This window comes from Micromonospora sp. NPDC049359, from assembly GCF_044466585.1.
Taxonomy (GTDB): Bacteria; Actinomycetota; Actinomycetes; order Mycobacteriales; family Micromonosporaceae; genus Micromonospora.
On the sequence record NZ_JBITMW010000019.1, the window covers coordinates 1 to 96,832 of the forward strand.

Sequence of the window (96,832 nt, forward strand, 5' to 3'; positions counted from 1 at the left end):
GCCCAGACCGTACAGGTCTCCGCCTACCCCGACGCCTACGCCCAGTGGGAGCAGCAGGCCACCGACCTGGTCGCCCACAACTGGAACAGCTAAGAACACGCAGATGGCCGGCACCCCGACAACGGGTGCCGGCCATCGCCGTACCTTCAGCAAGATGCTTCAGAAGAGGACCGTGGCGAGCGTGCCGACCGGTTGGAAGCCGCAGCGTTCGTAGACTCGGCGGGCCGGGAGGTTGAAGTCGTTGACGTACAGGCTGACCGTGGGAGCGACCCGGGCCAGCGCGTCGCGCACCACGGCGGCCATGGCGGCGGCGGCGATGCCGCGGCCCCGCCATTCCGGGGCGACCCAGACGCCCTGGACCTGGGCGGTCCGCTTGGTCACGACGGCCAACTCGGCCTTGAACACGACCTTGCCGTCGACGAACCGGGCGTACGCGCGGCCGGCGCGGACCAGGTCGTTGACCCGGCGTCGGTAGCTGCGGCCGGCGTCCTCGGCGAGCGGGGAGACGCCCACCTCCTCGGTGTACATGGCGACCGCCGCCGGAAAGAGTCGGTCGACCTCGCCGGAGCGGACGCGGCGTACCTCTGGATCGGCCGGTACGGCCGGCGTCGTGTCGGTGGCCAGCAGCGGCTGGTTGGGGCGGACGTCGCGGGCCGGACCCCAGGTGTGGGAGAGCCGGTCCCAAAGGGCGAGGACGGCGTCCGCGCGGCCGACGATCGAGGAGCAGAGCCGGTCCTCCCCGGCGAGCAGGTCGGCGAAGGCGGAGACGGCGGCGTCGTTGGCGAGCACCGGCGTCAGGTTGCCGCCGAGCCAGCACAGTGATTCGAGGTTGCGGCGGGCGCCGTACCCCAGGATCCGCCCTTCGGCCCGCCACCAGGACAGTCCGCGCGCGGCGATGCGCTCGGCGACCTGCGCGCCCGCGAACGGGTCACGGTCGAGCAGGCGCTCGACCGCGCGGCGCTCCGATTCCCCCAGTTGCCGTACCGGCACCGTAAGCACGACTACCAGCCTGCCAGATCGACCCCTCGCCCCGCCGGCCGAGTGGCGAGGCGGACCGCAAAGGGCCGAATTGCTCGCCGCTACTTGTCGGCGATGCATTGCCGATATATCGTTGATGCATCAGCGACAGTACGTAGAGAAGGAGAACCCGATGCGGTTCCATCGACAGCACCACCCGATGCACGAGGCCCGGATGCGGGGCTTCGGCTTCCCGCCGGTCCCGCCCGGCCCTCACGAGCACGGCCACGAGCACGGCGGGCGCGGCCGTGGTCGCGGGCACGGCCGCGGCAGAGGGCGACGCCCCAACGTCCGCGGCGCGGTGTTGGCCCTGCTCACCGAGCGGCCGATGCACGGCTACGAGATGATCCAGGAGATCGACTCCCGTACCGGCGGGGCCTGGCGGCCCAGCCCGGGTTCGATCTACCCCACGCTCCAGCTCCTGGAGGACGAGGGTGTGATCGCCGCCAGCGCCGAGGAGCCCAGCGGCGGACGGAAGCGGTTCACCGTCACCGAGGCCGGTCAGGCCGAGGCCACCGCCGCCGCGCAGACGCCGCCCTGGGCGGACGTCGCCCAGGACACCGTGAGCAGTTGGCACGACATCCGCGACTCCGGCGCGCAGGCGATGAACGCCCTGCGGCAGGTGATGATGCACGGCACCGACGACCAGCGTGAGCGGGCCGCCCAGGTTCTCGACGAGACCCGACGCAAGCTGTACGCGATCCTCGCCGAATCCGCGTGAGACCCGCCAGAACGAATGCGGGCCGCTCCCCAGGGGAACGGCGCGCCGCAACGAAAGCGGGCCGCTCCCCGAGGGGGAACGGCCCGCTTTCGTGGAACTGGCTCAGTGCACGGTGACCGTCGGGCCGGTGACCAGCCCGCGCAGCTCCTCGGGCAGCTCGGCGCCCATCTCGTCGGCGATGCGCAGCGCCTCTTCGATAAGCGTCTCCACGATCTGGCCCTCGGGCACGGTCTTGACGACCTGCCCCTTGACGAAGATCTGGCCCTTGCCGTTGCCGGAGGCGACGCCGAGGTCGGCCTCGCGGGCCTCACCCGGACCGTTGACGACGCAGCCCATGACGGCGACCCGCAGCGGCACCGGCAGCCCTTCGAGGCCGGCGGTGACCTCCTCGGCGAGCTTGTAGACGTCCACCTGGGCACGGCCGCAGGACGGGCAGGAGACGATCTCCAGGCCGCGCTCGCGCAGGCCGAGGGACTCCAGGATCTGGTTGCCGACCTTGATCTCCTCGACCGGCGGGGCGGAGAGCGACACCCGGATGGTGTCGCCGATGCCCTCGGCGAGCAGCGCGCCGAAGGCGACCGCCGACTTGATGGTGCCCTGGAAGGCCGGCCCGGCCTCGGTGACGCCGAGGTGCAGCGGGTAGTCGCACTGCTCGGCGAGCTGCCGGTACGCCCGGATCATCACGACCGGGTCGTTGTGCTTCACCGAGATCTTGATGTCGCGGAAGCCGTGCTCCTCGAAGAGCGAGCACTCCCACAGCGCCGACTCGACGAGCGCCTCGGCGGTGGCCTTGCCGTACTTGGTGAGCAGCCGCTTGTCCAGCGAGCCCGCGTTGACGCCGATCCGGATCGGCACGCCGGCGTCCCCCGCCGCGCGCGCGATCTCCTTGACCTTGTCGTCGAACTGCCGGATGTTGCCCGGGTTGACCCGGACGGCCGCGCAGCCGGCGTCGATGGCGGCGAAGACGTACTTGGGCTGGAAGTGGATGTCGGCGATCACCGGGATCTGCGACTTCTTGGCGATCGCGGGCAGCGCCTCGACGTCGTCCTGGGACGGCACCGCCACCCGGACGATCTGGCAGCCGGACGCGGTCAGCTCGGCGATCTGCTGCAGGGTCGCGTTGACGTCGGAGGTGAGGGTCGTGGTCATTGACTGCACCGACACCGGCGCGCCGCCACCGACCGGCACCGAGCCGACCATGATCTGGCGGCTGGCCCGGCGGGGTGCGAGCGGCGGGGGCGGCACAGCGGGCATGCCGAGACTGATAGCGGTCACTTCAGCACTCACCTTGGGAAGAGCGTGATCGGGTTGACGACGTCCGCGGTGATGGTCAGCAGCGTGAACACGCCACCGATCAGGATCACCGCGTACGTGAAGGGCATCAGCTTGAGATAGTCCACCCGACCCGGGTCGGCCCGGCCGATCCGCGCGTAGAGCCAGGAGCGGGCCCGCTCGAACCAGGCGATGGCGATGTGGCCGCCATCCAGGGGGAGCAGCGGGAGCAGGTTGAACACGCCGATGAAGAAGTTCAGCGAGATGAAGAGCAAGACGAACATCAGCCAGGCCCCGTGGGCGACCGCCTCGCCGCCGAGCCGGCTGGCCCCGACCACGCTGATCGGGGTGTCCACGTCACGTTCGCCGCCGGTGATGGCGGTCCACAGCGCGGGGACCTTCTGCGGCAGCCGCTGCAACGCGTCGACGGTGCCGACGGCCAGCCCGCGGGTGAAGTCGCCGGTGGCGCCGAACGCGGCGACCGGACCGTACGTGACGAGGTTCGGGGTGGTGATGGTGAGCCCGACGCCGAGCGCGGCGACCGGACCGATGGTGCCCTTCGGGTTGTCGAGCGGCGGACGCTCCGTCTGGGCCAGCACGGTGCTGGTCTCGCCGGGCTGGCCGTCGCGGACGTACCCGATCTTCACGGTCTCGCCCGGCTTCAGCGCGCGCAGGCCGGTGAGCATCTCACCGTAGTTGTTCACCGGCTTGCCGTTGAGTGCGGTGATCCGGTCGCCGTCGCGAAGCTGGGCCTGGGCTGCCGGGCTGGCCGGGTCACCCGGCGCGCAGGCGCGCTGGTCGATCTTCGGCATCACGCAGTCGGAGAGCGCGATCACCGCCGGCTCCTGCCGGACCTGCGCGTCGTTCGTGGGGAACTTGGGATTGGGCAGGCCGAGGGTGACGGCCGCCAGCCAGATGGTGACAAGCGCCAGCGCGAAGTGGGTGATCGAGCCCGCGGACATGACGATCGTGCGTTTCCACACCGGGAACCGCCACATCGCGCGCGGCTCGTCGGCCGGGTCGACGTCGTCGTCGTTCGGCGTCATCCCGACGATCTTGCAGAAGCCACCGAGGGGGATGCCCTTGAGTCCGTACTCGGTCTCGCCCCGCTGGAACGACCAGATGGTGGGGCCGAAACCGACGAAGTACTTCGTGACCTTCATCCCGAACGCCTTGGCGGTCAGCATGTGACCCGCCTCGTGCAGGCTGACCGAGATGAGAATGGCCAGGGCGAAGAGGACCACCCCGAGCAGGTTAGACATCAAGCTCCTTCCACCGAACCCGCGATGATCTCCTGCGCGTGCGCGCGCGCCCACGACTCGGCCGCGAGCACGTCCTCGACGGTACCTGGTTCGCCGAAGTCCGGAGCGTCCTCCAACACGCGCTCGAGGGTGTCGACGATGCCGAGGAACGGCAGCCGTCCGGCCACGAACGCCGCCACGCACTCCTCGTTCGCCGCGTTGTAGATCGCCGGGCGGCAGCGTCCGGCCTCCCCGGCGGCCTTGGCGAGCGCCACGGCCGGGAACGCCTCGTCGTCCAGCGGCGCGAACTCCCAGCTGTGCGCTGCCGTCCAGTCGACGGCGGCGGCGGCCTCGGGCACCCGGTCCGGCCAGCCGATGCCGAGCGCGATCGGCAGCCGCATGTCCGGTGGGCTGGCCTGGGCGATCGTCGACCCGTCCACGAACTCGACCATCGAGTGGATCACCGACTGCGGGTGCACCATGACGGTGATGTCGGCGTAGGGCACGTCGAACAGTTCGTGCGCCTCGATCACCTCAAGCGCCTTGTTGACCATGGTCGCCGAGTTGATCGTGACGACCGGCCCCATGTTCCACGTCGGGTGCGCGAGCGCCTGCTCGGGTGTGACCTGCGTCAACTCGTCGCGCCGCCGTCCCCGGAACGGGCCGCCGCTGGCCGTGACGACCAGCCGCCGCACCTCACCGCGCGACCCGGACCGCAGACACTGCGCGAGCGCCGAATGCTCCGAGTCGACCGGAACGATCTGCCCCGGCCGCGTCACCGCGGCCTTGACCAGCGGGCCGCCGGCCACGAGCGACTCCTTGTTGGCCAACGCGAGAGTACGACCACCGCGCAGCGCGGCCAGCGTAGGAGCGAGGCCCAGCGAGCCGACCACCCCGTTCAGCACGACGTCGCACGGCCACTGCGCCAGCTCGGTCATGGCGTCCGGGCCGGCCACGATCTTGGGAAGCTTGAAGTCCCCGGTGGCCCAGCCGCGCCGGCTCGCCTCGGCGTAGAACGCGAGTTGCAGGTCCTGCGCGGCGGACGCCTTGGCCACCCCGACCGCCTCGACGCCCAGCTCGAGGGCCTGCGCGGCGAGCAGTTCGACGTTGCCGCCACCCGCCCCGATCGCCACCACCCGGAACCGGTCCGGGTTGCGCCGGACGATGTCGATGGCCTGTGTGCCGATCGAACCGGTGGACCCGAGCAGAACAAGATCGCGGGGGGAAGTCACCGGGCCATTCTCCCCCACCGCCGCTGTGTGCCCGCTGGGAGCCTCAGCCCACCCCGCCCGCCGCCGCCGGCCTTGATCCACACGAGTTCGCCGATCTCGGGGTATCCGCAGCTCCCGGACACCCCGACGTCACCGAACCCGTGTCGATCAAGCGGTGCCGGACTCGTCTGGGACCGCTTCCTCGTCCAGCAGTTCGGCCGGATCGATGGAGAACTCGAAGGGCTCGCGCATCGCGAAGGTGCTGCCCGCTGCTGCGGCGGCCATCGGCCGGTACTCCCCGTTGACCAGCTCGAACAGAGCCAGCGTCGGTACCCGATTGCGCAGGTCCACTCGGAGAAAGAACGGAACTCCAGCAGCCGCGTACTCCCGGGGCCGGTCGATCACGTCCTTGCGTCGGTTGCCCGGCGAAACGATCTCCCCGAGTAGTACCGCCTCGGCGATGGGTACCGTCGTGCGGCCACCCCCGGAGCTGCGCAGCGCAACGATGTCTGGAATGAAGAGATCATCCCCGGAGAGGACGTTGATCTCCGGATAGACCCAGAAGCCAGCCTTTCGCGCTGCACGGTGGAGCACGTAGGGCAGTTCCCGCTCGACCGACTGATGGTCGATCCCCGCATGTGGTGTCACGATCACGCTTCCGCTCAGGACCTCAACCTTGGGGCCGTTGGTCTCCGGCAACAGGTCGAGGGCGAGCTGCGCGGTCCACGGCTCGTCGTGCCACCGCAGCACGTCGAACGACGGCTCGGTGTGCTGCGGCGCCGGCTCCGGCGCGAACGCTGCCTGGGCCATTCGGGCTCACCCCCTCAGCGGACCATCCTGCTCAGGTCAGCCTAGCCACCGCCGCCCACGATGTGCGTCGCCGCACACATGGTCCGTCTATCCGAAATGACCGCACCGCAGCCTCCGCGCGTGGCGGTGCAGATCTTGGACACTTTCCGTCATGGCCGAACGGAAACTTTCCAAGATCTGCGGGCCGACCCCGGGCTCGTCGTGGTCCGGTGCCGTACGACGGCCAGCCAGAACGCTGCGCCGATGCAGGAGACGGCCAGCAGGGACAGCAGCACCAGGGCCGGGTTGACCCAGACGGGCACCAGGTCGTAGGTGGCATTGCATCGATCGTGCAGGGGGAACCATCGCGACGACTCACGCCAGTGCACGGCGCGGTAGGCGCTGTCGTAGCTGACGCCGGCCTGTCGGCAGGACTCCTCCGAGCTCATGGAGGAACCCGCGAACGCCCCGACGAACCAGGTGACGACGGCGGCAGCGATCGAAAGCCCGGCCGTCGCGACGAACCAGCCCGGGGTCTTCCACCTGCCGGTGAGCAGAGGTCCGCCCCACAGCCAGAGCACGAACAGAGCGGGGACGGCGAGGCAGAGCCCGGTCGCGACGACACCCATCGTGATTCTCAGCCTCCCGCGAGCGAGCCGGCCGTGATCATTGCACGGGCTGGTGCACCGCCGTGAACTGGACGAACGCGGCCCAAGCCGAGGGTGTGAAGGTCAGCGTCGGTCCCTGCCGGTCCTTGCTGTCGCGTACGCCGACCGCCTCGGCGAAGCCGGCCACCTCGACGCAGTCGCCCTCGCTGCCGGATCGGGTCGACGTGCGCCAGACTCCGTCACGCTCCATCGGTCATCTCCTTCGCTATGGCCGCGATCAGCTCGCGGGACTCGTCGGCGCTGAGCGCCCGCTCACCGAGGGAGCGCCAGGCGTCCTCATAAATCTCGATCTCGTGGGTCTTGTCAAGGTAGACCGCGCCGCACGGGCCGTCCATGTAGATCGTGGTCGGCTCCGGCTCGCGCACGTCGGACGGGAAGTCGAGCATGGTGAAGGTGCCGGCCTGCGCCCAGCGCACCAGGCCGGCGTCGAGCGGCAGCACCCGGACGGCGATGTTGTGTTGCCGTGACGACACCACAAGCGAATCCAGTTGCCGGGCCATCGCCGCGCGATCCCGCAGCGGCCGGCGCAGCACCGCCTCGCTCAGGATGACGTCGAGGCGCGGGGCGCGCGGTATCGCACGGGCCAGCAACCGTTGCCGGCGCAGCCGCACGTCCACCTTCGCCTGGCGGTCCACCTCGCTCAACTGCGGCTGGTCGATGGCGATCAGCTCGGTCATGTACTCGACCGTCTGCAACAACCCGGGGATGAGGTCCGCCTCGTACTTGCGGATGCGGGTGGCGGCGGCTTCCAGGCCGACGTAGAGCTTGAACCAGTCCTTGATCGCCTCGCCGTAGCTGTGCCACCAACCGTGCGCCTTGGTCTCCCGAGCGAGCGCCCGCATCGTCTCGATCGTCTCCGGGGACGCGCCGTAGACGCGACACATGGCCGCCACGTCGTTCGGGTGCATGGAGACCTGGCCGGTCTCGTACCGCCAGATCCGGGGTGCCGACCATTCCAATTCCTTGGCCGCCGCGGAAACGGTCACGTACGCGTTTTCGCGAAGCTCTCTCAGATATCTGCCGAGCTGCCTGCGTGGAACCGTGCTGCCGGAGTCGTCCACGTCATCTCCCTGGCTGTCGTCGCGTAAGCCGCCTCGTCCCTCGGTCCGGATTCTGCTCCGAAACATTGTGTTGAACCATCAGTGGAATGACCCTCATTGATGACGGCGACCGCGAAAATCCCACGGAGGACGGCCATGGAAGCGACCGACGATCTGCCATTGCCGCCCTACGTGACGAAAGAGGACGTCGTGTTCGCGCTGCGGGCGGTCAGCGTGCACGCCCCCGTGCGGCGACCGGACGGCGAGCGCTGCCGCAGGGACGACGCCCGGCACCCGTGTCGGCTGCACCGTTGGGGCCGTCGCGTCCTGCACGAGCGCGGCCTGACCGACGGGCAGATCCAGACGTTGGTGGACGGCGGAACGGTGGTCCTGCCATGAGCGTCGCAACCGAGCCCCGCTGGATCATCCACCTGCCGACCACGCTGACCAGCCTCGACGAGGTGACCGCCCTGGCCGTGGCACTGCGCGACTCGCTCGGTCACCTCGCCGTCGTCGACTTCGGGGAGACCACGCTCAGCGAGGAGGACGCGCAGTTCCTGCGTACCCGAGTGTTCTGTGACGCCCGGCTGGGCGAGGCCGGCCGGTGCCGGCGACCCGATGCCCACGGCGGACCCTGCGCGGCGACGGTCGACTCGGGTTCGTGGAAATCGGGGTGTCCGCAGTCCGCGGACACCCCGATTTCGGCGAAAACGTGTTGATCAAGCGCGGAACTGGCGGGTTAGCCTCAGCCGCCGTTGATGACGAACTGCGAGCCCGGCTGGATGACGATGTTGCCGTCGGCCGAATTCGTGATGGTCACGTTCGTCAGGTTGGCGTTACCGCGCGCGCCGCTCATCGCAAGGATGCCGGCACCGTTGTTCGACTTGTCGATCCGTACGTTGGTGATGGCGACGTTCGGCATGTTGCCGCCACCGTTCTTGAACTGGATCCCGTCGTACGTCGAGTCGACGATGTCGGTGTCCCGGATGGTGACGCCGGTGATGTCCCGGGTGGAGGGGAAGAGCGTGATGGCGCCGAACTCCTGGTCCTCGTTCCAGAACGCGCCGCCGGTGCGGTAGAGCCCGTTGTTGGCGATCAGCGTCGTGCCGGAGAACGGCAGCGGGTCGTGGTCGGTCGCCAGCATGATGCCCGGGTAGTTGGCGGTGTCGTAGATCAGGTTGTTCTCGATCGAGTTGTCGTAGCCGCCGTAGATGGCGATGCCGTTGGCCCGCCAGGGCAGCTGGACGGTGTTGTTGACGAAGTGGTTGTCGTGGGCGATGTCGACGCTGCGGTCCTTGACGTACGGGTTGGCCCAGACGGCGAGCGCGTCGTCGCCGGTGGTCCGGAAGGACGAGTTGAACACCCGCGAGTTGCGCGTGCCGTTGCTGAAGTTGATGCCGTCGGCGTACGTGTCGCGGATCCGCATGCCGCTGAACTCCAGCCCGTCGGCCGGCCCCCACAGGTCGGGGATGTTGTCGTAGTCGCGGCCCACCCAGACGCCCACGTTGGCGTGCTCGATCCAGACGTTGCTGATCTTGGTGCCGGTGCCGAACCGGCCGTTCAGACCCACGCCGCCCTCGGCGTTGCCGTCACCGCCGCGGATCCGGCCCGAGCCGAAGATGGCGATGTCGGAGATCTGGGTGTTCTTGTCGATGTCGAAGCCGAAGTTGCCCTCGTGCGGGTGGTTGATGCCGCCCACCACGTTCTGCGGCTCGGTCAGCGTGTAGAGCTGCGAGTGCCACATGCCGGCGCCCCGGATGGTGACGTTGCTGATGCCGACCTGGTTGTACATGCCCCGGTTCAGCGGGTCGTCGGTCAGGATCTTCTGCTCCTGCCGCCACTGCCCGGCCGGGATCCAGACGCAGCTGATGACGCCGTTCTGGTCGTCGGTCACCGCCCGCTGGATGGCGGCGGTGTCGTCGAGCCCGTCGTTCGGGACCGCGCCGTACTGGGTGATCGAGGTGCAGCCGGCCGGCTGGCTCAGCGGCGGGGCCACCTGCTCCAGGTCGATCATGTCGATGACGTAGAACGAGGCGGTGTCGCCCGAGTCGCGCTGCAACTTGAACCGGGTGCCCGCCGGGTACGACTGCGACAGCAGCGCGTTCGACTCGTCGAAGAGCCGTCGGGCGTCGGCCTGCGGGGTGTTGGTCAGCGCCTCCGGCCCGTCGGTGTTGCCGTAGAGCCAGCTGTGCTTCGATGACAGGGTCAACTTGCGGGAGAAGACGTCGTTGACGTAGAGGCTGATGGTCGCCTCGATGCCGCCGCCACCGGGCGCGTCCGGGATGGAGTTGCGCACCACGATGGCGTTGGCCTGGTTGGCCGAGGTGAACTCGACGAACTGGCCGGTGCCGGTGAGGCGTACCGACTTGCGGCCCGAGGACTCGCTGGCGAAGTTGGTGTGCCCGAAGGTGCGCAGCGGGTCGGCCTCCAGCAGCGTGCCCGAGTAACGGCCGGCCTCCGCCTCGTACGAGACGTACGGCACCGCCGCGCCGCGTCCGACCACGATGGACTGGCTGAAGGTGTTGTTGCTCTCGTTGGTCTCGGCGACCACGTTTGTGGCGTCGGCGGTGGCGGTGATGGTCGCGCCGCCGCTGGTGGCGGTCCAGCTACCGCTGACGGCCACGGTGGCCGTCGCGCCGGCGGCGATCGAGGCGGTGTTGGTGTTGAGCGTGGTGCCACCCACCACCAGTCGGGTGACGGTGGTCGCGCCGGTCGCGGTGGTGCCCCGGTTGCGGACCGCCACGGTGAAGGTGACGGACGCCCCGACGGCCGGGTTGGGCGGGTTCGAGGCGATGCTCAGCACCTGCAGGTCCGGCCCCGGGGCCTGCGCCACCACCAGCGGCGACGCCGCCGTGAGGCTGTTGTTGCCGTTGTTCTGCTCGACGACCGTGTTGGTCGGGTCGACCACCGCCGACACGGCGTAGCTGCCCATCGGTCGCGTACCGGCGTTGAACGACACGGTCGTCGAGGCACCGGCGGCGAGCGCGCCCACCGTGGCGCTGCCGACGAGCGTCCCAGCCAGGCTGAAGTTCACCGTGGTGGCCGCCGCGGCGGCGGTGCCGATGTTCTGCACGACGGCCGAGAGCGTGATCGCGGAGACCTCGCTGGGCGACGTGGGCGACCAGGACAGCGAGCTGACGACCAGGTCCGGGTTGGGGGCCGGGGTGCCGCAGACCTCCAGCTCGGCCACCTGGCCGGACGGAGCGCCGGTGTTGCCGGTGAACCGCAACTGCACGTCCGCCGTGGTCGCGCTGACCGGAATGGTCACCGTGTTGACGCCCTGGACGAACTGGTAGGCCGCCGCCGGCACCAGGCTGGTGTACGACGACGACGCCTGGTCGCGGCCGAGGACCTGGATCGTCTGGGTACGGGTGCCCCAGGACGAGTCGGGGTTGAGCTTGACGGTGACGCCGGAGATCGAGTGGTTCGCGCCGAGCGCCACGGTGAGGTTCTGCGGGTAGCTGGCCGCACCCTCCCAGTAGGTGCCGAGCTGCCCGTCGTTCGCCTTGTCGGGGGTGAAGGTGAAGGTGGAGCCGCTCGCCGTCATGCTCTTGCCCTGCGCCACGTTCGTGCAGGCCGGGGGGTTGCTCCCGGTCCGGGTGACGGTGTTGCTGTTGCCGGACAGGTTGCCCGCGCCGTCGCGGGCGCGGACGTAGTAGGAGACGGTCGCGGTCACCGGCTGGGTGTCCTGGTAGGTGAGGACCGCGCCCAGCGTCGCGATCAGGTTGCCGCCCCGGTAGACGTTGTAGCCGGCCAGGCCACTGCCACCGGAGTCGGTCGAGGCACCCCAGGTGAGCGTGATCGTGCTGCCCGACGTGCTCTGCGACAGCGTCCCCGGCACGCTCGGCGCGGTGGTGTCACCGCTGCCGGTGCGGGTCACCGTGTTGCTGGTGCCGGAGACGTTGCCGGCGGCGTCGCGCGCCCGGACGTAGTACGACACGGTCGCCGTGGTGGGCTGGGTGTCGTTGAACGTGGTCACGGTCCCGACGGACTGGAGGAACGCGCCGTTGCGGTAGACGTCGTAGCCGGCGACACCGCTACCGCCGGAGTTGTCGGTGGACGCGACCCAGGCGAGGCTGATGGTGGTGCCCGACTGGGTGTACGAGAGGTTGCCGGGCGCGCTCGGCGCGGTGGTGTCGGGGGTGGTGCCGCCGCTGCCGTACACCTCCAGCTCGGAGAGCTGCCCGGCCGGCCAGCCGCTGTTGGCGGTGATGGTGATCCGGACGTAGCGGGTGGCGGTGGCGCTGAAGTTGATCGTGGCGGTGCTGCCGCTCGCCGGGTTGAAGGTGTACGTCTGCGACCCGGCCAGGTCGGTGAACGACGAGCCGTCGGCGCTGCCCCGCACGCTCAACGTCTGGGTGCGGGTGCCCCAGCCCGAGGTCGGCAGCTTCAGCACGACCTGGTTGACCGACTGTGACGAGCCGAGATCGACCTGTACCCACTGGGGGAACGCGTTGTTGACGCTCTCCCAGTAGCTGCCCGCGTTGCCGTCGACGACCTTCGACGAGTCGTAGACGTCGGCGTGCCCGCTCTCCTGGGTGGGACGACCCTGGGCGAGGTTGGTGGCCGCCGCGGCGACGGCGCTGCTGGCGGCGGCCGGTTGGTCGGCGGGGCGGGCGGCGGAGGCCGGAGTGGCGAGGGCCGGGTTCGCGAGGGCGGTCGCGATCAGCGTGGTCGCGACTGTCGCCGCCACCATCCTGAACAGTGTCGCTCGTCGTCTCATGACTGTCCTGTCGTCGGGGGACGGTTGCCGCGGGCGGGGGTGACCACGGTGGGGTGGGTGGCGGTGCGTCGCCGACCGGTGAGGCGGGCCGGCGTTCGAGGGGTACGACCATCAACGGGCCTCCCCAGGAGGCCCGTTGAATCTTCCGCGAGCATGCACAGAATCGTGCACGCGTTTGTCTAGTTCTTGCGTAACTTTGACCAAAGGTTACTGACGTGCTACGAGAGCGTCAATACTTCGACCACCGTGACTATTGACGGAGTTGCCCACTGTTGGCGCACCTCGATCCACGCACAAATCAGGGAAGGCGCCACCCCCGACGAATGGAGGCGAAACCTTCCCCGAAGCTGTACGGATCTTGCGTCAGGTGATTCCGGAACGATCAGGCCGCTGGGGCCGCCAGGACGAAGGTCTCCAGCACCTCACCGCCGTACCAGTCGGTGCGTTGGCCCACGTGCTCCATGCCGAGTCGCCGGCAGACCGCCATCGACGGCTCGTTGCCCGGCGACACGACCGCGTAGATCTCGGAGGTGCCGGTGGCGAACTCCCGGACGATGAGCGCACGCGCCGCCTCGGTGGCGTAGCCGTGGCCCCACGAGTCGGGGTGCAGGTGCCAGCCCACCTCGATGTCGTCGGTGAGCTGACTCTCGTCGCGCCCCGGCAGCGGCTTGAGCAGCGCCGTACCCGCCACGACGCCGGTCTCGCGTACCTCGATCGCCCAGGTGCCGTAGCGACCGCCGTCGGCGGCGTGCCGGTCCCGCCACATCTGCAGCCGTTCCGCGGCCTGACCCGACTCCACCATCGGCAGACCCGGTGACACGCCCAACCAGCGCGTGATCTCCGGGCGCCGGTAGATGTCGTAGATCCGGGCCAGGTCCGCCGCTTCGTCGGTCCAATCGCGCAGGATGAGGCGTTCGGTGGTGATAACAGTCATGACCGGCGATCTTAAGGAGTGACCGTCCCGACGACAGGGAAGGAGAAGCCGATGGGCAGCGGTTGGCAGCGCGCGAAACGGATCACCAGTGCCGCGTTCCGTCCGGTGCGCGGACGCGACCTGTCGCTGCACGCCGCGGCGATCACCTTCTACGGGGCGATCGCCGTGGTCCCGGTGGCGCTGCTGGCCCTCTGGCTCACCTCGCTGGTCGCGGGCGCCGATCGGGTACGCCGGCTCACGTCGTACGCCGTGGAGGCCCTGCCGACAGCGATCGGCGCGCCCCGGGCGGTGGCCGCGCTGGTCGACGCCGGGGTGCAGTTGACCCCGCTGCTGGCCCTCGCCTCCCTGCTGCCCGCGTCGCTGTACGGCGAGGGGCTGCGCCGGGCGTTCGTGTCGGTGGCGGCGCCACGCACCGACGAGCACCTGGTGGGGTGGCGGGGTCGGCTGCTGTTGCTGCCGCTGCTCGCGCCGGCGCCCGCGCTGCTGCTGTCGATCCTGCTGGCGTTACCGCTCACCACCCGCCTGGTCCGCCAGGGCGGCTGGGTCGGCGCGCTGGGCATCGTGCTGTCCTTCCTGGCGGTCTGGCTGGTGCTCACACCGGTGCTGGTGTGGGTGTTCCGGGTGGTCGGGCCGGCGTCGCCGGACTGGCTCTCCACCCTGGCGATCGGTTCGTTCACGGCGGCCAACCTCTCCGGGTTCCTGCACGGCTTCGTGCTGTTCGCGTCCCTGCCGCTGGACCTCGGCGTGCCGTTCGGCGGCTTCGACCCGATCGGCGCGGGCGTCGCCGTGCTGCTGTGGCTGTACGTGTTCCACGTGATCGTCCTGGCCGGCTACTCCGCGACCCTGGCACTCTCGCGGTGGCGTGCCCAGCGGCCGAGCTGATCATGCGCTGGCGAGCGCTTCGGTGGGGGTGAGGCGGGCGGCGCGGATCGACGGGTAGACGCCCGCCGCCATCCCGACCAGCATCGCGCCGCCGATGCCACCGGCCACCGAGGTCACCGGGATCGTCGGCGGCCAGCCCTGGTAGCTGGCGTACCCGACCGTCGCGAGCACGCCGAGCACCGCTCCGGCGGCTCCGCCGAGCACGGACAGCAGCACCGATTCGGTGAGGAACTGCACCCGGATCTGCCCCCGGTTCGCGCCGAGCGCCCGGCGTAGACCGATCTCCCGGCGGCGCTCCAGCACCGAGATGACCATGGTGTTGGCGACCCCGATCCCGCCGACCAGCAGCGCCACGGCGGCCAGCCCGAGGAAGAGCGCGGAGAACGTGTTCTCGGTGGCCCGCTTGGCGGCGAGCGCGTCCGAGGGGCGGCTGACCTGGATCAACCCGGGCAACTGCGGGTCGAGGGTGGCCGGCAGCACGGCACGCACGTCCTCCAGCGCGGCCTCGCGGGCCCGCACGTACACGACCGTGGGATGCCCGTCGAAGCCGAGCAGGTTTCGGGCCGCGTCCCAGCCGACCAGCACCGACCGGTCCAGGTCGGGGGCGATGGGCAGCGGATCGAGTACGCCGATCACGGTGAACCACCGTTCACCGACGAGCACCTGGGGCGGCCGGGCCGGGTCGACGGTGGCGAACCCGAGCCGGCTCGCGGCCACGTAGCCGAGGACGGCGGTCGGCAGCCGGGCCGTGCCGTCGTCCAGGAACCGGCCGACGCGGACCCGTCCGTTGACGGTGTCCAGCAGATCCGGGCGCGCGGCGAGGGTCGTGAGTCCCGACGTGTCGTAGCGGTCCACCAGGTCGTTGCGGCGGACCGCGACGTGGGTGTTCGCGACCGCGCTCACCGTCTCGACGGGCCCGATCCGGTCCACCATCGCCACCGACTCCGCCGGCAGCAGCACGGGCGGGTCCTGGTCCGGCACGGGTTCGGCGCGCAGCAGGTTGGTGCCGAGAGCGGAGAGCTGGTCCATCAGGTCGCGTTGGCTGGACGCCGGGATGCCGACCACGACGATCATCGTGGCGATGCCGATGGAGATGCCCAGGGCGGACAGCGCCGCCCGCATCCGCCGGCTGGTCAGCCCGAGCAGGCCGAGCCGGAGTACGTCGCTCGGGGCGAGCCGGGGCGGCCGGCCGCCGGGTGCCGCTGTCGGTGTGCTCATCGGTGGGTCCTGTCGAGGGTGTCGGAGACGATCCGCCCGTCGCGGATGTCCACCTGCCGAGGGGTACGGGCGGCGAGGTCCCGATCGTGGGTGATCATGGCGATGGTGGTGCCCTCGGCGTGCAGGCTCAGCAGCAGCGCCAGGACCGCCTCGCCGTTGGCGGTGTCCAGGGCGCCGGTCGGCTCGTCGGCCAGGACCAGCGCCGGGTCGTTGACCAGCGCCCGCGCGATGGCGACCCGCTGGCGTTCCCCGCCGGAGAGCTGGTGCGGCAGGTGGTCGACCCGGTGCGCCAGGCCGACCCGGGCCAGCGCGTCGATGGCCGTGCGGCGACGGCGACGACGGGGTACACCGGCATAGAGCAGCCCGGTGGCGACGTTCTCGGCGGCGTCGAGCCCTCCGACGAGGTGGAACTGCTGGAACACGAAGCCGAGCCACCGGCCCCGCAGCGCGGAGAGCCGCCGGTCGGACAGGTCCGTCACCTCCTGCCCGGCGACGCGTACCCGGCCGCTGGTGGGCAGGTCGAGCGTGCCCATGATGTTCAGCAGGGTCGACTTGCCGGACCCGGACGGTCCGACGATGGCGAGGAGTTCTCCCGCGCGTACGGTCAGCGAGACGTCGTCCAGGGCGGTGACGTCGCCCGGGTACGTCCGGCTCACCCCGTCGAGCTGCAGGACCGGTTCGGTGTACGCCGGGATCACCTCGGTCGGCGCGTCCCGGACCGGGAAGGGGATGACCGTGCTCACGCGGCGGTCACCACCGTGAGCCCCTCGGTGACACCGTCCCCACTGACCTCGACGAGCCCCCGGGAGAACATCCCGGTCTGCACGGCCAGCAGCCCACCGTCGGGCAGTTGGAGGGCGTGCCCGCCCTCGCGGAGCGCCACCAGCGCGCCGACCGGTACGGCCAGCACGTTCCTGCGGGCGCTCGTGGTGAACGTGACCTGGACCGACGCCGCGTCCAGCTTCCCCACGTCCGCCGCCTTGGCCGGCGTGACGAGGACGTCCACCTTGGGCGGGCCGGCCTGACCGGTCCCCGCGTCCGCGCCTGCGCCCTGCACGGTGTGGGAGATCGAGGCGACCCGACCGGGGACCTCGGTCGTGTCGGGCAGGGTGATCGCGACAGTGGCGCCCACCCGGATGCTGCCGACCTCGGTCGCCTCGACCGCGACGGTCACCAGCTTGACCTTCTCGGTGACGGCCACCAACTCACCGCCGACCGGGTCACCGGGCAGGGCCTTCACCGCGCTCACCCGGACCGGCCCCGGCAGTACGACCGCCTGCCCGACCTCGATCCGGCCGGTGGGCTCCAGGTCGAGCGCCTGCTGCCACTTCTTGATCGCGGCCACCAGCGTGTCGGTGAGCAGGGCCCGACCCGAGCCGATCTTCGTGCCGTCCTTCGCGCGGGTCGGCTGCGTGCCGACGGCGTACCCGAGGGCCTTCAGGTTGTCCCGCACGATCAGCACGTCGCTGCCCACCAGGCCGGGTTTGTCGAGGGTACGAAACAGCGGGGTGCCGCCGAACAGCACCGGCACCGGCCGGTCGTCGACCCAGTACAGGGGCTTGCCACGGGCCACCGTGTCACCGACCTTCGGCAGGCGGGTGACGACGCCCTCGCCGGCGCCCTTGACCACCCGCTCCGGGCCGAAGCCGAGCGTTCCGTCGAGAGAGCGGCTGTCCGACAGGTCGGTGCGGGTCACCGTGGCCGTCGTCACCGGCGGCGGGGCGCTCGCCGTACCGTCGTCGTGTCGTCGCAGGGTCAGCGCCGTGACGCCCGCGCCGACGGCGACCACCACGGTCACCAGGGCCACGACGATCGCGGTTCGCCGCTTCGGCCTACCGTCCACCGAAGGCCTCCATCGTGCACTCGCGCTCCACCTTCGAGAGCGCCGGACCGTCGAAGCCGCCCGACGGGTCGGCGACCCCGTCGTCGTACGTCCAGCCGGAGCCGTCCGGCAGCGAGTGGATCTTCATACCGCGACCACGTAGGCACTGCACGTAGTCGTTCCACTGGCTCTCGTAGTTCGGGTTCCTCTTCTCGTCCAGCTCCGGCGGCTGAAGCGGCAGCTTGTTGGCGCACGCCACGTACGCCGCCTTCGGCTCGCCACTCTGGTCGAGGGAGATGCCCGGTCCGCTCCCGGTAGCACCGGCCGAGCGGCCCTTGTTCTCCTTCACGCCGTTATCCCGCAGGCAGAGGTGGTACGCGTACCAGAGCCGGTTCTCCTCCTCGTCGGTCGTGTCCAGCCGCAACTGCGGCCGACCGATCGTGGCCGCGCCGGACGTGGCGGCGCTCGGCGTGGCGGACGTCGTGGCGAGGGAGGCGACGTCGGCGGCGCCCTCGGCTGCGGGCTTCGCACCGTCGCAGCCGGCGAGGACCGTGGCGAACAGGGTGAGCGCGGCGAACCCGACTCGTCGTGGTGCGTTCGTCATGGCGGCAGCCTCACGAACAGTTGTCAGAGACCTGTCAGGAAGCGGTCCTCATCCGGTAGCCCCAGCTCACGGGCGTCGCCGAGGGCGGTTCAGGACGGCCCGCGACACGTACAGTCGCTGCCGTGACCGCGCGGGTGCTGATAGCCGAGGACGACGAGAAGCAGGCCGAGTTGGTCCGCCGCTACCTGGAGCGGGAGGGGCACACGGTCGTCGTCGTCGGCGACGGGCGGGCCGCCCTGGAGCACCTGCGCCAACGCCCGCCGGACCTGCTGATCCTCGACGTGATGATGCCGAAGGTCGACGGGCTGGACGTCTGCCGCATCCTGCGCCGGGAATCCGACCTGCCCGTGCTCATGCTGACCGCCCGCGCCACCGAGGACGACCTGCTGCTCGGCCTCGACCTGGGCGCCGACGACTACCTGACGAAGCCGTACAGCCCCCGCGAGCTGGTGGCCCGGGTACGGACGTTGCTGCGCCGGGGCCAGCGGACGACGCACCCGACCGACCCCGTGCTGCGGGTCGGCGACCTGCACGTCGACCCGATCCGCCACGAGGTACGCGTCGACGGACGACGCGTCGACTGCACGCCGGGCGAGTTCCACCTGCTCCAGGCGATGGCCGCCCAGCCGGGACGGGCCTTCACCCGTGACCAGCTCCTCGGCCACCTGCACGGCTTCGACAAATACATCACCGGCCGGACCGTCGACGTCCACGTCATGAACCTGCGCCGGAAGATCGAGCCGAACCCGCGCAGACCGGTCCGCCTGCTGACCGTCTACGGCGTCGGCTACAAGCTGGCGGAGGCGAGCCACCATGCGGCGTGAGGTGCCGCTGCACCGCAGCCTGCTGCTCCGGTTGCTCGCGCTGGCCGTCCTCATCGCCGTGGGCTCGATCGCCGCCACGGCCTGGCTGGCCGTCCGCACCACGACCGGGGCGATCCGGCAGGAACAGGGCCAGGCGCTCGCCGACGACGCCCGCATCTACGACACCCTGATCGGTTACGCGGCGACCCACCCGAGCTGGGCCGGTGTCGACACCGCCCTGCGACCGCTCGCCGAGCAGGTGGGCCGGCGGATCACCCTGACCACCGAGTCGGGTACGCCGCTCGCCGACTCGGCGCCGCAGGCCGGTCCGCTGCCCACCAAGCCCTCCGCGACCATCGACGCGCTCGCCGTCGACACCACGCTGACCCTGGGCTCCCCCGGGGTCGTCGACGCCGCGCGGATCGACCCCCGCGCCGCCGGCCCGTACCTGCTCCCGCCCGACGAGCGCCGCACGCTGCTCGACCGGGCCGACCAGGCCGTGCTGTGCCTGCGGGTACGGCCCAGGATCGCGGCCGTCGTGCGGGAGGAGCCCACCGGCCGCCCCCGGATCGAGACCCCCGGCGCCGACCTGAGCGACAACCCCGTCTGCGCCGAGCCACGGGCGGACCTGGCGACTCCGACGGCCACCGAACGCAAGGGCCTGGCCCAGCTCAACGCGTTGGTGAACACCTGCCTGGCCCGTCGCAAACTGGCGCCCGTGAGCGTCGACCTGGACTGGACGTGGAAGACGCAGCCCGCCCCCACGCGGAGCAGCCGCGCGGACGTCACCGAGGCCGACCAGGACCACAGCCAGGCGGTCAACGCCTGTCTGGGCACCAGCCGCAGGGAACAGCTTCTCCCGTACGTCGCCCCGGCGGCGACCCTGTTCGTCTCCGACCCGGGTGGTCGGCCCACCACGACCTTCGACCTGTCCCGCGTCAACCAGGCCCGGATCGTGGCGGTCGCCGGTCTCGTGCTGCTGGTGACCGTCGGTGTCACGGTGCTGGCCGGTGTCCGGCTGACCCGTCCGCTGCACGCGCTGACCGGCGCCGCCCAGCGGATGCGCGACGGCGACGGCGCGGCCCGGGTCCGCGTCACCGGCCGGGACGAGATCGCCCGGCTGGCCGAGGCGTTCAACGACATGTCCGAGCGGCGCGAACGCCTCGAACAGCTCCGTCGCGCCATGGTCAGCGACATCGCCCACGAGCTACGCACCCCGGTCACCACGATCCGGGGCTGGTTGGAGGCCGCCGAGGACGGCATCGCGCCGCTGGACCGGAGGTTGGTGTCGTCGCTGCTGGAGGAGGCGACGTTGCTGCAACACGTGATCGCCGACCTGCAGGATCTCGCCGAGGCGGAGGCGGGCGCGCTGCGGCTGCACCCCGAGACGGTCTACCTCGCCGACCTGCTGGGCCAGGTGGCCGAGGCGTACCGCGTGCAGGCCGACCTGGCCGGCGTGACACTGTCGGTGCTCCTCGACGCCGACCCGCAGGTGTACGCCGACCCGGTGCGACTGCGTCAGGTCGTCGGCAACCTGGTCGCCAACGCGGTACGCCACACTCCGGCCGGCGGCCGCGTCACGATCAGCGCCGGGGCGGCCGGCGGAAAGGTGACCATCGCCGTCGCCGACACGGGCAGCGGCATCAGCGCCGAGCATCTGCCCCGGGTGTTCGACCGCTTCTGGCGGGCGGAGAAGTCCCGCAGCCGGCAGACCGGCGGCAGCGGCCTGGGCCTGTCCATAGTCCGCAAGTTGGTGGAAGCCCACCAAGGCACGGTCCAAGCCCAAAGCACCCCCGAAAAAGGCTCAACCTTCACGGTCCACCTCCCCACCCACCCCCGGTGATCAAGAGGTTCGCGTCATCCGGACGGCGTTTCCTGACGCGAACCTCTTGATCACCGGGTTGCAGCGGGCGGTGGCGGGCGGTGGTGGGCGGTGGTGGGGTGGTGGGACTAGGCTGCGGCGGCATGAGTGGTGAGATTCCGGCTCGGGCGGACGTCGTCGTCGTTGGGAGCGGGCACAACGGTCTGGTTTCTGCGGTTCTGCTGGCGCGCGCGGGTCTGGACGTCCTCGTGGTCGAGGCCGCCGACGTGATCGGCGGCGCGACCCGCACCGAGAACCCGTTCCCGAAGGTGCCGGGGCTGCGCCACTCCACCGGCTCGTACCTGCTCGGGCTGATGCCGCCGGAACTGCTCGCCACCCTCGACGTACGCATCCCGGTGCTGCGCCGCGACCCGCACTACTTCCTGCCCACACCGGGTGGCCTCGGCTCGCCGTACCTGCTCTTCGGCAGTGACACCGCCGCCACCCGGGCGCAGCTCACCGAGTTCTTCTCCCCCGCCGACGTGGCCGCCGACGACGCCATGCAGGCCGAGCTGGCCGCGCTACGCGAGGACCTCGCCCCCGCCTGGCTGGCCGAGCCGCTGAGCGTCGAGGAGACCGCCGAGCGGCACGTCCGCCCGGCACTGCGGCAGGTCTTCGTCGACCTGGTCCGCGGGTCGGTCGCCGACTACCTGGCCCGCTTCGAGTTCCGCTCCGAACTGCTGGTCAGCATGTACGCCGTCACCGACGGCCTCTCCGGCCTCAACGCCGGCCCCGACGACCCCGGGACGGGCCACAACTTCCTCGTGCACAACATGTGCCGGCTACCCGGCTCGGGCGGCACCTGGATGATCGCCGAGGGCGGGATGGGCACCGTCTCGCGGACGTTCGCCGACGCCGCCCGCGCCGCCGGGGCGAGGATCCTGACCGGTACGCCGGTGAGCGCGGTGACCCTGGACGGCGGCGCGGCCAGCGGAGTGGTGTTGGCCGACGGTCGGCAGGTCAGCGCCCGCGTGGTGCTCGGCGCGTGTGATCCGTACCGGCTGATGGAGCTGTTGCCCGACGGCGCGCTCCCGGCGCGACTCGGCGAACGGATGGCGGCGGTCCGCCGGCCCGGCACCACCCTCAAGCTCAACCTGGCGCTGCGCGGCCTGCCGCGCTTCTCCTGCCTGCCGGCCGACGCGCCGAGCCCGTTCGGGTCGACCATCCACCTGCTGCCCGGCTCCGCGTCGCTGGTCGGCGGCGACGCCCCATCGCCGATGACCGCGCTGCGCGACATGTGGACGGACGTGCAGGCCGGGCGGCTGCCGGCCGAGCCGACCATCGAGTGGTACCTGCACACCACCGTCGACCCGTCGCTCTCCGACGCCGCCGGGCACCACTCGTCGGCGCTGTTCGTCCAGTCGGTGCCCTACGAGCTGACCGGCACCACCTGGGACGCCGAACTGCCCGGCTACGTCGACCGACTCGTCGAGATCGTCGAACGGTACGCCCCCGGCACCGCCGACCTGATCGCCGACGCGGTGCCGCTGCCCCCGCCGGGCATCGAGGCGCACTTCGGCATCACCGGCGGGCACATCCACCACGTCGACAACACCGTCTCGTTCACCGACCGGATGCCCTACGCCACCGGCATCGACGGCGTGTACGCGGGCAGCGCCGGCTGCCACCCCGCCGGCAGCGTGATCGGCGCCGCCGGCCACAACGCCGCCCGCAAGATCCTCAAAGACCTCGGGCACTAACCAGCCCTACCCGCCCGCCCCCGCCGCCCGCGCCCGGCCGCCCCGCCCCCGGCCGGCCGGCCGGCCGGCCGCGTCGATCATGTAGTTGTGGTGGTGAACAGAGACGACTTAATGGGGAGAAACGGGCACCACAAGTTCATGATCGACGCGGGGGGCGGGGGCGGGGGCGGGGTTAGCTCAGGGCTTCGCCGGCGGGGGCGGGGGTTTCCGCGTCCACGCGGTGGGCTCTCACCTTGTGGCCGACGCTCGTCAGGCAGCGGCCGCTGGGCAGGTCGAAGCGCCAACCGTGCAGCTGGCAGGTGAGCTGGTCACCATCGACGATGCCGAAGCGGGTCAGATCCGCCTTCAGGTGCGGGCAGCGGCGCTGCACCACCCAGTCGCCCAACGTGATGTCCTCGGCGTCGGTGCTGCGCTCGTGCTCGTCGTACCAGCCCTCGGCGTACTGGAGACGCTCCTCGGAGAGGCACTTGAAGAACGCGTAGACGAACTCGTTGTACTGGCCGATCCGCGCCGCCGAGAACCGGCAGGACAGGAAGAGCGAGTTGACCCAGTCCACCTCGTCGATGAAGAGCAGGTGCTCGATCAGCGACCGCTCGGTCCGGAACCGGTACCGGACCTTCTCGTCCGCGTACGGCCGGACCTCCTTGCCCGGGAAGTCCACCACGATCGACTCGACGCTCTCGCCGTCGTACCCCACCAGGTCGAAACGGACCGGACCGCCGACCCCCTTGGCCAGGTAGATCGACTCGTCGAGCAGCGGCTCGATCCGGCGCTTCATCTCGCCGAGCACGTCCACCTCGGGGTGCCGCCAGGATGCCTTCTCCGCCTCGATGATCGGGCGCTTACGCTCCCGCATCTCCTCCAGGTGGGCGACCTTGTTGGCGAAGAACTCCTCGACCGGCACCGGGTGGGTGGTGCTGGCGCCCTCGGTGGTGACCTCGGCGACGCTGCCCGGCAGCAACACGATCCCGTTGGTGCCGCCGACCTTGGCGTACTCCGACAGGAACACCGACTGGTCGGGGAAGATGTTGCCCTCGTCGCCGAAGATGTCGTTGAACTGCCACAGCTCGTCGTCGAGGAAGCACGGCGGGCCGGCGATCGGGAAGACGTGATCGGCCTTCAGGTCGTCGATGTAGCGCCAGGTCCGGTCGAACTGCCGGTCGCGCTTCTGCTTGCCGAACGCGGTCTTCGCCGCCTGCGGCAGCTCGTAGACCATCGGGTACCAGATGGCCCCGGAGAACTGCAGCAGGTGCGCGTGCACGTGCCCCAGCTCGGCGAAGACGCTCAGGTCGGTGGGGCGGGCGTCGTTCTGGTTCAGCAGCCGCACCCCGTCGTGCTCAACCCAGAGCGACGAGTCGCCGATCGGGCCGTCGGTGGGGCTGGTCAACGCCTGAATCATGATCTTCAGGCCGCCGGGCAGCTCCACGACCTGCTCGTTCGGCGCCTTCAGAAACTTGGTGAAGCCCAACGCCCGGAACTCGTCCTCCATCTCGGAGGTGGGGAACTCGGGAAGCAGAACCGTGGCGTCCTTCGAGATGTGGTCCCGCAGGTGCTTCGCGTCGAAGTGGTCCCGGTGCAGGTGGGAGACGTACAGGTAGTCGACCTGGCCCAGCGTCTCCCAGTCGAGCAGCGAATTGTCCGGGAAGGGGAACCACGAGGCGAAGTAGGCCGGATTGACCCACGGGTCGCACAGGATGCTGCCCGCGGCCGTGTCGATCCGCATGCTGGCGTGCCCGGTTCCGGTCACTCGCACCGCACAGTCCCCCTCAAACAGACAATCAGGTGTACGCCAAACGCTACCGGAGTGAGTCTGACCGCCACCCCTCGACGCCCGTAGAGCCGTCCGGCCTGGGCGGGCAGGGCTGTACGGCCGGGAAACCCCCACCGCACCGCCCCGGGCGGGAGGCGTGCCAGACTAACCAAAGATCCGATCGCGAGGGAAGGACCGACAGTGGCAGGAAGCGAGCCGGTAACGTCGCCGGACCAGCACAAGCCCGGGCACCGCAAGTCGGGGCGCATCGGCGCCGTGCTGTCCGCGCTGGCGCTGGTCGTCATGGCGTTCTGCGGCAACCACGAAGGCAGGGTCGAGGACATCTGGCTGGTCGGCCTCGCCGCGCTGCTGCTGGTCATCGTGATCGGCGATGCCGTGCTGCGCCGCAACGGTCTGCGCTCCTGACCCAGCCGTCCGCCGGTCGACCGGCCGAAAAACGTCGAGGGCCCGCCCCCACCTGGGGACGGGCCCTCGTTCGTGTACGCCTCCGGCTCAGCGCCCGAACAGGATGTCCTGCACGTCCTTGAGCGCCGCATCGACCTCGGCCTCGAAGTAGCCGCCGGGCACCAGACCGAACCGGAGCGTGTCCAGGTCCTTCGGGTCGACCGGCATCGGGTTGCGACGCTGCATGCCGCCGAGCAGGGAATCGAAGAACTGGTCCACCTGGTCCGGGTCGTACCCGCTGCCGAATCGACGGACCTGGAACCGGCGGCGGATCTGGTCGACCCGGTACAGGTCGCTACCGGGCGGGCCGGCCATCGGCGGACCACCCATCGGCGGACCGGCGACGGCGGGCGGGCCGGCCATCGGCGGACCGCCGATGCCCTGCTGTGGCATCGGGGGCGGACCGCCCGGGCCGCGCCGCAGGTCACGCAGGTCACGCTCGGGCATCCGGATCTCGGCCGTCATGTCGGCGCGGGCCCGCCGGCCGGCCTCGAAGCCGTCGAAGCGCGGCTCGTCCGGCTGCGGGTAGCCACCGGGCGCTCGCGGACCGTCGGGCGGGCCGTACCCACCGGGCATCCGCTGATCGTCCGGCGGACCGTACCCACCGGGCATCCGCTGGTCGTCCGGCGGACCGTACCCACCGGGCATCCGCTGATCGTCCGGCGGACCGTACCCACCGGGCATCCGCTGATCGTCCGGCGGACCGTACCCACCCGGCATCCGCTGGTCGTCCGGCGGGCCGTACCCACCCGGACCGGCCGGCAGGCCACGCGGCGGCAGGCCGTGCCCACCCATCGGGCCGCCGGGCCCCATCTGGCCGGGACCCCCCGGGCCGGGACCGGGGCCACCAGGGCCAGGGCCGCGCTGCGCGTCGTAGCCACCCCGGGGGGCGTCGTACCCGCCGGCGAAGGCGCCGGTGGGCTCGTCGTACCGGCCGTAGCGGTCGGCCGGCGGACCGGCCTGGGCGGGCATCGGGCGGGGAGGCATCGGCTGCGGGACCATGCCGCCACGGTCGTCGCGCATCGGCGGACCCATCCGGTCCGGGGGACCCATCCGGTCACCCATCCGAGGATCGCCGCCGCGTCCGGCGCTGTTGCGCTCCTCCAACTCGGCCAGCTGTCGCTCGACGCGGTCCAGGTGCAGGTCAACCTGCCACTCGTCATAGCCGTTGAAGCGGACCCGGAAGACGACGTCGTGGACCTCCTGCGAGGCGACGGGCGCACCGACCTGTCGGCCGTCGAGCGTCGCCTCGACCCGGTCGAGGAAGGCGTCCACCTCGTCGACCTTGTATCCCCGGCGAACCGCCTTGCGCCGGAAACGCTGACCCTGACTCGCCACTATGTCTCCTGGTGTCGTTCGCCACGCCCGGTCACGCCGGTGCCTCGTCGGCGCGGTCGGTGAAGGTGTCGGTGTCCTCGGCGGCGGCGAGCTGGCCACACGCGCCGTCGATCTCGCGACCCCGGGTGTCCCGTACGGTGGTGGAGACTCCCGCGTCGCGCAAGCGCCGGACGAACTCCCGCTCGACCGGCTTCGGGCTCGCGTCCCAGCGGCTGCCCGGGGTCGGATTGAGCGGGATGAGGTTCACATGCGTCAACTTGCCGGCCAACAGCCGCCCGAGCAGGTCAGCTCGCCACGGCTGGTCGTTCACGTCCTTGATCATTGCGTACTCGATGGACACGCGACGGCCCGTCCGGGCGGCATAGTCCCACGCTGCGTCCAGCACCTCGGCTACCTTCCAGCGCTGGTTTACCGGCACGAGTTCGTCGCGCAGATCATCATCGGGCGCGTGCAACGACAGCGCAAGGGTCACAGAGAGGTCTTCGCTGGCCAGTCGGCGGATGGCCGGAACCAGGCCGACCGTGGAAACGGTGATGTGCCGCTGGGACAGGCCGAGCCCCTCGGGCGCGGGGCTGACCAGCCGACGGATCGCCGCGATGACCCGGTTGTAGTTGGCCAGCGGTTCGCCCATACCCATGAACACGACGTGCGACAGCCGCGGCGGTGAGCCGGCGACCGCGCCGGAGGCCGCCACCCCGGCCAGGTAGACCGCCTGGTCGACGATCTCGGCGGTGGACAGGTTGCGGGTCAGCCCGGCCTGGCCGGTGGCGCAGAACGGACAGGCCATGCCGCAGCCCGCCTGGCTGGAGATGCAGACCGTGACCCGGTCCGGGTAGCCCATCAGCACGCTCTCCACCAACGCGCCGTCGTGCAGCTTCCAGAGCGCCTTGCGGGTCGCGCCGTCGTCGCAGGCCAACTCACGCACCGGCGTGAGCAGCGTGGGCAGCAACTCGTCGGCCAGGCGCGCACGGGTCGCGGCCGGCAGATCGGTCATCGCCTGCGGGTCGCGTACCAGCCGCCCGAAGTAGTGGTTGGAGATCTGCTTGGCACGGAACGCGGGCTCGCCCAGCCCGGCGACCAGCGACTGGCGGCCGGCCAGGTCCAGGTCAGCAAGGTGCTGCGGTGGCATGGAGGCCCGGCGTGCGGTGGGGGCGTCCGAGATGGCGGGGATCAGCGGCAGACTCGTCATGGCCGGTCCAGTGTGTCACGCCTGCAGCGTTCGGCACCCGTCCGGAGGCGTCGAACCGGCCCCCAGCGTCGGTCGGCAGCGCTCCGGCCATGGTGACGCATGCCTCACCCCGCCACCGGCACGAAGATCACCAGCAACAGGTAGGCGGTCGGCACCGCGAACAGGATCGAGTCCAGCCGGTCCATCAGGCCACCATGCCCCGGCAGCAGGTTGCTCATGTCCTTGATACCGAGATCCCGCTTGATCATCGACTCGGCGAGGTCGCCGAGGACCGCCGCGCAGGAGACGGCCACCCCGAACACCGCGCCCCACCACGGGGCCAGGTCGAACATCAGCCACAGCAGCAGGGCGCTGCCCAGCGCCGCCGCGGTGACCGAGCCGGCGAACCCCTCCCAGGACTTCTTCGGGCTGATGGACGGGGCCATCGGATGCCGGCCGAACGAGACGCCGGCCGCGTACCCACCGGTGTCGGAGAGGACCACCGCGATCAGCGTGGCCAGGATGCGCAGCCGACCGTCGTCGGGGGCCGCCGCCAGCAACGCCGCGAAACCGGCGAGGAACGGCACGTAGACGGCGATCAGGGTGGCGGCGGTCAGATCCCGCTGGAAGCCGGCCGGGCCGTCACCCAACCGCCAGATCATCGTGCCGAGCACCGTCACCAACAGCCCGAGGCTGAGCGCGTCCGGGCCGGCGAACCAGGCCAGACCCACCGTCAGGACACCACCGGCGAGCAGCGGCACCAGCGGCGGGTGAGCGCCGCTGCGCCGAACCGCCCGAGCCATCTCCCAGATACCGATGGCGACGGCGGCGGCGATCACCGGCAGGAACGCCGGCGGATAGACGGCCAACGGCACCACGATCAGCGCGCCCAGGGCGAGGCCGACACCGATCGCCGCCGGCAGGTTGCGGCCGGCTCGTCCGGTACCCACCTGCTGCGTCGCCGGTCGGTCGACGCTGGCCCGTCGGCGTCCCTTCGGTCGCCGCCCCACCGGCGGCTCCGGGTCGGTGATCGGGTCGTCGTCCGGCAGGATCTCGGCGCCGATGGGCGCGAGCTGCGCCGTCGGGAAACCGGCAGCGTCGTCGAAGCGGGGCGGAACCTCACGGTCGTCGAAACGCGGTGGCACGTCACCGTCGTCGTAACGCTGACCGGCGCCGGGGTCGGCATAACGTGGCACCGCGTCACCCGTTGGCGGGCCGTCGCCGTAGCGGCCGGGGTGACCCCGGTCGTCGTACGGGTCGGGCTGGTTCCGATCGTCGTCGTAGCGATCCCGGTCGTCGAAGCGGTCGCGCCGGTCCCGGTCGTCGAAGCGGTCGCGCCGATCCCGGTCGTCGAAGCGGTCGCGGTCGTCCGGGAGGACCGGCCGGCCGCGCTCGTCGTACGGGTCCGCCGGGTGCGGATCGGCGTACGGCCGGGTGCGGGGCTCGGCGTACAACTCGGGCCCGGCGGCCGGCCGGCGGCTCCACTGGCCCGCCTCAAGCTCCTGCTCGGGCCAGGGCAGGGCAGCCGGGCGCTCGGGCCGGTCCCAGCCGCGCGGCTCGTTGGTGTAGGGGTCGGGGTGGGACATCACGCACCGCGACGCGGCACGAGTACCACCACATGACGCAAGGCCACAAGCATCCCCTACACGCGCGACTGTGTTCCGCTGGCTCGACCGCCCCGATGGTCGGTCGATTCCCGGTACGCACCGGCTGGTGGCCGGGAATCCTGACGAGCCTACTGCACCCGCCGCCGGGGCGAGGCGGACGATGGCACCCGTGACCGCCGGGCCCCTCCGGGTCACGGTGCGCAAGGGCCCGCGAGTCGCGTCGCCGTGCTGCCACGACGGCGGCGGGCGCACGGCGGCCTGAGCAACCCCGCCCGCCGCAGACGCATCGACGCCTATCCGACCGAGCATCCGGGCGAACAGGGGATGACCCGCAACACCCGTCGGTGGTCGGCTGTCGGGGTGCCGGCGTCCGCCGGCGGTCTCTACCACAGCAGCGGGGAAGGAACGTTCGTGCGCAGAATCAGCCTGGCGGTGCTGACGATGGCCGCCCTCGTCCTGACGGCGGCCTCACCGGCCACTGCGGCGACACCGAACGCCAGCATCAGGATCGACCACCGCACCAGCGAGATTTACCTGTACGACGGAAGTCCCGACGGCACCGGGCCGGCGTTCCCGGCCGCCACCGCCCGGGGAGAGGTGCGCAACTGCCCGACCGGCGTGTACTTCCTGTCGGCGTCGCTGACCCAGGACGGCCTGCCGACCTTCTGGGCCACCGGCGGCCTCGGCGCCGGCGAGATCGTCTGTGACGGCGGCACCGCCAGCATCTCGATGGGCTTCTACCGGGCCGACCCGGTACTGCATCCGGGTCGGGCCACCGTGCGCTTCGAACTGCACGACGCGTACGTCGGAACGACCCTGACCGAGACGACCCGGACCGTCCGGATCCCCCGCTGACGCTCGGACGGCGCGAGGCCCGTCCCCGGATCGGGGGCGGGCCTCGCATCGGCTGCTCATCCGGCGGACGCCGGGTCGGGCCTCAGACCTCCAGCAGCTCGGTCTCCTTGTGCTTGACCAGGTCGTCGATGTTGGCGACGTAGCGCTGCGTCAGGTCGTCCAGTTCCTTCTCGGCGCGGCGACCGTCGTCCTCGCCGGCCTCGCCGTCCTTGACGATCCGGTCCAGCTCCTCCTTGCCACGGCGGCGGACGTTGCGGATCGCCACCTTGGCCTCCTCGCCCTTGTGCCGGGCCACCTTGATCATGTCGCGGCGGCGCTCCTCGGTCATCTGCGGGAGCAGGATGCGCAGCTGGTTGCCCTCGTTGTTCGGGTTCACCCCGAGGTCCGAGTCGCGGATCGCCTTCTCCATCGCGTTGATCTGCGAGTTGTCGTACGGCTTGATGATGGCCATCCGCGGCTCGGGAACCGCGATGGACGCCATCTGGGTCAGCGGCGTGGGCGTGCCGTAGTAGTCGATGATGACCTTGGAGAACATGGCGGCGTTGGCGCGACCGGTGCGGATGGCGCCGAACTCCTCCTTGGCGTGCTCGACAGCACGCTCCATCTTTTCCTCGGCCTCGAGGAGGGTGTCGTCGATCACCGGTCTCCTCGCCTCCTTCTGTGCTCGTCGTGGGCTCTGCTGAAAGTCGTCAGGCTCAAGCGGTGATCAGGGTGCCGATCTTGTCGCCACCCACCGCGCGGATGATGGTGTCGTCACCCTGCGCGCCGAAGACCAGCATCGGCAGGCCGTTCTCCATGCAGAGGCTGAACGCGGCCGCGTCGGCCACCCGCAGGTTGCGGCGCAGCACCTCGGAGAAGGTGATCGAATCGAGCTTGCTGGCGGTCGGGTCGATCCGCGGGTCGGCCGTGTAGACGCCGTCCACGCCGTTCTTGCTCATGAGCACCACGTCGGCGCGGATCTCCAGCGCCCGCTGGGCGGCCACGGTGTCGGTCGAGAAGTACGGCATGCCGGCGCCCGCGCCGAAGATGACCACGCGGCCCTTCTCCAGGTGCCGGATCGCCCGCAACGGGATGTACGGCTCGGCGACCTGGGCCATCGTGATGGCGCTCTGCACCCGCGTCTCGATGCCCTCCTTCTCCAGGAAGTCCTGCAACGCGAGGCAGTTCATCACGGTGCCGAGCATGCCCATGTAGTCGGCGCGAGCGCGGTCCATCCCGCGCTTCTGCAGCTCCGCGCCGCGGAAGAAGTTGCCCCCTCCGACCACCACCGATACCTGCACGCCGCGGCGGACCACGGTGGCGATCTGGCGGGCGATGGCCTGCACGACGTCCGGGTCGACGCCGATCGCGCCCCCGCCGAACACCTCACCGGAGAGCTTCAGCACCACCCGGCGGGCCCGTCCGGGCGGCGGTGCCGTCGGATCGTCCATCGCCAGCGTCCGGTCACTCACAACCTGCGTCATCCGCCCCGCCTTCCCCACGCGCACGCCCCGGGCGACGCGTTACCGCGAACCTGCCGCTGCCGACCCTATGTGACGAGGAGGCCGCGGTGCCTGTCACGTACACCGGCGGCCTCCTCGTTCGACGTCTCCTGCCCACGGGCGCGCGTGGCGCCCGGTGGCGGCTCAGGCCTGGCCGACCTCGAACCGCACGAAGCGGGTCACCTCGATGCCGGCCTCGGCCAGCACCTGCTTCACCGACTTCTTGTTGTCGGCCACCGACGCCTGCTCGACGAGGACGTAGTCCTTGAAGAAGGCGTTCACCCGGCCCTCGACGATCTTCGGCAGGGCCGCCTCGGGCTTGTTCTCCTCGCGGGCGGTCTGCTCGGCGATGCGCCGCTCGGACTCGACGACGTCGGCCGGAACCTCGTCACGGCTGAGGTACTTCGGCCGCATGGCCGCGATCTGCATCGCGACGCCGCGGGCGTCAGCGTCGCCCGCCTCATCGCTCTTGCCGGTGTACGACACCAGCACGCCGACGGCCGGCGGCAGGTCCTGGGCCTTGCGGTGCAGGTAGACCGCGGTGGTGCCCTCGACCGTGGCGAACCGGTTGAGCACCAGCTTCTCGCCGATCTTGGCGGACTGCTCCTGGATCAGGTCCGCGACGACCTTGCCGTCCAGCTCGGAGGCGAGCAGCTCCTCGGCGTTGGTCACGCCGGAACGCTCGCCGTGCTCGACCAGCTGCTGGGCCAGCGCGATGAACGACTCGGTCTTGGCGACGAAGTCGGTCTCGCAGTTGAGCTCGAGCAGGGCCTTGCCGGAGTGGGCGACCAGACCGTTGGCGGCCGTACGGCCAGCCCGCTTGCCGACGTCCTTCGCGCCCTTGACGCGCAGGATCTCGACGGCCTTGTCGAAGTCGCCCTCGGCCTCGGTCAGCGCCTTCTTGCTGTCCATCATGCCGGCGCCGGTGAGGTCGCGGAGCTTCTTGACGTCCGCGGCGGTGATTTGGGACATGGCTCTCTCTTCGGTGTTGAGTCGGCGTGTGGATGGTCAGAGGTGCCGGTTACCCGGAATCGGGCCGAACGTGCCCGTCGTACCGTCGCCGCCCGCCGTCCGCGAAAACGGACGGCAGGGCGGCGACGATGCGATCACTCCGCGGCGGCGGCCGCCGGCTGCTCGGTGGCGGCCTGCGCCGGCTGCTCGGCGGCGGCCGGCTGCTCGGTGGCGGCGGGCTGCTCGGCGGCGGCAGCGGCCGGCTGCTCGGCCGGGGCGGCCGACTCGTCAGCCTTCTTCGGCTCGAGCAGCTCGCGCTCCCACTCGGTCAGCGGCTCGTCGCTCGCGACACCCTCGGGCTTCTCGTCGTTGCCCCGGCGACGGCCGGAACGCGCGATCAGACCGTCCGCGACGGCGGCGGCGACGACCTTGGTCAGCAGCTCGGCCGAGCGAATGGCGTCGTCGTTGCCCGGGATCGGGAAGTCGACCTCGTCCGGGTCGCAGTTGGTGTCGAGGACGGCGATCACCGGGATGCCCAGCTTGCGGGCCTCGTCGACGGCGATGTGCTCCTTCTTGGTGTCGACGATCCAGACCGCGGCCGGCAGCTTCTGCATGTCCCGCAGACCACCCAGCGTGCGGGTGAGCTTGATCTTCTCGCGGGAGAGCTGCAGGGTCTCCTTCTTGGTGTAACCGGCGGCGGTGCCGCTCAGGTCACCAAGGGCCTCCAGCTCCTTCATCCGCTGGAGCCGCTTGTACACCGTCTGGAAGTTGGTCAGCATGCCACCGAGCCAGCGGTGGTTGACGTACGGCTGACCGACCCGGGTCGCCTGCTCGGCGATGGCCTCCTGGGCCTGCTTCTTGGTACCGACGAAGAGGATGCTGCCACCCTCCGCGACGGTCCCACGCACGAACTCGTACGCCTTCTCGATGTAGTCGAGAGTCTGGCGCAGGTCGATGATGTAGATGCCGTTGCGCTCGGTCATGATGAAGCGCTTCATCTTCGGGTTCCAGCGCCGGGTCTGGTGCCCGAAGTGGACACCGCTCTCCAGCAGCTGACGCATGGTCACGACGGCCATGGTGTGGGTACTCCTCAAGATCCCTGGTTGTCACGCCCGGCCGGTGGCCGGGCGTCCTGGCGCCTGGTCGCCGGCCCATGGTGGACCCGACCAAGATCGGGACCAGGGAGGCCGTCGCTACACGACGATTCGTGAAGAGGGCGCGCGAGGTCGACCGCGCGAGGCGGTCGCCAGTTGGCCAGTGTACGCCCCTCCCCGGTTTCGGCGTGCCGGGGTGCCGCGCCGCCGGACAAGATCGCGCTAGTTCCGGGAAATAGTGGCCTCCGCGTCACCAGAGGCCACTATTTCCTGGTTGTTGCGTGGATCATCGGCCGCGCCGGGCGGACGGCGGCGGGTCAGCCGGCGGCGAGCGCCGCGGCGACGAAGAGCACCAGGCCGACGGTCAGGTACGCCGTGGGAGGGCGCAGCCAACCCCGGCCGCTGTCGGAGAGCGCGAGTCCGCCCGTCCTGAGCCCGTACAGCCCGGTTGCGAAGATCGGCAGCCCGGCGACCAGGCAGATACCCACCACGACGTTGCCCGCGTCCACCGGGTCGCCCGTCACACCGGCCAGCAACACCCGCAGCGCGGGGATCTCGAAGATCAACGTCAGCAGGGCGAAGAGGGCCGCCAACGCCGGCCGGCGGGTCCGGTAGACCCCGTCCGGGGCTGGGGGGTACGCCGGCGCGTCTCCCCCGCCCAGGTCGGGGCGGGGGCCGATCCCCGGCATCGGGCCGGTCGGCATATCCAACGGATGCGGGTGCTCCCCGCTGCCGCCCCGGGTCGGCTCGACGATCGGGTAGCCGGCGAGCGGGGCGGGCCGGCTCTGCTCGGCCAGCGGGACGGGCTGGCTCTGCTCCCCGGGCAGGCCGGGGCCACCGAGCAGCGCGACCGCCGGCCCGACGTCCGCGGTGGGGGCCGGGCCGACGTTGCTGCCGGTCACCAGCCCGGCGTCCCGGGCGCTGGCCATTCCGGCGTCCCGGGCGGTGTCCGGCGTCGTCATGGTCAGTGGCTCTCGGGCGGCCCGGCGGCCGGGCAGCTCACCAGAGATCTCCGAGGGGTCCCGATCCGCCCTGCGTGAGCGGGTCGGCCGGTAGCCGTCCGCGTCCGTGCGGACGTCACCCAGCGGATCGGGGACACGCCCGAAATCTGCCCCGCCGACCCCCAACCGCCCCGGCTGCGCGTCGACGACACCGAACCGCCCGGAGTCCGGTTCCGGGGCACCCCCGAAGCGGACCGCGTCCACCGCGCCGAAACGACCCGAGTCCGGTTCTGACGCGCCGCCCAGGCGGGTCGGGTCGGGCTCGCGGCGTCGGCCGACTCCGGTGTCCTCGACGGAGCGGGCGTCCTCGACGCCGCGCTGCTCGGGGATCTCGCCGTCGCGGTATCGCGGTTCACCCGCGCCGCGCCACTCGGGCTCGCCGTACCCGCGCCCCCGCTCGTCGGGGTACCAGCGCGACTCCTGATCTTCCGGAAAGCTCCGTCGTCCGTCCACGTCAGGCACCGTATGCGACGGGCCAGGCCCGCGCCATTTGGCCCCGGCCGGGTTGATCGACACCAATTGGCGCCGTAGCACAGCAGGGGCTTGATCGTCCGGTCGTCCACAGAGCGACCGTCATCCACAGGCGGGCGCTCTCGGGGTCGCGGCCCTCGTGCCCCGAGGGGCACCGTCGCGGCCATGACGAAGCGGAACCAGGCGGTCGGCGCGTACGGCGAGCGGTGCGCCGCCCGGCACCTGAGCGAGGCGGGACTACGCCCGATCGTCCGGAACTGGCGCTGCCCGGAAGGCGAGATCGACATCATCGCCTGGGACGGGCCGGTGCTCGCGTTCTGCGAGGTGAAGACGCGTCGGGGCGACGCGTTCGGCTCACCGGCCGAGGCGGTCGTACCCGCCAAGGCCCGCCGCCTGCGCGGTCTCGCCGCACGCTGGCTCGCCGAGACCGGCACGAGCGCCGACGAGGTGCGGTTCGACGTGGTGTCGGTACGTCTGCCCGACACCGGTCCCGCGCGGATCGACCACCTCAAGGGCGCGTTCTGAGATGCGCCGACGAACGGGGGACGCGTCATGAGCTACGCGAAGGTGCTCTGCGTGGGGTTGGTCGGCGTCACCGGCCACCTGGTCGAGGTTGAGGCGGACCTCGCCGCCGGCCTGCCGGCGGTGGTGATCTCCGGCCTGCCGGACACCGCCCTGCACGAGGCCCGCGACCGGGTCCGGGCCGCCGTCGTCAACTCCGGTCAACGGTGGCCCAACCGGCGCATCACGCTGAACCTGCTGCCCGCGACGCTGCCGAAGTTCGGCTCGGCATTCGACCTGGCCATCGCCGCCGCGCTGCTGGGCGGCTCCGGCGAGCTGCCACTGCTGCCACTGGAGAACGTGGTGATCCTCGGCGAGCTGGGCCTGGACGGGACGGTCCGGCCGGTACGCGGCGTGCTGCCGATGGTCGTCGCGGCGGCACGGGCGGGTATCCAGCGCGTGATCGTGCCGACCGACAACGCCGCCGAGGCCGCCGTCATCCCCGGCGTCCGGGTACGGGCGGTGGACACGCTGCACCGGCTGGTCACCTTCGTCCGTGACGGCAGCCCGCTGATCGAGCCACCGACGGACACCCCGGCGCCGATCACCGGCGGCCCCGACCTCGCCGAGGTCGCCGGACAGCAGATGGGCCGGCGCGCGTTGGAGGTCGCCGCGGCGGGCGGGCACCACCTCGCGTTGCTGGGCCCGCCGGGGGCCGGCAAGACCATGCTGGCCGAGCGGCTGCCGTCGCTCCTGCCGGAGCTGGACGACGACGCGGCGCTGGAGGTGACCGCCCTGCACTCGGTCGCCGGGCTGCTGCCACCGGGTGGTCGGCTCCTGCGTCGTCCGCCGTTCCAGGCGCCGCACCACACGGCGACCGTCCCTTCGCTCGTCGGCGGCGGTTCCGGGCTGGCCCGCCCCGGCGCGGTGTCGCTCGCCCACCGCGGGGTGCTCTTCCTCGACGAGGCCCCCGAGTTCAGCAAGGGCGCGTTGGAGGCGCTGCGCCAGCCGCTGGAGCACGGCCGCATCCAGCTCAGCCGCAGCGGTGGCGGCACCGAGTACCCGGCCCGGACGCAGCTGGTGCTGGCCGCCAACCCGTGCCCGTGCGCCAAACCGTCCGGCGACGCGTACTGCGAGTGCACGCCGGTGGCCCGCCGCCGCTACCTGGGCCGGCTGTCGGGGCCGCTGCTCGACCGGATCGACGTGCAGGTGCGGCTGATGCCCGTACGGGCGGCGGAGCTGATGGCGTCCGGAGGTGACGTCGAGTCCTCGGCCACCGTCGCCGCCCGGGTCGCGGCGGCACGCGGCGCGGCGGCCACCCGTTGGGCCGGCCTCGGACGGCGACTCAACGCCGAGGTGGACGGCCCGTTCCTGCGCCGCCCGCCCTGGCGACTACCGGCGCTGGTCACCGCCGAACTGCGCGCCCGGCTCGACTCCGGCTCGCTCTCGGCGCGCGGCTTCGACCGGGTGATCCGGATGGCCTGGACCATCGCGGACCTGGACGGACGGGATCGGCCCGACCGTGAGGACGTCCGAGAGGCGACCCAGCTACGGACAGGAGAGACGGCATGAGCGCCGACGAGCAGAGCAGGCTGGCCCGGGTGGCGCTGACCTGGCTGGCCGAGCCCGGCACCCGCGTGGTGCACGCGCTGGTCGAGCAGCTGGGGCCGGTGGCGACGCTGGATCTGCTGCTCGACGGCGGCAGCCCCGACCGGCGGCTGGCCTCCGCCGTGACCGCCCGGATGTCGACCGGCGACGCCCGCGCGGCGGCGGACGAGGCCCTGGACCGGGCGGATCGACTCGGCGCGCGTCTGGTCACCCCGGACGACGACGAGTGGCCGGCCCGGGTCGCTGATCTCGGCACGCTGCGGCTCCCCGACCTGACCCGTCGCGTGGACGTGGAGACCGCCCCACCGCTGTGCTTCTGGGTACGCGGCGCGTGGCCGCTCGGTGAGGCGTTGGAGCGCTCGGTGGCCGTGGTCGGCGCGCGGGCGGCCACGGCCTACGGCCAGCACGTGGCCACCGACCTCGGGTACGGGCTGGCCGAGCGGGACTGGACGGTCGTCTCCGGTGGCGCGTTCGGGATCGATGCCGCCGCCCACCGGGGCGCCCTCAACGCCGAGGGCCGCACCGTGGCGGTGCTGGCCTGCGGGGTGGACCGGCCGTACCCGATGGGCAACACCGCCCTCTTCGACCGGATCGCCGACACCGGGCTGCTGGTCAGCGAGTGGCCGCCGGGCGCCGAGCCACTGCGGCCCCGGTTCCTGATCCGCAACCGGGTGATCGCTGGCGGCACGCTGGGCACCGTCGTGGTGGAGGCGTCGGCGCGCAGCGGAGCGACGCAGACCGCCCGGCGGGCCATCTACACCGGTCGGGTGGCCATGGTGGTACCCGGGCCGGTGACCTCGGCGATGTCCGTCGGCGCGCACGAGTTGCTGCGCGAGAACGAAAAGGCCCGACTGGTCACCGGTGTCGCACACGTGCTCGATGAGGTGGGCCGGATCGGCGCGGACCTGGCCCCGCTGGCCCGCGGCCCGCAGCGGCCGACCGACGACCTGGACGACGACGCCCGGTCGGTGCTGGAGGCGTTGCCCCGCCGGGGCGCACGGGGGGTGGACAAGCTCGCCGCCCGCGCCGGTCTGGACGTGCGTACCGCGCTACGCAAACTGTCCCTGCTCGAAGAACTGTCCATGGTGGTACGACGTGACGACGGCTACGCCCTCGCCCCGGTCGACAAACCCAAGGGTCCGGCCGACCGCCGGTAGACGCGGACGCCGACGTGGCCGGCGGAGCACAACCCTCGGCCGTACGCTGGTGCCGTGCCTGCTGCCAGCGAAGGTGCGCGTGCCGCCCGGCGGACCGCATCGGTGACGCCGCGAGAGGCGCGGCGGCCGTGAGCCGGTCCGCCCGGGGCACCCGGGCCACTCATCAGAACCTGCCACCGCCGCTGCGGGACGCGGTCGACGACTTCGCCAGGCACCTTTCCCAGGTTCGCAACCGGTCGGCGCACACCGTCCGCGCGTACGTCACCGACGTGGTCGCGCTGCTCGACCACGCGGTGCGGATGGGTTGCCGCGACCTGGGCGAGGTCGACCTGTCGGTCCTGCGGAGCTGGTTGGCCCGGCAGCGGACCACCGGCGCCGCCCGTACGTCGCTGGCGCGCAGAGCCGCCTCGGCACGGGCGTTCAGCGCGTGGGCACACCGCGCCGGGTTGCTCGCCGCCGACGTGGGGGCCGCGCTGGCCAGCCCTCGCGCGCACCGGGAGCTGCCCGGCGTCCTGCGCGCCGACCAGGCCACCGCGCTGCTGGAGGCGCCGACCCGGCACCCGGCAACCGCACCCGGCACGCCCACGACAGGATCGCCCGCAAACGGCACGCCCGCGACGGGGTCCGCCCCCGGCGGGGAGCCCACGACGGACGGAGCCACCGACGCGGCGGTGGCGCTGCGCGACAGGGCGCTGCTGGAACTGCTCTACGCCACCGGCGTACGGGTCAGCGAGGCGTGCGGGCTGGACGTCGAGGACGTCGACCACGCCCGGCGCGTGATCCGGGTGTTCGGCAAGGGCCGCCGCGAGCGGTCGGTGCCGTACGGCGTGCCGGCGCAGCGGGCGCTCGACGAGTGGCTGCGGCGGGGCCGCCCCGCGCTGGTCGCCCCGCACTCGGGCGACGCGCTGCTACTCGGGGCCCGCGGCGGTCGGCTCAACCCGACCACGGCGCGTCAGATCGTCGGCGGGTACGCCGAGGCCGCCGGCCTGCCCCGGACGAGCCCGCACGGGCTGCGCCACTCCGCCGCCACCCACCTGCTGGAGGGCGGCGCGGACCTGCGCGCCGTGCAGGAACTGCTCGGGCATTCGTCGCTGGCCAGCACGCAGATCTACACCCACGTGTCGGTAGAGCGGTTGCGCGCCGCCTACCGCCAGGCGCACCCCCGCGCCTGATCACTGGCGGGCCGGTCGGACCACCCGACGGTTACGATCATCCGGTGAGCGTCCCGCAGCCTCCCGAGCCGATTCCGGGCGCCCGCCTGCTGTTCTCCCTGGACCCGGCGGTCAGCCACCTCAACCACGGCTCGTTCGGCGCGGTGCCGATCGGCGTGCAGCGCGCCCAGCAGCGACTGCGCGACGAGATGGAGGCCAACCCGCTGCGCTTCTTCACCCAGGGGCTCGTCGATCGGCTCGCGCACACCCGGCGGCACCTCGCCGGGTTCCTCGGCGCGGACCCGCAGGGCAGCGCGCTGATCGGCAACACCACCACCGGCGTCGCCGTGGTGCTCCAGTCGATGGGCCTGCGACCCGGCGACGAGATCGTCAGCACCGACCACGGGTACGGGGCGGTGAGTCTGGCCATCGGGCGGGAGTGCCGCCGCACCGGCGCGGTCAGCCGGGTGCTGCCGATTCCGCTGGACGCCGGCGACGAGCAGATCGTGCAGACCATCCGGGCCGGCCTGCGCCCGGGACGGACCCGGCTGCTCGTCGTCGACCAGCTCACCTCGGCCACCGCAAAGCTCTTCCCGACGGCCGCCATCGTGGCGGTGGCCCACGAGAACGGTGTGCCGGTCCTGGTGGATGCCGCGCACGCCCCCGGGATGCTCGCCATCACGGTCGCCAGCATCGGCGCCGACTTCTGGGCGGGCAACCTGCACAAGTGGGGGTACGCGCCGCGCGGCACCGCCCTGCTGGCGGTCGCCCCGCAGTGGCGCGAGCGGATCGAGCCGCTGGTGGTTTCGTGGGAGCAGGAGTCCGGCTTCCCGGCCCGGGTCGAATGGCAGGCCACCCTCGACTACACCTCGTGGTTGGCTGCCCCCGCCGGGCTGTTCACGCTGCGCAGCCTCGGTGTCGACCGGGTACGGGAACACAACGCCGCGCTCGCCGCGTACGGCCAGCGGGTGGTGGGGGACGCTCTGGGGGTGCCCCCCGCCCAACTGCCCGACCCCGGCGGACCGGGGGTGTCGCTGCGTCTCATCCCGCTGCCGGCCGGGACGGGCACCACGATCGACGCGGCGCGGGCGTTGCAGACGCGCATCGGCGAGCGGCTCGCCGCCGAGGTGGCGGTGATGAGCTGGAACGGCCGTGGGTGGCTGCGACTCACCGGCCAGGTCTACAACGCCGCCGACGAGTACGAGCGGCTGGCCACCCGGTTGCCGGCGCTGCTCGCCCAGCGCTGACCCCGCGCACCGGGTCGAGCGGGAGGAGCCGCACCGGGCCGAGGCCGAGCAGGGCGAGCGGGTCCAGGTACTCCGCACCTCGGCGCAGGCCCCAGTGCAGGCACGCGTCGGCCGGGCAACCGGGGTGGCCGGGCAGCAGTTCGCCCAGCGGCGCTCCTGCGGCGACCGCCTGACCGGGGCGTACCCCGGGTCGCACGGGCTCGTGGGTGGTTCGCAGCCCTCCGGCATGCCCCACGGTGACCACCGGTCGGCCGGCCACCAGACCGACGAAGAGGACGGTGCCCGGCCCGGCGCTGCGGACCACGGTTTGAGCCGAGGCGGCCAGGTCGACGCCCCGGTGGCCGGACAGCCACGGCTCAGGTGGCGGGTCGAAGCGGCGCACCAGTCGCGGTGGCCCGTCGAGCGGCCAGCGGAAGCGCTCGGTGGGAGCGGGAGGCTCGAACGCGATCGGCACGGTCGGCGTCGGTGGCAGACCGGGCACCGACGCGACAAGTACCGCAAAACCGCAGAGCTGCACGATCAGAGCGAGGGGGAACGCCGCGCAGAGCAGCACGGTACGGAGGTTCGAGCCGAGACGGGTGGCGGATGGCGATCGCATGCCGGCAGCCTCGGCCCGGGGCCGGGTCGTCCGCCAGCCCGGCCAGCGAAGCTGTGGACAACAGACGGCCCTGTGGACGACCACCCGGAGGCGCCGATGATCTGCTATGCCGCGCTGGGGAGCTGCTGTGCGTGCCGGGCTCGCCGAGGCGTCGGGTAGGCCCTTTCACCTACCCGACATCCTCGGACGAGCCCGGGTCAGCTCACCACCACTGTTCGTTGGAACCGGTTTCGTAGTCGTACTCCTCGACGTGGTCCCACTCCACCCCGGTCAGCCTCTGATAGGCGTTCGAGGGGACGTCGAGGATCGAATCCGCGTGCGCGGCCTCGACGGTGGTGAAGCGGGTGAACGCCGCCGGATCGGCCAACACGGCATCGAATGCCGCGGGCCCCGCCACCACCACCGCGCAGCGCGCGTACAGGAAGCCGTCCTCAGTCAGTTGATCAGCGCCCGGTGGGACCGCCTGAGCGAGCACCCGACGGTCCAACTGATAGAGCTTGAAGGCGAGCGTCTCAGCAAAATCGATGATCCGCTCCACCGGCTCGTCCGACAGCATGGAGGTCAACCGCTCGTACGGCCGGTCGTCCTGGACTTCGGGCTGGCCGCCGAGCACCGCCACGAGCCGCCAGAATTCCTCGTCTGCAAGCATCGAAATCCTCAACCAATCGTCGACCAGGTCGAACTAGTGCCAGTTCTTGTTTCCGTCAGGGCGTTTTCCGAAGATCCGGAAGAAGCCTCTGATCAGTCGTGTTTCTATAGCCTTTGCCCGCCGCTTACCCGGGATGCCGCGCCGCAGGTACTTAGCGGTGTACTTGTCATTCGGATTCTTGCGATTGAGCTTCCTGAGCTGTTTCGGAAGCCGGTCACCCTTTCCTTCGCCGTACCTGTACACCTCGCCGTTCTTGTCGATTCGGTAGACGTAGTGGGGGCAGGAACAGTCGAGTGAGTTGCCGTGTTTACCGCACGCGCTGACGTTGTGCGCCAACACGTCGACACCGTCGACCCGGACAGCGTACGTGTGCACATCCCCGACGTTGAGGTTGTACACGGTCTGTGCCGGCACCCAGCCACGGTCCACAACAGAGGCCACCTGCACCGTCGTTCCGTTGGCGGCGCGTAGCCGATCGCCGGCCCGCACCTTCTCGGCGAACGTCCAGCCCACGCCCTCCACCCACAGCGGGTGCTCAGCCGTAGCCTCCAGCGCCCCGCCCTGACCCTCGTCGAGGTCGATGTCGATCAGGTGCTTCGCGCCAACGCCGTCGATCACGGCGAGGACGGGCTTGGCCTCGGCCACGCCAGTCGTGGGATCGACCGCCATGACCCAGTCGCCCAGTTGAACGTCCGAGATGGGCAGCGATGACCCGTCCGCCATCAACACCTGGGTCTGCGGCGTGAAGGAGTTACAGCGACTTCGATGCCTGCCCTTGTACAACCGTCGTGCCCGGCTGGCCTTGCGGGCCTTCTGGGCGGCCCTCGCGGCACCGACGGCGAAGCGGGCTCCGCGGACCGCCGCGCCCGCCCCCACGGTCGCGGCCAGCGCGCCGCCGATGGCCCAGGCAGCCTCCCGCCAGTTGCCGGTGGCGGCGTACGAGACCGCGGAGACCACCCCGGCGATGGTGCCGATCGGCCCCGGGATCATCGACGCGTAGGACGCGACCTTGGCGACCTTGGACAGGCCCTTCTTGATGCTGCCCCAGCCGAACTTGCCGTCCAGGTCGGTGCAGTTGACCGGGTCCCCGGCGCAGTAGTCGTAGGCGGTGGCGTTTCCGCCGTCGACCGGGTCGACCTGGAGGAACCGCCCGATCCCCGGCGAGTAGAGGCGGACACCCATGAGGATGACGTCGCCCACCGCGTCGCCGGAGCGCTGCTTGCCGCCGAGCCAGCCGTACCGCTGGTCGGCCTGCCCCGCCACCGGCACACCGAACTCGTCGTAGTCGAGGAACTCGGGCTCCAGCAACGCCGTGTCGATCGTGGCGGCCACGTCGCCGTGCAGGTTCAACAGCTGCAGCCGGACGTCTCCCGCGTCGGAGGTGGTGGCTGCCAGGTCACCGTCGGGGCCGGACACGTTGCGGGTGTAGCTGCCCAGCGTGGTGTCCTCGATGATCCAGCGGGGCTCGTCGGAGTCGTCGCCGTAGTGGTTCAGCTTGGAGGTGGCGTTGACCCAGTTGCCGTCGACCATGGTCTCGGTGGTGAACGCCCGGAACCGGTGCGCGGGGTCCAACGTCCAGCTCTGGCGGGAGTCCCCGAGTTGCTGCCGTTGCACCAGATCGTTCGCGAAGTACGCGTTCGTCAGGCCGTCCGGCATGGTGGTGGTCCGCCCGAAGGCGTCGTAGACGTAGCCGGCGTCGGTGAGCCGGTCGGCGGTGTCGTAGCTGTGCGTGCCGGACACCGGGGTGCCGGTCTCGTCACACGTACCGTCGGCTGCCGGCGCGTACCGCGAGTTCCCGGTCCGGTTGGTCCGGTCGTCGTAGGTGTAGGTGCGGGTGACGCAGCCGTCGGTGATGGCGCTGTCGTGCTGGGCACGTGTCAGTCGGCCCAGCCGGTCGTAGCGGTAGGCCTTACTGCCACCGGTGTAGGTGTGGTTCACCCACTGACCGGCGGTGTTCTCCTGGACCGACTCGGAGTAGATGACCTCGTTGTCGGAGTCGCGGGTGTAGGTCCGCTCCACCGGCTGGAGGTTCGCGTCGAGCCGGTCGGTCCGGGTCAGCCCGCCCGGGTACTTCAGCTCGGTGAGTTGGCCGTCCGGGGAGTACTTCGCCGAGAACGTGCCGGCGACGCTGTCGGTGACGCTGGTCAGCAGGCCGCGGGGCTCCGCCGCACGGTCGTAGGCGAAGGTCGAGTACCCGGTGGGGTCGGAGACCTTCACCGACTTGCCGAACCTGTCGAACTCGTTGGTCGTCGTGCCGCCGTCGGCGTCGGTGTAGGACGCCAGCCGGCCGAGCAGGTCGTACTCGCGGGTGACCGTCGAGGTGCCCATCGTGGTGACGGTGACGTCGCCGGACGTCGGGCTGTAGGCGGTGGTCACCGCCGGCACCGGTGCGCCCTCGTCGGAGCTGACCTGCGTGCTGGTCACGCGGGTGGCCGCGTCGTACTGGGTGGTGGTCGTGCGGGTCTTGCCGTTCGACGTCTCGGACACCACGGCCTCGTCGCCGTACCGGGTGTAGGAGTTGATCCTCCGCACCGGCAGGTTGGTGGTCATCCGAGCCGGATCGTGCCCGGTGACGGCTCCGACCGCCCGGGTGACGCAGGGCTCGCCGGCCCACTCGGGCCGGTTGCCGCACGCGCCGTCCTGAGCGTTGGCCCCGGTCGAGTAGTAGATGACCTCGGTAGCCATCGCGTCCGAGCCGGTGGAGCCGATGCCCCAGGACTTGAGCACCTGACCGCTGGCGTTGCGGACCACGTACGCGGTCAGGTTCTGCCCGCCCGCTCCGGCGTCCGCGATCACCTTCGTCGGGGACTTCAACGTCCAGCCGGACACGCCGCCGTACTCCGCGTCGTAAGCGTTCTTCGACACCCGCACGTCGGCGTCCGGATAGCCGACGATCTGCGCGCCTTCACTCTCCGTGGTCACCAGGTGGTAGGTGGCCCCGTCGGGCTTGCCCTCGTCGTACTTGTTGACGGCGTGCGACCGTCCGATCACCGTCGCGCCGGCCGGGATCGCCTCCAGCGGGCCGGTGCCGTCCGGATCGGCGAGGGGGTTCTCCAGTACCACCGTCGAGGTGGGCCCGACGGATTCGAGGAGGTCGACACCGTCGGTGCTGTACGTGTTGATGGTGGAGAGCGCCAGCGCTCTGCTGGCGGTGTCCGAGCCGGCCAGGCCCAACTCGTCGAGGTAGCGAGCGGAGCCCTGGAACGTGCCGAGGGCCAGTTCCCGGTCGGTGGCCTCCAGGCTGCGGACCACGTTGCCGAACCTGTCGTACTCGGCGGTGTCGAGGTGGCCACCCGGACTGGCCGTGTTGACCTCCTGTCCCCCGGCGTTGAGGTAGTGCACGGTGGCGTACGGGTAGCCGTTGCTACCCGGGCTGGCCGGGGTGGCGGCGTTGCGGCCGGGGTTGTCCTCGGGGCCGAACACGGCGGTCGCGTCGGTGGGCAGGTCGACCTGGCCCCACGTGGAGATGGCCGCCGAGTTCAGGTCGTACGGACCGCCGAGGGACCTGGCCAACGGCACGTTGTAGACGACGTTCGTGGCGACCTCACCGTCGGTGGCGGTCTTGGAGCCCTGCTGGAGCGCGGCCCGGCGGACCTTCAGCAGCCGTCCGGTGTTCTCGTCGCCGGAGAGGCGGGTGACCTGCTGGTCGGTGAGCGCCTTCCCGTAGACGCGGACGTCGTCGACTTCGCCGTCCCAGATGTTCGAGGCGGCACCGGCCCACTTGGCCCGGCCGATCACGTAGGCGCCGCCGGCGTTCCAGCCGCCGGTAGCCGCGGTGGTGCTCTGCAACACGCCGTTGACGTAGAGCTTCATCTTGGCGCTGGCGGTGTCGTAGACGCCGGTCAGGTGGGTCCACTTGCCCGCCACGGCGGTGCTGTTCGCGATGGCCCGAACCGGGGTCGCGCTGTCGCTGTCCGAGGTCACCCGCGAGAACGCGAACTTGTCCTCGGCGGCGACGTAGTTCAGGAACAGGCCGCTGGTCCGGGAGCCGTCCTTGGACACCGCGGTGCGGTTGACCGACTTGTCCTTGATCCGCACCCAGGCGGAGACGGTGTAGGAGGCGGTGTTGGACAGGGCCGTGCCGGCGACGCTGATCTGCTGGCCGGTGCCGCCGGTGAACACCGAGGCCCGGTCGGCCGGGTTGTCCGGGTCGTTGCCCTGCCCCCAGGAGACACCGCTGGCCATGGTGCCGTTGCGGCCGCTGCCGGAGGAGTCGGCGACGGCGGTGCCCGAGCCGGCGTCGAGGTCCCAGCGCAGTGCCGCGGAGTCGACGTCCGGGTTGCCGTAGTCGAAGTTCCACGGCAGCTCGCCGGACGGGGTGACCTTGGTGACCCGGCCGCCGCCGTACTCGTAGGTGGTCTTCAGCGCCGGGGTGGCCCGGGGGTCCCACACCTCACGGAGTTGGCCGAGGTCGTCGTACGCGTATCGGGTGACCTGGGTGGCGGTCGTCGCCGAGGTGTCCGGGTCCCAGGCCCAGAGCTTCACTCCGGAGACCCGGTCGGTGTAGTCGCCGAACACCGTCTGGCTCAGTCCGGATGAGGTGGTGGTGGCGTACTCGTACTCCAGGACCTCGCAGCCCCGCGCCGGTACGGCGGTGGTGCAGTGGTTGGTGTCGTCGACGCCCGGCTCGGCCGGGTTGATCACCTTCTTGAGCAGCAATCGGCTGCCGGTCGTGTCATAGATGTAGCGGGAGGTGGTGTCGGACTCCGGCGTCCAGGACGACGTGGCCGCCCAGACCCCACCCTGCGAGGTGAACTCGGTGACGGTGCCGTCCAACTCCGACAGCCGGTAGGCGGTGGTACCGACCTTGGTCAGCACCATCCCCTCGGAGCCCGGCTCCGGTGTGAAGGTCACGCCGTCGGTGTTCTTGGCGAAGGTGATCCAGCCGCCACCGATGCCGTTGACCCTGGCCAATGACGGTTCGGGCAGCGTCACGGTGCTGTACTCGATGTCCGCTGCGCCGCCGGTCGCGCCGCCGGTCCAGGCCGGGCCGAATGGGGCGATGATCTCGGTGAACGACAGGTTGTCCCAGTAGACCTTGCGGCCGGAGCCGCCCTGCATGCCGTTGTAGAGCCGGAAGAACGCCTCGGACGCGCCGGCCGGGACGGTCATGTCGAGCGACAGCTCCTGCCAGCCGTCGGTGTAGGCGGCCATCGCCGAGGAGGTCTCGGTGTAGGTGCTGCCGGTCTTGGTGAGGCCGACGATCCGCAGGCCACGCTGGGCGTAGGCCGGCACCAGCCCGGTCGCGCCCGGCACGAAGATCCACCCGGTCATCCGGTACGTCCGGCCGGCGGCCATGTTCAGCCGCATCGCCCCACCGTCGCCACCGACCGCCACGTAGGTGTCGTTACTCGTGGTGGTGACCGGGGTGATCTCCAACGAGTCGGCCGGGCTGGTCTCGCCCTGGCCACGTGCGGTGGAACGCGCCGCCGACGAGGTGGACGGCACGGTGAAGCCGGTCAGGTCGGTGGAGATCTGCTGCTGGTTGGCGGTCAACCGCTGCGCCATCGGCTGGTAGCCGGCGGCCCCGTCCCGCGACGACGTGGCCCGGGCGACCGAGAGTCCCAGTTCGTCAGCGTCCGTCGAGGAGATGGAGTAGTCGCCGGTGAGGAGGTTGACTGAACCGGCGCCGATCTCGTCGTCGGCGGCGCCGTCGCCGCTCGAGTCGACGGAGACCCGCACCCAGGGGATGGTGTACGCCGGCGTCGTGCCGGTCGCGGTGTAGAGGTGGGCTCGCACCTCGACGACACCACCGGTCAGGCCGAGAGTGTCGGTGGCGTTCCAGATCGCGTATCCGCCGAGCGCCGACAGGCCGACAGGGCTGGCGGAGGTCGCGGTGATCGGCGCCCCGGTGGCGGAGGTCAGGTTCGCCGAGGGCACCGGCAGGATCGCACCGCCCGGACCCCGGCGATATTCGAAGTACGTCCGGGTGTAGCCGGAGACCGGGGTGGTGATCCGCAACTTGGTTCGCTTGACGATCGTCGCGCCCGGCAGCGGTTCGGCCAGCGCGGCGTTACCCGCGTCGAAGACGTATTGGTTGAGGTCGGAGAGGTTGCCGGCCGAGTCCTTGGCCTGCACGGACAGGGTGCGGTGCCCGTCGCGTGGGCTGAGCGTGACCGACTTCGCCCCGGTCGCGGCCACCGTGGTCGCGGCCGTGTCGTAGTCGAACTTGTAGACGAAGGCGGCGAGGTCGGTGCTGCCCGAGGCGGGGGTGAAGGTGAAGGTGTCCGCCTGGCCCGCGCCGCCGTGCGGCTGGGCGTCGTTGAGGTAGATCGTCGCCGCCACGAAGGGAACACCGGGCTTCGTGGTGTCCACGGTCAGCGGGGTCCACGCCGTCGCCGTGCCGTAGGCGTACGGATCCTTGGCCCGGACCTGCCACTCGTACTGGACGCCGTTGACCAGGTCGACCGGCACCTGCCAGGAGGCGGTGGAGCCGTTGGTCCAGGCGGGACTGCCCGATCGCAGGCCGGACGACGAGACGACGGCCTGGGTGGTCTTGTTCCGCACCACGAACTCGGCCTGCAGGGTCTGCCCGGCGTTGGCGTCGGTCAGCTTCGCCGACAGGGTGGGCCGCAGCGAGGAAGTCTGGGCGCCGGATCCGCAGGCGGTGTAGCAGGGCGCGGCGGCCAGTGCCGACGGCACCGACGGCGCGCTGTTGTAGGTGATGGAGACCAGCGGCGGGTGGGTGCCCTCGGCCGAGTCGAAGCGCTTCCAGCCGGAGGTCGAGGTCTCGGATGTGGCCCGCAGCATCACGCTCGCGCTGGACGCGCTGGTGTCCGCCGCGTACTGCAGCGCCCCGCCGACCTCGACGTAGACGTAGCCGTCGCCGCAGGACGAACTGTAACCGCGGGTCTCGGTGGAGGTGCCCACCTTCGCCCGCGCGGTCGGCTGGGCCGTCCACCGCACCGACGAGTCGACCAGGTCGGTGCGCCAGGCCTCCCAGGACGCCGCCGTGCACGACCAGGAGTGGTAGTTCCACAGTCGCAGCTTCGCCGAGATCACCCGGCTGCCGGCGAAACCGCTGGTGTTGAAGCGGAGGTAGGAGCGGGCGGTGAACGAGCCACCGTCGTTCGAGTAGCCCAGCTTCAGGTCCGCCGAGCCGGACTGGTCGCTGGAGTAGGTGTTCTGCACGAAGGCGTCGAACGACGGCGACAGCGAGGTCGGTGGGTCGATCGTCACCGGGAAGGTCAGGTCCGGCCGTGCCAGGAACGTCGCGTCCGGCGTCAGCTCCATGACGGTACGACCCTTGCCGGCCGCGACGGCGCGCAACGCGACCCGGGCGTGGTTGAGGCGCTCGCCGGACTGCGGGGCCACCTCGGCGTCCCACATCAACGGCGTCTGGGCCCGGCCCACCTGCCGACCGCGCCGGTCCTTCAGCAGCAGTCCCCCCATGCCGTCGGTGGCGGCGGTGAGCTGGCCGGTACGCAGCGGCACCGACAGCTTGCGCACCTGCGCGAGCGCGGCCCGGTCCTTGACCACGAAGTGCTGCTCGTAGCCCGTGGCGTGCGCGTGGAACACCAGGTCGACACCCGGTCGTACGTCGGGGTAGGTGATCGTGCGTCCGTCGAGCACCGGCTCGGGCAGCGCGCCGGACCAGGCCAGCCCTGCCTGGTCCGCGCCCTCACCGATCTTCATCACCTCGTGCTCGCCGGTACCCGGTGTGGCGCCCGCGAACGTCAGCGCGAGGGGATGCGCGATCGGCGCCACCGAGCCGTCCGACCGGCGCTGCAGGGTGAGGTCGACCGGCACCCACTGGTCGCCCCGGCGCACCCGCACCGGGGCGAGTGCCTGCTCCTCGGTCAGGGTGCCGTCCGGGTTGGCGAAGACCTGGGTCGTCTCGGTCCGGCGGTTCTTCACCTCGACCCGGGAAGCACAGAGCTTGGCCGCGATCGCCGCCGACACCTCGTCGGCACGGTCGTCGGGACACTTCGGCTTCGGTGCGGGTGTCGGTGCCGCCGCGGCGGCGGCCGGCGGTGCCGGGCGGGTGGGCACGTCCGCCATCGTGGCCACCAGGGCCAGGATCAAGAAGATCGACAGGCGACGAACCCACGCCGCGCAGCCCTCCCCGGCCAACGTGATGAACACGCGTGACTGTCGGTGCATCGGCACGACACCCTCCCCCGCTCCTGGCTCTCTGTGAGCGAGCGGAGCGTACGAAGGCGGTTAACAGCTTTCAATGTCTTGACGCCAGGTCGGATCATGGATATTCGCTCGCCGATAACGCTCCTAAAAGGACGTTAAGCCGCAGTCTGGGAATCCCAGGCAACGCAACACGCAAGAAGGATGTTGCGCAGGTCGACGGCGGCCGGGCGGACCGAACCCGGCGCTCGAGATCGGCGCACGCACGGCAGCCGCCGATCGGCAAGCCCCACCGTCGATGATGTTTGTCACTGGCCCGGCGAATCCACCGCTGGCTAGGCGCTCCCCCGGGGGTGATCCGTCCTCCGGCGCAGGCGGAAGGCCTACGCTGGGCCGCGTACGGCGGGTGCCGCCGTCTGTACCGGGGAGGCCGGCATGACCACTCTTGACGATCGGACGACGTCCCGCGCGGGCGGCGCCGAAGGTTCCGGCCCGACGGTGGCGGACGTGAGCGGCCCGTCCCGGCTCGCCGAGCCGGACGAGGCGATCAGCGCCGACGAGTTGCAGTTGGCGGCCCGCAACCACGGCCTGCCGCTGGAGGCGCTGCGCTACGACGTCACCCCCGCCGGGCTGCACTACCTGCTGATCCACTACGACATCCCGGAGGTGGACCCGGCGACGCACGCGCTCACCGTCGGCGGGGCGGTCGAGCGGCCGTTGACCGTCGGTCTGTCCGAGCTGCGCGAGCGGCCCCGGGTCACCCACCGGGTCACCCTGGAGTGCGCCGGCAACGGCCGGGCCCTGCTGCACCCCCGGCCGGTGAGCCAGCCGTGGCTGGTCGAGGCGGTCGGCAACGCCGAGTGGACGGGTACGCCGCTGGCGCCCCTGCTGCGCGAGGCGGGCCTCGGCCCGGACGCCGTGGACGTGGTCTTCACCGGCGCCGATCACGGCGTCGAGCGGGGGGTCGAGCAGGACTACCAGCGGGCGCTGCCGGTGGCCGACGCGCTGCGCGAGGAGGTGCTGCTGGCGTACGAGATGAACGGCGCTCCCCTGCTGCCGCAGCACGGCGCGCCGCTACGGCTGATCGTGCCGGGCTGGTACGGCATGGCACACGTCAAGTGGTTGCACTCGATCGAGGTGCGGACCACGCCGTTCGACGGCTACCAGAACGCGGTGGCCTACCGGCTGCGCCGCGACGCGGACGACCCGGGCGAGCCGGTCACCCGGATCGAGCCGCGTGCCCTGGTGCGCCCACCGGGCTTTCCCGACTTCATGACGCGCCGCCGGGTGCTGCCGGCGGGACCGTGCACGGTGGACGGTCGGGCCTGGTCGGGGCACGCGCCGGTGGTGGCGGTGGAGGTGAGCGTCGACGGTGGGGCGAGCTGGGCGCAGGCCGAGCTGGACCCGGCGACGGGCGGGGAGTTCGCCTGGCGACGGTGGCGGTACGAGTGGACGGCGACGCCGGGCCGGTACGTGCTCAGCGCGCGGGCGACCGACGCGTCCGGGCGGACCCAGCCGGTCGAGCAGCCGTGGAATCGTGGCGGCTTCGCCAACAACCTGGTGCAGCGCGTCGAGGTCGTGGTGCCCGCCGAGTGACCGCCACGGGTGGGGGCCCGGGGCGCGACGGTCCGGTCAGTTGCCGAAGCCGGAGTCGGCGGGCAGCGAGATGTCGGGCTTCTCCAGCTCTTCGACGTTGACGTCCTTGAAGGTCATCACTCGGACGTTCTTCACGAAGCGGGCGGGGCGGTACATGTCCCATACCCAGGCGTCGTGCATCTCGACCTCGAAGTAGACCTCGCCGTCGGAGTTGCGCACGTGCAGGTCGACCTGATTGGCCAGGTAGAACCGACGCTCGGTCTCCACCACGTAGGAGAACTGGCGGACAATGTCGCGGTACTCCCGGTAGAGCTGCAGCTCCATCTCGGTCTCGTACTTCTCGAGATCTTCCGCGCTCATCGCACTCCGCCTTCCATGACCACATCTTCCCCCACGGGCGTCGAAGGCCGAGGCTGCTCGCCCAACGCCACGCCGACGGTACCCCCTGACGCCCCGGAGTGCCCCATCGGCTCGTCCGAGCCCGGGTCGACCGGTCGCCGGGCGCGCGGTGGCCGGCCGTCGCGGCCGGAGACCGTCGCGACATTGACGTACGAGAAGCGGTGTTCCCGGCACGGCCCGTGCTCGCGCAGCGCCGCGCTGTGCTCCGGGGTGATGTAGCCCTTGTGCTCGGCGAAGCCGTACGCCGGGTACACCCCGTCCAACTCCACCATGATCCGGTCCCGGGTGACCTTGGCGAGCACGCTGGCCGCCGCCACGCAGGCGGCCACCCGGTCGCCCTTCCACACCGCCAGCCCCGGCACTCCCAGGCCGTCCACGCCGAAGCCGTCGGTCAGCACGTACTCCGGTCGGGTGCTGAGCGAGGCGAGCGCCCGGCGCATCGCGGCCAGGTTGCACACGTGCAGCCCTCGGGCGTCGACCTCATCGGCGGGGATGATCACCACGGCGTACGCCAGGGCACGGTCCACGACCTCGGCGTACACCCGTTCCCGGCTGGCCGGGGTGAGCAGCTTGGAGTCGGCGAGCCCGTCGATCTCGCCGCGCCGCCCCTCCGGGAGCACGGCCGCGGCGGCGACCAACGGCCCGGCGCACGCGCCCCGGCCGGCCTCGTCGGCGCCGGCCACGTGCCGGAAGCCGCGCCGCTGCAACGCCCGCTCCAGCGCGTAGAGCCCGGCCTCCCGACGAACGACGGTACGCGGCGGGGTCAGCACGACGCCTCGGCAGCCGGCGGCAGCAGCCGGGCCAGCAGGTCGGGCAGCTCCGGTGGGTAGTACCGCTCGCCGCTGGCGGCCAACTCGGTGGGCAGCCACCAGCGGTGACCGGCGATGCTGCGCTGCTCGACGTCGTTGAAGCCGACGGTGTCGACCTCGCACGACGGGACGCGGAGCAGGAAGAAGTCCTGCTCCTGGCGGTACCAGTCGCCGTCGAACGGGAACTCGGTGGCGTCGGACCAGACCGGCTCACCCAGCTCGGCCGGATCGACCCGCAGCCCGGTCTCCTCGGCCAACTCCCGCACCGCGCCGGACGCCGGAGACTCACCCCTGTCGAGCCCGCCGCCCGGGGTGAACCAGTAGCGGTGCTCCGGGCGGGCCGGGTCGAAGCCGTGGAACAGCAGGACCCGGCCGGCCGCGTCGACCAGCAGCACCCGCGCCGCGCGTCGAGGGATGTAGACGCGGTCGGCACCGTTCGCGTCTGTGGGGCTCGTCAGCCCACTCCTCACGGTCACCGCACCAGCCTGCCAGACGGGCGGCCGATCGCCCACGCCCCCACCAGTTCTACGGCTTGGGAATGCCGTCGAACTGGTCGGGCACCGTCAGCCAGGTGGCCCGGTTGACGGGCCAGAAGACGGTGAACGCCCGCCCGACGACCTCGCTCTCGGGGATCGTGGCCTCGGTGATGTTCTGGTTGGACTGCTGCCAGTGCTCCAGCGAGTCACCCGAGGCGGACCGGTGGTCGCCCATCACCCACAGCCGACCCTTCGGCACGGTGATGTCGAACTCCTGGTCGGCCGCCTTGTCCTGGACCCCGTCGATGGAGAAGATGTACGGCTCGTCGAGCGACTTGCCGTTGATCATCAGGCGCTCCTGCGGGTCGCAGCAGACCACGTGGTCGCCGCCGACGCCGATCACCCGCTTGATGAAGTCCTCGCCGTCGGGGTTGCCACTCCACTCGGTGGGGGCCTTGAACACGATCACCTCGCCGCGGTGCGGTGACCGGAAGTCGTAGACCAGCTTGTTGACCAACACCCGGTCATCGATCTTGAGAGTGTTCTCCATGGACGGGGACGGGATGAAGAAGGTCTGCAGCACGAAGGCGCGGACCAGCACCGCGACCAGGATCGCCACACCCAGCAGGATCGGCAGCTCCTTCCAGAAGGAGCTACGCGGCTTGTCGGTCTGCTCGTCAATCACGCCAAGGAGCCTACGTTGCCGGACCGGACGTCACCGTCCGGAACGCGCGGGAACCCCTCAGCGCGACCGTCAGCGGGAGTATCAGCAGCACACCGCCCTGCGGGGACGGGCGGGTCGGCGGCACACCGGACGAGGCCGTGGCCGGCGCGGCCACGTCGTCGAACGTCGCCGGCACCGACAGCGCCGCCCAGCGCGACGAGGGCCAGACCACCATGAACGCCCGGCCGACGACGTTGTCGATGGGCACCGGCCCCTGACAGCGCGCGTCCTGGGAAACCTCACGGTGGTCGCCCATGACGAAGATCTGACCCGGGGGTACGACCACCTCGTCGAAGCGCCGCGAGCGGCACTCCTGCGGGTTGGGCGGCAGGTCCAGTGGCGAGTCGCGCAGCACGTACGACTCGTCGAGCGGGGTCCCGTTCACGGTGACCCGGCCCTGCGAGTCGCAGCACTTGACGCGGTCGCCGGGCACGCCGATCACCCGCTTGATGAAGTCCTTCTCGCCGGGGCGGCTCACCCCGACCAGGTCCCCGACGGTCCGGGCGAGCTTGCCGGCGAACCCGGGCTCGGGCTGCTGGTCGACCTGCGGCGCCCACCGGTCGGTGCCCCGGAACACCACCACCTCGCCGCGCACCGGGTCACGGACGTCATAGACGACCTTGTTGACCAGCACCCGGTCGCCGATCAGGAGAGTGTCCTCCATCGAGCCGGACGGGATGAAGAACGCCTGGAGCAGGAACGTGCGGATCAACACCGCGAGGCAGAAGGCCACCACCAGCAGCAGTGGAAGTTCCTGCCAGAGGGGCATCTGACGCCGGGTGCGGCGAACCCGCCGCCGCCACGGATCGACAGTGCCGTCCTCGTCAAGCGTCTGCACCACGCCACTCCCCGGTCCGCAGAAACACCACCGCCCGGGAGCCTCGTCGAGGCTCCACGGGCGGTTGTGGACGGCTGCCCGCCTCGTGGGCGGGGCCACCGCCTGGCTGCGCCCGTACGACCAGGGTAGTGCGGTCCGGTCGGTACGGCATACGCGCAGCTCAGGCGGCGTGGCGAGCGGGAAGTCAGCTGGGCTGCTTCTCCCGCTTCTCCTTGATCTTGGCCTTCTTGCCGCGCAGCTCGCGCAGGTAGTAGAGCTTGGCGCGACGCACGTCACCGCGGGTCACGACCTCGATGCGGTCGATGCCCGGGCCGTTGAGCGGGTAGGTCCGCTCGACACCGACACCGAAGCTGACCTTGCGGACCGAGAAGGTCTCGCGCAGACCGTCACCCTGGCGGCGGATCACGACGCCCTGGAAGATCTGGACACGGGACCGGTTGCCCTCGACGACCCGCGCGTGCACCTTGACGGTGTCACCGGCACGGAAGTCGGGGAGGTCGGTCCGCTTCGACTGGGCGTCAAGGGCGTCCAGGATGTTCATCGCTGCGTCCTCGTAAGGCTCACGGCGCACCGTCACTCGATGCGCGGATGGGTGATTCTGATTCCCGGGTGGTGGTCGGCGGGCCAACCCCGGTCGGGGATCCTCGCAGCCGCCCGCGGGCGCGGACGGATGCGGCAACCCCTCTACTTTGCCACATCCCCCGGCGGTGGTTGAAATCCGGCCTGTTCCAGCGCCGCGATGTCCCGTTTGTCGAGCCGCTCGGGGGGCAGCGCGGCCAGCAGGTCCGGACGTCGGGCCGCCGTGCGCAGCAGCCCTTCCTCGCGCCGCCAACGGGCGATCTTGCCGTGGTCGCCGGAGCGGAGCACGTCCGGCACGTCGTGGCCGCGCCAGCTCGGCGGCTTCGTGTAGATCGGCGCCTCGAGCAGCCCGTGCGCGTGCGACTCCTCGTCCAGCGAGCCGGCGTTGCCCAGCACCCCGGGCAGCAGTCGGGTGACCGCCTCCAGGACGACCAGCACGGCGACCTCGCCGCCGAAGAGCACGTAGTCACCGAGCGACACCTCGGTGACCGGCATGCGGGTGGCGGCGTGCGTCAGGACCCGCTGGTCGATCCCCTCGTACCGTCCGCAGGCGAAGAGCAGGTGCGGCTCGGCGGCCAGCTCGTGCGCCAGGGCCTGGGTGAACGGCACGCCGGCCGGCGACGGCACCAGCAGCCGGGGCGGCCGGGCCCCGGCCGGGGCGAGCGCGTCCAGCGCCGCACCCCACGGCTCCGGCTTCATCACCATCCCCGGGCCGCCGCCGTACGGGGTGTCGTCGACCGTGCGGTGCACGTCGTGGGTCCAGGTCCGCAGGTCGTGCACGGCGAGCTGGAGTACGCCGTTGGCCCGGGCACGGCCGATCAACGACAGGTCCAGCGGGGCGAAGTACTCCGGGAAGATCGACACGACGTCGACGCGCATGCGCGGTGGTCCTAAAGATCGAGCAGTCCGGCCGGCGGGTCGACGATCACGCGTCCACCGGCCAGGTCGACCTCCGGGACGATCGCCCGGACGAACGGGATCAGCGCGGTACGCCCCTCGGGCCGCCGCAGCACCAGCAGGTCGGACGAGGGCGCGTGGTCGATCCGGGCGACCTCGCCCAGACGTTCGCCGGACGGGGTGACCACCGCCAGACCGACCAACTGGTGGTCGTGGAACTCCTCCGGGTCCTCCGGAGGCTCGACGTCGGCGCTGTCCACCACGAGCAGGGTGCCGCGCAGCGCCTCGGCGGTGTTGCGGTCCAGGATCCCGTCGAACGCGACGAGCATCCGGCCCTGGTGGAACCGGGACTCCTCGATGGTCAGCTCGGCCGGAACCCGGAACACCACGCCCGGCCCGTCCGCTGGCGCGGGCGGCGGAACCGCCCCCGGCTCAGTGCGCAGCACTGTACCGGGGGCGAACCGCGCTTCGGGCTCGTCCGTCCGCACTTCCACGGTGACCTCACCGCGGACACCGTGCGGCTTGCCGATCCTTCCGACGACGAGCTGCATCAGTACGAGTCGACGATGTCGACGCGTACTCCGCGCCCACCGATGGAGCCGATCACCTGACGCAGCGCCTTGGCGGTCCGACCGGACCGCCCAATCACCGTGCCGAGGTCCTCGGGGTGCACGCGGACTTCCAGCCGCTTGCCCCGACGGGAATCGACCATCCGGACCCGGACGTCGTCCGGGTGGTCGACGATGCCCTTGACCAGGTGCTCCAAGGCGGGACGCAGCGGCATGTCAGGCCTGCTCACCGGCGTCGGCGGCGGGGGTCTCGGCCGGAGCCTCGGTCGCCGGGGCCTCAGCGGCCGGCGCCTCGGCGGCCTTGGCGGCCTTCTTGGCCGGCTTGGCCGGGGTCTCCGGGGCCAGCCCGGCAGCGGCCTTCGCCTCGGCCTCGTACGCCGCCTTGCGGTCGGCCCGCTCGGGGGCGACCTTCAGCGGCGGCGGGGCCGGCAGGCCCTTGAACTTCTGCCAGTCACCGGTCAGCTCCAGCAGCCGCTGCACCGCCTCGCTCGGCTGGGCGCCGACGGACAGCCAGTACTGGACCCGCTCCGACTTGACCTCGATGACCGAAGGGTCCTCCTTCGGCTGGTACACCCCGACGAACTCGATCGCCCGGCCGTCACGCTTGGTGCGCGAGTCGGCGATGACGATGCGGTACTGCGGGTTGCGGATCTTGCCCATCCGCAGGAGCCGGATCTTTACGGCCACAGTTGTTTCGCTCCTGTTGCGATCTCACCGGCCCACTACGGGCGGTGTGCATGGGTGAGCGCCGACCGGCACAGTGGGGTTGGGCCGGAGACTACTCGGTGGACTGGCGACGTGCCCGGGTTAGAGGGCGCCGGACGCGCGCCGGATACCAGCGACCCATTCTGCCAGATCCGACGCCGATCGTTCGCATCGGACCCGGACACCACGTCACCGGTGATCCGGAACACCTCTCAGCGCACCGGCGGCCGATCCCACCCTAGGGGCAGTTTGTCCGGCACGTCCCAATCTGCGGGCGGGGTGAAGTCACCCCAGGTGCCGTCGAACGGGAACGCGCCGGCCTCGGCGAGCGCGATCACCCGCTCCCCCTCGGCCCGGACCGCCTTCTCGTCGGTCACCCAGTAGTCGTCGCCGAAGGCGAGCCGCTCGACGAACTCGTCCTCGTCCTTCCACTGCCAGCTCAGGTCCGGACGCACCACCACGTCGAGGTCCTGGTCCACCACGTCGACGCCGGCCACCGAGCCGTCGTCCCAGCGGACGCCGGGCTCCTCCAGGTTGACGTACCAGTGGGCGAACCGACCCTGCGCGTCCCGGAACCACCACACCGAATGCGCCGCGCCCGTGGGCAGGAACTTCAACAGCGGCGGACCGTTCCAGTGGCCGTGCGCCAACCGGTACGACGACGAGACCCACTGGGCGAACGGCATGGCCCGCATGTTCAGCCCCGCCTCGGTGACCTCGTGGGCCACCGGCGAGTCCCGGGCGATCCACACCAGCAGGCCCCGCTCGTCGTCGCTGACCACCCGCCCCGGACGCACCCAGCCGATCCGGCCGTGCCGCACGTTGCGGTGCATAATCAGCCGACCCGGTGCAAACCGCACGGCAACACCTCCGGACTGTAAGCAGGGGGCCCTTCCTCTACCGCAGACGGTAGGAAGGGGCCCTTCCTAACGTCTCAGTAGGCGCGGGCGAGGATGGCCACCAGGTCGGGCTCGTCCTCCGAGTCCGGCACCGAGCCGTCGGCCCGCAGCAGGCAGCGCACCGTCACGCCCTGGCCGTTCGCCTCGGCCTCGCCGGCCACGCCGACCGCCGACCACGGCACCATGGCCCAGCCGGTGGCGGCCGCCTCGATCGCCTCGGCCAGGGTCGACACCTCCACCGTGCGCGACGTGCGGTGGGCCAGCGCCTGGTCGTGCAGCACCTGCTGGTCGGCCTCCAGCGCCGCCAGCACCGCGCCGACCACGTCGGCCACCGGCGTCGGAGACTTCGATCCGTCGGTACGACGAACCACCGTCGCGTTACCGACGGCCAGATCGCGGGGACCGACCTCGACGCGTACCGGATAACCGCGCAGCTCGGCGTCGACGGCCCGGCGGCCGAACGCGGTGTCGGTCCGGTCGTCGAGCGCGACCCGGACACCGGCGTCGCGCAGGCCGTCGCGCAGCTTGGCCGCCGCCTCCGCGACGCCCTCGCCGTCCTTGACAACCATGATGTACGCCTGGATGGGCGCCAGCCGCGGCGGCACGCGCAGGCCGTTGTCGTCGCCGTGCGCCATGATCAGGCCGCCGAGCATCCGGGTCGACGTGCCCCAGGAGGTCGTCCAGGCGTGCTCCCGGCCGCCTTCCTTGGCCGAGTAGCTGATGTCGAACGCCTTGGCGAAGTTCTGCCCCAACTCGTGGCTGGTGCCCAGCTGGAGCGCCTTGCCGTCGCCCATCATGCCTTCGCAGGTGTACGTGGCGGTCGCCCCGGCGAACCGCTCACGGGCCGTCTTCAGGCCCACCACCACCGGGATGCCCAGCACGTTGACCATCAGGTCCTCGTACGCCTCGTGCAGGATCCGCCGCGCGTAGGCGCGGGCGTCCTCGCGGGTCGCGTGCGCGGTGTGCCCCTCCTGCCAGAGGAACTCGCTGGTCCGCAGGAAGATCCGCGGACGCAGCTCCCACCGGACCACGTTCGCCCACTGGTTGAGCAGCAGCGGCAGGTCCCGGTACGAATCGATCCACTTGGCCATGAACTCGCCGATCACCGTCTCGCTGGTGGGACGCACCACCACCGGCTCGGCGAGCTGCTTGCCACCACCGTGGGTGACAACCGCCAGCTCCGGCGAGAAGCCCTCGACGTGCTCGGCCTCGCGCTTGAGGTAGCTCTCCGGGATGAACAGCGGGAAGTACGCGTTCTCCGCGCCCGCCGCCTTGATCCGGTCATCCATCTCGGCCTGCATCCGCTCCCAGATGGCGTAGCCGGCCGGTCGGATGACCATGGTCCCCCGGACCGGGCCGTTGTCGGCCAGCTTCGCCTTGGCGATCAGGTCCTGGTACCAGCGGGGAAAGTCCTCCGCACGGGGAGTGAGCACGCGTGCCATGACCGCACATCCTATGCGCCGGGCGAGGCGTCACCGCGCCCGGGAGGCGTCACGCCCTCCGCGTGGCGGCATGGCGCCCCTTGCAAGCGCTGCTCGGCTGGGCCGGCGACCGCCTGCCGGGCGCGGATCCGACCGCGCTGGCCTTCGCCGCCGACGATCGTCCGACTCGTGGTGAGCCCACGCCAAGATCCTCACAACATCACCGATGTTGCTGCCTCAGCCACGCCGGAAGCAGCAATATCCGTGATGCTGTGAGGATCTTGCGCGGCCCAGCGCGGCCCAGCGCGGCCCAGCCCGGCCCAGCACGGCCCAGCCCGGCCCAGCACGGCCCAGCACGGCCCAGCCCGGCCCAGCACGGCCCAGCACGGCCCAGCCCGGCCCAGCACGGCCCAGCCCGGCCCAGCACGGCCCAGCCCGGCCCAGCACGGCCCAGCACGGCCCAGCCCGGCCCAGCACGGCCCAGCCCGGCCCAGCCCGGCCCAGCACGGCCCAGCCCGGCCCAGCCCGGCCCAGCCCGGCCCAGCACGGCCCAGCCCGGCCCAGCACGGCCCAGCCCGGCCCAGCACGGCCCAGCCCGGCCCAGCACGGCCCAGCGCGGCCCAGCGCGGCCCAGCGCAGACGGGTCAGCGCACCACTCGGCCGCGCAGGATCGTGCGGGACGGGGCACGGACGACCCGCAGGTCGCGGCGGGGATCCTCGGGGTAGACCGTCAGGTCGGCGAGACCGCCCTCGACCAGCCCGGGAAAGCCGAGCCACTCCCGGGCGCCCCAGGAGGCGGCGGCGAGTACGTCCTCGGCGGGCATGCCGGCCCGCTCGTGCAGCAGCAGCATTTCTTCGGCGGCCAGCCCGTGGTCGATGCCGCCGCCGGCGTCGGTGCCCACGTAGATCGGCACACCCGCCTCGTGGGCGGCCCGCACCACCTCGGGGAAGCGGTCGCGCAGCGCGAGCATGTGTTCGGCGTACCCGGGGAACTTGGCTTGCGCCTGTTCGGCGATCCCGCCGAAGGTCGCGATGTTGATCATTGTGGGGACGAGCGCGGTGCCCCGGCGGGCCATCTCGTCGATCAGGTCGAGGCTCAGGCCGGTGCCGTGCTCGACCGAGTCCACCCCGGCGCGCACCATGATCTCGACGGCGGCCTCGGAGAAGGTGTGCACGGCGGCGCGTACCCCGGCGTCGTGCGCGGCCCGCACGGCGGCGGTCAGGGTGTCGGCGTCCCAGGCCGGCGCGAGGTCGCCCACGCCACGGTCGATCCAGTCGCCGACCAGCTTGACCCAGCCGTTGCCGGCCTTGGCCTGGGCGGCCACCGTCGCGGCCACATCGGCGGCGTCGACCTCGACGCCGATGTCCCGCAGGTAGCGCTTCGGCGGGGCGACATGCCGGCCCGCGCGGGCCAGTCGCGGCAGGTCGGGTTCGTCGTCCAACTCGGGGTACGGGTACGGCGAGCCGGCGTCCCGGATCGCCAGCACCCCGGCGTCCCGGTCGACGTGGGCCAGTTCGCGGGCCTGGTCGAGCGAGGTGATCGGGGCCCCACCTCGGGCGATGCCGAGGTGGCAGTGCGCGTCGACCAGCCCCGGCAGCACGAACCCGCCGTCGACGACGGTCTCCGCGTCGGGGACCGGGGTGAAGGTCACCCGGTCGCCGACCAGCCAGAGGTCCCGGACCTCGTCGTCGGGGAGCAGCACGCCGCGCACATGAAGGGCCATGCGCACAGTCCTACCCGATCACTCCCCCTCGGGGGCGAGCAGGTCGTTCTTCCGGGAGGTCAGCGCGGGCAGGTCCGCGTCAGCGCGGGCCCTTGTCGCCGCCCTTGCCGAGCTTGTTGAAGTCGATCTTCGGGAGCTTGAAGCCGGGCGGGAGGCCCTGGCCAGCCGCCAGGTCGTTCGGGTCCATCCCCGGCGGGAGCTGCGGCATGCCACCCGGGAAGCCGGCCGGCATCCCGGCGCCGGTACGCGGACGACCGCCGCCCTTGGTGCCCTTGCGCTTGTTCTTCGGCGACTTGGTCGCCTTGCGGCGGCCAGCACCGGGCAGGCCCATCATGCCGCCCATCTGCTTCATCATCTTCTGCGCGTCGGCGAAGCGGTTGAGCAGCTGGTTGACGTCCATGACGGTGACTCCGGAACCGTTGGCGATACGCGCCCGGCGGGAGCCGTTGATGATCTTCGGGTTGTTGCGCTCGCCCGGGGTCATCGACCGGATGATCGCGGTGACCCGGTCGAAGTGGCTGTCGTCCAACTCGGCGAGCTGGTCCTTCATCTGACCCATGCCCGGCATCATGGCCAGCACGTTGGCGATCGGACCCATCCGCCGTACCGCGATGAGCTGGTCGAGGAAGTCGTCAAGCGTGAACTGCTCGCCGCCCATCAGCTTGGCGGTCATCTTCTCCTTCTGATCGGAGTCGAAGGCCTGCTCGGCCTGCTCGATCAGAGTGAGGACGTCGCCCATGCCGAGGATCCGGCTGGCCATCCGGTCGGGGTGGAAGACGTCGAAGTCCTCCAGCTTCTCACCGGTGGACGCGAACAGGATCGGCTGCCCGGTGACCTCGCGAACCGACAGCGCGGCACCACCACGGGCGTCACCGTCGAGCTTGGAGAGCACCACGCCGGTGATGCCGACGCCGTCGCGGAACGCCTCGGCGGTGCGGACGGCGTCCTGACCGACCATCGCGTCGATGACGAAGATGACCTCGTCCGGGGAGACGGCGTCGCGGATGTCGGCGGCCTGCTGCATCATCTCGGCGTCGATGCCGAGGCGGCCGGCGGTGTCGACGATGACGATGTCGCGGGCGGCGCGCTTCGCGTGCTCGATCGACGCGCGGGCCACCTGCGCCGGGTCACCGGTGCCGTTGCCGGGCTCCGGCGCGTACACCTCGACCCCGGCGCGACCACCGAGCACCTGGAGCTGCCCGACGGCGTTGGGGCGCTGGAGGTCGGCGGCGACCAGCAGCGGCTGATGGCCCTGACCCTTGAGCCAGCGGGCCAGCTTGCCGGCGAGGGTGGTCTTACCCGAGCCCTGGAGGCCGGCCAGCATGATCACGGTCGGCGGCTGCTTGGCGAACTGGAGTCGCCGCCCCTCGCCGCCGAGCACGTTGATCAGCTCTTCGTTGACGATCTTGATGATCTGCTGGGCCGGGTTGAGCGCCTGGGAGACCTCGGCGCTGCGGGCGCGCTCCTTGACGGCCGCGATGAAGCCCTTGACCACCGGCAGCGCGACGTCCGCCTCCAGCAGCGCGAGGCGGATCTCACGCGCGGTGGCGTCGATGTCGGCGTCGGTGAGCCGTCCCTTGCCGCGGAGCTTGGTGAAGATCCCGGACAGGCGGTCACTCAAGGTGTCAAACACGCGAACATCCCGTTTGTCAGTGTTCCGGCGGGCACAACGCGGCCGGCACTGCGGAGTCCGGCCACCGCTAGGGTAGCCGCCCGGCCGCACGGCCGCTGGCGGCCCGGCCTCACCCCGGAACCAAGCCCGATTGGTACGCGAAGACGACGAGCTGGGCCCGGTCCCGGGCTGCCAGCTTGCCCATCGCCCGGCTGACGTGTGTCCGGGCGGTCGCCGGGCTGACCACCAACCGGGCGGCTATCTCCTCGTTGTTCAGTCCCTCACCGACCAGGCCCACCACCTGGCGTTCCCGGTCGGTGAGCGTGTCCAGTCGGGGGTGCGGACGGGGTGCCCGCGACGGCCGGGTGGCGAACTCCCGCACCACCCGGCGGGTCACCGACGGCGACAGCAGCGCCTCCCCCTCGGCGACCAGCCGGATCGCCCGCAGCAGCTCCGGCGGCCGGGTGTCCTTGGTGAGGAACCCACTCGCGCCGTGGCGCAGCGCGTCGAAGACGTACTCGTCCAGCTCGAAGGTCGTGAGCACCACCACCCGCGTACCGGTCAGGTCGGGATCGGCGACGATCCGCCGGGTCGCCTCGATCCCGTCGATGCCCGGCATCCGGATGTCCATCAGGACGACGTCCGGCCGCTCCCGCCGGGCCAGCTCGACCGCCCGCAACCCGTCGGCGGCCTCACCGGCGAGCGCCAGGTCGTCCTCGCTCTCCACCAGCGCCCGCAGCCCGAGGCGGACCAGGTCCTGGTCGTCGGCGATCAGTACCCGGATCACGGGGACGGCTCCACCGGCAGCCGGGCCCACACGCGGAACCCGCCGGCCGAGCGCGGTCCGACGCTCAGCCGCCCGCCCAACGCCGTCACCCGCTCCCGCATGCCGGCCAGCCCGTGCCCGCCGGACCGGCCGTCGGCCGGTTCGAGGTCGCCGGCCGCGTCGAGCCGGCCCGGGACGCCGACGCCCCGATCGGTGACCTCGACCGTCACCTCGTCGGCCCGGTAGGTCACGGTCACCTCGGCACGCGCCACCTCGGCGTGCCGCAGCACGTTCGTCAACGCCTCCTGCACCACCCGGTACGCGGCCAGGTCGACCGCCGCCGGCAACTCCCGTGGGTCACCGGCCAGGCGCAGGTCGACGGCGAGACCGGCGCCCGCCAGGCGGTCGCGCAGTGCGGGGAGCCGCGCCAGACCGGGCACGGGCTCACGCTCCGCGCCCCGCCGCACCGCGCCCAACGTGACCCGCAGCTCGTCCAGCGCCTCCCGGCTGGTGCGGCTGATGGCGGTCAGCGCGATCTCCGCCTGCTCCGGCCGTTTCGGCAGCAGGTGCAGGGCGATGTCCGCCTGCATGCTGATCGCGGCCAACCCGTGCCCCACCACGTCGTGCACCTCCTGGGCGATGCGCAGCCGCTCCTCGTCGGCCTGCCGCCGACCCTGCTCGGCACGCTCACGGGCCTCCTCGGCTCGGGTACGGGCGGCCGCCTCCCGGCTGACCCGCACCACCACACCCACCGCGAACGGTACGACCACCCAGGCCGACGCGGGCAGCACTCCGGTCCAGCCCGGCGCGGGGCCGCGCGAGGCGAAGACATGCGCCAGCAGCACCACGAACGCGCCGCTGCCGGCGAGCGCCGCCGGACGCACCGGCAGTCGCACCGCCACGGTGTACACCGCGAGCAGGAACGCGAGCAGAATCGGCCCGTACGGGTAGCCGAGCACCAGGTACGTCGAGGTGGCAAGCGTAACCACGACGAGAGTCGCCACGGGAGCACGCCGTCGGAGCAGCAGGGCGAGCGCGGCGAGTGCGATCAGCGCCCGGCAGAGGGCGTCAACCGGCATCGATCCCGGCTGGTTGTCCCCGGCCAGCCCGGTGGCGAGTTGTCCGAAGCCGAGCAGCACGAGGGCAAGCACGGCGTCCGACACCGCGTCCCGCCCACGCCACCCGTTCCCTCGCATGGCCGTCATTCTGCCCGCGCAGACGTCTCCTGACGTGCGTCCACGAGCGGCACCGCCGCTACGTCCCCGAACGTAGCCACGACCTCACCCCGCCCATGTCATCCCGGCCCCAGCCGCCGAGTGGGGCCGCGAGCCGGCGACGCACAGATGCCGACAGCCGACGACGCACGGATGCCGCCGGTGGCGGTAGCGCGGCGACGCCGCAGGCGCCCGAGGGGCCGGCAGCGTCTGAGCGGGCGCGGCGTATGGCGGCCGGAGTGTGGGGAGCGGGCACTACAACAAGCGTGATGACTCAGTGGCATCTTGATGCCACTGAGTCATCAGCCGCGAAGTGGCGCATGCGGGCCGCGGGCATCCCAAGGCTTCGCAGGGCCCACGACGAGCGCCGACCCACGACGGCCAGCGCGGGCCCAACACGCCCAGCGCGGGCCCAACACGGCCAGCGCGGGCCCAACACGGCCAGCGCGGGCCCAACACGGCCAGCGCGGGCGACCGCTGCCAACGCTGGCCGTCGCACGGCGCGCATCGCTGGTCAGACGGCGGCCAGGACCGCGGCCTCCAGGCGGGCCCGGGTGGCGTCGTCCGGCCAGCCGCCCACGAGGTAGAAGGCGTCGACGACGTCCGCGCCGAGGGTCGAGATCCGTGCGGCCCGGACCAGGGCACCCGCCTCGTCGAGCGCGCCGGCCACCCGGTAGAGCAGCCCGGCGGCGTCGGCCGCGCGAAGTTCGAGCAGGACGGCGTCGGTGGCCGCCTCGCGGTGCCAGACGACCCGGGGTGCGGCGCCGCTGCCCCGGGCGGCGAGCGCACGACCCCGCAGCCGTTGGGTGACGGACACGTCGCCGGCGACCGCGCGGCGCAGGTCGGCACGGAGCGGGACCGGGTCGGCCGGTAGGCCGTAGCGGGGTTGCACCCGGCACTCGACGAGCGCTCGGCCGTCGACCACGGAGGCGTCGGCGGAGAGCACCTCCAGTCGGTGCAGGGCGAGGCAGCCGGCCACCGTGGCGAGTAGTCCCCGCCGGTCGGCGGCGGCCACCGCCACCCGGTCTCCGGTGAGGTGGACGACCGGCAGCGGCCCAGCCAGCAGCGCCGGGTCCGGGGCCGGGGGCTCGGGCAGCACACCGGTGTCCAGGGCGGTACGGACGCGGGCGACCAGTTCGGCGACGAGTCGGCCCTTCCAGTCCGACCAGGCGGCCGGGCCGGTGGCGGCGGCGTCGGCGCGGACGAGGGCGTGCAGCAGGTCGAGCGTGCCGGTGTCGCCCACCGCCTCGGCGACCGACGCGATGGTCACCGGATCGGCGAGGTCCCGCCGGGTGGCCACGTCCGGCAGGAGCAGGTGCAGCCGGACGAGCGTGCCGATCAGCGCCACCTCCGGGGCGGGCAGCCCGACGCGGGTCGCCACCGTCTCGGCGAGCGGCACCCCGACGGTGCTGTGGTCGCCGGGCAGGCCCTTGCCGATGTCGTGCAGCAGGGCGCCGAGCAGCAGCAGGTCGGGACGGTCCACCTCGCGGGCGTGCCGGCTGGCCTCGTGGGCGGCCTGCACGAGGTGCCGGTCGAGGGTGTATCGGTGCACCGGGTTGTGCTGGGGCAGGCTGCGCAGCCGGGTCCACTCGGGCAGCCAGCCGTCCACCAGCCCGTACCTGTCGCAGGTTTCCCAGGCCGGCACCAGGCCGGGACCGGCGCCCAGCAGCGTGGTGAGCGCGGCCCGGGCCTCGGCCGGCCAGGGCGCGGGCAGCGGAGGGCAGTACGCCGCCAGCCACTCGCAGGTGGCCCGCGCGATCGGCAGTCGGGTGGTGGCCGCTGCGGCGGCCACCCGCAGGGACAGGCTCGGGTCGGGGCGCGCGCCGATCGCCGTCCGGGCCAGCACCAGCTCGCCGTCGTGCTCGACCACGTCCCGGGCCACGGGCCGACGTACCGGGCTGCCGTTCCCACCCCGGGAGCGGCCCGAGCGCAGCCGGTCGGCGGCGCGGAAGGCGTCGTCGAGGGCGTGGCTGACCGTGCGGGCGTCCCCGGCCACCCGCCGCAGGAGGGCGTCGCCGTCCTCCAGGCCGAGCAGCGCGGCGACGCCGTCGCGTTCCTGGGCGACCAGTCGGTCGACCCGGCGGCCGACCTGCTGGTGCAGGGCGTCACGGGTGTCCAGCAGCCGCAGGTGGGCGGCGCGGACGGCGGGACGCAGCGCGTCGGTGATCCCGGCGGCGGAGATCGCGCGCAGCAACCCCACGTCGCGCAGCCCGCCGGCGGCCTCCTTGAGGTCGCCTTCGAGGAGGAAGGCCAGCTCGCCGTGCGCCTGCCAGCGGGCGACGGTGATCTCACGCAGCCCCGGGAGCTGCCGCACGGCGGTCCGTCGCCAGTGGTCGGCGGCGGTGCGGGTCAGGGCGTCGGCCAGGGCCTGGTCGCCGGCCACCAGGCGGGCGTCGAGCAGCCCGAGGGCGACCTTGACGTCGTCCTGGGCCACCGACAGGGCCTCGGAGACGGTCCGCACGGAGTGGTCGAGGCGCAGTCCGGCGTCCCAGATCGGATACCAGACCGAGGCGGCCAACTCGTCCGTGCCGGGCACTCCGGCGTGCAGCAGCACCAGGTCGAGGTCGCCGTAGGGGGCGCACTGCCGCCGCCCCAGGCCCCCGACGGCCATCAGCGCGACACCGTCGCGCGCGGGCAGCAGCCCACGCAGGAACTCGTCGTACGCGGCCGCCCGCCCCACTCGGGCGGCCTCCCCGATCCCCCCGGGTACGCCGACGACCTCGTTGATCAAGAGGTTCGCGTCACCGTTCTCGGCGTTTCCTGACGCGTTCTTCTTGATCAACGAGGTCATGTCAGTCGTGGTCCGGATCAGAGGGCGTCGAGGCCGCGTTCGCCGGTACGTACCCGGACGACCTCTTCGACACCGGTGACCCAGACCTTGCCGTCGCCGATCTTGCCCGTACGGGCGGCGCCGACAATGGCGTCCACGATCTTTTCCACGTCGATCTCGTCGGTGAGCACCTCGACCCGGATCTTGGGCAGGAACTCGACCGTGTACTCGGCACCCCGGTAGACCTCGGTGTGCCCCTTCTGCCGTCCGTACCCCTGGACCTCGCTGACGGTCAGCCCGGCCACGCCCAGGGCGTGCAGAGCCTCCTTCACCGCGTCCAGCTGGTACGGCTTGATGACCGCGGTCACCAGCTTCATGTCCAACCCCTCCATCTAAGGAACGTTAACCGGCGACCTTGGCGCTGACCGGCTCGGTGGAGTCGGTCTCGGGAGCGGCGGTGCTCGGCGCGCCACCGGGGGTGCCGATGCCGGCCATCGCGAACGCGCCACCCGTGCCGCCGCCGGACGGGGACAGGTCGTAGCTGCTCTCAGCGTGCTCGGCGATGTCGATGCCCTCGACCTCGGCCTCGTTCTTGACGCGGAAGCCGATCGTCTTCTCGATGACGAAGGCGAGCACCCAGGCGATGCCGAACGACCAGGCGGTGACGATCAGGCCGGCCAGGGCCTGCCGACCGAGCTGGGTCACGCCGCCACCGTAGAACAGGCCGTCGGAGGCGCCGACCACGTCGCTGATCGCGGCGTTGACCGAGTTGGTGGCGAACAGGCCGAGCCAGAGCGAGCCGATCCAGCCACCGACGAAGTGCACGCCGACCACGTCGAGGGAGTCGTCGTAGCCCAGCTTGTACTTCAGGCTGACGGCGAGCGCGCACACGATGCCGGCGACGATGCCGAGCAGGACGGACGCCCACGGGGCGATGAAGCCACAGGCCGGGGTGATGGCGACCAGGCCGGCGACCGCGCCGGACGAGGCACCGACCATGGTCGGCTTGCGGTCCTTGACCCACTCGACCGCGATCCAGCCGAGCACCGCGGCGGCGGTGGCGAGCTGGGTGTTGATGAAGGCGAGACCGGCGACCCCGTCGACGGTCAGCTCCGAGCCGGCGTTGAAGCCGAACCAGCCGAACCACAGCAGACCGGCGCCGAGCGCGACGAGCGGGATGTTGTGCGGCTTCATGCCCTCGCGGGGCCAGCCGAGACGCTTGCCGAGCACCAGTGCCACGGCCAGGGCCGCCGCACCGGCGTTGATGTGCACCGCGGTACCGCCGGCGAAGTCCAGCGCGTGGATGTCACCGCCGATGATGCCGCCGCCCCACACCCAGTGGGCGACCGGGAAGTAGACCAGGGTGGCCCAGCCGAACGCGAACAGCAGCCAGCCGGCGAACTTGGCCCGGTCGGCGATGGCACCGCTGATCAGCGCGACGGTGATCACGGCGAAGACCATCTGGAAGGCCATGAACACGTAGAGCGGAATGCCGATGCCGCTGGGGTTCTCCGTCGTCGCGCCCCACAGGTCGGTCTCGGCGAGGAAGGTCTTGGTGCCGAGGTACGCGCCCGGGTCGCCCCAGAAGCCGTTCACGTCGGTCCCGAAGGCGACGCTGAAGCCGTAAAACCACCACAGAATAGAGATGAGCCCGATGGCGGAGAAGCTCATCATCATCATGTTGAGTACGCCCTTGGCCCGGTTGAGGCCGCCGTAGAACAGCGCCAGTCCCGGGGTCATGAGCAGCACGAGCGCGGTCGAAACCAGCAGCCACGTAGTATTGGCGCCGTCGATCGTCGGTGCTTCAGGCACGCTGGCCTCCTAAAGGTGAAGTCCTCCTTCGCGGCTTTCCGGGGCAGCGTCGCCCGTAGGCCGGTTGCGCGGAAGCTTTGTTGCCGGCTGTTTCACCCAGGGTCCCGTGCGGGTTTCCAATTCGTGACGGCTTGTTTCGTACGTGTCACGGAGTCCGCACAGTCGGCGGCATGGACAATGGTGGATCGTTCGGACGGCGCACGTCGATGGCTGACCGGCCAGGCCCATCGACCGGTCCGCTTGACGGGCCCGGCCGAGCATCGACCGGTCCGCGCTCAGCGGAGGGCGTTCTCCAGAGCGTGCCGCTCGTAGTCGAGCAGCCGCAGGTCGCGCATCGGACGCCGCAGGTGCCCCTTGTGCACGATCCGGACGAACGCCGGCTCACCGGCGGCGGCCATCCGGCGGATGCCCTCGACGTGATCCACGATCCGCTTGCGGATGGTGCGGATCAGTCGGTGCCGGTCCCGCGGGATCAACCCGTACGCGTCGGCGAACAGACGCAGCCGGCGCGGGCGGTCCGGGTGCTTCCAGCCCAGGGTGATCGAGTCCCGGTCGGCGAAGATCGGCACCCACGTCCACGCCGCGTACGCCACGTCGTAGATCCGCGCGCCGGGCGAGGCGAGGTCGAAGTCGATCAGCCCGAGGGTGCCGTCCGGACGCCAGATCACGTTGTGCGGGGCGGCGTCGTGGTGGCAGATCACCTCGGTGTCCGGCGGCGGAGGGCCGAACGAGCGCCAGACGGCCCCCGTCGGCGGGGCGAAGCCGTACTGCGCGTCGTGGAACATCCGCAGCATGGTGGCGACGGTGACCAGCGCCTCGTCGGTCACCCAGTGCGGGGCGAGCGGGTACTCCCCGCACTCCCCCTCCAGGTACGACAGCACCTCACGGTTGCGCTCGTCCATCCCGAGCGCCCGCGGAGCGCCGGTGAAGCCGACGTACTCCAGGTGCCGGAGCAGGGCGTGCACGGACGGGGTCCACGGCCCGGCGTTGCGACGGACCGTGTCGCCGACCCGGACCACGGTGCTCACGTTCCCGCCGTGCAGCGGGATCTCCTGCGAAGTCACGTACGGTCTCCCGAGGCGCTGCGAGGAATGGCCGGGATCACGCCAGCCCGCGTACGCGCGATCGTCACTGGTCACCCGAGACTACGCGTCCCGTCCAGCGGGCTCGGTGCCCAGCAGCGCGTCGACGAACTGCGCCGGGTCGAACGGCGCGAGGTCGTCCTTGCCCTCGCCGAGACCGACGAGCTTGACCGGGATGCCGAGCTTGCGCTGTACGGCGATCACGATGCCGCCCTTGGCGGTGCCGTCGAGCTTGGTCAGCACCACGCCGGTCACGTTGACCACCTCGGTGAAGACCCGGGCCTGCTCCAGACCGTTCTGGCCGGTCGTGGCGTCGAGGATGAGCAGCGTCTCGTCGATCGGTCCCTGCTTCTCCACGACGCGTTTGACCTTGCCCAGCTCGTCCATCAGGCCGACCTTGTTCTGCAGGCGACCGGCGGTGTCGATGAGCACCGTGTCCACGCCGGTGTCGATGCCCCGCTTGACGGCGTCGAAGGCCACGCTGGCCGGGTCGGCCGCCTCGGGGCCCCGCACGGTCTCCGCGCCGACCCGTTCGCCCCAGGTCTGCAACTGGTCGGCGGCGGCGGCCCGGAAGGTGTCGGCGGCGCCGAGCAGCACGGTACGGCCGTCGGCGACCAGCACCCGGGCGACCTTGCCGCACGTGGTGGTCTTGCCGGCGCCGTTGACGCCGACGACCAGCACGACCGCCGGCACGCCGTCCTTGGGGGCGGTGCGCAGCGAACGGTCCATGCTCGGGTCGAGGGCGTTGACCAGCTCGGCGGCGAGCAGCGCGCGCAGCTCACCGGCCGAGCGGGTGCCCAGCACGCGGGTCTGCTCGCGCAGCCGGTCGACGATGTCGCGGGTCGCGTCGACGCCGACGTCGGCGGTGATCAGGCTGTCCTCGATCTCCTCCCAGACGTCCTCGTCGAGGTGGTCGCGGGCGAGCAGGCCGAGCAGGCCCTTGCCGAACACGTTCTGCGAGCGCGACAGGCGGGAGCGGAGCCGGACCAGCCGCCCGGCGGTCGGCTCGGGGACCTCGACCTGCGGTTCGAGCACCGGCGGCGGCTCGACCAGGACACCGGTGGACAGATCGGACTCTGGTGCCTCGACCGGCGGACCGGCGAGATCCTCTTCGGCCCGGGTGTCGACCTCGGTGCGCGGCAGCGGAGGCTCGGGCCGCCGCCGCAGACGGGGCACGACCAGCCCGACTGTGCCGACGATCAGCACACCGAGCAGGACCAGAGCGAGGACGAGATATTCGGCCATGCCGGAATCCTGTCAGATGCCGGCGACGCCGTCCCAGCCACCGCACCCGGCCGGTGTCCGGAAACCGGCGGTAGGCTCGCGTCATGCCCGCCGCACACCTCCTGATCGGCCCACTTCTGCGGCGAGTGGTCGACACTCGGGCGACGATCTGGGTGGAGACCGCCGCGCCCGCCGTGGTCACCGTCCGCACCGCCGACGGCGCCACCGGCACCGCGCCCACCTTCTCGGCGTACGACCACCACTACGCCCTCGTCGTGGTGGAGGGCCTCACCCCGGACAGCACCACCACGTACGAGGTGCTGGTCGACGACGAGTTGGTGTGGCCCGTGGAGAGCAGCGGCTTCCCGCCCAGCGTCATCCGTACCCGGGCGGTCGACGACCTGGACCAGCCGGTCAACCTGATCTTCGGTTCGTGTCGCGAGACCACCCAGCACGCCACCACCCGCAAGCTCCCGCCGGACGCCCTGGACGCGTACGCCCGGCGGTCGATGGCGGACCCGGAGTCGAACCCGCTGCCGGACCTGCTGGTGCTCCTCGGTGACCAGGTGTACGCCGATGTCACCTCACCGACCGTGCGTCGGCTGCTGCGCCGACGCCGTCGGCGGCCGAAGGGCGCTCCGGCCGACCAGGTGGTGAGCTTCGACGAGTACACGAAGCTCTACCTGGAGTCGTGGCGTGATCCGGAGATCCGCTGGCTGCTCTCCACCGTGCCCAGCGTGATGATCTTCGACGATCACGAGATCATCGACGACTGGAACACCTCGGCGTCGTGGCGTGCCGAGATGCGCGAGCAGCCGTGGTGGGCCGAACGGATCGGCAGCGGGCTGGCCTCGTACTGGGTCTACCAGCACCTGGGCAACCTCGCGCCGGACGAGATCGCCGCCGACCCGGTCTTCGCCAAGGTCGTCGCCGCCGAGGACGCCACCGGCGTGCTGCGCGAGTTCGGGCACCGGGTCGACCAGGAGGCCGACCTGGCACACGACACCGAGCGCTGGCGGGCCGTGCAGTACCAGTGGAGCTACGCGCTCGACCTGGGGCGTACCCGACTGGTCATGCTCGACAACAGGTGCAGCCGGGTGCTCGAGCCGGGCAGCCGGGCGATGCTGCCGCCGGGTGAGTGGTCGTGGTTCCTGGACCAGGCCCACGGCGTCTACGACCACCTCGTGGTGGGCGCCTCGCTGCCCTGGCTGCTGCCCCAGGGCATCCACCACATCGAGGCGTGGAACGAGAAGCTGGCCGACTCGCGCCGGCCGTGGGTGGCCCGGACGGCCGAGAAGCTGCGCCGGGCTCTCGATCTGGAGCACTGGGCGGCGTTCCGACGGTCCTTCGAGGCGCTCGGTGAGACGTTCGCCCGGATCGGCACCGGCACGCCGAGAGCGCCCGGCGCACGGGTCGGCGCCGGCCCGGCGTACGCCCCACCGGCGTCGATCAGCGTGCTCTCCGGGGACGTGCACCACTCGTACGTGGCCCGGGCCCGGTTCGCCGACCCCGCGGTGGTCACGCCGGTGCACCAGCTCACCTGCTCGCCGATCCACAACCAGGTGCCGGCCGGCATCCGACCGCTGATGAAGATGGGCTGGTCGTCGGGCCCGGCGGGGGCCACCCGGGCGCTGGCCCGCTCGGCGGGTGTCCGGCGGCCGGGGGTGCGCTGGCGCAAGCTGGCCGGGCCCTACTTCGGCAATGCGGTCGCCACTCTGACCCACCGGGGCCGGCAGGCTGAGGTGATCATCGAGGGTACGACCAGCGACGGGCACCTACGCCCGGTGATGAGCCGCCGCCTCTCCGGCGACGGGTGACCGGGCCTCGCCGTACTCTCTAGGCCGTGAGCGAGCATCAGCCGGAACCGATCCGGGCCGTCGAGCACGAGCTGACCGCGCTGCTGCGTCGCGGGCGGGCGGTCTCCTGGGAGATCGCCCGCGAGGTGCACCCGACCCTCGAACCGAACACCTACGGGCTGCTGCTCTGGTTGCGGCGCAGCGGGTCGATCCGGCTGACCGAGCTGGCGGCGCGGCTCGGCGTGGGCAAGGGAACGCTCAGCCGGCAGATCAACGGGTTGGAGGCACTCGGCCTGGTGCACCGCGAGCCCGACCCGAGTGACCGGCGGGCGGCGCAGATCAGCCTCACCGAGGAGGGCCAGCGACGGTTCGACGTGGCCCGGTCCGCCCGGTTGGGCGAGTTCCTGCGGGCGCTGGACGACTGGCCGGCCCGGGACGTGGAGGAGTTCGCTCGGCTCCTCGGCCGGTTCAACGATTCCTGGAGATGACCCGTGACGTGGGGAATGTTGTCACCTTCTCCCCAGTTGTTGCTTGAGGCAACCAAAGCGTCAAGGCTGGAGGCACCACACGATGACCCAGGCGACAGCGTCCCGAGCGCCCGCCGTCGACATGACCCACCGGCAGATCCTGGAGGCCCTCTCCGGGCTGCTGCTTGGCATGTTCGTCGCGATCCTCTCCTCCACGGTCGTCTCGAACGCGCTGCCGCGGATCATCACGGAGCTGCACGGCGGTCAGTCCGCCTACACCTGGGTGGTCACCTCGGCGCTGCTCGCGACCACCGCGACCACCCCAATTTGGGGCAAACTAGCCGATTTGACCAGTAAGAAGACACTGGTCCAGCTCGCCCTGGGCATCTACGTCTTGGGCTCGGTGCTGGCCGGCCTGGCGCAGGGCACCAGCGAGCTGATCGCCTGCCGGGTGCTCCAGGGCGTCGGCGCCGGTGGCCTCACCGCGCTGGCCCAGGTGATCCTGGCGACGATCATCGCGCCGCGCGAGCGGGGCCGCTACAGCGGCTACCTGGGCGCCGTGATGGCCGTCGGCACCATCGGCGGCCCGCTGATCGGCGGCGTGATCGTCGACACCTCGTGGCTCGGCTGGCGCTGGTGCTTCTACGTCGGCGTGCCGTTCGCCATCGCCGCGCTCGTCGTGCTCCAGAAGACCCTGCACCTGCCGGTGGTCAAGCGCCGGGCACAGATCGACTGGTGGGGCGCCACCCTGATCACGGCGGCGGTCTCGGTGCTGCTGATCTGGGTCTCCCTGGCCGGCGACCAGTTCGCCTGGGCGTCCTGGCAGACCGTCGCCATGGTGCTCGGCGCCCTGCTCCTCGGCGCGCTCGCCATCCGGGTGGAGACCCGCGCCGCCGAGCCGATGATCCCGCCGCGGCTGTTCCGCAACCGGACGATCACCCTCGCCGTCGTCGCCAGCGTCGCGGTGGGCGTGGGCCTGTTCGGCGCGTCGATCTTCCTGGGCCAGTACTTCCAGATCAGCCGGGGCGAGTCCCCGACGATGGCCGGCCTGATGACCCTGCCGATGATCCTCGGCCTGCTGGTCGCCTCGACCGTGGGCGGACGGATCATCACGAAGACCGGCCGCTGGAAGCGGTTCCTGGTAGCCGGTTCGGCGCTGCTCACCGTCGGCTTCGCGCTCATGGGCACGCTGCGCGCGGACACCAGCTACGCCCTGCTCAGCGTCTACATGCTGCTGGTCGGCGTCGGCCTGGGCCTCACCATGCAGAACCTCGTCCTCGCCGTGCAGAACACCGTCGGCACGCACGAGCTCGGCGCGGCCAGCTCGGTGGTGGCGTTCTTCCGCAGCCTGGGCGGCGCGATCGGCGTCTCCGCCCTCGGCGCGGTCCTCGCCCACAAGGTCAAGGACTACACCGCCGACGGACTGTCCCAGCTCGGCATCCCCGCGTCCAGCTCCGGCAGCGGCGGCACCCTGCCCGACGTGCACGCCCTGCCCGGCCCGCTGCGGGTGGTGGTGGAGGCCGCGTACGGCCACGGCGCCGGTGACATCTTCCTGGCCGCCGCCCCGTTCGCGCTGATCGCGTTGATCGCCGTGCTCTTCATCAAGGAAGTGCCGCTGCGGCAGCACAACGGCAGCCCGGTTTCCGGCGGGGGCGAGCGGGAATCGAATCCTGTCGTAGGCGCTGGCGCGGTGCCCGCCGGTGAGCAGAGGTGAGGTAGAGCCATGGGCGTGGGAGCACCGGACCGCGAGGAGTACGGCCCCCGGGTCAGCTCGCTTCCCTTCGAGCGCGGCACCGACGGCCCGAGGGTGATCATGGTGGGCGTCGACGGCACCCGCACCTCCGGGCGGGCCGGCTCCTACGCCGCAGGGCTGGCCCGCCGCCAGGGCGCCGCGCTCGTGGTGGTCTTCGTCAGCTCGGCGAGCGGCCTCACCTCCCTGGTGCCCGGGATGGACGCCGGCGCGGTCCAGCGCACCCACGACGAGCTGGCCGACGAGCTGCGCCGGGAGTGCCGACGCGGGGCCGAGCAGCTGGGCATTCCGGTGACGCTGCTGTGCCGACGCGGCGACGCGTACGCCGAGCTGTGTGCGGCGGCCGACGAGTTCCGGGCCGACATGGTCGTGGTGGGCGCGTCCGAACAGGCCGGGCACCGGCTGGTCGGCTCGGTCGCCACCCGGCTGGTTCGCAAGGGGCACTGGCCCGTCGTCGTGGTGCCCTGAATAACCCGTCGCGTGTTGTCCCACGTCCCGGGCAGGATGCGCGCCATGACGTGGACCGCACCGGAGCTCACCCGGACCCCCGAACCGTACGTCGGCGACGAGCGCACGATGCTCGACGGCTGGCTCGACTACCACCGGCAGACACTACTGCTCAAGTGCGCGGGTCTCACCGAGGAGCAGTTGCGCACGCCGAGCGTCGAGCCGTCCGGGCTGACCCTGCTCGGCCTCGTCCGGCACCTCGCCGAGGTGGAGGCGTGGTGGTTCCGGGAGTGCTTCGCCGGCGAGCGGGTCGACTACCCGTACTTCACGCCCGAGAACCCGGACGCCGACCACGACGTGAGCGCCGCCGACGCCGAGGCGGACTTCGCCACCTTCCACCGGGAGGTGGCACTGGCCCGCGCGGCCGCCGCCGGGCACTCCCTCGACGAGACGTTCATCGAGGTCGGCAGCAAGAAGCGCACCTTCAACCTGCGCTGGGTGTACGTGCACATGATCGAGGAGTACGCCCGGCACAACGGCCACGCCGACCTGATCCGGGAACGCATCGACGGCGTCACCGGCGAGTGACCCCATCCGCCCGGCCGCCAGCGTGTGCGCGCCCAGCGGCGTAGGCAGCACCGACGAACCGGCGGGGTCGGGTAGGTCGGCACCAGGCGGGCCCGGCCACCCGCTTCCAGGGCCTGTTTCATAAGGGCGGTCGAGCCGAGGCGGAGTCCGGGCGGCGGGACAGCCCAGGTCGGGGCCGGGTAGCCCCGACCTCGCCGCCGCGCGTCTGACCGCGCCAGGGTGCGCCTGCGACGGTCTTCGACAGCTAACGGCGTCGGCGGTGTTTTCTGCGCCCCTGTTCGGGAGTCGGTGGCCGCACTTCGTCGAAGCTGTAGTCGGCCTGTTGGTTCGCCGGGCGCGCTGATGACTGGACGCCTGCCACGTCATGCTGCCAACTGTTGGTCGTGATGCTCATGGAGTCCATCTGTTGTGTCGTGTAGCTGATGGCTTCCTGGTTGACGCTGCTGCTGCCGTACTGATAGTTCGGCGCGCTGACGACTCGGGCGTAGTCGTGGTAATTGGACAGGCTCGGGCCGGCGGAGGAAGGGTTGGGACCTCCGCTGTCGGAGTATCCGGTGTATCGGGAGGCATCGGTGGTGGGCTGGTTGAAGCCGTAGGACGCGCTCGTCCCGTAGTCAGATGTGTACCTACTGACGTCGTGGGAGGGATGGGATCGTTGGAGCGCAAGCGGCGGCTGGGCCTCGACCGCATAGGGATTTACGCTCGGGTACCTCAGATCCGGTCCTGCCGGTCCTGGACCGGCATACTGGAATTGCGCCGAGGACGCAAACTCGTACGGATTTTGCGCATAGTCGCCCTGCGGCGCAGGGTCGGCGGCGTACTGCCCGGAGGGCGCCGAATAGGCAAGGGCGGGTGCTCCTGGTGCGGGCAGCCGGTTGCCAAGCGGGTCGAGAACCTGGTCGTGCTGGCGGGCCTCGGCGGGAACGCCCGGTCGCCAGCCCGCCGGCAGACTGATCCTGGCCGCCGCCGCCTGTTCCGGGTTGGCACCATAGGGGAAGCGGTCGGGGTGTGACTGTAGGAAGCAGTTCCCGCCCTCTCTGGGCAGGGTGTACGAACCTCTGGGGAGTCCATGGGCATCGGTGAAATCGTTCAACACAGCCACGGTCATGTTTGAACTGGTGGCGTGGGCGAGCCGGCCGGTGTCGCGAGCCCAGGCTTGCAGGAGTCGGTCATCGACGATGCATGGATTGTCGATGACTTCCTGGTAGGCGGCGGGCGTAAAGGTTCTCACCCAGCCGGCGGGCAGGGGAATTTTTTGAGCTGCCGCCTGGGTCATGTCGGCACCATAGGGCGCGCGGTCCGGGTGTGACTCCACGAAATATTCACGACCCACTTTGGCGAGAGTGTAATACCCGTTGGGCAATCCGTGGGCAGTGGCGAAGTCGTTCAACACCCCCTGTCTCAAGTTCGCCAGTCCAGATTTCGGGTCAGCGAGTCGGCCGGTCTCCCGCGCCCAGGCCAAGGCGAGCCGGCCGTCGACGATGCCGGGGCTGAATATGACGTCCAGGTAGGCGGCCGGCGCATAGGGTTTTTCCCCCGCGAGGGAAAACTGCATCCTCTTCGCCGCTGCCCACGCTCGATCGGCACCGTTGGGGAAATTCTCGCGGTGTGCCCGCAGCCGATATGACTTCGTCGATACGGCGCTGCCGCGACCGTCGTAGGTGAGGGTGTATGAGGCCGGGGGGAGCCCGTGGTCGGCGGCGAAGTCCACCAACATGTCCCGGCCGACTTTGTCGATTGTTCCCGAAGCGGGGAGTCGGCCGGTCGCCCGCGCCCATCTTACGAGGAGTTTGACATCGGCGACTTCTGGGTTGTCGATGACCTCATCGTAAGCCAGCCTTTCATAATTCCGCCCCCAGCCGTCGGGTGGGCGAATCCTGATGGGTGCCGCAGAATTTGGGTCCGCGCCGCCGGGAAAAAGATCCGGGTTCGATTGCAGCCGGTAAGACTTCGGCGAGTAGACCGAGCCTTCGCCGCTGTAGATGAGGGTGTACGAGCCTGCAGGTAGCCCGTGTGCGGTGGCAAAATCGTTCACCACCCCCGGAGTCACCCTGGCTATGTCCAAGCGGGACAGACGACCCGTTTCATGCGCCCAGGCCGCTACTAGCAGGGGATCGGCGAGCCCAGGTAAATCAATGACCTCCTGATACGCCGCCGCTGTGAAAACACGCCCCCATCCGGCGGGCGGTCGAATTCGCTGAGCTGCCACAGCTCCCGGGTTGACGCCGCCAGGGGCACGCTCAGGATGGTCCTGCAGGAGGTGTTCGGAACCCTTCCGCTTCAGTGTGTAGTAGCCGGAGGGGAGCCCGTGAGAATCGGCAAAGTCGTCCAACACTTTCTGGTTCAGGTCAGTGTATTTCCTGGTTTTGGGATTCAATCTGCCGGACGCGTGTGCCCAGGCCATCACGAGGCGGGCATCGGCGACGCCAGGGTCGGCGATGACCTCGTCGTAGGCCATCGGATCATAAGCTCTGGGGCGTCGGGGCATGTTTCTGCTCCTCTCGTACGGGTGGCCGGGTCCAACTCCCCTACGGTGCGCCCATCACGAAGGTTCACCGCGTCACCGGGTCAAGTCGAATCAATGCGGGGCCGGGAGCTACAGCCGTTCCTGCCGGCGTGCCCGGACACGTACCCGGGCTGACCGCTGGAGGGGGCCGGTCGCAGTCACCGACCACCGTCGGCCGTCTGCACTGGGAACAGTCAGCTCAACGCGCCCAGTCCAGCCTGGCCGTTCACGGTCACCCAGGTCCCCGGTCTGCGCTGATCGTTCCTCACGCCGCCAGCGCGGCCCGCAGGTAGCGCAGGTCGGCGTGGCCGCCCCAGCGGTGCGCCGACAGCCCGGCGGCGCGGGCGCCCCGTACCGCCCAGTCCTCGTCGTCGACGAAGAGCACCCGGGCCGGTGGGGTGGCCAGCGCCTGGCAGGCGGCCTGGAAGTACTCCGGAGCGGGCTTGTGCACGCCGAGGGTGGACGAGTTGACCACCACGTCGAACTCGCCGACCAGGCCGAGCACGGCGAGGTCGGCGTCGAGCAGGTCGGTGGCGTTGGTGCCCAGGCCGACGGGAATGCCGGCGGCGCGCACCTCCCGGACGAAGTCGAGCACCTTTTCGTCAACCTCACCCCGGTAGCGCTGCCACTGCTCGACGGCCGCGCGGGCCCGGTCCGGCCCGCCGGCCGGCTCGGCGAGCGCGTCGGCCACGCTGCTCACCCAGTCGGCGTGGCTGACCTGGCCGGTGAGCACCGGCTGGAGCCTCCCCCACTGCATGGCGATCTCGGTGAGCACCCCTTCGGAGAGGCCGTACTCCCGCTCGACGTCGGCGGCCACCGCCGGGTCCCACCGGCGCAGTACGCCGTCGAAGTCCAGCAGGAGCGCCTTCGCGCGTTCCCGAGCCACTACCCGTTCTCCTCGCCGCGGCCGGGCCGCTGGTCGTCCTCGTCGGTTCGGTTGAGCCGTTGACTGATCACCTGGGTGACCCCGCTGCGCATGGTCACCCCGTAGAGCGCGTCGGCGATCTCCATCGTCCGCTTCTGGTGCGTGATGACGATCAGCTGACTCTTCTCCCGCAACTGTGCCAGCAGCGTGATGAGCCGGCCCAGGTTCACGTCGTCCAGGGCCGCCTCCACCTCGTCCATGATGTAGAACGGGCTGGGCCGGGCGCGGAAGATCGCCACGAGCATGGCCACGGCGGTCAGCGACCGCTCGCCACCGGAGAGCAGCGACAGGCGCTTGATCTTCTTGCCCGGCGGGCGGGCCTCGACCTCGACGCCGGTGGTGAGCAGGTCCTCGGGGTCGGTGAGGATGAGCCGGCCCTCGCCGCCGGGGAAGAGCACCGTGAACACCTGCTGGAACTCGCGCGCGGTGTCCTCGAAGGCGCTGGCGAAGACCTCCAGGATCCGCTCGTCCACGTCCTTGACGACGGTGAGCAGGTCCCGTCGGGTGGCCTTGAGGTCCTCCAACTGCTCGGAGAGGAACTTGAAGCGCTCCTCCAGCGCCGCGAACTCCTCCAACGCGAGGGGGTTGACCTTGCCGAGCAGGGCGAGTTCGCGTTCCGCCTTGGCGGCCCGTTTCTCCTGCACCGGCCGCTCGTAGCGCACCGGCTCGGGCACCGGCAGACCGTCGCGTTCGGCGGCGGCCACGTCGACCTGGGTCGGTGGGACGAGCTGGCTCGGGCCGTACTCGGCGACGAGGGTCTCCACGTCCAGCCCGAAGTCCTCGGCGGCCTTCGCCTCCAGTTGCTCGATCCGCAGCCGCTGCTCCGCGCGGGCCACCTCGTCGCGGTGCACCTGGCTGGTCAGCCGCTCCAGCTCGGCGCCGAGGCGCTTGGCCGCTCCGCGTACCTCCTGAAGCTCCGCCTCGCGGGCGGCGCGTTCGCGCGCGACGGCGTCGCGGTGCTGCTCGGCCGTCGCGATCGACGTGGTGAGCCGGGTGAGCGCCGCGCGCGCTCCGCCCGCCACGGCCCGGGCGATGCCCGCGCCCCGGGCGCGCGCGGCCCGCCGGGCGGCGGCGCGTTCGCGCGCGGCACGTTCCGCGGTGGCCTGCCGGGCGAGCGAGTCGGCCCGGCCGGCGATCGAGGAGACGCGCTCCTCGGCGGTACGCACCGCGAGCCGGACCTCCATCTCGTTCTGCCGGGCCTGCGGCACCATGGCGGCGAGCTGGTCCCGCTCCTCGGTGGAGGGCTCGGCATCGACCGGGGTCTCCTCGGCCAGCCGCAGCCGCTCCTGGAGCTCGTCGAGCGTGGCGAGATCCCGCTGCCGGGCGGCCTCGGCGCGCGCGTGGGACTCCCCGAGCCGGTCGGTCTCCGCCTTGGCGGAACGGGCGGCCGCGCCCAGCTCGGCGAGCCGGCGGGCGGCGGCGTTGCGGTGGCTCTCCGCCTCCCGCTTCTCGGCGGCGGCGTGCTGCACGGCCTCCTTCGCGGTCGTCACCTCGGCGCGCGCCTCGACGAGCTGGTCGCGCAGCTCCGCGCCGGTCCGCTCGGCGGTGAGCCGGTTGGCGCGGGCCTCCTCGACGGCCGCCTGCACCTCGATGTAGCTGGGCGCCTTGGCCGACCCGCCGGCCGCCGCGTACGCCCCGACCACGTCACCGTCCGGCGTGACGGCCCGCAGCTCGGGGTTGCCGGCGACCAGCTCGGCCGCCGCCGCGAGATCGTCGACGAGCGCCACGTCCCGCAGCGCCCGGTGCACCGCCGGCCGGATGTCGGGCGCGCACTCCACCAGGTCGGGAGCCCAGCGGGCGCCGTCGGGGAGCTTCGGGCGCAGCGCGTCGGCCGATCCGGTCATGCCGGGCCCGGCGGGGCTGCCGACCAGCAGACCGGCCCGCCCGGCGTCGGAGATCTTGAGCAGCCGCATCGCCTCGACGGCCTCGTCCACCCCGCTGACGGCGACCGCGTCGGCGAGACCGCCGAGCGCGGCGGCCAACGCGGCCTCGTGTCCGGGCGCGACGGTGAGCAGCCCGGCCAGGCTGCCGAGCAGGCCGGGTACGTCCCCGGCGCGGGCCAGCAGCGCCCCGGCGCCGTCCTTGCGCCGCAGGCCCAGCGCCAGGGCCTCCTCGCGGGCTTTCCAGGTGGCGGCGTCCTTCTCCGCGGCCCGCTCGGCGTCGGCAAGCGACCGGACGGCCGCCTGGGCGCGCTCCTGGACGGCGAGCGCCTCGGCGTGCCGGGCGTCCAGGTCCGCGTTGTCCCGGTCCGCCTCGGTGGACTGGGCGGCGACCTCGTCCAGGTCGGCCTGCGCCTGTTCGGCGCGACCCAGCGCGTCGGCGTGCGCGACGGCGAGGCGTTCGATCTCCTCACCGGCGCTGGTGGTCCGGGCGCGGGCCGAGTTGACCTGGCCGGTGAGGCGGGCCAGGCCCTCGCGTCGGTCGGCGATGGCCTTGGCGGCGGCGACCAGCTCGCGCTCGGCGGCGGCGAGCTGCCGTTCCAGCTCCTGGCGGTGCTCGACCGCCTCGGCCAGCCGGATCTGGTCGTCGGTGAGCGCCGCGCGCAGCTCATCCTCCTGCTCGCGGACGCGCTCGGCCTCGGCCTCCAACTGGTCGGGGTCGCGGCCGGGCCGTTCGTCGTCGCCGCTGGCGCTGAGGTGCCGCAGCCGCTCCCGGGCGAGCTGTTCGATCGAGCGGAACCGCTCCTGCAGCGCGGACAGCTTGTACCAGGTGTCCTGCGCCGCGGCGAGCAGCGGCGCGTCCTCGGCGAGGGCGGCCTCCAACTCGCCGAGCCGGCCCTGCACCTCGGCGTGTTCGCCCTCGATCTGCTCGCGACGCTCCCGCAGCGCGGTCTCGTCGGCGATCTCCCGGTCGAGCGTGGTCCGCAGGGTGGCCAGGTCGTCGGCGAGCAGCCGCAGCCGGGCGTCGCGCAGGTTGGCCTGGATGGCGGCCGCCCGGCGGGCGACCTCGGCCTGCCGGCCGAGCGGCTTGAGCTGACGGCGCAGCTCGGCGGTGAGGTCGGTGAGCCGGTTCAGGTTGGTTTGCATCGCGTCGAGCTTGCGCAGCGCCTTTTCCTTGCGCTTGCGGTGCTTGAGGACGCCAGCCGCCTCCTCGATGAACGAGCGGCGGTCTTCCGGCTTGGCGTGCAGCATGCCGTCCAGGCGGCCCTGCCCGACGATGATGTGCATCTCCCGGCCGATGCCGGAGTCGGACAGCAGCTCCTGGATGTCGAGAAGTCGGCAGGTGTTGCCGTTGATCTCGTACTCGCTCTCGCCCGAGCGGAACATCCGGCGGGTGATGGAGACCTCGGTGTACTCGATCGGCAGCGCGCCGTCGGTGTTGTCGATGGTGAGGGTGACCTCGGCGCGGCCCAGCGGGGCACGGCCGGCGGTGCCGGCGAAGATGACGTCCTCCATCTTGCCGCCGCGCAGCGCCTTGGCGCCCTGTTCGCCGAGCACCCAGGCGATGGCGTCGACGACGTTCGACTTGCCGGAGCCGTTCGGGCCCACCACGCAGGTGATCCCGGGCTCCAGCTTCAACGTCGTGGCGGAGGCGAAGGACTTGAAGCCCTTCACCGTCAGGCTCTTGAGATACACCTTCTCGATCCTCGTCCGGTGGCCGCCGTACCGTCGCCGGCTGCGGGGACCTGGGTGAACCCGCAGACTAACCCGGTGACGGCACCCGCCCGGCACGCGACCCGCCCCGGCCGGGGCGACGACCCGCGCTCCCCGTCAGGCGGGAGGTGGCCCTGCTCTCGTCGCGGCGGTGACGGAAAGACAAACACCGCTCATGATCGAAAGGTGCCTGCCGGCGTTCTGTCGAAACTGCGGGAGCGCTTGAGAGCGAGCCAGTTACAAGATCATAAATCGTCGGCCGTGAAAGGGGCCGGACAGCGTTGCGCGCCGGCACACGAGTGTCGGCGCGCATTTTTGCGGTGGTGCTGCGATTCAGTTTTCCAACCCCGAAGATCAGGTCAGCGCCGGCTCGGCGAGACGGAGCAGGTCGTCCGCTTCCGCCGCAGCCGCCGCGAGCCGATCATTGTCGGCACGCAGACGCGTGATCTCGAACTCCAGTGCCTGAACCCTGGCACGCAGTCGGGTGACCTCGTCGAGCAGACGCCGGTCGGGCGCTGCACCTACGTGGCCGTAGAGGGCCTTCGCCATGCTGACTCCTTGATATGCGCTGCCGGAAAGGCCGGCCAAGCGCGCGCCCATTAAGTACGCGGCTGTCATTCCAGGTGTATCTGGGCATGACCGGGCGCGACTGGCGACACCTATATATTGAGCCGCAAACCCCTCCTTCGTCAAGTTCTCGCAGGCCGTAGATCATCTCCACGTCGACCTGTCCACTTGTCGGGGGGGCTGCCGCAAGGCACGGACACGCTCTGTCCGGACGCCTTTACTGTACGCCCGTATTCCCGGAAGTCACCGCCTTGGCGTCCGACTTCCTCTTAACTCTTCCTTAGCCACGTTGCCGCAGGTCGCGGGCGAGTCGTAGCGTCACCCGGGCCCACAACCGACCCCGTGGAGGCAGAGGCGTGTACGGCTGGACCGACCCGATGGACCCGAACGGCGCCGCCCGGCGCGCCGAGCGGCCGACCGACGAGCCGGACTGGCTGACAGACCGCCCGGAGCCCCGCTCGGCGTACCTGTTCGGGGACGACCCCGACCAGCCCGCTGACGAGTGGCACGCCGCCGAGCCCTCCCCCCGCTGGGAAGCCGCCCCCGTGGACGCGCCGACCACGAGCTGGCCGGGACACGCCCGAGGCGACGAACCGACCGGTGACACCCGGGCGACTGAGGTCACGGACGGGTGGCGCGCCGGGACCGACGCGTACCCCACCGGAGGCCGGAACACGGCGGCCGCCGGCGACGGGCGGACCGGCACCGGACGGCACCGCTCGCCGCGGAACTGGCGTCGCCCGCTCATGATCGGCGGCGCGGCCGCGACGGCCACCCTCGTGGTGAGCATCGGCGTCGGCGCGCTCGCGATGCCCGGCGGCAACGGCACGGCCGACGAGCCGACCGCCGTCGACGACACCGTCGCCGCCGCGCCCGCGGTCCCCACCGAGCAGGCGACCAGCGACACCCCGGCCCCACCGTCGGCGACCAGCTCGCCCAGCCCGGCACGGCCGAGCCCGTCGCCGAGCAAGGTCGTCAAGCCCACCCCCGCCTCGTCGCGGACCACCGCCACGTCCCGCCGCAGCGTCGATCGCAGCACCGCGCCGAGCACCGCCAGCGGCACCGTCAGCGACCAGGCCCGCGAGGTGGTGGACCTGGTCAACGCCGAGCGGGCCAAGGCCGGCTGCAAGGCGCTCAGCATCGACGACAAGTTGATGACCGCCGCGCAGCGGCACAGCCAGGACCAGGCCGACCACAGCAAGATGACGCACACCGGCAGCGACGGCAGCGACACGGGCGTCCGGCTGGACCGCGTCGGCTACGCGTGGCGCACCTACGGCGAGAACGTGGCGTGGAACCAGAAGACGCCGGCCGCCGTGATGGATGCCTGGATGAACAGCTCCGGGCACCGCGCCAACATCCTGAACTGCGCGTTCACCGAGATCGGCGTCGGCATCGCCAGCAGTAACGGGCCGTACTGGACGCAGGTCTTCGCGGCGCCGCGCTGACCGCGCGTCGTCCACGCCCCCGCGCTCGTTGACCCAGTTGGGTACGCCGGGGTACACGGCGGCGTGCCGGTGGGGGCGGCGACCGGCCGCCCGGGACCCGGGAGCTGCCGATGCGGATCCGGCCGCGGCGACGTCGCGCCGCACGCCCGCTACGCCGGATCGCGTCGGCCGCCGTCGCGCTCGTCCTGGTGCTGCCGGCGTACGGCTGCCGGCGCGAGCTGACCCCGCCCGGCGCGCCCACCCCCTGGCCGGCCGCCCAGTCCCGCCACTGGCAGTGGCAGTGGCAACTCGACGGCCCGCTCGACGAGACGGTGGACGCGGACGTCTTCCTGCTCGACCCGGTGGCGACCACGGCGGCGCAGACGGCCGAGCTGCGCGCCCGGGACCGACGGCTGATCTGCCAGGTGGCGGTCGGCACGGTGCGCCCGACCGACCCGGACGCCAGCCGACTGCCCGCCGTCGCGCTCGGCGCTCCCGGTCGACAGTCCGGCAGTCGGTGGCTGGACGTACGGGCCTGGGACGCGCTGGAGCCGGTGCTGACCGACCGGTTCCGGCTGTGCCGGGGCAAGGGCTTCGGCGCGGTGGCGCTGGCCGACGCCGACGGGTACGCGCACCGCAGCGGTTTCCCCCTGGCCTTCGACGACCAACTGCTGTTCAACCGCCGGCTGGCCCGCCTGGCCCGGTCGCTGGACCTCTCCCCCGGGCTGGTCAACGACGTGCCGCAGCTCGCGGCCCTGGCACCCGACTTCGACTTCGTGGTCAACGAGGAGTGCGTCCGGCTCGACCAGTGCGCCAAGCTGCTGCCGTTCGCGGACGCCGGCAAACCGGTCTTCCACGTCGAGTACGTCGGCACGACCGACGACTTCTGCGTCACCACGGTCGGCTACGGCTTCGCGTCGATCCGCAAGGACCGGGAGTTGGACGCCTGGCGGGAGCCCTGCCCGCTGCCGTGACCGCCCGGCGCCCCCGTGCACGCCGGTAAGGCACGTGCCGGGCCGCGAGTCGCGGCCCGGCACGGGGAACGATCTGCTGCTCAGGAGACGGGCACCAGCTCCGGGGCGGAGGTCGGCGGGTCGGTGGGAGCAGGCTCCGGACGCCGGCGCAGGAACCGCGGCGCCCACCAGTTCGCGTCCCCGAGCATGGTCATCAGAGCCGGCAGCACCACACCCCGGATGATCGTGGCATCCAGCAGGATCGCCGCCGCCAGACCGATGCCGAGCTGCTTCATGTCGATCGTGCTCAACGTGGCGAAGATCGAGAACACCCCGACCATCACGATCGCCGCGCTGGTCACCACCCCGGCCGACGACGTGATGCCGTACGAGACCGCGTCCCGGTTGGACATACCGGCCCGTACCCCCTCGCGGATCCGGCTCACCACGAACACGTGGTAGTCCATCGAGAGGCCGAACAGCACCACGAACAGGAACAGCGGCAGCCAGGAGACGATCGCCCCCATCGACGTGAAGCCGAGCAGTCCCTCGGCCCAGTCACCCTGGAAGACAAGCACCAGCAGCCCGTACGCGGCGCCCGCCGAGAGCAGGTTCAGCACGATCGAGCTGGCCGCCACCACAACCGAGCGGAAGGTGAGCGTCATGACGAGGAACGTGAGCGCCAGCACGAAGCCCATCACCAGCGGCAGCTTGTCGCGGACGTGCGCCGCGTAGTCCTCGCTGTCGGCCACGCTGCCGCCCACCGCGTACTCGATGCCGGGGATGCCTCGCAGCTCGGCCGGGACCAGGTCGGCGCGCAGCTTCTCCAGCGACTGCACCGACCGGTCGTCGCGGCTGGCGTACGGGGTGGCGACGTCCAGCACCGACACCCGCCGGTCGGCCGACACCTTGATCTTCGGGCCGTCCGCCTCCGTGGGGGCGAACAGCGGATCGGCGGAGGCGCGGGCGGCCAGGTCGGTGAGGGCCGCGCCCACCCGGTCGGCCTGGTCGGCCGGCGCGCGCACGGCCACCACGTGATTGGTGCCGGTGCTCGGGAAGGCTGCGGTGAGCCGGTCGTACGCCTGCATGGCCGGTGTGGTGCGCGGCAGGTCCTCCATGCCGGGGAACTTCAGCTTCATGCCGAGCGCCGGCGCGGCCAACGCGAGCAGCAGACCGACCGAGATGACGAGCGTCGCCACCGGCGCCCGCAGCGCGGGACGCAGCACCGTCGGCCAGAGCCGGGGCGTACGCGCCTCGCCGTGCCGTCCCGTGCGCGGCGCGGTGAGGCGCCACAGCAGCGGCACCCGGGGACGGTCGACCCAGCGGCCCAGCCGGGCCAGCAGGGCGGGCAGCACGGTCAGCGAACCGGTCACCGCGACGGCCACCACCAGGATCGAACCCACGGCCAGCGACGAGAAGACGACGTCGCCGGCGAGGAACAGCCCGGCCATCGCGATGATCACCGCAACCCCGGAGACCACCACGGCATGCCCGGAGGTCTCCGCGGCGATCTCCACGGCGTCCAGGCCGGAGCGGCCCTTGGCGCGTTCCTCCCGCTCCCGGCGAATGTAGAACAGCGAGTAGTCGACCCCCACCGCCATGCCGATCAGCAGGATCACCGGTGACGTGGTGTCGGTGGCCGGCACCAGGTGCGAGGCCAGCGTGGACAGACCCATCGCCGCGGCGACCGACGAGAGCGCCAGCAGCACCGGCACGCTGGCCGCGATCAACGCGCCGAACGCGATGATCAGAATGGCCAGGGTCACCGGCAGGCTCAGCAGTTCGGCCCGCTCGAAGTCCTTGCCGAGGGTGTCGTCGAGCGCCTGACCGATCGACGGCCCGCCGACCTGTTCGACGCGTACCTGGGGGTGCGCGCTCTGCACCCCGGCGGTGGCGTCCCGCAACGGCTGCACCCGGTCGGACGCCGTCTCCGGGTCACCGGACATCGTGATCGGCAGCAGCAGCGCCGACCCGTCCCGCGCGGTGACGGGTGCGCCGATCTCGGCAACCCCGGTGACCGTACGCAGCCGGGCGGCGGCATCGTCGGCGGCCGCCTTCGCCACGGCCGGGTCCAGGGCGCCGCCCCGGGAGGTGATGAGGACGTTCTCCACGGCCGGGTCGTCGAAGGCCCCGCCGTCGATGATGAGGCTCGCCCGCCCGGCCTCGCCGATCGCCTGGTCACCGCTGGTGGCCTCGCTGAGGCCGGCGGCGTTGCCCCCAACGAAGCACACCGCCACGAACACGATCCACATCGCGATCGCCCGCCACGGATGCTCGGCGCTCCACCGCGCCATCCGCACCGTCACCGGTCTGCTGCCCATCAGTGCCCCCCTGTCACGTCGACCCCCTGCCGACCGTGCTGACGTTAGGGGGGTGACGAGGCGGTCACATCGGGGAACGGCCCCGGCCCGCCCCGGAATCGTCCGACCGGGGGCGGCGGGTCCGCCGGGCGGGCATCAACCCGCGATTCGGACGTACGCCGGGGAACTACCCGGAGCGTCCGGCCGCGACCCGCCGGCACCGACCCGGAGCCGGCTCCGGGTCATCCCCGAAGGGCACCCCGAGGCCGGGGCTGGCAACGCGGGCAGCTGTACGAGGAGCGGTTCATGAACGACTCCCGCCGGATCGGCGTGCCGCAGCGCCGGCACGGCTCGCCCTCGCGGCCGTACGCGTTCAGCGCGCGGTCGAAGTAGCCGCTCTCGCCGTTGACGTTGACGTAGAGGGCGTCGAAGCTGGTGCCGCCCTCCTTGATGGCCTCGGCGAGCACGTCACGGACGTGGCCGAGCAGGCGCTGGGCGGCCGGACCGGTGAGCGCGTCGGTCGGTCGGGCGCCGTGCAACCGCGCACGCCAGAGCGCCTCGTCGGCGTAGATGTTGCCCACCCCGGAGATCAGCGTCTGGTCGAGCAGGGCCCGCTTCACCTCGGTCCGCCGGCGTCGCAGCGCGGCCACGAACGCCGCGTCGGAGAACTCCGGGTCCATCGGGTCACGCGCGATGTGCGCGATCTCGGCCGGCAGGTCGGCGCCGCCCTCGCTCACCGCGAGCCCGCCGAACGTGCGCTGGTCGACGAAGCGCAGCTCGGGTCCGTCGTCGGCGAACCGGAACCGGACCCGCAGGTGGGTCTCGTCGGGGGTGCCGGGCGGCTGGAGCAGCAACTGACCCGACATGCCGAGGTGCCCCACCACCGCGTCACCGCTGTCCAGCGGAAGCCACAGGTACTTGCCGCGCCGCCGGACGTCCAGGATCGCCCGGCCGGCGAGCACGTCGGCGAAGTGCGCGCCGCCGGGTACGTGCCGCCGGACGGCACGCGGGTGCCGGACCTCGACCGAGGCGATCCGTCGGCCGGTGACCCACTGGGCCAGCCCCTGCCGGACGGTCTCCACCTCGGGCAACTCAGGCACGACCGGACCCCTGTTCCTGCGCCACGTCGGCCGGCATGACCTGCGCCAGGTGGTCGGCCTCCTCGGCCAGGGTCGCCTGATCGGCGCGCTCCAACGGCCCGGCCGCGTCGCCCTGGTCGGCCGTGCCGTGGTCGGCCTGCTCGTGCTGGGCCGAGGCGTCCCGGTCGGCCGCGTTGTCCTGGTCGGCCTGCTCGTGCTCGTTCGAGAGCATCCGCCAGGCCGCCTCGGCGGCGCGCTGCTCGGCCTCCTTCTTGCTGCGCCCCTCCGCGCCGCCGTACCGGTTGCCGGCCACCACGACCCAGGCCGTGAACGTCTTGAGGTGATCCGGTCCGGTGCCCTCGATCCGGTACTCGGGCACGCCCAGGCCGAGCGCGGCGGTCAACTCCTGCAGGCTGGTCTTCCAGTCCAGGGCGGCGCCCCGGCCGGCCGACTCGGCCATCAGCGGGTCGAAGAGGCGGTGGATCACGATCCCGGCGGTGTCCAGCCCGTACTGCAGGTAGATCGCGCCGAGCAGCGCCTCCAGGGTGTCGGCGAGGATGCTCGCCTTGTCCCGGCCACCGGTGGTCTCCTCGCCCTTGCCCAGCAGCAGGTACGCGCCGAGACCGTCCGGGCCGAGGCCACGGGCCACGTCGGCGAGCGCCCGCATGTTGACCACGCTCGCCCGGAGCTTCGCCAACTGCCCCTCGGGCAGGTCCGGATGGTTGTGGAACAGGGCGGTGGTGATCACGACGCCGAGCACCGAGTCGCCGAGGAACTCCAGTCGCTCGTTCGTCGGCAGGCCGCCGTTCTCGTACGCGTACGAGCGGTGGGTCAGCGCGCGTTGCAGCAGGTCCGGCTCCAGGCTGACGCCGAACGCGGCTTCCAGGTGACCGACGGACGCCCGCCGCCGCTTGTCGTTGCTCATGATGTGCGTACCTCGGTGTCGGTGGGGCGGTCGGTGCGGTCCGTCGCGGCGTCGCCGTCGAGCAACGCGGAGACCAGATCGGTGGCACGCCGCCGCCACAGGTGAGCGGCGAGGGCGATGCCGGAGGCGACGTCAGCGGCCCGGGCGGAGCCGTGACAGACGACGACGGTCCCCGCGACGCCCAGCAGGGCCGCCGCGCGGGGAGCGCCACCCTCGGCGGGTGGGCCGCCGGCCATCGCGTACGCGCCCTCGATCGCCTTGAGCAGCACGTTACCGGTGAAGCCGTCGGTGACCACCACATCGGCGCGCGCGCCGACGGCCACGTCGTACCCCTCGACGAGCCCGACGTAGCGCGCCCCGCCGGGCAGCGGTTCGACGGCGAGCAGGGGGTCGGTGGCCCGGCGTACCCGATCGCCCTTGCCGGCCTCGGTGCCCACCGAGAGCAGGCCGACCCGCGGCGCGGCGATCGAGTGGGCCACCGCGGCGTACGCGGCGCCGAGCACGGCGTGCCGGGCGAGGGTGGCGGGGCGGGGCTCCAGTGAGCCGCCCACGTCGAGCAGGACCACCGGCCCGGCGACCGCGGGCAGGGTGGCGACCAGGGCGGGTTGGCGGATCTCCGACCAGCGCCCGAGGCCGAGCACGGCAGCCGTGACCGTGGCGCCGGTGGCGCCGGCGGAGACGAGGGCGTCGGCGGTGCCGTCGCGGACGGCCGTGACGGCGGCCCGGACGGTGCTCTCCGAGCGGGCGGCGCTGGGATGGTCGGCCATACCGACGGCGGCGCGGACCGGCCGGACCGTGATCCGGGCCCGTTCGGCCGGGGCGAGGGCAGCGATCAGCCCGTCGGCGACCTCGGTCGGACCGACGAGCAGCAGGTGCAGGTCAGGGTCGGCGCGCATGGCCCGCAGAGCGCCGTCAACCACGACGGCGGGAGCGTCGTCCCCGCCGAGGAGGTCAACGGCGATCCGCGCGGTGCCCGGCTCCACCGGTACGCCGGCCGGAGTGGGCCGGGCGTCGGAGGGAGCCGGGGCACCGGGCGAATGCCAGGATGCGCGCGCCGCCCGACCTGGGGTCGGGGGCGTCACTCGGCGTCCAGGTCAGACCTCGAGAACCTGGCGGCCGTTGTAGGTGCCGCAGACGGAGCAGGCGGCGTGCGGCAGCTTCGGGGACTTGCACTGCGGGCACGCGACGGTCGCGACCACGGTCGCCTTCCAGTTCGCCCGGCGGGACCGGGTGTTGCTGCGCGACATCTTGCGCTTCGGGACGGCCACGGTTCTTACTCCTCTGTAACGGTCATTTGCGACAGGCCCGCCCAACGCGGGTCGATCTGCTGGTGACTGTGGTCGGCCGGCAGATCGTCCCAGTGCGCCCCACAGTCGGGGCACAGTCCTGGGCAGTCCTCCCGGCAGAGCGGGTTGGTCGGCAGCGTGAGCACCAACGCGTCCCGCAGCGCCGGCTCCAGGTCGATCAGATCGCCCTGCATCCGGCCCACCTCGTCCTCGTCGGTCGTGGCGTCCGTGGTGCTGTTCTCGTACGCGTACAGCTCCTGGATCGTCACGGCCATCGATTCGTTGATCTCACGCAGGCAGCGCCCGCACTCGCCCCGGACGGGACCGGTGATGGTCCCCGAGACGAGCACACCCTCGGACACCGACTGCAACCTCAGATCGAGGTCGAGGTCCGCGCCCTCCGGTACGGCGATCAACTCCACACCGAGGTCCACCGGTGCCGGCACGACCCGCTGGACCTCACGCAACGCACCAGGGCGGCGCGGCAGGTCCCTCGTGTCGAGGACCAGCGGCGACCTGGGGTCGAGTGTCGATGGCGAGTGCTTGGGCATAGTAAGACTCCGGCCGGTGAGAGGCCGACAAAAAAGGTTACCTGGGCGACCGCCCGGCCGTCGAACCGGGGGCGACGCCTGAGGCGCGAATGTCGGCTGGTGAGGTGCCGCTCAGAAGGGTAGCGGGCGTTCCGCCTCATCCCCACCGAAGGTGCCGATCTCCCGCAGCGCGTGCATCTTGTCGCGGCCACGCTCTATCGAGGCGAGGGCCCGGGTGAGGAACTGCTCGAAGTTGGCCAGCGCCGTGTCGACGTAGTCGTCGACCTCCTCACGCAGGCGCTGCGCCTCGGCACGGGCCTCGGCGATGATCCGGGCGCCCTCGTGCTCGGCCGACACGGTGATCTCGTTCACCGACACGAGGCGGGCGTGTTCTGCCTCACCCTCGCTGATGATCCGGTCCGCCTCGCGCTTGCCCGCGTCCATGATCTTGTCGCGTTCCTCCAGGAGCGCGGCGGCGCGACGCAGGTCGGCGGGGAGGTCAGCGCGCATCTCGTCCAGAGCGGCGATCATTTCGCCCCGGTCGACCATGCAGTTGTTCCGCGACATCGGGACGGAGCGCGCCTGCTCCACCATGGCGATCAGTTCGTCGATGCGATCGAGCGGGTCCACCGGTACCTCACCCCTGTCGTTCGTCGGCCGACCTCCATGATGCGGGCTACGGCCGGTTTCCCGCTGCGCCCATCATGGCCTGCCCGCCCCACCCGAGCCCCCACCACCCCAACCCGGCGCGTCGCGACATGGTCACTCCCCGCCCCTGCTGCGGCGATCTTGCACTTTCGGTCGCGGCAAAGCGTCCCGAAACGGGGCGATCCGGGAACAGTAAGTGCAAGATCGGCGCGAGGGAGAAGGGCCGGGGTCAGGTCCGGGGTGGGGGGCCCAGGCGGGACTGGAGGGCCTCGCGGACCGGGTCGGGGACGTGCGCGGAGATGTCGCCGCCCCACTTGGCCACGTCCTTGACGAGGCTGGACGAGAGGAACGAGTAGAGCGGGTTGGTCGGCATGAAGAGCGTCTCGACGCCGGCCAGCCCGATGTTCATCTGCGCCATCTGCAGCTCGTAGTCGAAGTCGCTGACCGCCCGCAGCCCTTTGATCAGGACGCTCGCCTGCTGCGCCCGGCAGAAGTCGACGAGCAGTCCGCGGAACGACTCGACCCGCACGTTCTCGTACGACGCGGTCACCTCGCGGAGCATGTCGATCCGCTCGTCGACGGTGAACAGGCCGCTCTTGGACTGGTTCACCAGTACGCCGACGATCACCTCATCGAACAGCCGACTGGCGCGGCCGATGATGTCGAGGTGTCCGTTGGTGACCGGGTCGAACGAGCCGGGACAGACCGCACGTCTCATGATCGGCGACCGTACCAAAGGGTGGTCTCGCCGTACCGGCGACTGCGCTGCGGGGTGATCCCCTGCACCCACTCGAAGTCCCTGGTCCGGCGCGACCGCTCCACCACCACCAGGGCGTCGGGCGTCAGCCAGCCGCCGTCGACAAGCGTCGTCAACAGCGCGGTGATCTCCGCGTCCGGCACGGCGTAGGGCGGGTCGGCGAACACCACGTCGTACCCGCCGCCGTCCGGACCGGCGGCCAGCACCGTCGCCACCTTGCCGGCCACCAGGCGTACGGCCGAGCCGGCCCGCAGGGTCGCCACGTTCTCCCGGATCACCCGGGCGGCGCGCGGGTCGGACTCCACCAGCAGGACGTGCCCGGCGCCCCGGGACAGGGCCTCCAGCCCGACCGCGCCGGAGCCGGCGTACAGGTCGGCGAAGCGCGCGCCGTCGAGGTCGACCTCGGACTCGACGGCGCTGAACAGCGCCTCCCGAACCCGGTCGGACGTGGGCCGGGTGCCGGCGCCGGGCGGTGCGGCGATCCGCCGGCCCCCGAGCGTCCCGGCCACGATCCGGGTCACCGTCTCCTCCTGCTCATGACCAGGACGCTACGCGATCAGCCGGACCCGACGGCCGACACGGTCGGTACCACCAAGCGGACCATGTGATCACTTCTCGTATATCAATGATCTCAAGTTCATAACATCAGTCTTAGCAAATCCTGAGCACTGTCTCACGCGAGGCGATATCGCTAGGGTCTGCCGGGTGCCGGCGACAACCCGCCGGCCCACGGCTCGGGAGGGCGCCTCTCCGAATCGGACGTGCGGTGACCGTCCACCGTCTCTCCCGTGCCACACCCCTGACGCTTCAGCACTCCAGGAGTACCCGTGATCCGTCCCAAGCTGTCGCTCCGGCGACCGCTGGCCATCCTGGGAGCCGCCATCGTCGGCCTCACCGGGGTCGTCGCGGTGGCCGCCCCAGCCAGCGCGCACCACACCACGATCAAGGCCACCGTCGACTGCGACCAGCAGACCGGCGAGCGCGTGATCACGTGGAACGTGGAGAACAGCGAGCGCGACAAGGCCGTGACGCTCCAGCGGGTGACCGCGGAGCCGGCGACGCCGGTGACCGTGCCCGTCGAGGGCGCCAAGGCGGTGCCGCTGCAGGGCTACGTCATCAAGAAGGCCGGCTCCGTGCAGGCCGTCCAGCGGGTGCCGGGCAACACCGCCAGCGCCAAGCTCGTGGTGTTCGGCAAGTGGAAGAAGAACGGCCAGGAAGCCACCAACGACGGCAGCATCACCATCCCCGCCGACCAGTCCTGCGCTCCGGCCCCGAAGTGCGTCGAGCTCGACAAGGCCAAGTACAGCCACACCTTCGACGGCCCGAAGGGCACCGCCACCGTCAAGCTCGACGGTGACCTGCCGCTCTGCGGCGAGGGCAAGCAGTACTTCACGCTGGTGTCGTACTTCGCGCCGCGGCCGCAGTTCGCCACCCCGCAGTACGTGTACGGCACGCCGGACAGCGACTTCGTCAGCGCCACCCAGACCGAGATCACGCTGAACGTCGAGATCCCGGACTGCCACACCCAGGTCGACCTCATCTGGGGCGACAAGGACCAGGTCATCGACGAGATCGTCGACGGCGGCAAGCGCTACGACAACAAGAAGCTCGGCTCGCCGGGCACCCCGGGCAACCGCTCCAAGGGCCCGCAGGGCTGGTACAACGGCGGTAGCAAGAGCTGCGTCACCCCGGCCTCGACCTTCGCGTCCAACTGCGACGGTTCGGTCGCCGTGTCGCTGAGCAACGACGGCAAGATCAGCAAGTACGCCGTCGAGTTCGAGGTCAAGGGCGAGAACGGCTTCACCAAGAAGGTCTCCGTCGCGCCCGGCAAGGCCGACACCAGCATCGTGGTGCCCGCCGCCGACGCCGGCAAGATCGAGGTCCTGGTCGACGGCAAGGTTATCGAGAACGGCACCTACTCGTGGGCGCGCCCCGAGGACTGCCCGCTGCCGGCCGTCACCACCAAGGCCGACTGCAAGGAGTTCGCCCTCACCGTCACCAACCCCGAGGGCGGCATGCCGGTGAAGACCACCTTCACCTACGGCGACAAGACCGAGACCCGTACGGTCGCGGCCGGCGCTTCGGAGACGGTTACCTTCAAGGCCGGCAAGGCCGAGTCGGCGCTCGTCGCCCTGCCGGACCTGGACCTGGAGCTGGAAGCTGTCTACACGCCGGAGGGCAACTGCGGCGGTAGCGGCGGCGGTGGCGGCGACGACGAGCCGGGTCTCCCGGTCACCGGTGCGGCGGCGGGCGGCATCGCCGCCGGCGCGGTCGCCCTGCTGATCGCGGGCGCGGTGCTCTTCGTCATCGCCCGTCGGCGTCGGGTGACCTTCACCGCCTGACCTGACCTGAGCTGAAGCCCGAGGGCGGGGGGGCCCCCCCGGGGGCCCCCCCCCGGGGGGTGTTGGGTTTCAGCCACAGCGCGGTCGGGAGAGCGGGGGGTTGGGGCACACGTTTTTTTGAGGTGTTGTTATAGGTGGTGGGCGGATGAATTA

82 protein-coding genes and 1 pseudogene are annotated in these 96,832 nt (G+C 71.5%); 23 read left to right on the forward strand and 60 right to left on the reverse strand.

Going from position 1 to position 96,832, the window contains the following annotated elements; all coding sequences use genetic code 11:
• Positions 1-159: 159 nt before the first annotated feature.
• Complete coding sequence (locus tag ACIBTX_RS31185) at positions 160-999, reverse strand: GNAT family N-acetyltransferase (protein WP_357122323.1); 840 nt, start codon at positions 997-999, stop codon at positions 160-162.
• A gap of 151 nt (positions 1,000-1,150) precedes the next feature.
• Here ACIBTX_RS31185 and ACIBTX_RS31190 point away from each other — a divergent pair, with 151 nt between their 5' ends.
• Positions 1,151-1,738: a PadR family transcriptional regulator gene (locus ACIBTX_RS31190; protein WP_396833355.1), complete on the forward strand. Its 588-nt coding sequence runs from the start codon at positions 1,151-1,153 to the stop codon at positions 1,736-1,738.
• 102 nt (positions 1,739-1,840) lie between these two features.
• Here the strand turns inward: ACIBTX_RS31190 and ispG are convergent, their stop codons facing one another.
• The 7 genes from ispG to ACIBTX_RS31225 all read right to left on the reverse strand — a co-directional run bounded on the left by ispG (position 1,841) and on the right by ACIBTX_RS31225 (position 7,980).
• Positions 1,841-3,013 carry a flavodoxin-dependent (E)-4-hydroxy-3-methylbut-2-enyl-diphosphate synthase gene (ispG, locus tag ACIBTX_RS31195; RefSeq protein ID WP_357122317.1) on the reverse strand — a complete coding sequence of 391 codons (1,173 nt, stop codon included), beginning with the start codon at positions 3,011-3,013 and terminating at the stop codon, positions 1,841-1,843.
• Positions 3,014-3,021: 8 nt separating this feature from the next.
• Positions 3,022-4,272, reverse strand: a complete 1,251-nt coding sequence (locus tag ACIBTX_RS31200; protein ID WP_357175089.1) for a site-2 protease family protein — start codon at positions 4,270-4,272, stop codon at positions 3,022-3,024.
• Positions 4,272-5,483 carry a 1-deoxy-D-xylulose-5-phosphate reductoisomerase gene (gene dxr / locus ACIBTX_RS31205; RefSeq protein WP_357122311.1) on the reverse strand — a complete coding sequence of 404 codons (1,212 nt, stop codon included), beginning with the start codon at positions 5,481-5,483 and terminating at the stop codon, positions 4,272-4,274. Before dxr ends, ACIBTX_RS31200 begins: the two co-directional genes overlap by 1 nt.
• Before the next feature lie 147 nt (positions 5,484-5,630).
• Entirely contained in the window at positions 5,631-6,272 is a 642-nt protein-coding gene (locus ACIBTX_RS31210; protein WP_396833356.1) for a Uma2 family endonuclease, read from the reverse strand.
• A 149-nt stretch (positions 6,273-6,421) separates the two neighbouring features.
• Positions 6,422-6,880, reverse strand: coding sequence for a hypothetical protein (locus ACIBTX_RS31215; RefSeq protein WP_357122305.1), 459 nt, complete (start codon positions 6,878-6,880; stop codon positions 6,422-6,424).
• 37 nt (positions 6,881-6,917) lie between these two features.
• Positions 6,918-7,109 (reverse strand): DUF397 domain-containing protein, encoded by a 192-nt coding sequence (locus ACIBTX_RS31220; RefSeq protein WP_396833357.1) that lies wholly within the window; start codon positions 7,107-7,109, stop codon positions 6,918-6,920.
• A complete protein-coding gene (locus ACIBTX_RS31225) occupies positions 7,099-7,980 on the reverse strand; it encodes a helix-turn-helix domain-containing protein (RefSeq protein WP_396833358.1) in 882 nt (293 codons plus the stop codon). Before ACIBTX_RS31225 ends, ACIBTX_RS31220 begins: the two co-directional genes overlap by 11 nt.
• A 135-nt stretch (positions 7,981-8,115) precedes the next feature.
• Between ACIBTX_RS31225 and ACIBTX_RS31230 the strand changes: the two genes are divergently transcribed.
• Positions 8,116-8,358, forward strand: coding sequence for a hypothetical protein (locus ACIBTX_RS31230; RefSeq protein ID WP_396833359.1), 243 nt, complete (start codon positions 8,116-8,118; stop codon positions 8,356-8,358).
• On the forward strand, positions 8,355-8,678 hold the full coding sequence (locus ACIBTX_RS31235; RefSeq protein WP_396833360.1) for a hypothetical protein: 324 nt from the start codon (positions 8,355-8,357) through the stop codon (positions 8,676-8,678). The genes ACIBTX_RS31230 and ACIBTX_RS31235 overlap by 4 nt, the downstream gene beginning before the upstream one ends.
• Before the next feature lie 26 nt (positions 8,679-8,704).
• Here ACIBTX_RS31235 and ACIBTX_RS31240 read toward each other — a convergent pair whose 3' ends face one another.
• Both ACIBTX_RS31240 and ACIBTX_RS31245 read right to left on the reverse strand, forming a co-directional pair.
• Positions 8,705-12,655 carry a CARDB domain-containing protein gene (locus ACIBTX_RS31240; RefSeq protein WP_396833361.1) on the reverse strand — a complete coding sequence of 1,317 codons (3,951 nt, stop codon included), beginning with the start codon at positions 12,653-12,655 and terminating at the stop codon, positions 8,705-8,707.
• A gap of 409 nt (positions 12,656-13,064) precedes the next feature.
• Positions 13,065-13,616: a GNAT family N-acetyltransferase gene (locus ACIBTX_RS31245; RefSeq protein ID WP_357122284.1), complete on the reverse strand. Its 552-nt coding sequence runs from the start codon at positions 13,614-13,616 to the stop codon at positions 13,065-13,067.
• Positions 13,617-13,667: 51 nt separating this feature from the next.
• Between ACIBTX_RS31245 and ACIBTX_RS31250 the strand changes: the two genes are divergently transcribed.
• Positions 13,668-14,498, forward strand: coding sequence for a YhjD/YihY/BrkB family envelope integrity protein (locus ACIBTX_RS31250; protein WP_357122281.1), 831 nt, complete (start codon positions 13,668-13,670; stop codon positions 14,496-14,498).
• Here the strand turns inward: ACIBTX_RS31250 and ACIBTX_RS31255 are convergent, their stop codons facing one another.
• Genes ACIBTX_RS31255 through ACIBTX_RS31270 form a run of 4 tightly spaced genes read right to left on the reverse strand, consistent with a single transcriptional unit; the run spans position 14,499 to position 18,142 of the window.
• Positions 14,499-15,716 carry an ABC transporter permease gene (locus tag ACIBTX_RS31255; RefSeq protein WP_357122277.1) on the reverse strand — a complete coding sequence of 406 codons (1,218 nt, stop codon included), beginning with the start codon at positions 15,714-15,716 and terminating at the stop codon, positions 14,499-14,501.
• A complete protein-coding gene (locus ACIBTX_RS31260; RefSeq protein WP_396833362.1) occupies positions 15,713-16,459 on the reverse strand; it encodes an ABC transporter ATP-binding protein in 747 nt (248 codons plus the stop codon). Before ACIBTX_RS31260 ends, ACIBTX_RS31255 begins: the two co-directional genes overlap by 4 nt.
• A complete protein-coding gene (locus ACIBTX_RS31265) occupies positions 16,456-17,559 on the reverse strand; it encodes an efflux RND transporter periplasmic adaptor subunit (RefSeq protein ID WP_357122274.1) in 1,104 nt (367 codons plus the stop codon). The genes ACIBTX_RS31260 and ACIBTX_RS31265 overlap by 4 nt, the downstream gene beginning before the upstream one ends.
• Positions 17,549-18,142: a hypothetical protein gene (locus tag ACIBTX_RS31270; RefSeq protein ID WP_357122271.1), complete on the reverse strand. Its 594-nt coding sequence runs from the start codon at positions 18,140-18,142 to the stop codon at positions 17,549-17,551. Before ACIBTX_RS31270 ends, ACIBTX_RS31265 begins: the two co-directional genes overlap by 11 nt.
• A gap of 122 nt (positions 18,143-18,264) precedes the next feature.
• On the opposite strand from ACIBTX_RS31270, the gene ACIBTX_RS31275 reads away from it, so the two are divergent.
• The 3 genes from ACIBTX_RS31275 (at position 18,265) to ACIBTX_RS31285 (ending at position 22,506) form a co-directional block, all read left to right on the forward strand.
• The gene (locus ACIBTX_RS31275) at positions 18,265-18,966 is read left to right on the forward strand and encodes a response regulator transcription factor (RefSeq protein ID WP_357122268.1); all 702 of its coding nucleotides are present in this window, start codon (positions 18,265-18,267) and stop codon (positions 18,964-18,966) included.
• Positions 18,956-20,788 carry a HAMP domain-containing sensor histidine kinase gene (locus ACIBTX_RS31280; protein WP_357122265.1) on the forward strand — a complete coding sequence of 611 codons (1,833 nt, stop codon included), beginning with the start codon at positions 18,956-18,958 and terminating at the stop codon, positions 20,786-20,788. The genes ACIBTX_RS31275 and ACIBTX_RS31280 overlap by 11 nt, the downstream gene beginning before the upstream one ends.
• A 122-nt stretch (positions 20,789-20,910) precedes the next feature.
• Complete coding sequence (locus ACIBTX_RS31285) at positions 20,911-22,506, forward strand: NAD(P)/FAD-dependent oxidoreductase (RefSeq protein WP_357122262.1); 1,596 nt, start codon at positions 20,911-20,913, stop codon at positions 22,504-22,506.
• 172 nt (positions 22,507-22,678) lie between these two features.
• Here ACIBTX_RS31285 and ACIBTX_RS31290 read toward each other — a convergent pair whose 3' ends face one another.
• Complete coding sequence (locus tag ACIBTX_RS31290) at positions 22,679-24,259, reverse strand: Rieske 2Fe-2S domain-containing protein (protein WP_357173316.1); 1,581 nt, start codon at positions 24,257-24,259, stop codon at positions 22,679-22,681.
• Positions 24,260-24,457: 198 nt separating this feature from the next.
• On the opposite strand from ACIBTX_RS31290, the gene ACIBTX_RS31295 reads away from it, so the two are divergent.
• Positions 24,458-24,682 (forward strand): DUF2631 domain-containing protein, encoded by a 225-nt coding sequence (locus ACIBTX_RS31295; RefSeq protein ID WP_007456591.1) that lies wholly within the window; start codon positions 24,458-24,460, stop codon positions 24,680-24,682.
• An 87-nt stretch (positions 24,683-24,769) separates the two neighbouring features.
• On the opposite strand, the gene ACIBTX_RS31300 is transcribed toward ACIBTX_RS31295, so the two are convergent.
• The 3 genes from ACIBTX_RS31300 to ACIBTX_RS31310 all read right to left on the reverse strand — a co-directional run bounded on the left by ACIBTX_RS31300 (position 24,770) and on the right by ACIBTX_RS31310 (position 28,813).
• Positions 24,770-26,059 carry a DivIVA domain-containing protein gene (locus ACIBTX_RS31300; RefSeq protein ID WP_357122255.1) on the reverse strand — a complete coding sequence of 430 codons (1,290 nt, stop codon included), beginning with the start codon at positions 26,057-26,059 and terminating at the stop codon, positions 24,770-24,772.
• A gap of 31 nt (positions 26,060-26,090) precedes the next feature.
• Positions 26,091-27,248 carry a 23S rRNA (adenine(2503)-C(2))-methyltransferase RlmN gene (gene rlmN, locus ACIBTX_RS31305; protein ID WP_357122252.1) on the reverse strand — a complete coding sequence of 386 codons (1,158 nt, stop codon included), beginning with the start codon at positions 27,246-27,248 and terminating at the stop codon, positions 26,091-26,093.
• Between the two features lie 104 nt (positions 27,249-27,352).
• Positions 27,353-28,813 carry a phosphatidate cytidylyltransferase gene (locus ACIBTX_RS31310; protein ID WP_357173314.1) on the reverse strand — a complete coding sequence of 487 codons (1,461 nt, stop codon included), beginning with the start codon at positions 28,811-28,813 and terminating at the stop codon, positions 27,353-27,355.
• A 432-nt stretch (positions 28,814-29,245) separates the two neighbouring features.
• Between ACIBTX_RS31310 and ACIBTX_RS31315 the strand changes: the two genes are divergently transcribed.
• Positions 29,246-29,689: a hypothetical protein gene (locus ACIBTX_RS31315; protein ID WP_357122247.1), complete on the forward strand. Its 444-nt coding sequence runs from the start codon at positions 29,246-29,248 to the stop codon at positions 29,687-29,689.
• A gap of 82 nt (positions 29,690-29,771) precedes the next feature.
• Here the strand turns inward: ACIBTX_RS31315 and frr are convergent, their stop codons facing one another.
• The 5 genes from frr to ACIBTX_RS31340 all read right to left on the reverse strand — a co-directional run bounded on the left by frr (position 29,772) and on the right by ACIBTX_RS31340 (position 34,669).
• On the reverse strand, positions 29,772-30,329 hold the full coding sequence (gene frr, locus ACIBTX_RS31320) for a ribosome recycling factor (protein ID WP_204943784.1): 558 nt from the start codon (positions 30,327-30,329) through the stop codon (positions 29,772-29,774).
• A 55-nt stretch (positions 30,330-30,384) separates the two neighbouring features.
• On the reverse strand, positions 30,385-31,152 hold the full coding sequence (gene pyrH / locus ACIBTX_RS31325; protein WP_110562390.1) for a UMP kinase: 768 nt from the start codon (positions 31,150-31,152) through the stop codon (positions 30,385-30,387).
• Between the two features lie 162 nt (positions 31,153-31,314).
• Complete coding sequence (gene tsf / locus ACIBTX_RS31330) at positions 31,315-32,142, reverse strand: translation elongation factor Ts (protein WP_357122243.1); 828 nt, start codon at positions 32,140-32,142, stop codon at positions 31,315-31,317.
• Between the two features lie 134 nt (positions 32,143-32,276).
• Positions 32,277-33,197, reverse strand: a complete 921-nt coding sequence (gene rpsB, locus ACIBTX_RS31335) for a 30S ribosomal protein S2 (RefSeq protein ID WP_357122240.1) — start codon at positions 33,195-33,197, stop codon at positions 32,277-32,279.
• A gap of 335 nt (positions 33,198-33,532) precedes the next feature.
• Positions 33,533-34,669: a hypothetical protein gene (locus ACIBTX_RS31340; RefSeq protein ID WP_396833363.1), complete on the reverse strand. Its 1,137-nt coding sequence runs from the start codon at positions 34,667-34,669 to the stop codon at positions 33,533-33,535.
• Positions 34,670-34,852: 183 nt separating this feature from the next.
• Here ACIBTX_RS31340 and ACIBTX_RS31345 point away from each other — a divergent pair, with 183 nt between their 5' ends.
• The 5 genes from ACIBTX_RS31345 to ACIBTX_RS31365 all read left to right on the forward strand — a co-directional run bounded on the left by ACIBTX_RS31345 (position 34,853) and on the right by ACIBTX_RS31365 (position 40,351).
• Positions 34,853-35,212, forward strand: a complete 360-nt coding sequence (locus ACIBTX_RS31345) for a YraN family protein (RefSeq protein WP_363660833.1) — start codon at positions 34,853-34,855, stop codon at positions 35,210-35,212.
• 27 nt (positions 35,213-35,239) lie between these two features.
• Positions 35,240-36,760 carry a YifB family Mg chelatase-like AAA ATPase gene (locus ACIBTX_RS31350; protein WP_357173308.1) on the forward strand — a complete coding sequence of 507 codons (1,521 nt, stop codon included), beginning with the start codon at positions 35,240-35,242 and terminating at the stop codon, positions 36,758-36,760.
• Entirely contained in the window at positions 36,757-37,953 is a 1,197-nt protein-coding gene (dprA, locus tag ACIBTX_RS31355) for a DNA-processing protein DprA (protein WP_363660832.1), read from the forward strand. Before ACIBTX_RS31350 ends, dprA begins: the two co-directional genes overlap by 4 nt.
• Positions 37,954-38,081: 128 nt before the next feature.
• Positions 38,082-39,125 carry a tyrosine recombinase XerC gene (locus tag ACIBTX_RS31360; protein WP_357393029.1) on the forward strand — a complete coding sequence of 348 codons (1,044 nt, stop codon included), beginning with the start codon at positions 38,082-38,084 and terminating at the stop codon, positions 39,123-39,125.
• Between the two features lie 44 nt (positions 39,126-39,169).
• Positions 39,170-40,351 (forward strand): aminotransferase class V-fold PLP-dependent enzyme, encoded by a 1,182-nt coding sequence (locus tag ACIBTX_RS31365; protein ID WP_357393027.1) that lies wholly within the window; start codon positions 39,170-39,172, stop codon positions 40,349-40,351.
• On the opposite strand, the gene ACIBTX_RS31370 is transcribed toward ACIBTX_RS31365, so the two are convergent.
• The 3 genes from ACIBTX_RS31370 to ACIBTX_RS31380 form a co-directional block, all read right to left on the reverse strand.
• Entirely contained in the window at positions 40,272-40,949 is a 678-nt protein-coding gene (locus tag ACIBTX_RS31370) for a M23 family metallopeptidase (RefSeq protein ID WP_363660831.1), read from the reverse strand. The genes ACIBTX_RS31365 and ACIBTX_RS31370 overlap by 80 nt on opposite strands.
• A gap of 202 nt (positions 40,950-41,151) precedes the next feature.
• A complete protein-coding gene (locus ACIBTX_RS31375; RefSeq protein WP_363660830.1) occupies positions 41,152-41,598 on the reverse strand; it encodes a DUF4240 domain-containing protein in 447 nt (148 codons plus the stop codon).
• A 33-nt stretch (positions 41,599-41,631) separates the two neighbouring features.
• Positions 41,632-49,701: a LamG-like jellyroll fold domain-containing protein gene (locus ACIBTX_RS31380; protein ID WP_357131036.1), complete on the reverse strand. Its 8,070-nt coding sequence runs from the start codon at positions 49,699-49,701 to the stop codon at positions 41,632-41,634.
• Between the two features lie 411 nt (positions 49,702-50,112).
• On the opposite strand from ACIBTX_RS31380, the gene ACIBTX_RS31385 reads away from it, so the two are divergent.
• Complete coding sequence (locus tag ACIBTX_RS31385; protein ID WP_357131039.1) at positions 50,113-51,273, forward strand: sulfite oxidase; 1,161 nt, start codon at positions 50,113-50,115, stop codon at positions 51,271-51,273.
• 36 nt (positions 51,274-51,309) lie between these two features.
• Here the strand turns inward: ACIBTX_RS31385 and ACIBTX_RS31390 are convergent, their stop codons facing one another.
• From ACIBTX_RS31390 to ftsY, 21 genes are all read right to left on the reverse strand, one after another.
• Positions 51,310-51,633, reverse strand: coding sequence for a DUF2469 domain-containing protein (locus ACIBTX_RS31390; RefSeq protein ID WP_018218957.1), 324 nt, complete (start codon positions 51,631-51,633; stop codon positions 51,310-51,312).
• Positions 51,630-52,442: a ribonuclease HII gene (locus tag ACIBTX_RS31395; protein ID WP_396833364.1), complete on the reverse strand. Its 813-nt coding sequence runs from the start codon at positions 52,440-52,442 to the stop codon at positions 51,630-51,632. Before ACIBTX_RS31395 ends, ACIBTX_RS31390 begins: the two co-directional genes overlap by 4 nt.
• Complete coding sequence (locus ACIBTX_RS31400; protein ID WP_396833371.1) at positions 52,436-52,951, reverse strand: NUDIX hydrolase; 516 nt, start codon at positions 52,949-52,951, stop codon at positions 52,436-52,438. Before ACIBTX_RS31400 ends, ACIBTX_RS31395 begins: the two co-directional genes overlap by 7 nt.
• A 55-nt stretch (positions 52,952-53,006) precedes the next feature.
• On the reverse strand, positions 53,007-53,642 hold the full coding sequence (gene lepB, locus ACIBTX_RS31405; protein WP_357131043.1) for a signal peptidase I: 636 nt from the start codon (positions 53,640-53,642) through the stop codon (positions 53,007-53,009).
• A gap of 10 nt (positions 53,643-53,652) precedes the next feature.
• Positions 53,653-54,522 (reverse strand): signal peptidase I, encoded by an 870-nt coding sequence (gene lepB, locus ACIBTX_RS31410; protein ID WP_355051576.1) that lies wholly within the window; start codon positions 54,520-54,522, stop codon positions 53,653-53,655.
• A gap of 181 nt (positions 54,523-54,703) precedes the next feature.
• The gene (gene rplS / locus ACIBTX_RS31415; RefSeq protein ID WP_030335223.1) at positions 54,704-55,060 is read right to left on the reverse strand and encodes a 50S ribosomal protein L19; all 357 of its coding nucleotides are present in this window, start codon (positions 55,058-55,060) and stop codon (positions 54,704-54,706) included.
• 143 nt (positions 55,061-55,203) lie between these two features.
• Positions 55,204-55,977 (reverse strand): tRNA (guanosine(37)-N1)-methyltransferase TrmD, encoded by a 774-nt coding sequence (gene trmD / locus ACIBTX_RS31420; protein ID WP_396833365.1) that lies wholly within the window; start codon positions 55,975-55,977, stop codon positions 55,204-55,206.
• A gap of 11 nt (positions 55,978-55,988) precedes the next feature.
• Positions 55,989-56,546 carry a ribosome maturation factor RimM gene (gene rimM / locus ACIBTX_RS31425; protein WP_357131050.1) on the reverse strand — a complete coding sequence of 186 codons (558 nt, stop codon included), beginning with the start codon at positions 56,544-56,546 and terminating at the stop codon, positions 55,989-55,991.
• Positions 56,546-56,779 (reverse strand): RNA-binding protein, encoded by a 234-nt coding sequence (locus ACIBTX_RS31430; protein ID WP_013284588.1) that lies wholly within the window; start codon positions 56,777-56,779, stop codon positions 56,546-56,548. The genes rimM and ACIBTX_RS31430 overlap by 1 nt, the downstream gene beginning before the upstream one ends.
• Position 56,780: 1 nt before the next feature.
• Positions 56,781-57,251, reverse strand: coding sequence for a 30S ribosomal protein S16 (gene rpsP, locus ACIBTX_RS31435; protein WP_355051573.1), 471 nt, complete (start codon positions 57,249-57,251; stop codon positions 56,781-56,783).
• 230 nt (positions 57,252-57,481) lie between these two features.
• Complete coding sequence (locus tag ACIBTX_RS31440) at positions 57,482-58,129, reverse strand: DUF402 domain-containing protein (RefSeq protein ID WP_357131054.1); 648 nt, start codon at positions 58,127-58,129, stop codon at positions 57,482-57,484.
• Positions 58,130-58,203: 74 nt separating this feature from the next.
• The gene (proS, locus tag ACIBTX_RS31445; RefSeq protein ID WP_357131057.1) at positions 58,204-59,610 is read right to left on the reverse strand and encodes a proline--tRNA ligase; all 1,407 of its coding nucleotides are present in this window, start codon (positions 59,608-59,610) and stop codon (positions 58,204-58,206) included.
• A 623-nt stretch (positions 59,611-60,233) separates the two neighbouring features.
• Positions 60,234-61,313 carry an amidohydrolase family protein gene (locus ACIBTX_RS31450; RefSeq protein ID WP_396833366.1) on the reverse strand — a complete coding sequence of 360 codons (1,080 nt, stop codon included), beginning with the start codon at positions 61,311-61,313 and terminating at the stop codon, positions 60,234-60,236.
• A 79-nt stretch (positions 61,314-61,392) separates the two neighbouring features.
• A complete protein-coding gene (gene ffh, locus ACIBTX_RS31455; RefSeq protein WP_396833367.1) occupies positions 61,393-62,946 on the reverse strand; it encodes a signal recognition particle protein in 1,554 nt (517 codons plus the stop codon).
• 109 nt (positions 62,947-63,055) lie between these two features.
• Entirely contained in the window at positions 63,056-63,712 is a 657-nt protein-coding gene (locus ACIBTX_RS31460) for a response regulator transcription factor (protein ID WP_357131066.1), read from the reverse strand.
• On the reverse strand, positions 63,709-64,887 hold the full coding sequence (locus tag ACIBTX_RS31465) for a sensor histidine kinase (RefSeq protein ID WP_357393022.1): 1,179 nt from the start codon (positions 64,885-64,887) through the stop codon (positions 63,709-63,711). Before ACIBTX_RS31465 ends, ACIBTX_RS31460 begins: the two co-directional genes overlap by 4 nt.
• Positions 64,888-65,419: 532 nt before the next feature.
• On the reverse strand, positions 65,420-67,696 hold the full coding sequence (locus ACIBTX_RS31470; protein ID WP_396833368.1) for a [protein-PII] uridylyltransferase: 2,277 nt from the start codon (positions 67,694-67,696) through the stop codon (positions 65,420-65,422).
• A 17-nt stretch (positions 67,697-67,713) separates the two neighbouring features.
• A complete protein-coding gene (locus tag ACIBTX_RS31475) occupies positions 67,714-68,052 on the reverse strand; it encodes a P-II family nitrogen regulator (RefSeq protein WP_007456507.1) in 339 nt (112 codons plus the stop codon).
• Positions 68,053-68,077: 25 nt separating this feature from the next.
• Positions 68,078-69,487 carry an ammonium transporter gene (locus ACIBTX_RS31480; RefSeq protein ID WP_357131075.1) on the reverse strand — a complete coding sequence of 470 codons (1,410 nt, stop codon included), beginning with the start codon at positions 69,485-69,487 and terminating at the stop codon, positions 68,078-68,080.
• Between the two features lie 275 nt (positions 69,488-69,762).
• Complete coding sequence (locus ACIBTX_RS31485) at positions 69,763-70,626, reverse strand: aminoglycoside phosphotransferase family protein (protein ID WP_357131078.1); 864 nt, start codon at positions 70,624-70,626, stop codon at positions 69,763-69,765.
• A 6-nt stretch (positions 70,627-70,632) separates the two neighbouring features.
• Entirely contained in the window at positions 70,633-71,814 is a 1,182-nt protein-coding gene (gene ftsY, locus ACIBTX_RS31490; protein WP_357131081.1) for a signal recognition particle-docking protein FtsY, read from the reverse strand.
• An 83-nt stretch (positions 71,815-71,897) separates the two neighbouring features.
• Between ftsY and ACIBTX_RS31495 the strand changes: the two genes are divergently transcribed.
• The 5 genes from ACIBTX_RS31495 to ACIBTX_RS31515 all read left to right on the forward strand — a co-directional run bounded on the left by ACIBTX_RS31495 (position 71,898) and on the right by ACIBTX_RS31515 (position 76,841).
• Positions 71,898-73,610, forward strand: coding sequence for an alkaline phosphatase D family protein (locus ACIBTX_RS31495; protein ID WP_363660828.1), 1,713 nt, complete (start codon positions 71,898-71,900; stop codon positions 73,608-73,610).
• 26 nt (positions 73,611-73,636) lie between these two features.
• Positions 73,637-74,077, forward strand: coding sequence for a MarR family transcriptional regulator (locus ACIBTX_RS31500; RefSeq protein WP_357131086.1), 441 nt, complete (start codon positions 73,637-73,639; stop codon positions 74,075-74,077).
• A gap of 82 nt (positions 74,078-74,159) precedes the next feature.
• On the forward strand, positions 74,160-75,770 hold the full coding sequence (locus ACIBTX_RS31505; RefSeq protein ID WP_357131089.1) for an MDR family MFS transporter: 1,611 nt from the start codon (positions 74,160-74,162) through the stop codon (positions 75,768-75,770).
• A 9-nt stretch (positions 75,771-75,779) separates the two neighbouring features.
• Positions 75,780-76,274, forward strand: coding sequence for a universal stress protein (locus ACIBTX_RS31510; protein WP_355051558.1), 495 nt, complete (start codon positions 75,780-75,782; stop codon positions 76,272-76,274).
• A gap of 45 nt (positions 76,275-76,319) precedes the next feature.
• On the forward strand, positions 76,320-76,841 hold the full coding sequence (locus tag ACIBTX_RS31515) for a DinB family protein (RefSeq protein WP_357173272.1): 522 nt from the start codon (positions 76,320-76,322) through the stop codon (positions 76,839-76,841).
• Between the two features lie 244 nt (positions 76,842-77,085).
• Here the strand turns inward: ACIBTX_RS31515 and ACIBTX_RS31520 are convergent, their stop codons facing one another.
• The 4 genes from ACIBTX_RS31520 to ACIBTX_RS31535 form a co-directional block, all read right to left on the reverse strand.
• Positions 77,086-79,299, reverse strand: coding sequence for a hypothetical protein (locus tag ACIBTX_RS31520; protein ID WP_357393011.1), 2,214 nt, complete (start codon positions 79,297-79,299; stop codon positions 77,086-77,088).
• A gap of 313 nt (positions 79,300-79,612) precedes the next feature.
• Positions 79,613-80,233, reverse strand: a complete 621-nt coding sequence (locus ACIBTX_RS31525) for an HAD-IA family hydrolase (RefSeq protein ID WP_357173267.1) — start codon at positions 80,231-80,233, stop codon at positions 79,613-79,615.
• The gene (smc, locus tag ACIBTX_RS31530) at positions 80,233-83,847 is read right to left on the reverse strand and encodes a chromosome segregation protein SMC (RefSeq protein ID WP_357131101.1); all 3,615 of its coding nucleotides are present in this window, start codon (positions 83,845-83,847) and stop codon (positions 80,233-80,235) included. Before smc ends, ACIBTX_RS31525 begins: the two co-directional genes overlap by 1 nt.
• Before the next feature lie 372 nt (positions 83,848-84,219).
• A complete protein-coding gene (locus tag ACIBTX_RS31535) occupies positions 84,220-84,414 on the reverse strand; it encodes a hypothetical protein (RefSeq protein ID WP_007456482.1) in 195 nt (64 codons plus the stop codon).
• 374 nt (positions 84,415-84,788) lie between these two features.
• Between ACIBTX_RS31535 and ACIBTX_RS31540 the strand changes: the two genes are divergently transcribed.
• Positions 84,789-85,880 (forward strand): CAP domain-containing protein, encoded by a 1,092-nt coding sequence (locus tag ACIBTX_RS31540; protein WP_396833369.1) that lies wholly within the window; start codon positions 84,789-84,791, stop codon positions 85,878-85,880.
• A gap of 110 nt (positions 85,881-85,990) precedes the next feature.
• Positions 85,991-86,833 carry an endo alpha-1,4 polygalactosaminidase gene (locus ACIBTX_RS31545; RefSeq protein ID WP_357131107.1) on the forward strand — a complete coding sequence of 281 codons (843 nt, stop codon included), beginning with the start codon at positions 85,991-85,993 and terminating at the stop codon, positions 86,831-86,833.
• 80 nt (positions 86,834-86,913) lie between these two features.
• Here ACIBTX_RS31545 and ACIBTX_RS31550 read toward each other — a convergent pair whose 3' ends face one another.
• The 9 genes and pseudogenes from ACIBTX_RS31550 to rsmD form a co-directional block, all read right to left on the reverse strand.
• The gene (locus tag ACIBTX_RS31550; protein WP_357131110.1) at positions 86,914-89,133 is read right to left on the reverse strand and encodes an MMPL family transporter; all 2,220 of its coding nucleotides are present in this window, start codon (positions 89,131-89,133) and stop codon (positions 86,914-86,916) included.
• 221 nt (positions 89,134-89,354) lie between these two features.
• Positions 89,355-90,212: a bifunctional DNA-formamidopyrimidine glycosylase/DNA-(apurinic or apyrimidinic site) lyase gene (mutM, locus tag ACIBTX_RS31555; RefSeq protein ID WP_357393009.1), complete on the reverse strand. Its 858-nt coding sequence runs from the start codon at positions 90,210-90,212 to the stop codon at positions 89,355-89,357.
• 187 nt (positions 90,213-90,399) lie between these two features.
• A pseudogene (rnc, locus tag ACIBTX_RS31560) lies at positions 90,400-91,116 on the reverse strand (ribonuclease III); the annotation flags it as partial.
• A complete protein-coding gene (locus tag ACIBTX_RS31565) occupies positions 91,113-92,099 on the reverse strand; it encodes a phosphate acyltransferase PlsX (RefSeq protein ID WP_357131119.1) in 987 nt (328 codons plus the stop codon). The pseudogene rnc and the gene ACIBTX_RS31565, both read right to left, overlap by 4 nt.
• 111 nt (positions 92,100-92,210) lie before the next feature.
• Entirely contained in the window at positions 92,211-92,384 is a 174-nt protein-coding gene (gene rpmF, locus ACIBTX_RS31570; protein ID WP_030335284.1) for a 50S ribosomal protein L32, read from the reverse strand.
• Between the two features lie 5 nt (positions 92,385-92,389).
• Positions 92,390-92,953 (reverse strand): YceD family protein, encoded by a 564-nt coding sequence (locus ACIBTX_RS31575; protein WP_355051548.1) that lies wholly within the window; start codon positions 92,951-92,953, stop codon positions 92,390-92,392.
• Between the two features lie 111 nt (positions 92,954-93,064).
• Positions 93,065-93,562 carry a hypothetical protein gene (locus ACIBTX_RS31580; RefSeq protein ID WP_234590503.1) on the reverse strand — a complete coding sequence of 166 codons (498 nt, stop codon included), beginning with the start codon at positions 93,560-93,562 and terminating at the stop codon, positions 93,065-93,067.
• A 247-nt stretch (positions 93,563-93,809) separates the two neighbouring features.
• Complete coding sequence (gene coaD / locus ACIBTX_RS31585) at positions 93,810-94,298, reverse strand: pantetheine-phosphate adenylyltransferase (protein WP_357131123.1); 489 nt, start codon at positions 94,296-94,298, stop codon at positions 93,810-93,812.
• Positions 94,295-94,858 (reverse strand): 16S rRNA (guanine(966)-N(2))-methyltransferase RsmD, encoded by a 564-nt coding sequence (gene rsmD / locus ACIBTX_RS31590; protein ID WP_357131126.1) that lies wholly within the window; start codon positions 94,856-94,858, stop codon positions 94,295-94,297. Before rsmD ends, coaD begins: the two co-directional genes overlap by 4 nt.
• Positions 94,859-95,164: 306 nt before the next feature.
• On the opposite strand from rsmD, the gene ACIBTX_RS31595 reads away from it, so the two are divergent.
• On the forward strand, positions 95,165-96,679 hold the full coding sequence (locus ACIBTX_RS31595; protein ID WP_357131129.1) for a cell wall anchor protein: 1,515 nt from the start codon (positions 95,165-95,167) through the stop codon (positions 96,677-96,679).
• Positions 96,680-96,832: the final 153 nt, after the last annotated feature.

Bases quoted from the DNA above. Each gene is read 5' to 3' on its own strand.
- ACIBTX_RS31190 (WP_396833355.1), top strand. From the start codon at position 1,151: ATGCGGTTCCATCGACAGCACCACCCGATGCACGAGGCCCGGATGCGG.
- ACIBTX_RS31200 (WP_357175089.1), bottom strand. From the start codon at position 4,272: ATGTCTAACCTGCTCGGGGTGGTCCTCTTCGCCCTGGCCATTCTCATC.
- ACIBTX_RS31210 (WP_396833356.1), bottom strand. From the start codon at position 6,272: ATGGCCCAGGCAGCGTTCGCGCCGGAGCCGGCGCCGCAGCACACCGAG.
- ACIBTX_RS31215 (WP_357122305.1), bottom strand. From the start codon at position 6,880: ATGGGTGTCGTCGCGACCGGGCTCTGCCTCGCCGTCCCCGCTCTGTTC.
- ACIBTX_RS31220 (WP_396833357.1), bottom strand. From the start codon at position 7,109: ATGGAGCGTGACGGAGTCTGGCGCACGTCGACCCGATCCGGCAGCGAG.
- ACIBTX_RS31230 (WP_396833359.1), top strand. From the start codon at position 8,116: ATGGAAGCGACCGACGATCTGCCATTGCCGCCCTACGTGACGAAAGAG.
- ACIBTX_RS31235 (WP_396833360.1), top strand. From the start codon at position 8,355: ATGAGCGTCGCAACCGAGCCCCGCTGGATCATCCACCTGCCGACCACG.
- ACIBTX_RS31240 (WP_396833361.1), bottom strand. From the start codon at position 12,655: ATGGTGGCGGCGACAGTCGCGACCACGCTGATCGCGACCGCCCTCGCG.
- ACIBTX_RS31245 (WP_357122284.1), bottom strand. From the start codon at position 13,616: ATGACTGTTATCACCACCGAACGCCTCATCCTGCGCGATTGGACCGAC.
- ACIBTX_RS31250 (WP_357122281.1), top strand. From the start codon at position 13,668: ATGGGCAGCGGTTGGCAGCGCGCGAAACGGATCACCAGTGCCGCGTTC.
- ACIBTX_RS31255 (WP_357122277.1), bottom strand. From the start codon at position 15,716: ATGAGCACACCGACAGCGGCACCCGGCGGCCGGCCGCCCCGGCTCGCC.
- ACIBTX_RS31270 (WP_357122271.1), bottom strand. From the start codon at position 18,142: ATGACGAACGCACCACGACGAGTCGGGTTCGCCGCGCTCACCCTGTTC.
- ACIBTX_RS31280 (WP_357122265.1), top strand. From the start codon at position 18,956: ATGCGGCGTGAGGTGCCGCTGCACCGCAGCCTGCTGCTCCGGTTGCTC.
- ACIBTX_RS31285 (WP_357122262.1), top strand. From the start codon at position 20,911: ATGAGTGGTGAGATTCCGGCTCGGGCGGACGTCGTCGTCGTTGGGAGC.
- rlmN (WP_357122252.1), bottom strand. From the start codon at position 27,248: ATGACGAGTCTGCCGCTGATCCCCGCCATCTCGGACGCCCCCACCGCA.
- ACIBTX_RS31310 (WP_357173314.1), bottom strand. From the start codon at position 28,813: ATGTCCCACCCCGACCCCTACACCAACGAGCCGCGCGGCTGGGACCGG.
- pyrH (WP_110562390.1), bottom strand. From the start codon at position 31,152: ATGACGCAGGTTGTGAGTGACCGGACGCTGGCGATGGACGATCCGACG.
- tsf (WP_357122243.1), bottom strand. From the start codon at position 32,142: ATGTCCCAAATCACCGCCGCGGACGTCAAGAAGCTCCGCGACCTCACC.
- rpsB (WP_357122240.1), bottom strand. From the start codon at position 33,197: ATGGCCGTCGTGACCATGCGTCAGCTGCTGGAGAGCGGTGTCCACTTC.
- ACIBTX_RS31345 (WP_363660833.1), top strand. From the start codon at position 34,853: ATGACGAAGCGGAACCAGGCGGTCGGCGCGTACGGCGAGCGGTGCGCC.
- ACIBTX_RS31350 (WP_357173308.1), top strand. From the start codon at position 35,240: ATGAGCTACGCGAAGGTGCTCTGCGTGGGGTTGGTCGGCGTCACCGGC.
- dprA (WP_363660832.1), top strand. From the start codon at position 36,757: ATGAGCGCCGACGAGCAGAGCAGGCTGGCCCGGGTGGCGCTGACCTGG.
- ACIBTX_RS31370 (WP_363660831.1), bottom strand. From the start codon at position 40,949: ATGCGATCGCCATCCGCCACCCGTCTCGGCTCGAACCTCCGTACCGTG.
- ACIBTX_RS31375 (WP_363660830.1), bottom strand. From the start codon at position 41,598: ATGCTTGCAGACGAGGAATTCTGGCGGCTCGTGGCGGTGCTCGGCGGC.
- ACIBTX_RS31380 (WP_357131036.1), bottom strand. From the start codon at position 49,701: ATGCACCGACAGTCACGCGTGTTCATCACGTTGGCCGGGGAGGGCTGC.
- ACIBTX_RS31385 (WP_357131039.1), top strand. From the start codon at position 50,113: ATGACCACTCTTGACGATCGGACGACGTCCCGCGCGGGCGGCGCCGAA.
- ACIBTX_RS31390 (WP_018218957.1), bottom strand. From the start codon at position 51,633: ATGAGCGCGGAAGATCTCGAGAAGTACGAGACCGAGATGGAGCTGCAG.
- rplS (WP_030335223.1), bottom strand. From the start codon at position 55,060: ATGAACATCCTGGACGCCCTTGACGCCCAGTCGAAGCGGACCGACCTC.
- trmD (WP_396833365.1), bottom strand. From the start codon at position 55,977: ATGCGCGTCGACGTCGTGTCGATCTTCCCGGAGTACTTCGCCCCGCTG.
- rimM (WP_357131050.1), bottom strand. From the start codon at position 56,546: ATGCAGCTCGTCGTCGGAAGGATCGGCAAGCCGCACGGTGTCCGCGGT.
- ACIBTX_RS31430 (WP_013284588.1), bottom strand. From the start codon at position 56,779: ATGCCGCTGCGTCCCGCCTTGGAGCACCTGGTCAAGGGCATCGTCGAC.
- proS (WP_357131057.1), bottom strand. From the start codon at position 59,610: ATGGCACGCGTGCTCACTCCCCGTGCGGAGGACTTTCCCCGCTGGTAC.
- ACIBTX_RS31450 (WP_396833366.1), bottom strand. From the start codon at position 61,313: ATGGCCCTTCATGTGCGCGGCGTGCTGCTCCCCGACGACGAGGTCCGG.
- ACIBTX_RS31465 (WP_357393022.1), bottom strand. From the start codon at position 64,887: ATGCGAGGGAACGGGTGGCGTGGGCGGGACGCGGTGTCGGACGCCGTG.
- ACIBTX_RS31470 (WP_396833368.1), bottom strand. From the start codon at position 67,696: ATGACCTCGTTGATCAAGAAGAACGCGTCAGGAAACGCCGAGAACGGT.
- ACIBTX_RS31475 (WP_007456507.1), bottom strand. From the start codon at position 68,052: ATGAAGCTGGTGACCGCGGTCATCAAGCCGTACCAGCTGGACGCGGTG.
- ftsY (WP_357131081.1), bottom strand. From the start codon at position 71,814: ATGGCCGAATATCTCGTCCTCGCTCTGGTCCTGCTCGGTGTGCTGATC.
- ACIBTX_RS31495 (WP_363660828.1), top strand. From the start codon at position 71,898: ATGCCCGCCGCACACCTCCTGATCGGCCCACTTCTGCGGCGAGTGGTC.
- ACIBTX_RS31505 (WP_357131089.1), top strand. From the start codon at position 74,160: ATGACCCAGGCGACAGCGTCCCGAGCGCCCGCCGTCGACATGACCCAC.
- ACIBTX_RS31510 (WP_355051558.1), top strand. From the start codon at position 75,780: ATGGGCGTGGGAGCACCGGACCGCGAGGAGTACGGCCCCCGGGTCAGC.
- ACIBTX_RS31515 (WP_357173272.1), top strand. From the start codon at position 76,320: ATGACGTGGACCGCACCGGAGCTCACCCGGACCCCCGAACCGTACGTC.
- ACIBTX_RS31520 (WP_357393011.1), bottom strand. From the start codon at position 79,299: ATGGCCTACGACGAGGTCATCGCCGACCCTGGCGTCGCCGATGCCCGC.
- ACIBTX_RS31535 (WP_007456482.1), bottom strand. From the start codon at position 84,414: ATGGCGAAGGCCCTCTACGGCCACGTAGGTGCAGCGCCCGACCGGCGT.
- ACIBTX_RS31545 (WP_357131107.1), top strand. From the start codon at position 85,991: ATGCGGATCCGGCCGCGGCGACGTCGCGCCGCACGCCCGCTACGCCGG.
- ACIBTX_RS31550 (WP_357131110.1), bottom strand. From the start codon at position 89,133: ATGGGCAGCAGACCGGTGACGGTGCGGATGGCGCGGTGGAGCGCCGAG.
- ACIBTX_RS31575 (WP_355051548.1), bottom strand. From the start codon at position 92,953: ATGCCCAAGCACTCGCCATCGACACTCGACCCCAGGTCGCCGCTGGTC.
- coaD (WP_357131123.1), bottom strand. From the start codon at position 94,298: ATGAGACGTGCGGTCTGTCCCGGCTCGTTCGACCCGGTCACCAACGGA.